Raw genomic sequence first — 115,343 nt, forward strand, 5'->3', positions numbered from 1 at the left:
AGCGGACTTATACGCATCACCCCGCAAACCGTCAACACTCAAAAAAACAAAAAAACAAAAAAACAGGTAAGACGTTGATATAATTAGCTTATTTTGAGCGAACTGCCTGCTGGAGCGTTTGCAGCAGCGCAACAGGCAACTCCAGAGGCATTCAGCCAGTCGCTCGATCCCGTAGAACATGCTTGAGAGGTTTGCCCGCAGCATTGCGCGGTATGGCTTCCAGAAATTCGATGCGAGCGGGCCTTTTGTAGGTCGCAAGGCGGGACTTGCAGTGGTTGATGAGTTCATCAGCGCCAACCTTTGCGGAATTGCGCGCGACGACAAAGGCAACACCGACCTCGCCCCACTTCTCATCCGGCACTCCGATGACAGCAACTTCGGCCACTGCATCATGGCTCAGCAGCACCGCTTCAACTTCGGCTGGATAAACGTTTTCCCCGCCGCTGATATACATATCTTTCAGCCGGTCGGCGATAATGTGGAATCCGTCTTCGTCGCAGCGCACCAGGTCACCCGTGCGGAACCAGCCGTTAACGAAGGAGGCCGCTGTCTGCTCCGGCTTCTTCCAATAGCCACTCGATATGGAGGGGCCTCGTATCCAAAGCTCACCCACCTGTCCCGCTTCGCATGCCTGCCCTTGCGCATCCATGATCTTCACATCAATCAATGGAGCCGGAAAACCAACGCTTCCATGGCGGGTTGAAATTGCCTGATGATCGATAGGCATGTGCAGGACTGTCCCGGCTTCGCTCATGCCATATCCATTGACCAAAGCGACGCCATCAGCGAGGTAGGCTTCAACCAATGGCGGCGGCAGCGGCGCGCCCCCTATAAAGATGGCCTTCAGCCGTTTCATTCTCTCCCCTGAATAGCCAGGCTGATCTCTCAGAATGGTCGCCATCTGCGGGACAGCGAAATAATGCGTCACGGCGAGATCTTCGTCGTTCAGGCAATCAATTGTTCGCTCCGGCAGAAAACGATCCGATACAATGAGGGTGCCGCCCATCATCAAGGTCGTTCTGGCTATCGCCACAAGGCCGATCGTATGAAAAAAGGGCAAGTCACAGAAGGTCACAGCGCCTGGCGCCACCTCCCCGACAACAGAGAAGTTGTAGGCAGCATAAAACAGGTTCGATCTCGTGAGGATCACACCTTTCGGCGTCCCGGTCGTGCCCGATGTATAGAGCAGGATGGCTGGCTCGTTTCCCGTGGCCGGCAATGGCTTCAGCGGATCGGCCTTACGAATGAGGCCATCGAGCGAACTCTCATCTCCCTGGTAGCCAAGAAGCTTGACGCCGGACTTGGCGCCGAGTTCTCGCGCAACGGGCCCGAAATCGTCTTCGAAGACGAGCAGTCGAGCATCGCAGTCGGCAACGATGTCGGTCAACTCGACGGCCCCCAAACGCCAGTTCAACGGAACGAATATACAATTCACGCGCTGGCAGGCGAAGGCGAGCACCAGATGATCGATACTGTTGCGGCCCAGAGCAGCAACAGTAGCGCCCGGAACAGAAGAACCGAGAAGCTCATTTAGAACCGAGGCACAGCGCGCAATGCGCTCATCCATTTCCCGGTAGGTAACCGTTATGCCATCAGCAAGAGAGCGTGCAGCGATGCGATCCGGTGAGATCCGTGCACGGTAGGAAACCGGATCTCTGGCAATCAGCGTTTCGGAGAAATGGTCCCCAGAAACATTCCCAAGCATGATGGACATGAGCAACTCCCGAGCGTTTCGATCGCCTCCACGATCTTTGTATGCAACACTTACAATCGGCTTGACTTGAAAGCAAGTCGTTTGGATGGTGTAAGCTCTTACTGATGTATATGTGATAACAACCATCAGGTCGCAGTTTCTAATTAAATGAAAGATGCAAGCGAGATGACGTTTACTGACCAACCGGATGCTTTAGACAGTAATGACCCGGAAGGACTGGATCCCGGCTGGCTGACCGGATTGGTTGGTTTTCACCTGCGCATGGCACATGTGGCACTCCACCGAGATTTTGCTCTCAGCACAGCACGCTTCGACATCACGCAGAAACAGTTGGCGGCCATGGAGCTGATCGCAAGAAACCCGGGCGCATCGCAGGTCGATATTGCGCAGGTCCTCTCCATGGACCGTGCCACCATGATGGGCGTGATCAAGCGCCTCATGGCCAAGAACCTGGTTGAACGGAAGCCATCGCTCACGGATCGCCGGCGTCACGAAATCCGCCTGACAGATCAAGGACGGAAAGTTCTTGCAGAGGTTCATGAGGTTATCGAAAAACACGAAAAGGAATTCTGTGCCGTATTATCCGAAGACGAATGTGCGTCTTTGATCGACATGCTCACCCGCCTCTACCGACGGGGCCGACAGTCTGCCGCCCCCTAGCGGATATGGTCGCTGACTGGGTCCAGTCAGCTTCAGCGCCTCAGATGGCGCTGGCCATTCTGTCCTTGATATATATTTCCAAAAGCTTTTGTGAAATCGGTCCCGGCCTGCCGTCAGCAATGACGGCGTCATCCACCCTCACGACAGGCATGACAAATGCGCTTGCGGATGTGATGAAAACTTCCGCTGCATCGCAGGCTTCCAAGACAGTGAAGGCGCGTTCCTCAACCTGGAGGGCCACTTCTTTGGCCAAGGATAAGACGGAGGCTCTTGTAATGCCGTGAAGGAGGGCATTGGATAGATGTCTTGTCACAAGGCGCCTGTCCTTCGTCACGATATGGACGTTTGACGAGGTGGCCTCTGTTATATAGCCGTCCTCGACCAGAAATGCGTCATCTGCGCCAGCACGCTCGGCCTCCATCTTCATCATGGAAGAGTAAAGAAGCTGTACGGTCTTGATTTGCCGATTCATCCAGCGGCCTTCTGGCATGGTCTTGACCGTCAGCCCGGTTTTCCATTTGGGGTTTTCCAGAATGTTCTTCTTTTGGGTGAACATCACGATGCTGGGCGCCATATCGGCCGCAAAGAGAAAATCGCGGTCGGCTGCGCCGCGCGAAATCTGAAGGTAGATGAGGCCACTCTCCAGCTCGTTTCGCGCAACGATCTCACGATGTAGCCCGAGCAATTCGTCATCCGTGAACGGTAGCGGAATGGAAAGGGCCTCAAGCGAGCGCTTAAGCCTCGCCAAATGTCCAGCGTAGTCGATCAGCTTTCGGTCGATGACAGCCGTCACCTCATAGATTGCATCTGCAAAAAGAAACCCACGGTCGAACACTGACACCTGAGCCTGTTCTTCAGGAACCCAGCGGCCATTCACATAAACTATCCGTGACATTTCTTCTCCATCACTGCAGGCGGGAGGCGCACCCGAAACATGCTGCCAAAGTCCGGGTGTACCAACTACATGATTCGGGCAAGTGCGAGGCCGCAAAGTGCATTCCGCCATTCAGCTTGACCCGCATCATGGTGGCTGGAACAACAGTAAAAAAACTTGGAGAATCACCTCATGCCAAAGCCGATAGCGTTTGTTTGCCGCCTCGACAGAGAAGAAGAGCAGCAATGGCTGGAGGTGCTGCGGGAAAAACTGCCGCAGGAAACGATCTTGCCCTTCCGGCAGATTTCGCCCGATGAGCGCCGGATGATCGAAGTTGCCATCGTCGCCAATCCCGATCCAACCGAGGTTGCGGCACTGCCGGGACTTGCCTGGATTCACAGTCTGTGGGCCGGTGTTGAACGACTGGTCGCCGAACTCGGCACGTCCTCGCCGCCCATTGTTCGGTTGGTCGATCCCGAACTGGCACGCGTCATGGCGGAGGCGGTTCTCGCCTGGACCTATTATCTTCATCGGGACATGCCCGCCTACCGGCAGCAACAAGCATGTTCCCAATGGAAGCAACGCGCTTATCGACATCCATCCTCGCTGCAAGTGGGCATGCTGGGCCTCGGAGAGCTGGGAAAGGCTTCGGCAACCCGGCTGTCGAGTGCCGGGTTCAGGATCAAGGGCTGGAGCGCCAGCCCGAAACAGCTCGATGGTGTCAGCACGTCCACGGGGGAAGACGGCCTGATGGATCTGCTATCAACCAGTGACATCGTCGTCTGCCTGCTGCCTCTGACGCGCGAAACCCGGTACCTGCTCAATGAGCGGAGGCTATCATCAATGCCGAAGGGTTCCTCACTGATAAACTTCGCGCGCGGAGCCATCGTTGAAAACGAGGCATTGCTTCGCCTTCTTGATGAGCGGCATCTTGACCACGCCGTTCTGGACGTCTTCGAGCAGGAGCCCCTGCCGGACGCTTCTCCTTTGTGGGCGCATCCGCAAATAACGGTTCTGCCCCACATATCGGCACCCACCACGCCAGACACGGCAGCTTCGATTGTCGCGGCCAATATTGCAGAATGGCGAAGCAGCGGCAGGCTGCCCAAAACAGTGGCTCTAACGCGGGGCTATTAAGTCTCCGGACAAAATTCTGATGGAACCAACTTAGCCTCCTTGAGTTGCCGGGGAACGGGCGCAGACAGAAGGTGGAGATGGCGGACACCCTGAGCCGCCACCGTCCATCGTTTCCGCTGCAGCATTTGCCCGCACTCATTTTGAAGGAGGCTCCCCCATGGCTGATCAGGATACCTTGCAATACGATGGTCCCGCAGGTGGTTGGGGATCCCTTCGCGGCATTACCCGGATATTCGGCAAGGAGTGGCCGTCGCCAGGTGTTCTGGAAACACTGGCCCGACAAAATAAACCTGGCGGGTTCATGTGCGTCTCCTGCGCCTGGACCAAGCCTGCGCACCATAGCGCTTTCGAATTCTGCGAGAATGGCGCCAAGGCAACCCTTTGGGAGCAGACCACACGCCGCTGTACCCCGGAGTTTTTCGCTAACCACACCGTGACGGACCTGAAGGACTGGACAGATCATGACCTGGAGCAGACGGGCCGCTTGACGCATCCGATGCGCTTTGATCATGCATCGGATCGTTATGTTCCGTGTTCGTGGGAAGAAGCCTTCGAAGGCATTGGCAGGGAACTGAAAGCACTCGATCCGAAAAGTGCCGTGTTTTATGCCTCCGGTCGCGCCAGCCTGGAAACATCCTATCTTTACGCGCTGTTCGGCCGTCTCTACGGGCATAACAACCTGCCGGACAGTTCCAATATGTGCCACGAAACAACTTCTGTGGCTTTGAAAAAGATCATCGGGGCACCGGTCGGTACATCTGTCTACGAAGATTTCTCCACCTGCGACGCAATCTTTTTCTTCGGCCAGAATACAGGGTCCAACAGCCCCCGCTTCCTTCATCCGCTGCAGGATGCCGTAAAGCGGGGCTGTCGCATCGTCACCTTCAACCCGGTGCGCGAACGCGGGCTTGAGGCCATGATCAATCCGCAAAGCCCGACGGAAATGCTCACCGGGCACGAGACCAGAATCTCGAGCCATTACCTTCAGGTCAAGGCGGGCGGAGACATTGCTGCCTTGCTGGGCCTCTGCAAACATGTGCTGGCGAAGGACGATGAAGCCAAACGCGACGGTCGCAGCGTTCTTGATCGAGACTTTATCAAACAACACACGCATGACTTCGATGCCTTCGAGCAATTGGTGCGCCAAACCTCATGGCAGGAGATCGAGGAACATTCGGGGCTCACGCGGGTTGCACTCGAGGAAGCCGGACAGGTCTACGTCGAGGCTGAGCGGGTGATCGGCATCTATGGAATGGGTCTCACCCAACAGGTGCACGGCTTCGACAACATTGGCATGTTCGTCAATCTGCTCCTCATGAAGGGCAATATCGGCCGCGATGGCACAGGTATCTCACCCGTCAGGGGCCACTCCAATGTGCAAGGTCAAAGAACAGTCGGCATTTCTGAAAAGCCGGAGCTTGTGCCATTGGACCGGCTTGAGGATATGTTCGGCTTCACCGCGCCACGAGATACGGGTTTGACCACGGTAGACGCCTGCCACGGAATCATGAAAGGCGATGTGAAGGCATTCATCGGATTGGGCGGCAATTTCGTGCGCGCCATTCCTGAACAGGAGGCCATGGAGGCCGCTTGGCAGAGGATGCGACTGACCGTTCAAATCGCCACAAAGCTCAATCGAAGCCATTTGATCAATGGTGAAATTGCCTATCTTCTTCCCTGCCTGGGCCGTTCCGAGGAAGATCTTCAGGAGAGCGGTCCCCAGATCGTCACAATCGAAGATACATTCAGCTGCATCCACGGCTCCATCGCGCGCAGAAAGCCTGCCAGCGAGCATCTCAAATCGGAATTGGCAATAGTGGCCGGTCTGGCCAAAGCAACGCTTCCACCAAATCCAAAAGTTCTATGGGACGAATGGGTGAGTGACTACAGCAAGGTCCGGGATCTCATAGAGCAGACTTATCCCGATCAGTTTCACGATTTCAATAAACGGGTCTTCACGCCAGGCGGTTTCTACCGCGGCAACAGCGCACGCGAGCGGATCTGGAAAACCGAGAGCGGTCGAGCGGAATTCACTGTACCACAGCAGCTTTCGGCCCACGGGTTCGCCAATGCACCGGGGCGCTACAGGCTTATCACATTAAGAAGCAACGACCAGTTCAACACGACTGTCTATGGTTACAGCGACCGGTTAAGGGGCATTGAAGGCACCCGCAGTGTGCTGCTCATCAACCCCGAAGATATTGCCGCCGCAGGCCTGAAGGCAGGTCAGGTGGTGGGGTTGGCCTCCGATGCAGAGGATGGCCGGAAACGGTACATTGGCGGACTGACCGTGACGCCCTTCGATCTCCCCAATGGCTGTATCGGTGGCTACTATCCGGAGCTCAACCCTCTCATTCCACTCGATCATCACGACAAAGCCTCGAAGACGCCGGCGGCAAAGGCTGTTCCGGTTCGAATTGTGACGTAGAGCGGAATGTCAGCCCGCTTTAGCGGTTCGGTCGCTCGGCTGACACGTTGACACAGCCTTGTTGCACACGCAGGATGTTCGGCAATCCTCATGCGTGTGCGCAAGGTCGCGCAACATCTTCAAGACTGGCTCGGTTGCTCGAACGCTCTGGCGACGTCATCCTCCTGCACCTCAGTCAACGCCTTGTGGATCGATACTTGAACGTGCCCTTCCTCTTGCATGACAATGATCACCGTTTCCTTTGGCGGACAACCGGGCAGATGACAGGCAAGCTCGTTCACCGATACGACGGCGCTCTCACCGAGGTTCAGCAAGGCCTTCACCCACTGCTTGATCATTCTCGCAGATTGCACCACGCCCGGATTTCGGCGCGCCAGCGGATTGTTGAAGGAACCACTCATAGAGACTGTCCTCGCTTGCGTCTTGCTCTCGGTGCCAGCACTTCGAACAGATCCTGAATCTGGCGTTTCGGCATACTGCTTCCAATGAGAACAACGCGGCTGCGGCAGTCGCTGCCGGGCCATTCCGGCAGGCGTAGCGTAGGGTAAAGGCGATGCTGAACCGCATGGGCGACCATCGGTCTTTGAAGATCATCCGCCAACGCGAAAATACCTTTCAGCCGCAAGAGGCCAGAGCCCACATTGCTCGTCACGATATGCAGGAAGGTCTCCACGGCCGCCGGTTCGAGCGGAACATCATGCGTCAGACAGACCGCTTCGATTTCCGCACCATGCCGGTTGGGATCATGAGTGTGATCGCCATGCTTCGACAGTCTTTCGATGGCCAGCCAGCCTTCGACATCCTCAATCTTTCCCGAAATGGTATAGGCTGCCGAGCCGAACAGCGCTGGCAGATCAAACTCTGCCGAATGGCGATCATGCAGCAGGGCTGAGGGGTTTAACTCACGCAAATCTGCCAGATCCTGATCGCTCTCTGCCAGGTCTGTCTTGGTCAAAACAATGTGGTCTGCAAAAGCCAGCTGCTTCCAGCCCTCCATGAATTTTGCAAGCATGTCTCTGCCGGAAATAACATCGAAAGCAGTGACCACCCCAGCCAGGTAGAACCGTCTGGCAACGACATGATCGCGCAAAGACATCGCAGGTGCGCCGCCGGCAATAAGGCTATTGATGATGGGGGCCGGGTCGGCGAGGCCCGTTGTCTCAATGACAACCCGCTCCACGATCCTCACGCTTCCCTTTGCCTGCGCCTCATGCAAATCGTGAAGCGAGGCGCGGATATCGCCGGTGGCCGTGCAACAGATGCAGCCTGTCGTCGTCTGAAAATAGGTTTCAGAACCAGCCTGAACGAGATCGTGGTCCACCGGGATCGTACCAAACTCATTGATGATGACCGCCGTTCCAGCCATATTCGGGTGCCTGAGAAGCCTATTGATAAGACTGGTTTTACCGGAACCCAGAAATCCTGTGAGGATGGTTACAGGCAGGGGGGCGTGTTGCCCGCGGCCTTCGTCGATAGCCGGCTTTGGTTCGCGCGCCTTGAACATTCCAGCTGTCACCCTCCTCCACAAACACAAAGCCCGCGCCCCTGACGAGGCGCAGGCTGTCATTTCGGTCAGCTGCCGAGGATCGCCGCCTTCATCGTTTTCACATTGTGGTGGAACATATCGATATAGGTCGATGCCGGGCCATCCGCCGCAGACAAGGCGTCGGAATAGAGCGTGCCGCCCACCTTCAAGCCCGTTTCCTTGGCGATTTGCTCAATCAGCCGAGGATTGCTGATGTTCTCCATGAACACAGCAGAAGCCTTGTCGTGCTTGACCTGGTCGACCAGCTTGGCGACATCCGCTGCCGATGCTTCAGCTTCCGTGGAAATGCCCTCCGGCGCGACGAATTTCAGCCCATAGGCCTTCGAGAAATAACCGAACGCGTCATGCGTGGTGATGATCGTACGCTTGGACTGCGGAATCGCGGCAATCTCTGCCTTCACGTCCTTATCCAGTTGCGCCAGTTTCTTCAGATAAGCCTCTGAATTCTGCGTATAGGTCTGGCATCCGGCCTTATCCGCTTCGCAGAAGGCCTTGGTGATGTTCTTGACGTAAATTTCCCCATTGCTGACAGACTGCCATGCATGTGGATCCCAGGCGCCGTGATGGTGTCCTTCGTGGGTCTCCGCCTTTGCTTCCTGACCATGATCATGCCCGTGTTCATGATCTTCCTCTTCACCCTTGATGGGCTTTACGCCTCGACTGGCTTCGACAATCGGCGCCTTGGTGCCGCTTGTTTCGATAAGGCGGGACATGAAGCCTTCCAAGCCCAGACCGTTAACAAGAACAACATCGGCTTTCTGAAGTGCCACAGCATCGACTGGCTTCGGTTCGTAAACATGAGCATCGCCGTCAACCGGCACCAGGGTTTGTATCTCGACACGATCACCCCCGACATTCTTTGCCAGATCGGCGAGGATGGAGAAGCTGGCCACGACCTTGAGGTCCGCTGCGGAAGCTGCCGAGGCGTAGCTGCAAAGCGCGACCGTGCTGACATAGGCCGCGAAACGAAGTGCACGAAACATGAGTTCTCCTTGTTTAACTTCAAGCGGTTTTGTGGCGGCGTCCTGGGAGGATGCTGACGAGAATGCCCCGACGCCCTAAGACGGCGGAGAAGAGATAGGCCGCACCGGCGAGCATGATGATGGCAGGACCGGAGGGCATGGACGCATGATAGGAAAGCAAGAGCCCTCCGACCGACGCACCCAGTGCAATGGCAACAGCAATGGCGCACAGAGAGCGCACATCGTTGGACCAGAAGCGTGAGGCGACTGCCGGCAACATCATGAGACCAACGGAAAGCAATGTACCCAGGGCCTGAAAGCCACTGACGAGATTGAGCACGACTAGCACGAGAAACAGGACGTGAACGACGGAGCCGATGCCGCTCACCGACCGCAGGAAAAGCGGATCGAGACATTCTGCGACAAGAGCCCGCCAGAAGATGAGGAGCGTCGCAAGCGTGACGATTGCCACGGAGACAATCAAGGTCAGCGCGTCATCGTTCAAAGCGAGGACGGAACCGAAGAGAACATGCATGAGATCGACACTCGAACCATGCCAGGACACCAGCAAGACGCCGACAGCCAGGGACATCAAGTAGAAGGCAGCCATCGAAGCGTCCTCCTTTTGCACCGTGAAACGGGAAACGAGGCCCGACCCCAGCGCCACGACGAGGCCGACAATCAAACCACCAATGGTCATCGGCATGATGTCGAGACCAAAGAACAAAAAGCCGAGCGCTGCGCCGGGCAGAATCGCATGGGACATGGCATCGCCAGTGAGACTCATGCGCCGCAGCATGAGAAAAACGCCAACCGGAGCACAGCTCAGGGACAGGATGATCGAGCCAAACAAGGCCCGCTGCATAAAGCCATACTGCAAAAACGGCTCGAACAGATACTCAAACACGGGCAGCAACCTTGCGTATGTCGGCGCCATGATTCGCCAGATCCTCGCCCCGCGCGCCGGCTGCACCGTCGCACCATCGGGCATCCTCATCCCATGCTTCATGAAAGGTCTGCGCTCGGCGAAGATTTTCTGGCGTCACGACCATTTCGGTCGGCCCAAACGCGACCGGACGCCGCGCCAGCAACAGCGTCTGCGGAAAATACTGGCTGACGAGTGCATGATCGTGAAGGACGCAAAGGACCGTCCGCCCTTCCGTCACCCATTGCCGGGTCAAATCCACCAGGTCTCGAATGGTACGCTGATCGACAGCATTGAAGGGCTCATCAAGCAGGATGAGATCCGCATCCTGAAGCATGGTGCGTGCAAAGAGTGCACGCTGCATCTGGCCGCCGGAGAGGCTATCGAGCGCACGGTTTTCAAACCCTAACAGCCCCACGGCCTCAAGACAGCCCTCTAGCCGATCCCGATCTGCCCTGCTTCTGCGGCCAAGCAATCCGGTTTTTTGCCAGAAACCGAGTGAAACGAGATCAACAACGCGCGCCGGAAAAGTACGGTCGATTTCCGATTGTTGCGGCAGATAGGCAAGCCTGCGGGCCTGCATGGTGCAGCTGCCACTCAAGGGGCGCAGTATCCCCGCAATCCCCTTCATAAGCGTGCTTTTGCCGGAACCATTGGCACCGATGACGGCGGTCAGCGAGCCACGCAGGATAGTCGCACTGAGATGATGCACCGCCGCATGACCGCGATAACCCAGCGTCAGGTCAGTGAATGTCAGCGCAGCATCGGTCATGGGATTCTCAAAGATCGTCTCGGGGATTGACACCTTCTCCATATGTAATGTTATTACATACGTCAACGTATGCGTTATGTCATAACATTAAATTTCAGAAAGGTGTGCGCTGTCCTGTCGAGTCTTCTAGTGCGCGTCCAGCACAAAACGCGTCAGCGGTTTTGCGTCCGGACTGCGTAAAAACAAATAGATAGAGAATTTCAGGTGATGCCGTCTTGCCGGAAATCTCTCGTGCGCTTCAGGCCAAGCCAGCGCCTCACTCTTCAGTTCGAAGCAAAGGAAGTAAGATGCAGAAAAAGCTGCCAGTAACGGTGCTGTCCGGTTTCCTGGGGGCGGGAAAGACCACCCTGCTCAACCACATCCTCGCCAATCGCGAGGGCCTGAGGGTCGCGCTCATCGTCAACGACATGAGCGAGGTCAATATCGATGCTGCCCTTGTCAGGGATGGCGGAGCAAACCTCTCACGCACACAGGAACAACTGGTTGAGATGACGAATGGGTGCATCTGTTGCACGTTGCGCGACGATCTCCTGAAAGAGGTTCGTGCATTGGCCGAGCAGGATCGGTTCGATTATCTGCTGATTGAATCCACCGGCATCGCTGAACCGCTTCCGGTGGCCGCGACCTTCGATTTTCGCGATGAGGACGGGCAAAGCCTCTCGGATGTCGCGCAACTCGATACCATGGTGACGGTTGTGGATGCAGCCAATCTGTTGAACGATTACGCATCGGCGGATTTCCTGGCAGATCGCGGCGAAACAGCGGGCGAAGACGATAACCGTACACTGGTGGATCTGCTGGTGGAACAGATTGAATTTGCCGATGTCGTGGTTTTGAACAAGATCAACACGGCGACGCCAGAACAGCGCGATGCTGCGCGCAGGATCATCACGGCCTTGAACCCGGATGCCAGGCTGATCGAAGCCGAATTTGGTCGGGTGCCTCCGAAGGAAATTCTTGGCACAGGTCGGTTCGATTTTGCGAAGGCGGAAACGCATCCACTCTGGTTCAAGGAGCTGTATGGTTTCAAGAATCATACGCCTGAGACCGAAGAATATGGCATACGCTCCTTCGTGTATCGCGCCCGCAGGCCGTTCGATCCGGCTCGGTTCCAGGATTTCATCAATCGCTCCTGGCCGGGCGTCGTCCGCGCGAAAGGCTTCTTCTGGTTGGCCACGCGCCCGCACCACGTGGGTGAGATCAGCCAGGCAGGAGCGCTCGTTCGCACAGGAAAGAAAGGCCTATGGTGGGCCTCGGTACCGAAGGAACAATGGCCCCGTGAGCCGGAATTTCTCGACATGATGGGTCCCTATCTGGACCCGGTATGGGGTGATCGGCGGCAGGAGATCGTCTTTATCGGTGCCGATCCGATGGATGAGGCGGGTCTGCGCAAGGAACTAGACGCGTGCCTGGTGGAAGCCGAAGGCTTCACCCCGGACAAATGGAAAAGCCTGAAAGACCCCTTCACCAGCTGGGCGCCCAAGGCAGCCTGAGATCCAGGCTGAACAAAAAACGTTAGAGGGGCCACTTGGGCCCCTCCTCCTGTGTTCTCATCAGCTATGAATGCTGATGCTGTCGTGCTTGTCATCGAACAGGATCTTCACGGCCGCAGTGTGATCCTGCAGAACGGCAACATCCTTCCAGTTGTCGCCGCCCGCATTGACGCTCAAGGTTGTGTTGGAACCATCTGTTGTTGCCCTTACGGCGGAAGCCGCACTCTCAGTGCTGACTTCTGGGCCGAGGACCTTGTCGAGCAGCACGGAGACATCGACCGCATCGCCCTGCTCGGAGCGATAATCGGTGATGACATCCGCCACATCCATGTCGTGCAGAGCGGAGGCGTCGAACACGAAGGTATCGGCACCTGCACCGCCGGTCATGATCGAATGGCCGGAACCGGCATTCAGGATATCATTGCCTTCGGTACCGAAGATCTCGGTGGAGAATTTGTCCTCACCGAACACGGTGTCGAAGCCCATCTCCACCAGATCGCCATGCGAACCGTCGACGAATGTGAAGCTGCCATGTGCCAGCACGTCCTGCCCATCGATGGCGTCACCGCCCGCCGTGGAAGAAAGCGAAATGCTGGCAACGCCACGGGACGCGAGTGAATAAACTTCGCCCTCGTCATTGATGCCGTTATGGTTGGCGTCTTCCCAGATGGAGAGCTTGGAGAAAGCATCGTCCTTCGCGTCGATTGTGCCGTCGCCGTTGCTGTCAAGCGTGGCGAGGGCTGCCAGACCACCTGCATGGTTGCCGCCTGCAAAGCTCGGCGTGAAGATTTCCGAGCCGTTATCGATCTTGCCGTTACCATTTACATCAAGGGCAAGAATGCCGTTCTTGCTGGTCCAGGCCACCTGATCGGCCTTGCCATCGGCATTGATGTCGAATGACACGCCATCATGTGCACCGGAGAAGTGGAAACCGGTGTGATGAAGATCGAGAACGATTGGATCGGTGCCAATCACGGGGCGGATATTGTAGGATTTTCCGTCCACGGCAATCTTGACGTATTCGGTGATCGGTTTGCCTTCAAAAAATCTGCCGACATCCTTGAGTGTGTAGATCGCGATGAAATTCTTGGCTCCGTTGGGATCTACCTTGACGATCAGATCGTCGCCGTTGTGAACCACCTTCACATAATTGCCGATCGAGTCCTTGTTCGCAGATTTGATCAGGGTGCTAAGGTCAATGGTGTCCCATTTGCGATAATCGTAGATGATGTCCGCATTTGCCGCTGAAGCAGCCTCTGTGCCCCACTGGAAGGTGTTATCGCCTTCGCCCCCGACGAGCTTGTCATTTCCTTCACCCCCAATCAGCAGATCGTCTCCGGAACCACCGTCCAAGTAGTCGTTGCCAGTTCCACCAACAAGGATGTCCCTGCCTCCATTGCCCCAGATGGTATCATCGCCAGCTCCACCGAGCAGAACATCGTTGCCGTCAGTTCTTTCCTCTCTGACAAGGTCCCCAAGAATACTGTCGTTTCCAGCACCGCCTTCAATGAAGTCGTCGCCGCTTGCACCGACGAGATTGTCATCGCCACCCATGCCATAAATGGCATCGTTGCCATCGCGACCATTCAGGGGATTTGCTGCTCCCCAATCACCAATTAAGACGTCGTTCAGAGACTGTCCCCAGGCCTGGGAACTGTTGCCGATGACAACACCGCCATCGACAGCACTGAAGGCCACATATGTGCTGACCGATGCGCCGTTTTCAGTCGCCGTAACCTTGTAAATGTAAAGACCAGCCTCGTTCGGCCACCCTTCGCTTAAGATGCTGTGGGACGGGTTGCCTGTAACCTTGCCGTCCTTACCAAACGTGAGCCAACTAGTTGACCAGTTCCTGGATAGCGCCTCAAACTTGAATTCGGCTTTCGAGGTAAAGCCAGAAAACAGCGAAGCGGCGTCAAAATTCAGCTTTGGGAGCCCTTTGTCGTCGTTTGTATAGACATAGCGGCCAGTCGCTGACGTATTTTCATTGACCTCCGGTCGCACGACATCCGTGGCGCCGTTGATGGTGATCGAAACTTCCTTTTCGGTTCCATCAATCGTCTTGACTTTGAACTTGTCGGTCAGCGTCTGATCCTTGTTCAGCCCGTCAACATCCTTGTTGGTGTTGTCCAGATAATAAGTCCACTGGCCGTTGGCAGACATCGTGAAGGAACCGTACTTGGTCGCCGTTTTGGCGCTGACTGCTTGCCAAGCGCTAGTGTCATCGCGGTCAACTGAGGTGAGCGTTCCCGACACCTGGTCGACGCCAGCATTGTTCTTCGTCGCCTCCGTCACAGAACCGTTTGCGGTACCGGTAATCGTTGCCGGATCATTGGTTGCCGTGAGGTTGATACTCAGCGTCTGCTTGACCGTTGCGTTGAATTGATCGCGAACGGTCAGCTCGAAGCTTTCCGACGTGCCAGCTTTCAGCGCCTGAATAGCAGCGTTATTCGGCTCGTATTTGTAGTCGCCCGTAGTACTATTCAGATAAAGCGTACCGTAAGTGCCGGTCTTCACCAGGTTGAAGCCCTGAACGCCCGTCACAGATTTTCCATCTGTCACGGAATAGGCGAGTACACTTGCCGCATCCCGGTCAGCCCCTGCCAGCTTTCCGCTCTGCGGGAGGAACGTGTCATTCACAGCGGTGTCTTGGATAACAATCGGAGAAATGACTCCAAGACTTGGCGTATCGTTGGCACCATTGACAACAACATTCAATGTTCTGAATGCAGATCCACCATGCTCATCGGTCACAGCGAGGGTGAATAGCTCACTCTTGCTGGACGTCAGCGCCTGAATAGCGGATGCGTTCGGCACATACTCGTATTGTCCGGTGGTGCTGTTGAGGTAAAGTTTCCCGTATAGCCCTTCCTTGACCACATCGAATTTGGATGAATCTGCCGAAGTCTTGCCGCCATCAACGCTGAACTTGAGCTTCGCGCCAGCATCGACATCCTTTGCAACAAGCTGACCAGCCTGCGCCGACAGCCTGTCATCCGCGGCCGTATCCTGGAATGTCAGTGTGTTCACCGGTTCAAGCATCGGGACATCATTGCTGCCGGTAATGTTGATGATCAGACTTGCCGTGGACGTCGTGCCAGCGTGGTCCGTAACGGTGTACGTGAAGACTTCCTTTTCCGCATCGCCCTGGGCCAATCCATCGCTCTTGGCCGCATCCAGCTTGTAGATGTAGAAACCACCCGACATGATGAAGAGTTTGCCATAGGTGCCGACAAGCTCCGTTCCGGTAATGCTTACGGCCGTTGCAGGATTGAACGGATTGGGTGTTCCGGCGACAACACTAGATACAACGAGTGTATCGACAATCTTACCGTTGATGTCGACGTTCCCGTCTGTATCGTTGATGAACACATTGCCCCCGGCCTGCGGGTTACTGTTCATCGAGTTGTCCAGCCCGCCTGCCTCCTTGAGGCTGTGGACGTCGTCGCTAAGGCTCGGCGCTACATTGACGACATTCTCGGCAAGCATTGTGTAGCCGCCGACATTGTCTGTGCCTGTGAACTCGAACTTCTCTACGAGGCTGGTCAGTCCGAGGAGCTTGCCCGCTTTATCGTAGACGACATAAGACCCTTGCAGCGAACCCGCTTCAAATTTGTAGTCGGTCCATAGACCGGATAGACGGATGGTGTCCGATCCACCGTTACCGTAAACGCCGAAGGTCGTGCCACTTGCCATGGAAAGGTCGATAAGGTCGTCACCGGATCCGCCTCCCACACCAACATAAGGACGGGACAATCCAGCCGTGTTCGTAACGGTCAATGTGCTACCGCCATCTCCCAACTGGAATTGGAAGCTCTCAACATCCGTCGTTGTAACCGAGCCGCCCCCGACTGTGGCTTGCGCAGTATTGTTGGAACGCTGATCAGCCGTAGCGCGAATGGTCAATTCCATTGCCTGGGCAAACCCGCCCTCGACAATCACTCGGTCGAATCCATCACCACCGGACACAACATCTCGACCATCTTCGGAAGTATAGACGATTGTATCGTCGCCTACACCAGCTTCGATTGTGTCATTGCCAGCACCGGCCCGAATGACATCATTCCCCGCACCGCCGGAAATGATATCGTTACCGATGCCGCCGTAGATTTCGTCGTTGCCTTCCCCACCCCAGATGCTGTCATTGCCGTCGCCGCCGTAGATGCTGTCGTCACCATCGAGGCCCGAGATCATGTCATCGCCGGAGCCGCCATGCAGCTGATCGGAAGCAAGATTGGAACCCTGGATCACATCATTGCCAGCACCACCTTCAACCACAACGCCCTGAACACTGTAACTGGTGGGGAGCATGATGACATCATTGCCGCCGGTACCAACGAACTTCTCAACTCCATCCAATGTCATGGTAGAGCTGTTGGCACGATCAAAGACAAAGCCGCTTGCGGCCGCATCCTTGATCAGTTGAACGGTATCGAAACCTGTTCCGCCGAGGAGACTATCGCTTTCGCCAGACAAGCCGTTGATGCTGACCAGTTCGCTTGTACCATCTCCGTACTGGAAGAAACGATCACCGGAGCCGGTGACATCGGCAACAACCTGCAGAATATCATCGCCGGAACCGCCATCGAGCGTATCAGCACCGGTGCCGCCATTGAGGATATCACTGCCTTCTCCACCTCTCAGCAGATCATTGCCAGCGCCACCCTCAAGCCTGTCGTTACCGCCCATGCCATTGAGCTCATCGTCACCCGCACCGCCCTTGAGGACGTTGTTTTCCGTGCCGCCGTAGATCACGTCATTACCGGAACCACCAGTCACATTGACGATGCCCTGCGCGCCATCGTGGCCAACCACCTTGTGGCTGCCCGTATTGGACGGACGATCCATGGCTCTGTCCGAGCTCATCAGAACGCTACCTTCCACGCCATTGCCGGAAAGGTTGATCGCGACAGGTGCCGAGAGGGTTTCGTAGCTCAGCGTTCCATCGGAAAGCAGTGTGCCAGCCGCATCGACACGGATGGTGAAGTTCTGGCTTGCAGGATCGCCATCGGCATCCGTGGCAATCGCCTTGAAAGTGAGATCCAGGAAAGGATTGCTGCCCTGCGGCGCAGTATGGTCGAGCGGCTGCAGAAGATGGAAGTCATAGCTCGCAGTGCCCGCATCGGCCTTTAATGTCATCACGACATTGGATGCATCTGCGTTTGCTGGCTTCCCGCCTACATAACCAACCAGCATCCCGCTGATCCAAGCGAAGTTAACCGCCTGAGAGAAGGAGCTCAAGGTCACCGTCTGTCCACGATGATCAATCACGCTGACTGGCTTGTCCGCGAAGGTCAACGTCTTGGACGCACCGTTATCGGCACCCCAGCTCAAGCCACTGAGGCCCTTGGTAATGAAGGTCTGGCCTTCTTCGGAAATTTCAGCACGCGCGTTCGCATTAAAGACCGGCGTATCGTCGTTGATGGTGACCTTGAAGCTGCCGTTCTGAACCTTGTCGTCACGGTTACCAGCCGCATCGCCATCGGCATCGAAGGCAACGAACTTGAAGTTGAGATCAAGATTGTTTTCAATGCTCTGCTGCACGCCTTTCACAAGTGATTCTGAATGGTCGATGCCAGCCAGAAGCTTGAAGCTGTAGGAACCATTCTGGAATGTCGGATCAAGAGTGACCTTGAAGACATCGATATGGCTACCCTGCGTGCTGGCGGTCAGCACGTAGCCGCCGTTCCATGCGCCGTTCTCGCCCTTGAGCAGATCGATCTTGTAGACAAGCGCTTCGTTGCCGGAGGTCAGCTTGCCAAGACCCAGCTGTGCCGCGGTGACATCACCAACAGAAAGCGCCTTACCGGCAGTCGCGCTGCTGCTATCGGCAAACGCAACACTGCGGCCAAAGCTATCGTTTGCCGACGTGCCCTTGACATCGCGGTCCACGCCCCACTCAATTCCGAGCGATTTCCCGCTGACTTCACTTGGAGCATTGACATCATCCTTTGCGGCGTTGTCGTTGCTGCCCGCGATCTTCGGCGCACCATCTTCATCCACCACCGAGGTTTCGCTTGTGCCCAACCGAGGCGCATCGTCATTCACGACAACTTTGAAGGCACCACTGGCAGTATCGCCATCGCTGTCTGTCGCCGTGAACTTGAAGTTCAGGCTGATGTTGTCTTCAACGTTCTTGACCGGGTGATCGAGATTGCCGAGCAGCTTGAAGTCATAGCGGCCATGGTCATCATCACTCAGAGAAACGCTGAAGATCTTGTTCGACGGAGCTGCGGAGCCTGCCGGATCGTTGCCGACATACCCGTAGAGCATCGTGCCATCGACACTGACCCACACCTTCACCGGCTGGCCGTTTGAGCTCAGGCCTTCGGCAAACACTTCACCATTTTTGTAGCCATCGAAGGCGACGGAACGGTTATTCGTGCGACCGGAGTCGTTGTCGTCTGCACCCCAGTTAATGTTCAGGCTGTTATCCGTCTGAACATTGCCCTGGATGTCGCCCTTATAGTGGTGCTCGCGCTCGGTATTGCCAAAGCTGTTGAGGTTCTCCTCATCGACGCTTCTATCCGAGATAAAACCAATCGTCGGCTGATCGTCCATGATGGTAACGCTGAACGAGCTCGTCGCAGTATCGCCGTCGGAGTCTTTGGCGAAAAAGCCAAAGTCCAGCTTCATGGAGTCGCTGTTTGGCGCATGATCGATGTTGCCGTTGAGAGAGAAAGCATAAGCGCCCTTACCGTTATCCGTCAGGGATACCGTGAAGACAACACGCTCGCCAGCTAGGGCAACAAGGGTACTATCGTTATCGAAAACCTTGTAGGTAATCTGTTCGCCATCCGAAGTAAGCCCAGCAGGAGCCTTCAGGCCGGAAAGGAACCCAACGCTACGATCTGCCGATCCCAATCCGTCATGATTGTCGGCACCCCACTTGATATCCAGCGAACCCAGCTTCACAGCGGAATCCGGATGATCGGCGTAGACTACATCACCCAGAGTGAGCGGCAGCGCGCTCTCATTGACGGATTCCGCCTCTGGCGAGCCAATAAACGGTGCATCGTCATTGATTGTAATAGAGACGGAGCCATTGGCCGTGTCGCCATCGCCATCCTTGATCGTGAAGCCAAAATCAATCTTGATATCGTCTTCTGAGTTCTTGACCGGATGATCCAGGGAACGGAGCAGATTGAACTCGAAAGCACCGCTTGCAACATCGGTGACCTTCAGAGTGAAGACCGGTTCTTTGCCTGCCATCGCCGTCAACGTGTTGGTCGAAGCGTTCCAGCTGTAGGAAAGCGAGACGCCGTCAGACTTCAGGGCTGGCAAATTCTTCGTATCGAAGGTGATAGCGCCATTAGCCGCCTGACCGTCTGTGCCAAAATTGTAGTTGAGTTTTCCAGCAGCCTTGGCTGATGTGGCGTCCGCATCACCATCATAAGCTTTGAACGCGCCGTTACCGTCTCTCAGTCCGTCCTCATCGACCGTTACCCCGCCTTGCGCACCGATAATGCTCGGACCATCATCCACGATTTTAATCGCCAGCTGCGTAGAAGTGACTGCATCCTTCATGTCGCCATCGGCATCGACGGTCGTCACCTTCGCATAGACGCCATTGATCAGGCTGATGCTGTTATGATCGTTTACGCCGTCAATATTCACATGCTTCACAGGCTGATACTGAACGATGGAAACAGAGCCGTCGTTACCAATCGTCAGGGCGAAAATCCTGACGTTGCCAACCATGCCCAGCACGGTTTGGCCGTTGATCGAGGTCAGCTTGACGACCTCGCCCGAAAGCGTGCGGATTCCAGAGTCCTCATCACCATTGAAGGCGCTGCCCGCCGAGTTGACGAGCGACAAACTGGTAGAACCATTGCCATCCGCACCATAGCTTGTCACCGCTTTGACCATATCGAGTTGACGCGCCCAGCCAATGGCATCTTTCATCAGGTTTTCAGGGATACGGCTATCAGTGACGCTTTGCAGATCGTCTGAATTTTGATCAACACCTGCGGTCTCATCATGAACGAGTTCAGCACCCGTCGTGATTGAAATTGAGGCTGTTGGCGCATCGTCGTTTACGGATACTGTGAAAGTACCCGCGTTAGTGGCGTCACCGTCCGCATCGATGCCTTTGAAGCTGAATGTCAGATCCCGGTTGTCTTCAGCGTTCTGAACAGAATGATCAAGCACACCTTTCAGATCGAAGGTGTAGGCACCATTTCTCGCGGCTGGATCGAGCGTAACCGTAAAGACGACCGGGCCTTCGCTACCGGCCTTCGCCTCAAGCACATAACCACCATTCCATACGCCGTCTTTGACGGAAAGGCTGATGCTGTAGGCAAGCGGCTCTTCGCCTGTGGTCAGGTCCACAAAACTCTTGCCTAGAGCCTCAGCAGCAATCGGGCCAGGGCCCAAAATCTCGCCGGTCTTCGCATTTACAAAGGCAACTTGACGACCGATGGGGTCGTCGACTTTGCCGATCATCCCATCCGCATCCACTCTTTCGGCCTTCAGATCGGAATCTGCACCCCAGTTGATGCCGAGCGATTTTGGACCTGTCGAAGCTTGACCAGCAGATCCAGTCTCACCCTTGGCATAGCTGTCGCCGACATTGCCGTTAAAACCAGTCAGGCTCTCTTCATCGACAATTCCACCTTCAGCTTTTCCGACCGTCGGCATATCATCTTGAATGCCAACAACGAAGTTTCTGGTTACCGTATCGCCATCGCTGTCCGTTGCTGTGTAGGTGAATTGAAGAAGAATAGAGCCGTTGCCATTGCCTTCATTGTGGTCGAGCGGCTTAAGCAAGTGAATGCTGTAAGAGCCATTGCCGGCATCCGAAAGCGTGGTGAAAAGAACAACATTGCTTGGCTGTGCCTCGGCGTTAGCATCGAAGCTTGCTGGCTTTTCGCCTGTGTAACCGACCATGACGCCATTGATGACAGCGAAGTGAACCTCCGCACCCGCAGAAGTCAGGACAGAGCCACCCTCGCCTTCATGCGCGAACTCAACCTCTACGCCTGAATCTTCAGTGAAAGCAACAGAGCGGCCAATTTTGGCACCGTCCTCGATACGGGCATTATCGGCACCCCAGTCAATATTGAGGGAACCGCCGCCAATAACGATGCCATCCTTGTTCGAAACGAGCTTCTGCTCGTCAATGCTGACATTTTCGCCACCGCCAGAGATTGGGCTGTCGTCGTTAACGGTGACAGTAAAGCTACCGTCCAGCTTGTCGCCGTCGGCATCATTGGCCGTAAATTTGAACTCAAGCTTCCAGTCGTCTTCGGTAGTTTTATCTGGATGATCCAGCGCACCGATGAGTTCAAACTGGTAAGAGCCAGCGCCCCGGTCGCTCAGCGAAATTGTGAAGACCGTTTCGCCTAGTTCAGCATCCTTGCCATCGCTACCGGCAGAAATAAGCTGGCGCGCTTCAAGCTTCGTACCTGTCTCATCCAAAATATAGGTCAGCGAATAACCAGCAGATGTGAGCTTCATTCCCTCAAGCTGAGAAATTGTAGCAGCCGTGAAGGCCACGCCGCGATCACCGGCGAGGCCCGTCAGGCCGCCGTCAACCACCTCAGGAATGCCGTCGCCCTTGTCGGCACCCCAGTTAATGTTGAGGCTGCCGCCAGACTTCCAGAGGTCGGCTTCAATGTCGGGTCTCTCGATAAACTCAGGGAATTCGCCATCACGCCCTGGCAATTCAGAAATAGGACCGTCGAATATAGGACCATCGCCTTCGGAGCCACGGCCACCATTTCCACCAGCAATAAAATCCTCATCAACACGGCTGTCTTCAGGTGCAGCCGTAAACGAAGGCCGGTCATCACCGATATTCACCGTGAAGGTGCTGGAGGCCTTGTCGCCGTCGCTATCGGTGGCAGTATAGCCGAACTGCAACGAAAGGCTTGCATTGCCATTCGTGCCATCGCCAGCGGCGTGATCCAGCGGCTTCACCTGTGTGAACGTGTAGCCACCGCCCTGACTAGCGTCTGACAAAGTGACGAAGAAGACGACGTTCGCACCCTGGATTGACGTAGGCGCAGTCTCGGCGCTGCCGGTATAGCCGACAAGGGTGCCATCCTGGAGAACGATAGTGGAAACGACTTCGCCGTTTGAAGTCAAAACGCTGCCGTTCACACCATCATGGGCTCCGGCCACAACCACAGCCGAATTGGTGAAAGCAACGCTGCGGTCGCCCATAGCAGCGCCAGAATTCGAATTGAAGGAATCCGCACCCCAGGAAATGTTGAGCGTGCCGTTGGCTACGGTTTGCGCGGCGTTTGGCTGAGTGCCGATTGAAAGCGCTTCGTCACGCACGATGCCTTCTGCGCCTGGAACGGCAATCGGTGAATCATCGTTGACGGTTACCGTGAAGCTGCTGTCGAGCTTGTCGCCATCTGCATCGCTGGCCGTGAACTTGAATTCAAGCTTGAGGTCGTCTTCTGTCGCGGTATCGGGATGATCCAGTGCGCCGATAAGATTGAAAACATAGGAACCAGCCCCCTTATCACTGAGCGCTACCGTAAAGACAACATCTCCCAGTCTCGCTTCACTGCCATCGCCCGCAGGAGAAATGACCTGACGTGCTTCCAGCTTTGTACCGGTTTCATCCAGCACGAAGGTAAGTGGAAAGCCGCCTGAGGTGAGCTTCATACCCTCAAGCTGAGTGACGGTAGCAGATGTGAAGGCAACTCCTCGGTCTCCGGCAACACCAGTCAGGCCGCCGTCGGCAACTTCCCGAATGCCATCACCCTTGTCGGCACCCCAATTGATGTGAAGGCTGCCTTGCGAATTGGCTGAAGCGGAAGAAAGTTCTGCGCTTGCTTCGCCACCATTTCCGCCTTTGATGAAATCTTCATCGACACCGGAGTTATCTGGATTGACGCGAAGCGAAGGCCGGTCATCACCGATGTTCACCGTGAAGGTGCTGGACGCCTGATCACCATCGCTATCGGTGGCAGTATAACCGAACTGCAAGGAAAGGCTTGCATTGCCATTCGTGCCATCGCCAGCAGCGTGATCAAGCGGCTTGACCTGCGTGAACGTGTAGTCCCCGCCCTGGCTCGCATCTGACAGAGTGACGAAGAAGACGACGTTTGAGCCCTGGATTGACGTCGGCGCATTCTCGGCGCTGCCGGTATAGCCGACAAGCGTGCCGTCCTGCAGGACGACGGTAGATACAACCTCACCGTTTGAGGTGAGAACGCTGCCGTTCACGCCATCATGAGCTCCGGTCACGACAACAGCCGAATTGGTAAAAGCCACGCTGCGGTCGCCATTAGCCGCGCCAGAATTTGAATTGAAGGAATCTGCACCCCAGGAAATATTGAGCGTGCCATTGGCTACGGTTTGCGCGGCGTTTGGCTGGGTGCCGATTGAAAGCGCCTCGTCACGCACAAGGCCTTCTGCGCCTGGAGCGGCAATCGGCGCATCGTCCGCGATATCGATACCAAAATTACCGGTTACAAAATCGCCGTCCTTATCTGTTACTGTGAAGGTGAAGTTGAGACGCAGAAGATCGTTGAGGCCGGCGCGTAGTACGTCTGGATTATCCAGTGCCTGGAACACCTGGAAAGTGAAAGCACCGGTTTCGACGTTTGTGACTGTCAGGCGGAAAACTTCAACGCCATTGGCAAAACCGGAGATACCAACGCCAGAAGCAAGAGCCTGCGTGGTGATCGGGAAACCGCCCGAAGTCAAGGCAACAGCATTGCCTGCAAGGCCAGCCGGTTCATTCACATCACTCGCACCGGTGAGCCCGATGGCAGTGACCACGCCAAAATCCGCCCCAGGTGTGAAGTTCAACCGGCCCACAATAGTTTCATTGCCAGCCGTTGCGTCTGACAGCGTGGGTTCAACAAACGAAAAGGGCCCGGAACCGATTTGGATGGATGGCGTATCGTCAATCAGCGCGCTGTTGATGCTCGCATCTCCATCGGCTTGGTCTGTACCGGAAAGCAAGGAAGCGAGTTGGAAGTTTTCGGGTCCATTATTCTGCTGGCCGTCATCAAAGTTGTGGCCATTGCTGTTTGAACCGTTGCTTGCGGAATAGGTACCATCCGGACCGGCAGCAACATTGATGCCGTTATCGGTCAAGGCTGCGAACAGAACCTGCTGAGGAAGCTGAACCTGATCGATGACGACCGCCGGGATGTTGACGGCACCGTTAACGATCACGATTTCCGTTCCGTCCGCCTGCACCAGGACAAGATTGTTTCCCTCAACCCGGATATCGTCGATCGATGTACCCGCAGGGAGGATTACACTGTTGTTTTGATCTGGAACAACCTGTTGAATTGCAACCTTTTGTGGAGCTGCAGCCTGTTGAGGCTGCGCATCGCTTTGCGATGTATTGGTTTGGGCTTGCGCCACCTCATAGGAAGTAACGTTTGCAGTATCTTGCCGATTATTCGACACAATATCAGATTCGAATTCGACGTTGGAAGCATCGTTTTCAATGACGGACACGCGCGGCTCTTCAATCGACATGGTTACTCATCCCCTAACAAAGATGAGCGACTTAAAGCACAGTCTGTTCCGTCTGCAACCTTCCATTAACCCTGACGATATAGCCGGTTATGCAACCGGAGGGCAGAATCTGCATTTAGGTTAACAGGGGCAGGCATGGGTCGGATGCCAATCCTGCCCATCAAGACCTCCGGTCGAGAAATTCCATGTTTTCAGAAGGTTAATTATCAACGGGCGTTGAAAAACACTGCCTGTAGCCTGCCATGCTGAAGCGAATCACTCAGAAGCCGTGTCTTAAGAGCACCTCATCTTGCAACCGCTCACAGCAATAGCTTGCCAGAGCACTGGATGAGCGGAAGAGTTTGATGGAAGAGTGCGGTGGCCCTTGCTAAAACGCGGCGGACGGGCGCGCTATTATATTTGAGGAAGCCAAGAACGATGCAGCATATCTCAATGCCCTCGATTTTGCTTGGTTGCTTCGCAGCCAGCCTCTTGCTTGCCTCATGCCAGACGGACGAGGGTCTTGGCAGCCCTGCGCAAACAGACCAAAAGCCGACCCTGGTTCAGCAAGCGAAAACCCGGCCCCAGGATACCGCCACGGCGCCCGCTCAATCCAGCTTCTATTCCATGGCGGCTGGCAACGGCCCCATCTCAGTTGGCTACCTTGGCATTCGCCGCAATGATACGGCCGGACGTCAGGCCGATGCCGATTATCGTAACGGCGCCTTGATGGCGGTCAATCTGCGCGGCAATGGCATTGTCACGCTGAACCTGATGGAAGCCTCCAACGGACTGGAGGATGTCGCCAAGGCTGTTCGTAGCCTGCAACAAAAGAACATTGGCGTTCTCCTCACCAGCGCACGCGGCGCGGAACTGGCGGCCATTCGCTCTGCACTTGCGACTCAACCCATCCCTGTCATTGCCTTTGTCGGCAACCATGAAACGGCTGGACTTGGCGAGGAGTTCTACCCATTCCTCTCGTTGCCGAAGGATAGCCTGCTTGAAGCGACCAGTTACGCTGTTGCAGAAGGCGGAAGACGACCTGTGATCCTGGCAACCTCGGCATCCGACAAGACCGAGGCAGAACGGCTCGCTGCCAAAATCAAGGCAATGGGCATTGCAGCACCTCTGGTAATAGATCTCACCGTTGGGCTTAGAAACCCCAAGGCAGTCAAGACTTGGCGCGAGGCTGATCTCGCGGTCATCATGCCTGAGGTGAGAAACCCGGCCAGCGTCATCAAGGCATTGGATACATCGTCAGGGGCAACCACCCACAGGCGCTACGTGGTCAGCATGGCACAAACTGCGAGCGAGCTTGCAGATCCTGTTCTGTCCGGCAGCAATGTTTGCCGATACGACCATAATATCGGCGAACGAATTGGGCAAAAGCATCTTTCAACCTATGGCATGCCAGCCTCTGAGGCCTCCGCTTACGGATACGACGCCATGTCAACGCTGATCGGCATAGCCGATCGATACGGTGGTGCTGGTTTCGCCAAACCCTATCTCACCCAGGAATCCGGTTTCGTGGGCGCAATGGGTCTTTTCCGCTTTAACGGCGACAATACGGTTCAACGCAATTGCGACATCTTCAAAGTGGCCAATGGACGCTTTGTCTTCATCCAGCGCGCGCCTGCAACCTTCTGAAGCGCGTCCTGTACACGTCTTTCCTACCCTTTCGATCCCAGACCGCTAGTTCTTTTCTTCTTCAGCTCGAGCCCCATCCTTCCGCCGGCGCAAGTTTCTGGCCGTCAACGGGCGTCTTTAAATAATATCGTTCAACAATCTTGACGGAATTGTAAAACGGTATAACGCTATGCCCGCCGAAACAAGACGGCCAAGGTCAACCAATAGGCCGTATGCTCCAGAGAGAGGAACAAAAATGGAACAGCAAGCAACCGCTGAACAAAGCGATGGCGCTTCACGCTCACGTCGCGCCGCGCTGATTGCGGCAATCTTCCTGATGGCGACCTCCGCCATTGGACCTGGCTTCATTACCCAGACAGCCACATTCACTACCAAGCTGGGATCGGCCTTTGCCTTCGCAATCCTAGCCTCGATCCTCATCGACTTTGTTGTTCAGTTGAACATATGGCGTATCGTGACGCTGACGCGCATGCGCGCCTCCGATATTGCCAATGCTGCAATTCCGGGGACAGGCTATCTGCTTGCCATTCTGGTGATTGTTGGCGGGCTTTTCTTTAACATCGGGAATATTGGCGGGGCGGGGCTTGGCCTGAACGCGCTGCTGGGCCTTGATGCCAAATGGGGCGGCGCCCTCAGCGCCCTGATTGCCATTGGCATTTTCAGTTCCAAGCGCGCGGGCATAGCGATTGACCGTGCCATTATCGGCGCCGGGATATTGATGATCGTGCTGACGCTCTATGTGGCGATTGTCTCGAAGCCCCCGGTCGGGGAAGCCATCTTCCAGACCTTCCTTCCCTCCACGATAGATTTTGCCACGATCACCACCATTGTTGGCGGCACAGTGGGCGGTTACATCACCTATTCCGGCGCACACCGCCTGCTCGACAAGGGGCAGACAGGCATTGAAAACCTCGGCGCAGTCAATCGCGCGGCATTGTCCGGCATCGCTGTGACGGGCCTCATGCGCTACGTGCTGTTCCTCGCGATCCTCGGCGTGGTTGCTGCAGGCGTGACGATCGATGTTTCGGGCAAGGGTGCCAATCCCGCCGCGCAGGCATTTCAGGCCGCCGCTGGCGATGTAGGCATGCGCATCTTCGGTGCAGTGCTCTGGTTCGCTGCCATCACATCGGTCATCGGCGCGGCCTATACCTCTGTCTCCTTCATAACCGTCTTCAAGAAGGACATCAGCGATCGTAGTCGCGATATCGCGACCATCATCTTCATCGCGGTTTCCCTCTTCTTCTATGTCATCATCACAACGCCGCCCGCACAGATGCTCGTTTTCGTCGGCGGCTTGAACGGGCTGATCCTTCCCATCGGCCTTTCAATCTTCATCTATGCGGCCTGGGCGCGCTCCGATCTCATGGGTGGTTATCGCTACCCCAGATGGCTGCTTGTGCTGGGTGCGCTAGCTTGCGTGCTGACCTGGTACATGGGCTACAAATCTATCGGCCCAATCTTTGCGCTGCTCGGCTGAGAAGGAAAACTGACATGAGTGCGATCGATCTGAACAGCGATCTTGGCGAAAGTTATGGCGCCTGGAAGATGGGAGACGATGCAGCCATGCTGGCCATCGTTTCCAGCGCCAACATTGCCTGTGGCTTCCACGCGGGAGATCCGCTCGGTATTCGCAAAACGGTGGAAGCTGCAGCCAATTGCGGCGTTGCGATTGGCGCTCATGTCTCCTATCCGGATCGTGTCGGCTTTGGCCGACGCGATATGGATCTGACGCCCGCCGAACTTGCCGCCGACGTGATCTACCAGATCGGTGCGCTGCAAGGTTTGGCAACTGCGGCAGGCACCAGAGTAACTTACGTGAAGCCCCATGGCGCACTCTACAACCGCATTGCAAACGATCCGAAGCAGGGCCAGGCCGTCATCGACGGCATAAAGGCGGTGGATGCAAACCTCATCCTTATGGGTTTGGCGGGAGCGCCCATTCTGGAACAGGCAAGGGCGTCCGGGCTGAATGTGGTTGCGGAGGCCTTTGCGGACCGTGCCTATACGCCTGCAGGCCATCTCGTCTCACGCCGCGAAGCCGGTGCTGTGCTGCACGACACGAACCTCATTGGTCAACGCATGTTGCGCCTTGCAAGAGAGGGCACCTTGGAGGCAATCGATGGCTCCGTCATCCGGATCGATGCGCAATCGATCTGCGTCCATGGCGACAGCCCTGGCGCTGTTGCCATTGCGCAAGCCGTGCGGAAAACGCTGGAAGCCGATGGCATAGACGTTCGTGCTTTCCTTCGTCCGTGAAGGAGCAATCCATGATCTCGCACGAGCAATTCAGCCACGTGGATACAACGCCAGCCAGCCAGGCACGAGAGCGCTACCGGGCAGGGCTCATTGAACCCACGGCAGGCGTGGCGCGCGGTTTCACGCAGGCCAACATGATCGTGTTGCCGCGCGACTGGGCCTTCGATTTCCTGCTCTACGCCCAGCGCAATCCGAAAGCCTGTCCGGTGCTTGATGTTTCGGACGCCGGCTCCCATACCACTGCGCTGGCAAAGGGTGCCGATCTTCGCCGCGACGTGCCGCTCTACCGCATATGGCGCGACGGCAGGCTGGCGGAAGAAACACCGGATGCCTCATCCGCCTGGGCGGAGCATCCGGATCTCGTGAGTTTTCTCATCGGTTGCAGCTTTACGTTCGAAACGCCCATGTCCGAGGCGGGCATCGACATTCGCCACATCACGGATGGCTCGAATGTTCCGATGTACCTGACCAATAAACCATGCCGACCCGCTGGCAGGCTGCATGGCAACATGGTTGTTTCCATGCGCCCCATCCCGGCCGACCGCGTTGCCGATGCGGCGACAATATCGGGCCGCTTTCCGTCCGTGCACGGCTCGCCAGTCCATGTCGGCGCACCGGAAGCAATCGGCATAGCCGACCTTTCCAAACCGGATTTCGGCGATGCGGTGCGCATCGAACCGGGCGAAGTTCCGGTGTTCTGGGCCTGTGGCGTTACTCCGCAGGCGGCGGTCATGGCCTCAGGCGTGCCCTTCGCCATCACGCATGCACCGGGCCACATGTTCATCACCGATATTCCCGATTCCGCCTATCACGTGTGAGGACCCATGCGCTTTTTGCCCGTCAGCCTCACCACGATATTGGTAGAGCTAAACAACCTCGAGGAAACACTGTCCCTCTTCGCCTCTTTGGAGGCCGAGCCCATTGAAGGCATTCAGGATATGGTGCCAGCAGCCCGCACCATCATGATACGCTTCCAGCCTGAGGCGGTCACAGCGCAGGAACTGGTGAACCAGATTGCCCGGCGGGATATCTCACGCCCGACCGAGGTCGATGCGAAACTGGTAGAAATTCCCGTCCGCTACGATGGCGAAGATCTGGCAGATGTCGCCGAGCTGACAGGGCTTGCAATCGACGAAGTCGTCCGGCGTCATACACAAAGCACGTTCACCGTCGCTTTCTGCGGTTTCGCACCGGGCTTTGGCTATCTTGTGGGCGGAGATCCGGCGCTGCATGTCCCCCGCCGCAAAAGCCCCCGAACGCGCATTCCTGCCGGTTCCGTAGCGCTTGCCGGGGAGTTTTCGGGCGTCTACCCGCAAAACAGTCCGGGTGGCTGGCAGATCATCGGCACCACGCCGCTGAAGATGTGGGATATGGCAAGAACACCCCCCGCTCTCTTCCAGCCGGGTTATCGGGTTCGCTTCGTGGATATGGCAACCCAAACCACATCCGCACAAAAAGGCCTTGCGTCCGCTGCCAAAGGGGAACAGCCGCGCCCACCGCGCATAGAGGCGGGTTTCGAGGTTCTCGAAGCGCCCGTGCCGGCCCTGTTCCAGGATCTTGGCCGCTTTGGCCAAACCGGTCAGGGCGTATCTGCATCAGGTGCACTCGATCAGGGTGCCTTCAAGTCGGCAAACCGCATTCTTGGCAATCCGGTCTCATGTCCGGCCCTCGAAATTGCCATGGGTGGCCTCGTCTTGAAAGCGCATTCGAGCGCCATTATCGCTCTGACCGGCGCACCCTGCCCTATAGAAATCGAGACTTCATCCGGCGCCCTCATCAAGGCGGAAACCTATCAGCCGCTTCGGGTAGAATCTGGCGATCTGGTCCGGATTGGTTTCACCGCAAGAGGGGCCCGCAGTTACCTTGCCGTTCGCGGCGGCTTCAAGGTCGAACCTGTGCTCGGGAGTGCGGCCACCGATACCTTGGCAGTCGTTGGACCGGAGCCTTTGGTGGCGGGTGCGTGGCTATCGGTTGGCGCTGCGGAAACCAGGCTGAAACCTGTCTCGTTGAATGAACTCCCGGCCTTCGTCCATCCCGACAGGGAGGAAGAAGTCGTGCTGGACGTGGTGATGGGACCGCGCAGCGATTGGTTCACAGATCGTGGTCTCGCCACTCTGACAAGCCAGAGTTGGACGGTAACGCCGCAATCAAACCGCGTTGGCCTTCGCCTGCACGGCGATGTACCACTGGAGCGCATAGATGCCCGTGAATTGCCAAGCGAAGGGACTGCAACAGGTGCCATTCAGGTGCCACATAGCGGCCAACCCGTTCTCTTTCTGGCTGATCATCCGTTGACCGGCGGCTATCCGGTCATCGCAACCATTGCCGAATATCATCTCGATCTTGCCGGACAGCTTCCGGTCAATGCCAAGATCCGTTTTCGCCCCATAACACAATTTGCGCAGCTTGAACCCGCCGGACGCTGAGGCCGCAGAGCGCATGCCAAAGAGGGAACCCATGAAAAAAGTGCTCATTGCCAATCGTGGCGAAATCGCCGTCCGCATTATCCGCGCCTGCCGCGATTACGGCGTTCAGTCGGTGGCGGTCTATGCAGACCCCGACGCGGATGCACTCTTCGTTTCACTGGCGGATGAAGCCTATTCTCTCAACGGTGCTCGCCCCGCCGAGACCTATCTGCATATTGAAAAGCTGATCGAGGTGGCCAGACGCTCGGGCGCAGATGCGGTTCACCCCGGCTACGGGTTCCTGTCGGAACGCGCCGAATTCGCCAAGGCCGTGCAGGATGCGGGCCTGATCTGGATCGGCCCGGAGCCGAAGGTCATTGAGGCGCTTGGCGATAAGGTCGAGGCACGACGCATCGCCCAATCGGTTGGGGCACCCTTGGTTGCTGGCAGCGACGGCCCCGTGTCCAACGCGAGCGAGGTGCTGGAATTTGCCAAGACGCATGGTTTGCCTGTCGCAATCAAAGCGGCGCATGGCGGCGGCGGCCGCGGCCTGAAGGTCGCCTGGAAGATGGAGGAAGTGGCCGAACTTTATGACTCAGCGGTTCGGGAAGCCGAGGCGGCCTTCGGTCGCGGAGAGTGCTTCCTGGAGCGCTTTCTGGATCGGCCGCGCCATATCGAAGCACAGGTGATCGCCGATCAGCACGGCAATGTTCTGGTGCTGGGCACTCGCGATTGCTCCCTTCAGCGTCGCAATCAGAAACTGGTTGAAGAAGCTCCTGCCCCCTTTCTGACAGAGGAGCAGCGGCAGTCCATACATGAGGCCGCGCGCAAAATATGCGCCGCCGCCGGTTATTCCGGGGCTGGCACGGTCGAATTTCTGCTCGGCATCGATGGCACCATCTCGTTCCTGGAAGTCAACACCAGGCTTCAGGTGGAACACCCGGTCACGGAAGAAACAACGAGCATCGATCTCGTCATCGAACAATTGCGCATTGCAGATGGTGAGAGGTTGACGATGACGGAGACGCCGGAACCTCGTGGCCACTCCATCGAGTTTCGCATTAATGCGGAAGATCCGGCGCTTGGTTTCCTGCCAACCCCTGGCAGAATTACCCGTTTCGATGCGCCCTCCGGCCCCGGTATTCGGCTCGATACTGGTGTCACCACCGGCTCGACGGTTCCGGGAACCTTCGATTCCCTCACCGCGAAACTCATCGTCACCGGCGCCACGCGTGAGCAGGCCATCGCTCGGGCACGTCGTGCCTTGAAGGAGTTCGTGATCGAAGGCGTGGCAACGGTTCTACCTTTCCAGCGTGCCGTTCTGGAAGAGGCAGACTTTCTCGGAACCGAGGGCTTCAAGGTCCACACCCGTTGGATCGAAACGGATTTCGCCGGCACGCTGGAGCAGGCGGGCCGTCCTGCCCCTGTGCAGGATGACGGTCTCATCCGAACCGCTGTCGAAATCGACGGCAAGCGGCATATACTGGGTATCCCGGCACTCTTGCTTAGCGGTTTCCAGAACGGCCTGACAACAGAACCGGCCAATGCATCGGTCAGCAGGACGGATGCCGCAGCCATCACCGCTCCCATTTCCGGGACACTCCAGAGCTTCAAGATCGAAGATGGTGCCGAGGTTCATGAGGGCGATCTGATCGCGGTTATGGAAGCGATGAAAATGGAAACGCAGATACTCGCCAAGCGATCCGGCCGCGTGACACTCAAGGCCGAAGTCGGAGCTTATCTCCAAAGCGGGACGGAAATTGCGCGCTTTGCGGATGAGTCTGCCTGAAACTCGACCGGCGGATTTTACGCCGCCGGTCCGCTTTCTTTTGTGAAACTGAGCCTTTTGTGTACCCCTGTCACCCCATTCGCTCGGAAGCATAGCTTCCGGGGCTTGGCGGGAAGACGATGGTACGGTTGCCGTTGATAAAGGTACGGTGGTGGATATGCGCGTGGATGGCGCGCGCCAGCACCTGCGCTTCCACATCGCGTCCCAACGACACGTAATCATCCGGCGACTGGGCATGCGTGATGCGTACCGTGTCCTGCTCGATAATCGGACCTTCATCCAGGTCTGCGGTCACGTAATGCGCTGTCGCGCCAATCAGCTTCACGCCGCGCTGATAGGCCTGCTTATAGGGGTTCGCTCCCTTGAAGCTCGGCAAGAACGAGTGGTGGATGTTGATGATCTTCCCAGACATTTTCTTGCAAAGGTCGTCGGAGAGAACCTGCATGTAACGCGCGAGCACCACGAGCTCCGTGCCCGTCTGCTCCACCAGATCCAAAAGCTGAGCCTCGGCCTTTGGCTTGTTTTCCTTGGTCACCTTGATGTGATGGAAGGGAATATCATGGTTCACCACCACCTTCTGATAGTCGAAATGGTTGGAAACCACACCGACAATATCGATCGGAAGCGCGCCGATTTTCCACCGATAGAGCAAGTCGTTCAGGCAATGGCCGAAACGGGAAACCATCAGCAGCACCTTCATCCGCTCGGCGGAATCATGGATATCCGCTTGCATGGAAAAGCTTGCCGTAATGGGCTTCAACCCTTCAAGCAGCTCTGCGCGCGTTACGCCCTGCTCCGAGATAAAGGAAACGCGCATGAAGAACCGGCCCGTGTCGAAATCGTCGAACTGCGATGAGTCGACGATATTGCAACCCTGCTCCGCAAGGTAACCCGAAAGTGCGGCAACGATTCCGCGGGCAGTAGGACAGGTTACGGTGAGGACGTAATTCATCTCGCAATTCCTTCAGACGTAAAGTCAGCTGTGAAACACCTTACGGGTGCTCACCCGCCTTTTGGCGCGCATGCATCCGCTTGTCGAGGGCGTGAAAGGAATATGTGGAAGAAACAGTGGAATAGCCCCTGGCTTCCTTCTGCGCTTTCCGTATTGATTGCCCCTGCCCTACGAACCGAATGCTATTCGGCAAACGGTTGAAGCCATATCCAGATATCGGCAAGCCAGAGCGCAATCACGTCAGTTTAGGTCCGACTGCTACAAATACAGAAGGCTGGTCGCAGTGCGGCCAGCCTTCCATTCATTTATTCCGTGCCTGAACGGTTCAGGTGCGAACCTTCGTCGGAACATCGACGCTTGCCTTGATGGCGTTGGAGTACGGGCAAATGCCGTGCGTAATGTCCACCAGCTTCTGCGCTTCTGCTTCATCCATGCCGGGCAGATAAACCTCCAGTTCCGCCGTAATGCCGAAGCCGCCTTCCGAGCGCGGGCCGATGCCAATGGTGGCGTTGACGGTGGAACCGTCCGGAACCTTCGTCTTCAACTGCTGTGCGCCGACGCGAAGAGCACCGAGATAGCAGGCGGAATAACCGAGCGCGAAAAGCTTTTCCGGGTTGGCACCGTCGCCACCCGGACCGCCCAATTCCTTGGGAACGACCAGCTGCAGCTCCAGAGTGCCATCAGCCAGAGAGGTTTTTCCGTCGCGTCCGCCGCCGGACGCCGTTGCACTGGTCTTGTACTTTGCATCGACAGACATAGGTCTTCTCCTCAGGTTAGGCGGAAACTTTTATGTTCCGCAATTTGATTGTGCACAATCTATGCGGCCACAGCCCCGCTGTCAATGTCTTGCAATTGATTTGTGCGCAATATATCTTTGGCACATGACAAACGCCGATGATATTCAACTTCCCGAAGGTCTCGATGAGATGCTGTGTTTTGCCGTTTACAAGGCAGAACAGGCATTCAACCGGGTGTATCGGGTTGCGTTGGAACCCTTGGGCCTGACCTATCCCCAATTCCTCACCATGCGCCTTCTCTGGCGTGAAGGGAGCCTTTCCGTTGGAGAGATTTCAGACAGGCTAGGACTTGATTCCGGCACGATCACGCCGCTCATCAAGCGACTTAATGCGATGGGGCTTGTGAAAAAGACGAGGCGCGCCGACGATGAGCGCCGAGTCGATATATCGCTCACCGAGCAAGGCCGTGCGCTGGAGGCCAAGTCAGCCCCCGCCATGCAATGTGTTGCCAAGGCTCTTGGCATGGATCGCGACGCAGCCCAGCACACACTCTCCACCATCAATCAGCTGACGAGTAATCTCGCATCTTCGACCGTGCTGACACAGTCCAGCAGCGAAGACTGATGAAGGCGAAAATGTGACAATTTTACACTTGTTTTGCCCATAATATATGAACTAGAGACTCCAGTTATCTGCTGAATGAGCCGCAACGGCTCCTGGATTTTCTGGAGGTTCTGATGAAAACGGGCGCGATCACACCGAGACGGACATACAAATCGCACAGGCTTATCCTGCTCGTCGCGTCCACGTTTCTGGTTCAGACGGCAACGGCCACTGAGGCTCAGGAAGCTGAGCGAACCACGGTTCTGCCGCAGGTTCTGGTACAGGGTTCGACCTATCAGACCGACACCACAGACAGCTATACGACCGACCTGATCAGCGTTGGCGACAAGGATACGCGTTCGCCGCGGGAAATACCCCAATCAACCACAGTTCTGACTCGCGAGCGCTTGAAGGACGGGAACTTCACCTCACTCGACACTGCCCTGAAGAAAACACCCGGCGTCGTGGTTCTCACCAATGATGACGGTCGCTCAAGCCTGTATTCGCGTGGCTTCGAATTCGATTCCCTTTATCTCAATGGCCTTCCGACGCCGCTTTCCAGCATTAATGGCACACAGCCTGATATGGCGATTGTCGACCACGTCGAAATTCTCCGTGGCCCTTCCGGCCTGTTTGGCGGTACCGGCGAGCCGGCAGGTGCGATTAACATGCGGTTGAAGCAGGCCTCGGATGAATACCGGGCAAGCGTGGATACGCTGTATGGCTCCTTCGACAACAAGCGGATCGAGGGCGACATAACCGGCCCCTTGACCGAAAGCGGCGAGGTGCGCGGGCGACTGGTGGGTGCGCTCTCCGCAAAAGATGGCTTTGTAGACGGCACCTGGAACAAGGTGGGCCTGTTTTACGGCACGATTCAGGCCGATCTCACGGACAATACAACGGCAACAGTCTCCATCAGCCACACAGCACGCCATATCAAGCCGTTCAACGGGCTTCCAACCCTGGCCAACGGCACACTGCTGAACCTGGACCGATCCACCTTTACTGGCGCGGACTGGAACCGTTTCGACAATACGGTGACAAACTATCTGACGGAAGTTGAGCACCGTTTTGAGGATGGTGGCCATGCCAAGATATCTGCACTTTACTCCAAAGTGGATGTGGATGCGCTTTACGCCTATGCGGCAGGACCGGCCAATGCTGCAGGCATAGTGCCCAACGGCACCGCATGGCTCGGTCGCAACTACACCGAAGATTCCTATGCCATAGATGCACATGTCAGCCGCCCGTTCGAACTGATGGGACTGGAAAACAACATTATCGCGGGCGTGGATCTGCGCGGCAGCGATAGCACGCTTTATTCTCCGCGAGGCACGATCGCAGGCGCTCAGAACCTCAACAACTGGAACACGGCCGTGCGCCGGCCAAATGTGAACTGGGGTCCTGCGACCAAGACCGAAAGTGACCAGTTCGGCCTCTACGGCCAGTGGCGCATCAAGCCCGTTGATCAACTGACCCTCATCGGGGGTGGCCGATTCAGCTGGTACGACGCCAGAAGCGGCAACAGCAAAATCAGCGAGGACGGCGAATTTACGCCCTATGCCGGTATCATCTACGACCTGACTAACTGGCTCTCCGCCTATGGCAGCTATACAGAAATCTTCCAGCCACAGAACGTGACGGATGCGAACGGACAGATTCTCGATCCACGCTCCGGTCGCCAATACGAGGTGGGTCTGAAGGCGGAAGTTTTCGACGATGCCAACGCAACGCTTGCCTACTTCAACCTGCAAGACAAGAACCGCGCCGTTGCCGACCCGAGCAATACCGGCTTCTCTATCGCCAATGGCGAAGCCAATCTGCAGGGCGTAGAGATGGAACTGTCGGGTACGATCCTGGACCGCTGGGAGGCGACCGCCGCCTACACCTACACCGATACATCCTACCGAAACACAAACCGTGCAGCAGGTTCCGAGTTCTATACTCCAGAGCACATGGTGCAGCTCTGGACGAAATACACGTTCGATGACCGCTTCCCCGCCCTCGACGGCTTCTTCATAGGCGGTGGCGTAAAGGTCTTCAGTTCGTTCAAGAATGTGGCACGCACCGCTGCGGGTGGCGCGACAAGCATTGAGGCGCCCGGTTATGCGGTGGTGGACCTGCAGGCTGGCTACCGGTTCAATGAGCACGTCACCGCAAGCCTGACGGTCAACAACGTGCTGGACAAGACCTATTACGAGCGGGTCGGCGGCACATCCGTGTTCAATTTCTATGGGGAGCCCAGAACCGTGATGCTTCGAGTAGGCACAACGTTCTGATTACCTGCAAGAACGGGGCGGGAGGCTGCCAAAGCGGCCTCCTCCTCCAGCCCACCTCGAAGGTCGCGGCGCGCTTTAGCTGCCATAGGCGAACAGATCGCCGGGATTCCAGACGGATAGAACGCCAACGATGCTGAAGATGACGGACAGCGCCACGAGAACGAGGAGAAGCCCGAAAATACCTTTTCTCACCGTCGTTTCCTTGTCGATGACTTTATTGAATAGGCAGAGGGGCTGATGCGCGTTGAACCCGCCCCATCCGGCATGGTGACAATCTAGAGGGTCAGCCAGCCGCATTCAACCCGGCTTATAAAAGGAAAACATCGACAAGCACATATCGAAACCACCGCCCCGCCTGGATGGCGGGACGGGAAACCCTGTTCCGCTGAGAGTCACCTCAGAACGGAGACTCTGGGAAGTAGTAGTTCTTGGCATTGTCCTTGGTGATGAGCGTCGCATCCAGCGTGTAGGTTCCATGAACAGGAACCTGATCGTAGATGGCAGCAGCCGTCAGTTCCATGGCTGTTCCAACCATTGAAGGCGGATAAAGAACATTGACCGGCACCATTTTATCCCCATCCATGACCTTCTTGATCATGTCTTTGGAACCGGCGCCGCCGATGATGTACTTGATATCTGTTCGCTTGGCCTCCGCGATAGCTTCGAGAACGCCCACGGCCATATCGTCATCCTGGCACCAGACCACGTCGATTTTCGGGTACTTCGTCAGATAATCCTGCATGACACGGAAGGCATCGTCACGGTTCCAGTTGCCGAACTGGCGGTCCAGAACCTTGACGTTCGATCCTGCAATACCCTTGTCGAACCCGTCCTGGCGCTGCTGGTCGATCGGGATAGGAAGACCGCGGATGACCACGACCTGCGCATCCGGAGTATTGGCCTTGATATATTGCCCCGCAACTTCACCCAGCGCCGGATTATTGCCCGCCACGTAGAGATCACGAACAGAATTATCATTGCTGGAGGGAGCACGATCCACGATGGAAACGAAGGTGCCCTTCCTCTTCACTTCCTTGATCGCGTTGACCAGTGGATCCGGATCGGTCGGCAGGATCACCAGCGCGTCTATGCCCTGAACTTCAAGATCCTGCAGAGCATTGGCCTGGCTTGCAGGATCAGGTGAGGTCTTCACCACAACCTTCAGCCCGGGATGCTCCTTCATCAACAGATCCGCCACGCGGTTGGCGTGGTAGACGACGCCTGCCGTCCAGCCATGATCGGCCGCCGGAATGGATACGCCGATTGTCTTGGTCTCTTGTGCCAGAGCTTGCACAGCCCCCAGCAGTCCCGCCATGGCTATGGCGAGCCCAATTGCCTTTTTCATGTCATCCTCCCAATGATGCGAAAGGTCTTGATGTCACCTGTGCCGGACGACCCTCAGGCCCGGCAGGTCAGCTTCTGCGCGCCAGTGACCGCTGGACGAGCATTGCAACGATGATGATCGTGCCTTGGATGGCGCCGATCAGATATTCGGAGATGAAGTTGGAAAGCAGCATGATATTGCCGACGAGTTCGAGAATGAAAGCACCGCAGATGGTGCCCCAAACCCTGCCCGCACCGCCCTTCAGTGCTGTTCCACCAACCACGACAGCGGTAATGGCCTGAAGCTCCCACAGAATGCCTGTTGTGGCTGAGGTGGAACCGAGGCGCGGCACATACAGAAGAACGGCGATTGCAACGCAAAGGCCCTGGATAACGAAAGCCATCATGCGCACGCGATCGACGCCAATGCCGGAATATCGGGCAACCTCGCGATTTGAGCCGACAGCCGTTACATGGCGCCCATATCGGGTGCGATAAAGAATGAATGCAGCGACCAATGTCACGGCCAGGATGACCAGGATTGGAACCGGCACCCCCAGAACGGACCCGAAATAAACTGGTCGATAAAGCGCCTGCTGCTCCGCCGACTTCACCGTGATAGCGCCGCCCTGCGATAGCCAGGTTGTCAGTCCACGATAGATCCCCATCGTCCCGAGCGTTGCGATAAACGGCTCAATCCGGCCGATTGTCGTGATCAATCCATTGGCAAGACCGCACAACGAACCGACGATCAGAGTCAATGCCACCGCAGCGGCCAACATCAATGACGGATCGGCAATTGCACCAGAGTTCATGAACAGGATCATCAGGCTGGCAACAAAGGCCACCATGGAGCCAACCGACAGATCAAGGTCTCCCGCCGAGATCACAAATGTTGCGCCCACTGCAATGATTGCAATGAAGGCCGATCGCGTCGCCACATTCGAAAGGTTGGTTATGCTAATGAAGTTCGGATTGACCAACGCACCGATGATGAGCAACAAGGCAAGCGCCGCGAAAGGTGCCACCGCGCGCAGGTCTATTTCTCGCCAGCTCCTCTGCCGTCTCGCCTGTGGACTGAACTCGGTTCCCACCGTCATGATCCCCTCTTCCCTGCTCCCGACTGCTTCTTTTTTGCTCTATGCGCGAGCCGCAAGCGGTTCGTCTGCGGCTTTGCTCAATCCGGCGGCATAACGCATGATGACCTGCTCGTTCACATCCTCGCCTTCCAACATGCCGGCGATCCGCCCCTCGCGCATGACCGCGACACGCGTACACAGGCCGATAATCTCCGTCATCTCGGATGAGACCACGATGATCGAGCGACCTTCACGCGCCAGTGCCGCGATGAAGTGATAAATCTGCTGCTTCGTCCCGACGTCGATGCCGCGCGTCGGCTCATCGATAATGATGATGCCGGGCTCCAGCTCCATGATCTTCGCCAGCAAAAGCTTCTGCTGATTGCCACCCGACATTCGCCCTGCCCGAACATTTTCATCGCGGACGCGGATGTCGAAACGGCGCCTGGCGCGGTCAACCGCCTGGGCCTCGCTGCGTGTATCCAGATAGCCGTTGCGCACATGCCGCTCGATGGATTGCAGGGTGAGGTTCACGGCCATACCCTCGCCAAGCAGAAGACCGCAGCCTTTTCGATCCTTGGTCATGTAGGCCAAGCCTTCCCGGGCTGCCCCGCGGAAGTCAGAGGAGGCGATGGACCGCCCCCGAATCCTGACGTCGCCTGCCAGCCGTGGCCTCAAACCCGCCACCGCCTCCATAAGCTCCGTCCGACCCGAACCGATCAGGCCCGAGAAGCCCAGAACTTCACCCCGTCGCAGGTCGAAGCTTGCGTCCCGCACATAGCCGGTCGTAAGCCGTTCAACGGACAGAACCACCTCTTCATCGACATTCGGTTCATGCTTTGCAGGATAAAGTGTCGAAAGCTCACGCCCCACCATCAACTGCGCAATGGCCTCCCCGTCGAGAACACTGGTCGGCGCGGTCTTAACCCATTGCCCGTCCCGCAACACGGTCACCCGATCCGTCAGCTCCATTACTTCATCCAGCTTATGAGAAACGAATACGAAGCTCGTGCCCTGCGCACGCAACCGCCGAACCTGGCCAAACAGAATGTCGGTTTCCTGCCGGGAAAGAACAGCCGTGGGCTCATCCATGAAAATCACGCGCGCGTCGCGGGATATCGCCTTGGCAATCTCCACCATCTGCTTTTCTGCCACGGTCAAGGAGCTGATCAGCGCATCCTCGTGAATCGACGTTCCAAGCTGATCAAGGATCAACCGGGTCTGCCGCTTCATCGAGCGCTTGTCCAAAACGCCGAAGCGCGTAATCTCGCGGCCCAGAAACAGGCTCTCGCTGACAGTCAAATGATCGGCAAGATTGAATTCCTGATGGATCAGCACGACCCCCAAGGCTTCCGCCGCACCATTGGCTGGCATTGTGACGGGGTCACCGTCGAGCAAAATTCGTCCAGACGTAGGCTGCTCAAACCCTGAGAGGATTTTGACGAGCGTGGACTTTCCCGCTCCGTTCTCACCCATCAGGGCATGCACTTCCCCTCGACGGACGTCAAAGTCCACACTGAAGAGAACCTGAACTTCCCCGAATGACTTGGAAACGCGCTCAGCCGCAAGAACAGGCGCTTTCGCACCTTCCGGAACCCCGCTCATATTACCCTCCCGGCGGCTCCTCAACCGCCTTATATGAGCCATGTGTAAACCTTTACATTCGTTATGTAAAGGTTTACATCGCCTCTATACAGTTTTCCATCATCCTGGTTCCGCCAATCGAAACTTGCGCTATAAGTGCCGGGGTGAGGGTCGAAACGATGGAAAACACCGAGCGATGACAAATCCGGCGACAATCGAAGATGTGGCGCGTCTGGCTGAAGTCTCCATCGCAACCGTGAGTCGCGCAATCCATTATCCCGAAAAGGTTGCGAAATCGACGCGACAGCGGGTGAACCAGGCGATTGCCATCACAGGATATACAACCAACGCCATGGCGCGATCGTTGCGCATGGGCCGGTCAAACATGATCCTCGTGCTTGCACCGGACATTAGCGATCCCAACTTTTCATCGATCTTGATTGGCCTCGAAAATGAGGCACGTGCCAACGGCTACGGCGTCCTCATTGGCCATACGCAAAACGACGCGGAGCGAGCACTAGAATATCTGAAGTTCGTGAGTTCAGGCCAGGCGGCAGGTCTCGTGCTTTTTACAGGTCATCAGCCCTTTGGGCATGAGGCATCAGTCGAGCGGCTCCCTCCCGCCGTCGCGGTATTCGAACCTGTCTTCAACAGCAGCATATCCTTTGTCGGTGTGGATGATCAGGCCGGAGGCCGAAAGGCAGCAGAGCATCTTTTGGCTGCAGGTCATCGCCATATCGCCTTCATCGGAGACAGCAAAACACGCCTCGCCTATCAAAGGCGCCGTCAAGGCTATGAGGCAGCCATGGACGCCGCCCGCATTCCGCCTCAGCAGCGCACCGTCCTTGCGGGCGACGGAAGCATTGAAAGCGGCCGTCTCTGCGTCGAGCAGCTCTTCATGAGGGATACCTTGCCAACTGCATTCATGTGCGTGAACGACGCAACAGCCATTGGCGTGCTGAACGGCTTGACGGCGCGCGGCTATGACATTCCGCGAGAGTTCTCGGTGATCGGTTTCGACGATATCCCCCAAGCAACCTATGTCAAACCCGCATTGACCACGATTCGCCAGCCGCGCAGCACCATCGGCAAAAAGGCTATTTCGCTACTGCTCACCAGCCTTGAAGACAGCCAGACACCGCCGCAAGAGGTGCTTATCCTGCCAGACCTCATCGTTCGCGGATCCGTTTCCTGACCTCAGCGGGAGCCGCGGAAAGAACCCTCGTTCATTTCGGCTGGATCATAATGAACCGGGATCTCCTTTTCGGGCGCCTTCTGGCCGGGCGGGATCTTGTGGGCCGTCCCGTCTTCCGATCCCGTAACAGCCGTTGGCTTTGCGCTTGCTACACCGGAGGCATGTGGATCCGCCTGCGAGGGCGCGAACTGCCCCTTGGCATCGGCTTCAACCTTGTTCTTCGCATCTGACATCGGTTTTCTTTCCTGTTTCCTATCAAACACACGGAAGAGAACAAGGTTCCCAAACCCCTTCGATGTGAGGGGCAACTATTCAACATCTACGAAGTTAGCCGAGCCGTTGCCACATCAAGGAGATTGGAATGTCGCAGACAATCGACGCTCGCCAACTGGTCGTCACGGGGCTCAAAAATGCCCATGCCATGGAAAAGCAGGCTCTTTCAATCATGCGTCCACAACTGTCACGCATCGAAAACTATCCAGCGGTGGCGACGCGGCTGGAACAGCACATACAGGAAACCGAGGGGCAAATAGGTCGGATCGAGGAAATTCTCACCAGCCTCGCTGAAGATCATTCGACCTTGAAGGACATAGGCCTGTCCCTCTCAGGCTCCATGGCAGCCTTGGGACACACCATGGCCGGTGACGAGATCCTGAAAGACAGCTTTGCCAATTTCGCATTCGAGAACTTTGAAATCGCCGCCTACACCTCTCTGATTACACTGGCGGAGCATGGCGGATTTTCCGGCCTGATCTCTCCTCTGAAAGCCAATCTGGATGAAGAACTGGCCATGGCACAGTGGATCGAGGACAACCTCGCCAGCGTTACGCTTGAATACGCATCACGCCGAGAAAGCGGCCAACCGGCCAAGATCTGATCCGCAAATCGTTCCACCCAGAGGGACGGGGTCAGCGCTTGCCGCTGCCCTCGTCTATCCCCTCACGGTACACAATCATCGGGCCATAACCGCCATGGCCGGATATATCCTCTCTTCCCGCATGCAAATCAAACACCCCTGCGCCACGGCCGCCATCGAGGAACAGCGCATTATCGCAGCGGAGTGTGTCACGGAAAACCGTGGCGAAATCGAAGAAATTGACTGCGTCATCACTGACCAGAAAGCTGATCTTGCCATGCTCGCAGATCCCGACCCTACTGCGCCGACGCCTATCTGATGAGCCGGGAATAAACAGGGGATTGACCGCCCCCTTCGTAACGAGCATGGGCCCGGACTGGGTGGCGAATAGCACGTCAGGCTTTTGGGCGGCGAACTGATCCGTGGGAAGAATTCCACCGCCTCCGCTACTCAAATAGAAGACGCCGTTTGGCTGCTTGTAGAAATTGGGAACCGCCCCGCCGCTTCCTTCGATCCGCCGGGTATTCAACGGCTGGAGCAACTTGCCCTTCTCGACATAGAGCCCGACCGGCGTATAGCTGTCATCATACATACCCGCATTCAGCGCGAAGATGAGTTGCTGGCCACGACTGGCCAGATCGTCCCGCAATCGGGCAAAGCTTTTAAAACTATGTCCCTCCCGGTCCTGCCAGGCCATGGTGAGGTTCTCGTCCGCAAGCGAGATCCTGCAATGTGTGAAGCGACTTTCCATAACGACGAGGGGGTGGCACACCCGATGCGCTTGCTCAATGCCCTCGGACGATGAAGCATTCACCCTCAACGGCAGCGCAATTAACAGGCCGAGGAGGCAAGAAAGCCAGAAGTGGTTAGGTCTCACACAATGTCCTCGTTATGATGGTTCTGTTGAGATCGCGGCTTGAGACAAAGCCCGTTTCACCAGTTCCCTATGGTCCGATACTGGCCTGTGACGCCTATAAGCCTGGCACCGAAAACCTCCGACACTTGATCTCGATCACAACAGCAATGGCGGCAAAGTCTACCATTGCCTGAGACGAAATGGATCGGGAAGAGACTATGGCAAGGCTTGCGAGTGGCATAGTGGTCGGCGCGGTTGTTCTGATCGCGGCAGGTGCCGCTTGGTATGGTTGGACAAGTTTTCACAAAGACCCCTTGCCCGCCGGGCTAAGCGCCACCAATGGCCGGCTTGAGGCGACCGAAATTGATATTGCGACGAAATCCGCCGGTCGATTGGCGGAGGTTGTCGTACGTGAGGGAGACCTCGTGCGGCCAGGGCAAGTGCTCGCCCGCATGGATATATCCCAGCTCGAAGCCAACAAGCGCCTTGCGGAAGCGGAGTTGCGACGGGCAGAGATTTCAGTGCAGACGGCGCGTAGCATTGTCTCTCAACGGGAGGCGGAGCGCAAATCGGCCGCTGCTGTCATCGAACAGCGGCGAGTTCAGCTGGATTCGGCGGTCAAAACCAATGCCCGCTCACAGCAGCTTTTGAAAAACAGTACGGTTTCGCAGCAGGTTGCGGATGATACCGAGGCTGCGGAGCAGGCTGCGCGCGCAACACTTGCCTCAGCCGAAGCGTCGCTCGCCGCAGCCGATGCCGGAATCACTGCCGCGCAGGCACAGGTCGTGGACGCCGAGGCGGCCGTCGATGCGGCGCGGGCCAGGGTGCAAAGCGTCGAAACAGAGATCGACGACAGCACATTGGTCGCGCCACGGGAAGGACGCATACAATATCTGGTGGCCGAGCCGGGCGAGGTACTCTCAGCGGGCGGCCGGGTCCTCAACCTGGTGGACCTCAGCAATGTTTACATGACTTTCTTCCTGCCAACCTCAGAAGCTGGCAGAACCCGGATCGGGACGGATGTTCGCATTGTGCTCGACGCGGCACCGCAGCTTACCATTCCCGCCAAGGTTTCCTTCGTTGCGGATGTCGCCCAGTTTACCCCTAAAACGGTCGAGACCGAGGAGGAAAGGCAAAAGCTCACCTTCCGAATCCGGGCTCAGATCCCGCAGGACCTTCTTCGCAAATATGTCGACTACGTCAAAACCGGCGTGCCAGGCATGGCCTATGTCAAGCTGGACCCACAGGCTCAATGGCCTGAAGCTCTGGAACGCAATCTCGTGAAGTGATGCCTCACATGGAAAGCTCCGAAAGGAAATCGACCGAGCAAGCGGATGCGGTGGTGCTGATCAAGGAGGTTTCTCTTCGGTTCGGCAGGACAACCGCTTTGCAGGAGCTGTCCCTCGATATTCCTTCGGGGCGGATGATCGGACTCATTGGCCCCGATGGCGTTGGCAAATCCAGTCTGCTTTCGCTCATTGCAGGCGCAAGATCCCTCCAGAGCGGAGAGGTAAGCGTGTTCGGCGGCCGCATGTCGGACAGGGTGCATCGCGAAACCATCTGCCCAAGAATCGCCTATATGCCGCAGGGGCTGGGCAAGAACCTTTACCCCACACTGTCCGTCTTCGAGAATATCGACTTTTTCGCACGCCTGTTCGGACAGGACCGCCAGGAGCGCGAGCAACGGATTGAAGCTCTCATGCAGGGTACGGGTCTGGCACCCTTTGCAGATCGTCCGGCCAATAAACTGTCCGGCGGCATGAAGCAGAAGCTCGGCCTCTGCTGCGCATTGATCCATGATCCGGATTTGCTGATCCTCGACGAGCCGACCACCGGCGTCGATCCGCTGTCGCGGCGGCAGTTCTGGCAGCTGATCGATACCATTCGCTCAGGCCGCCCCGGCATGAGCGTCCTTGTTGCCACCGCCTATATGGAAGAAGCCGCAAGCTTCGACTGGCTGGTGGCCATGAATGCCGGACGCGTGCTGGCGACCGGCACGCCCGCAGAACTGCTTCAACGCACCGGCACAGCCGATCTCGACGCGGCCTTCATCGCACTCCTGCCGGAAGAGGACCGCAAGGAGCACCACGAGATTGTGATCCCGCCTCGCCAGGGCCGCGATGAAGACCTTGCCATCGAAGCCAGCCATCTCAGCATGCGCTTCGGCGATTTCACGGCCGTGGACAATGTGAGCTTTCGTATTTCACGGGGCGAAATCTTCGGCTTTCTCGGCTCCAACGGCTGCGGAAAATCCACAACGATGAAAATGCTGACCGGGCTTTTGCCCGCAAGCGAGGGCGAGGCGAAGCTATTCGGTCGGAAGGTCGATGCCAACGATATCGAGATCCGGCAGCGAGTGGGCTATATGAGCCAGGCTTTTTCGCTGTATTCGGAACTCACCGTTCGGCAAAACCTGGAGCTGCATGCCCGCCTGTTCAGATTGCCGCCAGATCGCATTCCAGCGCGCTGTGAGGAGATGGCGACGCAATTTGGCCTGACGGATGTGATGGATTACTTACCGGAGGGCCTGCCGCTCGGCATAAGACAAAGGCTGTCTCTTGCAGTGGCAATGATCCATGCGCCGGATGTGTTGATCCTGGACGAGCCGACGTCCGGCGTGGATCCCGTGGCGCGAGATGCCTTCTGGGAAATTCTGATCGGCCTTTCTCGGCATCAGAATGTCACTATTTTTATCTCTACCCATTTCATGAACGAGGCAGAGCGCTGCGACAGGATCTCCCTCATGCATGCCGGGAAAGTGCTGGTAAGCGATACGCCCGCTGGCATCACCAAAAGCCGGAATGCGCAGACCCTGGAGGAGGCATTCATTGCCTATCTGGAAACGGCATCCGGAATAGAGCCGGACAGCACAAAGACCAAACCAGCACCGCTGATCGTGAGCAGTGCTTCCTCACCGGTTCCATCTGACGCACCCAACAGGCGGCGCTTCTTCGATCCGCGCCGGATGTTCAGCTATACGCGCCGAGAAACGCTTGAACTGAAACGGGATCCCGTTCGCGCCACTTTGGCCGTGCTTGGCAGCGTCATTTTGATGTTTGTCATCGGCTATGGCATCAACATGGATGTAGAGGATCTGACCTTTGCCGTTCTGGACCGGGACCAGAGCGCTACAAGCCGCGACTATGTGCTTGATATCGCCGGTTCCCGCTATTTCATCGAGAAAGAGCCGATCCGCGACTATGCCGATCTGGACCGGCGCATGCGCAGCGGCGAACTGAGCCTTGCAATCGAAATACCGCCGGGCTTCGGCCGCGATGTCGCCCGGGGCGATCATGTCGAGATCGGCGCGTGGATTGACGGTGCGATGCCCCAGCGGGCCGAAACGGTGCAAGGTTATGTGCAGGGCATGCACAGCAGCTGGCTGAAACGGAAGGCACGTGAGATCTACGGGGCTGTAGCCGCGCAGGGATCGTTCACCATCGAAACCCGTTTCCGCTACAATCCCGATGTCAAAAGCCTTGTCGCCATGGTGCCCGCCGTCATCCCGCTGCTCCTGATGGTGATCCCAGCCATGCTCGCCGCATTGAGCGTCGTTCGGGAAAAGGAACTGGGTTCCATCGTCAACCTCTATGTCACGCCGGTCACGCGGTCGGAATTCCTGTTCGGCAAGCAGATTCCCTACATTCTCCTAGGGCTGCTGAATTTCATCGGCATGGTCGCCTTCGCCATATTCGTCTTCAAGGTGCCCTTCACCGGAAGCCTTGTGACCTACACCACCGCCGCGTTTCTTTATGTGATCATTGCCACATCTCTCGGCATTTTGATGTCCACCTTCATGTCCAGCCAGATTGCGGCGGTGTTTGGAACCGCACTGCTGACGCTGATCCCGGCAACGCAATATTCCGGTCTGACGGATCCGGTTTCGTCGCTCAGGGGCTTCGGCGCCTTTATCGGCAACATTTACCCAACCACCTACTTCATGGCGATATCGCGCGGCACTTTCTCCAAGGCGCTTGATTTTTCCGGCATCGGATTATCCTTCCTTCCCCTCATTGCCGCGGTGCCGATCCTTGCGGGCCTGGGCGTGGTTCTTCTCAGAAAGCAGGACCGCTGATGATGCGCAACATCTTCAATCTCGGCATCAAGGAGCTACGCGGCCTGTTGCGCGATCCCATGCTGGTGCTCCTGATTGTCTATGCGTTCAGCCTGCAAATCTACACGGGCACGCATGCTCTGCCCGAAACACTGAACAATGCACCGATCGCCATTGTGGACGAAGATCAGTCTCCCCTGTCCCAGCGCATCGATTCCGCCTTCCGGCCACCCTATTTCGTAACACCGAACCTGATCACGATCACTGAAATGGACGAGCGGATGGATGCAGGGCTCGATACCTTCGCGCTCGATATTCCTCCGAATTTTCAGCGAGACCTTCTAGCCAACAAGAATCCGACCATCCAGCTTAACATCGACGCAACGAGGATGAGCCAGGCCTTCAGCGGCAACAGCTATATCCAGTTGATCCTGAACAGTGAGGTCAGCGAATATCTCACGCGCAATCGTGAGGTCAGTCAGCTACCGGTCGATCTTGTTCTAAGGTCACGCTTCAATCCCTCGCTCAACAAATCCTGGTTCGGCTCGATCACCAACATCATTACCTCGGTTACCATGCTCTCCATCATCCTCACCGGCGCGGCGCTCATTCGCGAGCGAGAACATGGCACGGTCGAACATCTTCTCGTCATGCCGGTAACGCCGACGGAGATCATGCTGGCCAAGATCTGGTCGATGGGCCTTGTCGTTCTCGTCGCGGCCAGCTTTGCACTGTTTGTCGTGGTCGAGGGGCTGTTACAGGTTCCAATCCAGGGGTCGACCGTGATTTTTCTAGGTGGAACCGCGCTCTTCCTGTTCGCCACAACCTCCATGGGCATTTTCCTCGCAACGGTGGCGGGCTCAATGCCGCAATTCGGAATTCTGCTGATCCTCGTGCTGCTCCCGCTACAGGTTTTGTCCGGTGCCATGACCCCGCGCGAGAGCATGCCGGATATCATCCAGAACATCATGCTACTGGCGCCGAACACGCATTTCGTCATCCTTGCACAGGCTGTCCTGTTCCGGGGGGCTCCCCTCAGCGCTGTATGGCCCCAGCTTTTAGCCCTTTTTGTTATTGCTATCGTGCTCTTCTATCTTGCGCTTCTACGTTTCAGGCGGTTCCTGCGGTAACCACCTGCCGCGCCGGGGCTGGGCTCTCTATCGTTTGCTCTTCCACCATCTGTTCCAGTCACCCAATTGCGTATAACACGTCATCGCGTTCGCGTGATCCGGCTTTCGGCCTCAATCCACTTGCAGGCAATATGCGTAAGCGCCAAAGATGCCCTCAAGAGGTTGGGAGAGTGAAAATGGAGCAGGCAAAATACTCCGCCCCTTTGCGGGCGCTGCATTGGATTGTTGGCCTACTGGTTCTCCTTGTCTGGCCGCTCGGCTATCTGATCAAGTTCGTCGATCAAAGCGTCAAGCTTGATTTCTACCTTCTGCATGAGTCCTTCGGCTTTATGGTCTTCTGGTTCATGCTGATGAGAGCATTGGTACGCTCCTTTTCAAAGCAACCAGCGCCAGAGACCGGCTTGGAAGGTGCGATTGCTCGAACGGTTCACTTGCTTCTCTATGGCGCTTTGATCCTCATGCCAGTTTCAGGATTTCTGGCAACGAATGCCCACGGCTTTCCCCTGCAACTGTTTGGCTTGGTGCCGATCTGGAGCCCGGTCGGCAAAGATCCGGAGGTTGCTCCCGTCTTTTCGGCAGTCCATGAATGGGTGGCATGGATCCTTTTGGGCCTGTTTGCGTTGCATATGGCTGGCGTATTGTTTCACCACCTGATCAAACGCGACAATATTCTCTATCGAATGCTGTGAGAGGAGAAGGGTCCCTTATGCGCCGTGTCCAAATGAAAGACACAACGTGGTCTCAATTGCTGGGGATGCGCGGTCAGAATTTTGATCCGAGGCGTGCCGCGAGCGATCCCGCCTATGCCCTTTATGGCGCTCTGGCATCGACAGATGGGCCGATGGTGCTGGCGCAAGTTGGTCAATCGCTGGATGGTCGAGTGGCAACCCCCTTTGGCGATGCAAGGGACATATCCGGGCCGGACGGACTTGCGCATCTTCATCGATGCAGGGCTTTGATGGATGCGGTCATTGTCGGCGTTGGCACCGTGAAGGCAGACAATCCACGCCTTTCCGTGCGGGAAGTCGAAGGCCGCAGCCCGGTGCGGGTGGTGATCGACTGCCATGGCGAATTGGCTGGTGACGAAGGGCTTTTCCACGATGGCGGCGCGCCGGTGATCGTGGTCAGATCGGACAAGGCCCCACGAAAACCGCTTCCCGCTGACGTGATACAGTTGCATCGTCACGATCATGGACTGTGCCCGCACGAAATTCTGGAGGCTCTAACCGATAGGGGCCTGCACAAGATCCTGGTCGAGGGTGGAGCGCGTACGATTGCCCGTTTTCTGGATCAGGGTCTTGTCGACCATCTCCATGTCTGTATCGCGCCACTCATTATCGGATCGGGGCCATCGGGCATTTCTCTCCCGCCTATCCGCATGCTGTCCGAGGCGCATCGCCCCCTGACCGAAGTGTTCAGCCTTGGGAGCGATATCCTGTTCGATTGTCGCCTGGGCGAAAAAGAAGCGCCCTCAGGACGGCCAGGCAAGAAGATCAGTGTGTCCGACAACACAGCTCTCGCTACCGCTGAGATGGGCTAGGCGGAAGTCCAGCCACTGCTGCAATTCCGCCGCCTCTATCCGGCCGATCTCTCGCACCGGGTCCACCATGCCCTTCAAAAGGGCGGCCTGAAGCTCCGCCTCACCCGTACCCAGCACCCAGGGACTTTGCGCGGACAGAGTGTCATATCCCAAAGACCTGAACGCCCCCTCGAGATGACCGCTTGCCTGCGGTCCAAGGGCCGGGCCAAACCCCTTGTCCCCACACTGATGGGCGTTGAAGTCCCGGATGACGGCCTCATCCAGCGAATGGGCTGTGGCGAATTCAAAAAGACCGTTGTAGTTGAGAGCGGCGTAAAACACGGCACCATTGCTCGCAACGTCCTGGGCTAGACGCTCGCAGAAACTGGCGGAAGCGAGGTCGAAAAAGGCGGACGCCGTCACAAGAGAGGCATCCTTGAGTGGCAGTGCCGAAAGATCACGCAGATCCAGCGACAGGAATTCAACCTCACTTTGATTAACCAGTTGCCGTGCGGTGGCAAGCAGGTTTTCGTCGTGGTCCACGAGCCTCCATTTCGCCGAACGAGACAGCACCGGCGAGAGGGCGCGGTAGGTGGAGCCGGTTCCACAGCCTATGTCGACGATGACGGGCGGGGAAACGTCCGCATCGAGAAGCTCGGCAACCTGGCGGACAATCTGCCTGTCGCGGGCAGCTGCATCCGCTGGCTCTCTCAGCGCAAGCCAGGACAGGTCAAAGCCACTCATGCAACATCCCTCAATTTCTGTGAAATAATTCGAGCCGTGTCACCCCAGCCTGGAAGTCTTGCGCCAGCCTCCGCGGCTGCATGACCGAACTGCTGACGAAGATCGTGATCTAAGATAAGGCGCCGGAGTGCGTCGGCAAAGGCCTCCACATCATCCACCTCCACCAGTATCCCGGCATCATGCGCCACGACTTCAGGAACCGCTCCCGCCCTGCACGCCACAATGGGCAGCCCATGCGCGAGTGCTTCCGCAAAGACCATGCCGTAACCCTCGTAACGGCTTGCAAGGGCGAAGATGTCGGCGGTGGCCATCAATTCCCGGACATCGGCCAATTCGCCGGTCATAGCCACGCGATCCTGAAGCGCCAGATCCTTCACAAGCGCTCTGATTTGTGTCGCTGTCGCGGGGTCGAGCGTTTCACTCCCGGCAATCGTCGCCCGCCAGGAAAGATCTCTCAACCGATCGAGGGCATGCAGCAGAACATCGTGCCCCTTGCGGCGGATCAGGCTGCCGACAGACACGATATGCGGCACCTCGTCGCGTGAGGGCACGCGGGTCGCAGGTTCCGTGCCAGGTACCGCAACCGTGATCCTTTCGCTCGGCACTTCGTAGCTGCCTTCCAGTGTCCGCGCGGTGGCAGGCGAGGTGACGATCACATGGCGGGCAGCCTTCAGGGCGAGCCTCTCGCTCACTTCAAGGCGCAGCCTGTCCGCCGGTTCAAGGCCCGTTTCAAGGGCCAGCGGATGATGCACGAGCGCAATAATCTTCAGCCTTTTCTCTTCGCGCTCTGCCCATTCGTGCAGAACGCCGAAAGCCAGCCCATCGATCAGGACCAGAGTATCATCCGGCAAAGAGGACAAAAGGCGCTCGGCGTCCAGCTGCGTTGTGGCCGTGGGAAAGGGAAAACCGGCCCCCAACGGCAATGGGCTTACCGACCACCCAAGCTTGCCCATCTCGAAAAGGACGTGCCTGTCATAGGCATAGCCGCCAGAATTGGTGGCTAGATCGCCAGGGAAGGCAAAGATCATAGTGTTTGTCATAGATCCGCCTCGTACCATCCGCGGGCCGCGTGGCTCTCATGAAGGAGAACGCGCAGGCGACAGATGCGCTTCCCGCCTGAACCCAGCTCTCCCTTGGCGACACCCTCTGCAAGCACGTCGAAGATGTGCTTGGCCAGAAACTCCGTCGTCGTCACTTTGCCCTTGAACTGCTCAAGCTCATCCAGGTTCTGGTAGTTCAGCGGCTTCAGCGCCTCCGAAAGCGCTGTTGTCGCGAGGCCGATGTCGATTGCCAGTCCATCCTCATCCAGCTCGCGGGTGAAGAAAGCCGCATCGACCACGAAGGTTGCTCCATGCATGCCTTGGGCAGGGCCGAAAACAGGGCGAGGCAGGCTATGGGCAATCATGATATGATCCCGGACTTCAACAGCAAACATCAAGCTTCTCTTTCTCGTAGCGCACGCGATGACATAGCGTGGAGGTTGTATTCAGAATACGCGCATAATCATTGTCGAGATAGGCGAATAAAGTCTCACCGGAAATGAGTGTCTCCAGTTTGGGATCACATAGGAGCTGCATGGCTTTTTCCAATCGGCGCCGATAGCTCCATCGCGGGCGCTGTTTTCCAGCGACATGGCCGACCTGCGAGCTGACGAGTGATAGACGCCGTGAATGAAAGGCCCCGCCAAGACTTAAGGTTACTTGCCGCTGCCCATACCAGCTTGCCTCAACAATTCTGGCTTCAAACCCCGCCAGATCAATGGCTTGCGAAAGAGCTGCCGACGCGCCTGACGCGTTGATGATGCAATCGAATTCGCCTTTGAGGCCAGTGGGTGAGGCAAATGTGATGCCGAGGCCGGAGGCGAGGCTTGCCCGTTCCAGATCCGGATCAACCAGCAGCGCTTCGACACCTACGATCCGGGACAGGAGATAGGCGACCAGAGTTCCGACAACGCCGGCGCCAAAAATGGCCACGCGTTCGCCCGGCAGGATCGCAGCATCCCACACAATGTTCAGCGCCGTTTCCATGTTCGCAGTCAGGATTGCTCGCTCTGGTGGCAAATCGACAGGCAATGGAATGAGGTCACTGGAGGGGACGATGAAACGATCCTGATGAGGGTGCAGGCAGAAGACCGTTTGGTTCACAAGATCGGCTGGGCCGTGCTCCACCACTCCAACTGCGCAATAGCCATATTTGACCGGAAAGGGAAAATCGCCACCCATGTGTGGACAGCGCATGCGCTGATGCTCGCTCTCTGGCACCAATCCCTGCAACACGGTCGCTTCGGTGCCACGGCTGATCCCGGAAAAGAGCATTCGAACAAGCGCGTCCTGCGGCCCGGGCCCCTTGAGGACCTCATGCCGAAACGTCACGGTATCAGGGGCTTCGCACCACAGACTGCGCGCATGGTCATGAGAGACTGGATCTGCGGGTCGGGAAAGATCATCTGCTTTCAAAGAAATGTCCTTATTGGGTGAGCGCTGACAAATTAGGGCATTTTCAATATTTTAAAGGCCGCACCGTTTCATTTTTTATTGAAGCTCCTTCCGCAAATCCATTGAACAACCCACGTCGTAAGAACGTTTAATGACATTTCGCTGAACCGGACGATCCGGAATTTGACAGGAGACCAGAGCATGTCCATCGACAGTCCCTTTGCACGTCTTGCCGTGAACCCAGCGATTGAAATCGAGCGTGCCGTGTCCGAGCTTCGCTATGGCAGACCTGTGGTGCTGACAGAGGGTGAAAGCGCAATTGCAGTGAGCGCGCTCGATGCTCTTGCTCCGGACACGTTCGACCAGTTCGCCGCTGTAAGCGCGCAACAGCATGTGCTGTACCTGACGCAGGAAAGGGCCGCGCGGTTGGGACTGAAGACCAATGGTCCGGTTTGCGTGCCCCTGACGGGAACGGGCTTCGAACAAGCCTCGCGCCTGGCTTATGCCCTTGATGCGGATCGCCCCTCCCGCTTTGCCAAAGCGAGCCTTTTGATGGAGCGCTCTGCGGAATTGGCCATCACAGCCCTCCTCCTGCCCGCTATGGTGTGTACTCCTATCGATGCAAAAGACGAGCGCTTTTCCGGCTGCATTTCGCTGGATGCCTCCGTCCTGAACGGAGGCGGCACAGCGCGGCAAACGTTTCAGCAGGTGGCGCGAACCCCGGTGCCCCTGAAGGATCACGGGATGGCAGAGTTCGTGGTGTTCCGCGGCGGTCTGGCGCAGAAGGATCAGGTGGCCATCATTGTTGGGCAGCCCGATTTTTCCAAGCCCATGCCGATCCGCATCCATTCCTCCTGTATTACCGGCGATCTATACGGTTCTCTGAAATGCGATTGCGGTGACCAGTTGCGCAATGGTCTGGATCTTCTGGCTCAGGCCGGTGGCGGCATCCTGCTCTATCTGGATCAGGAAGGCCGCGGCACGGGGATCGGGGCGAAGATGCGGGCTTATGGCTTTCAGCACCGCGGTCTCGACACCATTGACGCGGACGCCGAGCTTGGCCTTTCCGCAGATCATCGCCGTTATGAAGCCGCTGTTGCCATGCTGGGTCTGCTGGGCATAAACAATGTGGTCGTCTTTACCAACAATCCGACCAAGATTGCAGCGCTTCGCAAAGGTGGTATCGGTGTCCAGTCGCGAACGCCTGTTCTTGGCCGTGTGACGGTAGAGAACGAGAATTATCTTCGGACAAAGACCATCCGGGCAGGCCACATGCTCGAACTCGATAGCCTTGTGGCGGCGGAATAAGGAATCAGACCATGTCTTTGGCCGAAAGCGATGCGGCACCCCCCTTCCCCTCGAATGGCGACCAGATTCCGGCCGTTCTTCTGCGCAATGCGCTGAAGGTCATGGGGCTGGTCTATGTCCTTTCTATCGGCATCTGGTCGATCGCAGCTGTCAAGCTCCCGCTCGAAAACCACGTTCCCTTTGCCGCGGGCGGTTTGCTTGCCGTGATTTATGGGTTGGTGATCTATGGTCTGCCTCGTCACCATCACGCAAGTTTCGGCTATGCCAACCTCGTGACATCTCTCAGGGCTGGCTTTGTCAGCCTGGTGGGGGCAACGGTCCTTCTTTCGGAAGGGTTTGGCAATGCCCAGTCCGACGGATTGGTCTGGGCCATTTGCGGCGCAGTCCTGTTCGCGCTGGCGCTGGATGGGGTTGACGGATACCTCGCCCGAAAATTCCGCCAGCAATCGGAGCTAGGCGCGCGCTTCGACATGGAAGTGGATGCTCTGCTCATCATGGTGCTGGCCATGGCGGCTCTCGCTTTGGGCAAGGCCGGAATATGGGTTCTGGCAATCGGAGGGATGAGATACCTCTATTTCGTTGCCCAGCACTATGTAGTAGCGCTTCGGCGAGACCTCCCCCCCTCGCACCGACGCAAGCTTGTCTGTGTTATCCAGGTGGTCTCTCTTTGCCTTGTGGTCACCCCGGTCGTTCAGGAGCCCCTTTCCGGCTGGATCTGTCTTCTGGCGCTGGTATCGCTGACCTATTCTTTTGCCGTCGACATACGCTTTCAGCTCAAGGCATGACACATCAGCCGGAGACCTTGCTTCTCTTGCGGTTCATGAACACGAAGATGAGGCCCGGTGCGGCACCTGCGAGTGCGAGAGCGCCATAGACGATGCTTGTAGCTACCCCCTGAGCGCTGGCAAGGCCCGCAAGTGGCCACAGAGCAGCCGCCGTTGCCTCTCTGGTGCCCCATCCGCCAAAGCCGCTCGGTATGACCATGGAAAGCAGGGTCAGCGGCACGATCATCAAGGCCTTGATGAGATTGAGGGGGGCTCCGACAGCTTCCGCGCACACCATGAAGAGAGCCACATAGGACGCCGTAATGGCCAGGCTGAAGCCCATCTGAATGAAGAAACCGCCATGATTCCAGAAAACCGCCATAAGTGGATTTCGCCAGGCCTCCAATCGCTTCAAAAGAACAGGCGAAAGAACAATGAGAACTGTGGCGACGCCCATAACAATGAGAACCGTCAGCAGTGCACGGTCGAAGCCAAGCCACCATTCCGGCCAGAGAACAAAGCCGAGAATGGCAAACATCAGGAGGCTGACCTGACCGGACGCCCGTTCCATGATGACAGCAAGCCCGGAGCGCCGAAAGCCTCCTTCCTTGGCATCACTGACGCGGTAGGCCCGCATGGCATCTCCTGCCACGCCGCCGGGCAACAATTGGTTGAAAGCGGTGGCGACATAATATTCCCGCACGGCCTGCAGCCAGCCCAATGGCAGCCCAAGGCGCGCCGCCGTGAAGCGCCAGCGCAGCGCCGACAGAATGATTTGACACTGCACGATGAGTAGCCCCAACAGGATATCCGCCCATGAGATCCTGGAAAGGGAGTGCCAAAGAGCAGATAGATCCAGATGGCGAACAAGGAAAAACAGCGCGACCAGCGCCACAACGGTTCCTGCGAAGCGTGCTATGCTCAAAACAGACCTTCCCTCGCAACGCGAGCTTTGCCACTGATCTTCCGCAAAGACTACGAAGAAATTTTTAGACCGGACTGCGTCAATGGTAAAATCCTTCGATTACAATCGTTCTTTTCGCCCACAGGCGCGCATCACCCTGTTTGTGATATTGCTCTGGCTTCTCCTTGATCTGCCAGCTCATCCAGACGCTATCACCCCAGAGGCGTTTTTGCGCCTGCCTCTTGAGCTTCCGATCATCGTGCTGTTGCTAACGCTTACCACGGGAGCGATCCGCAGGGGCTTCACCCTGCTCCTGACCGCCAGCGCAGGGCTGATTCTGCTTTTGAAGTTGGCCGATATCGGAACACAAGCGGCTTTTCAGCGCCCTTTCAATCCATATCTCGATGGAAAAATGATCCCGGATGGATGGAATGTGCTGTCTGGCAGCATCGGAACGGTCAGCGCATCACTGCTGATCGCCGGCGTGATGATCATCCTTTGCGCCATCATGTGGCTTTTCTTCTATTCGGCCGGTTTCGCGACAAAAATGCAGCAGCAACTGCGCAACAGGCTTGTCGCTGCGAATGTGGCCACCGCTGTCTGTACCGCGCTGTCCTTGTTTGCCCAGAACCACTTCGGTTGGGAGCACCCCTGGCGTGTCGAAGCAACGGCCATACCCTCTCTTGTGGAGCGCGGCCGCCTGGTCGTCCATTCGATGAAGGATATGCGACGTTTCGAGGCTGAACTCGCATCAGACGATCCGGCAAGCAGCAGGAAAGACCTGTTCAAGGCGATCCAGGGCCAGGATGTTTTCATCATCTTCATCGAATCGCTGGGACGAAGTGCCGTGCAGGACCCGCGATATGCTCCGCTGATACAGCCGCGCTTCAGCCGATTGCAGGAGGAGCTTCAATCCGCCGGTTTTCACGCAGCCAGTACATGGCTTCGTTCGCCAACCGTGGGCGGCCTTAGCTGGCTTGCACATGGCACTCTGCTTTCCGGTCTCTGGGTCGACAGTCAGGCTCGCTACGACCGGCTGATCCGCAGCGACAGAGCAAGTCTCAACCGTCTTTTCCGGGACGCCGGCTGGATGACATTCGCAGCCATGCCCGCCATCACCATGGATTGGCCGGAAAGCCGATATTTCGGCTATGATGCTATTTTCGCCGCAAAGGATCTTGGCTACCAAGGCAAGCCTTTTAACTGGGTGACCATGCCGGACCAGTTCACCCTTTCCGCCATTGAACGGTTGATCCGCGCCCCTGCTCCTCGCCCACCGGCCATGATTGAGACAGCCCTAATCTCCAGCCATGCGCCATGGACGCCCGTAGCCCGCATGGTCGACTGGAGCCAGATCGGCGACGGCACGATCTTTGACGATCAGGCCGCAGCAGGCGAACCGCCTGCCGAGCTGTGGAAAGATCCCGAGAAAGTGCGCGATCACTACATTCGCACCATCGACTACAGCCTTGAGGCGGTCGGCGCTTACATCCAGAAGTACGGCAAAAACAGCCTCTTCATCGTTGTTGGAGACCATCAGCCCGCAGCCATCATTACTGGCCCGAATGCCTCGCGGGATGTACCGCTCTTCATCCTATCTCAGAAGGCCAATGTCATTGCCGGGTTTCAACAATCCGGCTTCGAGCCTGGCCTTGTGTCCAACAGGGAAGGCTCGATTCCGATGGATCGGTTCCGCAACCTTATGGTTGAGATACTGTCTCGTCCGAAGACGGCATCGGAACTCCCATCGCCTCAAACGGATGGATGATTCGCCGGATCCCGCCCTCCCCTCGTTAAACACTTAAGATTGTATTCTTCTCTTTAAGAGAAACGCAGTGAAACTGCTTCTTGCTACAAGATGTGCGACCTGAAATTCGAACACGGATTAGCATTGAATGGAACGCTGCGATTCCTTGCACGAAATCAAATGAAGCAGAGTGTTTATCGGATATTTTCAAACGCGCTCTGGGTTAAACACAGTGCTATCTCTGATTTATACTTTATAATTTTTTCGTTTTACGCAGCTGACACCGAATTCACGCCCTGCGCACTCTAATATTTTGAGCGACGTTTTCAAACATCTGAAATACAGATTTGTACAAAAAAGACATTTAAGCAGTCTCTCAATTGGATATTCATTTCGTCTTAACCAAAATACATCGATTTTTACCGTATTGATGCGCGTCAATCATTTGGAAATATGCGCTTGCGCACTATTACAATCAATTCGTTAGTGTTGCCTACCCTTGATTGCATCCTTGGACGCTTGAATGATTGTTTCGGAACACAAGACCAGCCGCATGGGAAGCCGCCTGACATGGCGGAGATCCATTATGGGAAAAATTACGTTTTTCCTCTTGCTGGCTGTTGCCTTTGCCTATCTCTCCGGCGCGGCAACGGGCTGGTTCATGATCGAGCAAAGCCAGCGTGAAGACTGGAGACGGCAGGCAAGCACAAACGCACAAATCGCCAGCAGCTCAATTCGCGGTATTTACACCTTTGTATCAGTGGATATGACCTCGTCAGGACAGATCGTCCGTATCATCACGGAGCGGATGATTGGCGATGACGAATCCGTCCTCGATACTGGTTTCGTCCCGGTTGATGTTCTTGCCCTCGCTGCCATGCAGACAAAAGAGCGCGTGTGGCTGCTGACGTGGGACGATGCAAACCACCGCCTTGTTTCCATGACCGACAGTGACGGTGGCTCCGCAGATCTGCCTGTTCTGGTGGACGACCTGCAGTTCAAGACGTCTCAGAGCGACTTCAACAATTTCATGACCGGCTTCGCCCTGATCGGCGACCAAAGATACTACATCTCCCTTTTGCCGATCACGACGCCGGACGGGCAGTTGCTCGGAGCCGTGGCATCCAGCGCTGGCGAGGCCGAGCGCCTGCTGAAAATGCAGAGCGCATTTTATCGAAGCTCGATGCTCATGTTTGCGGTCATCATGCTGGCCACCGGCGGCGCTATCGTCTTCCTCATGCGAAGGTTGCTCCATCCGGTTCCGACCCTGATCGAAGCCTTGAAGAGAATTGCGCGCGACGAGACCGGCATACAGACCCCCTACCTGCGCCGGCGGGATGAAATCGGTCAGCTAGCCAATGCGGTGGAGACACTGAGAGAAGCCGTGGTGGAACGGGAACATCTGCGCCAGATGCGCGAAGCAGCCCGCGAGCTTGAGCATCTGGCGCACCATGACGCTCTCACCAGTCTGCCGAATCGTGCCTATCTGCAGAAAACCCTGAGCGAGATGCTCAAACTGCAGCCAACCAGCGGCAAAACCATCAATGTCATGTTGCTGGATCTCGATAAGTTCAAACCCGTCAACGACACCTATGGGCACGCTGTCGGCGATCAGATCCTCATCCACGCATGCAAGCGGGTAACAATGCTGCTGGGGCCGGACGATGTCTTCGCCCGGCTGGGCGGTGATGAATTTGCCCTCATACAGGTCGTGGCGTTCAATGCACGCAAAGAGGCCGAGCGATTGGCCACACGCATCATTGAAGCAATTTCTCGCCCCTTCCAGATCAATGACCTCTCACTTCGCATTGGTGCCAGCATCGGAATAGCCAGCGCGCCGCACCACGGATCGACCTCCAATCAGATCCTGAGCAATGCCGACGTTGCGTTGTACATGTCAAAAGGTGCGGGCCGTGGCTGCTTCCACATCTTCGAGCACGGCATGACGATGGAGGCATCCCACCGTTCGACTATCGAACTGGAGCTGATGCAGGCCATCGCTCAGGACGAGTTCGTCCTGCACTACCAACCCATCATCCGCACTCAGGAGGAGAGGATTTCCGGCTACGAAGCGTTGATACGCTGGAACCATCCCAGACGCGGCCTGTTGTCGCCCGATCAATTCATACCTGCTGCGGAAGAAGCAGGGTTCATCGTTGAGCTTGATCGTTGGGTTCTGAAGCAGGCCTGCGCAGAAATGGCCAACCGGGACGATGAGCTGTCCATCTCGGTCAATATCTCAGCCCTGGGTCTACTGCGGCAGGACCTTCCGGAATTCGTCCGTACCACCCTCGCGGATACGGGACTGACACCGGGCCGCCTCGAGCTCGAAATTACCGAAACCAGCCGCGTTTCAGAAGCAGCCTGCCTCGCCACGCTGTCGCAGATTCGAAACATGGGCGTCGGGATCGCAATTGATGATTTCGGAACAGGCTTTGCCTCGCTTTCATACCTCATAGACTTACCTGTTACCCGGATCAAACTGGACCGGCGCTTCATATCCGGCATAGTGGACAGCCCCCGATGTCTTAACATCGTGTCGTCCGCACTTGCTCTGGCGCGTTGCCTGGACATCGATGTCACCGCAGAGGGCATTGAAAACCTCCAACAGTTCGAACTGCTGAAGGCCGCCGGCTGCAAATCGGTGCAGGGCTATTTCTTTGGCAAGCCACAGCGTCTGGATGCAATGGTTCCCCACCATCAAAGCCACGGCTTCAATCGCGCCATTATGTAGAAAGGCATACATGATGCTCCGCCCGAAATTGCTCTTTCGCAAACGATTGTGCCTGCCGTCGAGCAGGAGTCCCCGAAGCGCGGCCTGTCTGTTCATTGCCGCATTCTTCTTTTCCACGGCCACCTCCTCGGCCTGGAGCCATGACAAGGTCGATACGATTGCCAAGATCCGGGAGAACCGCGTGATCGTGATCGGCTCGCGCCTGGAGGAGCCACCCTTTTCCTACGTCATCGACGGAAAAACCACCGGCTATGCAACCGAGCTTTGCAATCGTGTCGTCAAGGAAATGCAAGTCAGACTGAAACTGCCGGAGCTGGAAATTCGCTATGTCCCTGTGACGACGGCCACGCGCTTTGTCATGGTGCGCACAGGCAAGATAGACATGGAGTGCGCTGCGACGACCAACACTGCCGAGCGCCGAAAACTCGTGGCGTTCAGCTATCCGAACTTTGTCACCGCCACACGTTTCGTCTCCTTAAGGAAAAACCATTTTAAACGAGTAGCGGATCTGGCGGGTCGTACCGTCGCCGCCACAACCGGAACAGTCAACGTTGAGCAGCTTTATACCGTCAACCGCGCACGGGGGCTTAACATCTCGGTCCTGCTAAGCAAGGAAAACTCCGATTCATTCGCCTTGGTGTCATCCGGCAAGGCCTCTGCATTCGTCATGGATGACATACTTTTAGCGGGTCTTGTTGCCGCATCGCCTAATCCGGAAGCCTATGTCATCTCCCCCGAAGCATTCAGTCATCCCGAGCCCTACGGCATACTCCTGCCGCTTGGCGATGAAGCGTTCAAGGAAGCTGTCAACACGAGCCTGCGTCATATCTATCGCAGCGGCGAGATTTACGACTTGTACAGCAAGTGGTTCGAGCGTCCCATCCCACCAAACAACCAAAATATGAGAATGCAGATTTCACCGGAACTTCGCGCCATTTTCGATAATCCCAGGGAATATTTGGACTGATTATTCAATGAAGATCTATGCATTCAAAATTCTCTTTTTGTCGCTAATGGCGATCTGCATATCAAAATCTTTCGCAGAGGCTCAGCACTTCGCCTCCACTCCGACTGTTCCATCAACTGTCGAGCGAATGCGCAGCACAAGCAAGATCATCATCGGCTACGGAACAGCCCCGCCTTTTTCATTTCAGAATGCGAATGGAGAGGTGGTCGGCTATTCAATCGACCTGTGCAAGGCAATGGTCGAGGAAATGAGGAAAGAATTGAGGCTTGCCAAACTGCGGATCGAATATGTATCCCGCACCCCGGCAAACCGGCTGCAATTGCTGAATGACGGCACGATGGATCTCGAATGCTCATCTAGCACGAATACGCCGGAGCGGCGGAAGGTCGCCAATTTTTCTCCGCCGCATTTCATCATGCAAACGCGCTTCGTTTCCCTGGCCCGCAGCAATATTCGCAGCATCGAAGATCTTCGAGGCAAGAGCATCAGCGTGGTTCTGGGCACGATCAATATCGGGCAGATCCTGCAGATATCCCGCGATCGCAAGCTCGGCCTGATTTCCGTTCCGGTCGGTGAGGTACAGGACGCTTTCGATCTTGTAACGGCAGGAAAGGTCTCGGCCTTCGCGATGGACGACGTTCTGCTCTACAATCTTGTCGAGGAAAGTGGGCGACCGCAAGATTACGTCGTAAGCGATGCAAATCTGACCACAGCTGCGCCCTATGGCTTCATGAGCCGCCTCCATGACGCTGAATTTTCCGATCTGGTAAAGCGCACGGCATTGCGTGTTTACAGAAGCCCAGAAATGCAGGTCATCTATGATCGATGGTTCATGAAGCCCATCGGCGAGAAGAGGCACGTACTGAATCTGCCCATGAGCGAGGAGTTGAAAGCGTCGTTCGCAGGCGCAGACTGAGCGCCAAGCGAGCTGAAAAAGGATGTCTGCTCACGCGATCGAGATCGCCGCGGGGATAGTCAAGACCGGCGCTAGAGTATCGTCCGCGAGAGCGGAGCCGCCTGACATGCACTGTCTGCGCTTTTGCGCAGTCCGGACGTGGAACCCAGCCGCTTGGCAGCCACTTCCGAGAGCTTGGGAAAAGCCCGATTAAAAACGGCAAGGGCCAGCGCGAGAACGCGCCAGCCCATGATTAAGAATATAAAGGCTCAAGCCGCCTGCATTTGTGTATCGAGCGGGATTTCGACGTCGATCTCCAAAATGGAGAAGCGATCGTCGCGATCCATCTTCACGTGTACGCGATCGCTATCCAGTTCGACATGCTTGGCAATGACCGCGAGAATCTCTTCGCGAAGCAGCGCTACGAGATCATTGCTCGTTGCCACTCTTTCATGCGCCAGCAGAACCTGCAGCCGTTCCCGCGCCAATGGCGCGGACCGCTGCTTGTTGAAAAGCCGGAAAATGTTCATGCGGCCCTCCGTGCGAAGATTTTGCCAAACAGGCCTCGCTTTTCCTCAGGCATAGTCACCGGAACATCTTCACCAGCCAGGCGACGCGCCGCTTCGAAATAGGCCTGAGCCGGCGCAGACTTCGTATCGGCGATCGTAACCGGAGCACCAATGTTGGATGCCTTCAGCACGTCCATGCTTTCCGGAATAATGCCGAGCAGCGGAATGGACAGGATTTCCAGCACATCCTCAACCTTCAGCATGTCACCGCGCTGCGCACGGTTCTGATCGTAGCGGGTGAGGAGCAGGTGCTTCTCCATGCGCTCGCCACGCTCAGCCTTGATGGTCTTGGAATCGAGCAGACCGATGATGCGATCGGAGTCACGGACGGAGGAGACTTCCGGATTGGTGACCACGACAGCAACATCCGCATGACGCATGGCCAGCGTGGCACCGCGTTCAATACCGGCCGGGCTGTCGCAGATAACCCAGTCGAAATAACGCTTCAACTCGTTGATGACCCACTCGACGCCTTCCGGCGTCAGATTGTCCTTGTCGCGTGTCTGCGAGGCGGGCAGGAGGAAGAGATTCTCCAACCGCTTATCACGGATCAGCGCCTGCGTCAGCTTCGCGTCGCCTTGGATGACGTTGACCAGATCATAGACCACGCGGCGCTCGGCACCCATGACGAGATCGAGATTGCGCAGGCCGACATCGAAATCCACAACGACGACTTTTTCATTGCGCTGGGCCAAGGCTGCGCCCAAGGCTGCCGTAGAGGTCGTCTTGCCGACCCCGCCCTTGCCCGACGTAACAACGATTACCTTCCCCATCATTCTCTCCTGTCTGCGAGCGAGACGCTCAATTAAGTTTCTCGGTCAGAATTGCATCCCCTTCGAGCCAGACCTGCACGGGTTGCCCCAGGAGATCGGTCGGAAGATCTTCCGCCATTTTGTAAATCCCATCGATCGCGATCAGCTCTGCCTCAAGCTTGCGGCAGAAAATCCGCGCCTGCGAATTGCCAACGGAGCCAGCCATGGCCCTGCCCCGAAGTGCGCCGTAGATATGGACCGAGCCGCCTGCGATGACTTCCGCGCCAGAGGCTACCGATCCAACGATTGTCACATCACCCTCTGTAAAGATGATGGATTGCCCGGACCTTACGGGCTCGTTGATCACGAGCGATTGCAGGGTCGGCCGCGGCTGGGTCAGAACAGTCGCCTGCGCCTCCACAACCTCTGCCTTGTCGGTGTTTTCGTCTGTCGCCTGGAAGGCGGGCTGCACCTGTGCAACTTCGACATCACCGGCCGGACGACCACCCTTCAGCAAGGGCGGCATTCCCGGCGCCATCATGGAATGACGTGCGCCCTCAATGCCCATGATACTGACATTGCGCTCCGCCAGCTGGGCGAGTAATTCCGTCAGCTGTGCACGGTCGATCGCCAGATCGGTAACATCCAGAACGACCGGTCGCCCCAGGAAGAAACCCGCCGAACGCTTGGCAAGATCATCCAGCCGCTCCAGCCAGTGATCCAGCGGAAGGTCCGGAGAGAGCACGACAGCCAGAAATGAGCGGCCCTTGATGCGGATCGAGCGAGCGTCTGTTTGCACTTTGTTCATCTACGTTAAGAATTCGTTTATGCTGGTACCCGGAATTTGGTTAACAAATGGTTAACAGCCGCACCTCGGCAGCTAATGCCTGCCGGGCGAACGAAACCAGTGCGAATCCACTATCCGGTTGAAACCTCGCCCCTTTCTGTCGCCCGCAAAGCTTTCGTCAGGCTTGCGGCAAGGGCGGCGCGCGGCAAAATTGGCCGCACGAGGCGATCACTAATTGTTAAGAACTGACGTTACGTGAGGCGGGAAGCCAGAAACATAAAAAAAGCCCGCCGCGGGAGGAGCGGCAGGCTTTTATGGATAGCCGAATGACAGTTTGGGAGGAGGTACTGTCATTCCATCACACAGGTCTGGGAGGAGGAGATGACCTGTCTGAACACGAAGGCTGCGGGAGGAGGAGGAGCAGCGCTTCGATGTGCGTCTATGTAGGCGGATTTTTGCGGGGTTACAGCGCAAATGCCGCAGCGCAGACATGCGCTGCGCGCATATCATCGACCATATGCCCGGCGCGCCACCGCCCGGATTTCTCCGCGGCTGATGCCCAGATCGGCCAGTTCACGGCTCGACATCCGATTCAGCTCATCGACAGTTTGCCGATATTTGCGCCAGTTGTTGAATGTGCGTGTGAGGTTCATTGCCTTGCCCTTTTCTCAAGTGGAATGACCGATCAAAACAAGGGTCGGCCATCTCGTTCAGACAGGAGATGGGTATTGCAGTCCACTGCGATAAGGCACGGCACAACAATGCACCTATGCAGAAAACACAAGGCGACTCGAAGCGCTATTCGCCCCAGGTATTTTCGAGAACCCTGAGCCAATTTTGATAGGCAATCTTTGCGAGAGCGCCCTCATCGAAGCCTCTGGTCTTGAGAAGCTCGATGAGACGCGGCAACCCGGTGGCATCCCGCAATTCGTTGGGAACCGTTGTCCCATCAAAGTCGGAACCGAGGGCGACGTGCTCGACGCCAATGCGTTCGGCGATATATGCAAGGTGGTCTGCGATCAGGGACAAGGGCGTATCCAGATTGCGAACACCATCATCCCTGAGAAAGAGGACGCCATAGTTGATGCCGACCAGGCCACCACTCTCTGCAATCGCGTCCAGTTGGGCATCTGTAAGGTTACGACTATGCGGGCTGAGGGCGTGGGCATTGGAGTGCGTCGCGACCAGCGGTGCATCGGATAGCCGGGCGATATCCCAGAAGCCTTTCTCATTCATGTGGGAGAGATCGATCAGAATCCGAAGCTTGTTGCACGCCCGTATCAGCGCCCTGCCGGCATCCGTCAAACCCGGCCCGATGTCAGGACTATGCGGAAAGCGGAAGGGCACACCATGGGCAAAGATGTTGGGCCTGCTCCAGACGGGACCAAGACTGCGCAAGCCTGCCTGATGCAGCACGTAAAGCGCGTCCAGGTCAGACCCGATTGCCTCTACCCCCTCAATATGCAGAACCGGAGCAAAAACTCCTTTGCCTATGCAGGAAGAGATTTCCGCCGATGTGCGGCAAACCTTGATACTGCCGCCTGAACGGGACTCGAGTTCGAACAAACGTCGCGCCATGGCAAGCGTCTGTTGCAATGCCTCTTCCTGTGACGGAGCGGCGAAATTGCCATCGGCATCAGGCGCATGACTGGGCGATGGAACGAAGATAGCGAAAAATCCCCCTGCCAAACCGCCCGCCCGGGCTCTGGGGAGATCGATATGGCCACGCGCCTCCCCCTCCAGAAATGCTGCGACCGGATCGGCTTGTCCCGGCTGCATCATGCGCAGCAGAACATCATTGTGGCCGTCGAAAATGGGAATGAGAGAATGAGGGGTCATTTGACCTCCAGTAGTTTGAAATGCGACCGGGGAGGAGATGCAGGAAGATGCGCCAGATCCTCGCTTTCACTATCCTATTTGGCGCACTTCCGCAAAACGGTTCGCAGCGTTCCTTACGCTCTCCGTCTTGTAAACCCCGGAACCGCGTCGCCAAACCGGCAGCTTGATCTTCGCAAGCCTTGAACCATGTCTACAACAGGCCCATCTCGAATAGTCCAGTTCGCACCAACCGCAGTTGCGGTTACACCCCCAAGCACTTCCGAAGGGAGTTACAATGCATAAAGTGAAAGCCAATGGCGCCCAGATACCTGCCCTCGGTTTCGGCACCTTCCGCATGTCGGGAGAAGAGGTGATGCGCGTCATACCGAAAGCTATCCAGCTTGGCTTTCGCCATGTGGACACGGCGCAAATCTATGGCAACGAAGCTGAAGTCGGCGCGGCAATCCAGCAATCCGGTGTTGCACGCGGTGATATCTTCCTGACCACCAAGGTTTGGGTGGACAAGTTCGCGCACAAGGATTTTATCGCATCGGTGGACGAGAGCCTGAAAAAGCTCAAGACCGATTATGTCGATCTTCTGCTTTTGCACTGGCCGCAGAGCGATGTGCCGCTGGCAGAGCGCATGAACAGCCTGAACGAAGTCAAGCGCGCGGGCAAAGTGAAGAATATTGGCATTTCCAATTTCAACATTGAAATGATGAACGAGGCGGTCAAGCTGTCGGATGCGCCTGTGGCCACCAATCAGGTGGAGCTTCACCCCTATCTGGATCAGAGCAAGCTTCTTGCGGCCGCCCGGCAGCATGGCGTTTCCCTCACCGCCTACTATCTGATGGCAGATGGCAAGGTGCCGAAAGATGAGGTGCTCAAGGATATCGGCGCACGGCATAAGAAGACCGCTGCACAAGTGGTGTTGCGCTGGGCGGTTCAGCAGCCCGATGTCATTGCGCTCTCGAAGACGGCAAATGTTGATCGCCTGCAGGAAAACTTCGATGTGTTCGACTTTGAGCTGACGGGCGCGGAAATGGCCGAGATTGCAAAATTGGCAAAGCCTGACGGCCGTATCGTCAACCCCGCGCATCTGCGGCCGCCGCATTGGGATTAAGCCTGCCCAGATCAAAAGTCCCTCCGCAGGTCTGCGGAGGGATAGACACTATCAGCGCTTGCGCACGAACTCAGTACGCAAGACCAGCCCCTTGATGGCATCGTGACGGCAATCGATTTCTTCGGGATTGTCGGTCAGACGGATCGACCGGATGACGGTTCCCTGCTTCAGCGTTTGGCCCGCACCCTTGACCTTAAGATCCTTGATCAGAACCACGCTGTCGCCATCGGCAAGCAGGTTTCCGGAAGCGTCCCGCGCCTCTGCCGCCTTGGCAGCCTGCGCCTTCACTTCCGATGCGGGCCGCCATTCTCCCGTTGCTTCGTCATAGATATACTCATCGTCATCGGCGGCCATAGGATTTTCCTTTTTCAAGCAAACTTGCCGCTTACAGGGTCAAACCATGCGGTGTCAAAGCCGGTCACGGCACACCAGCGTGAAAAGCGCCGAGGCTTGCGATTCGTCAATTATTTGAACTATCTCACCAACGAGAGGCGCTCCCGTTTTTCTCCTTGCGACGGTTGCTGCGTCTCGTTCCATCGAAAAAGCCGGGAGGCTTTTTGGCGACCCAGGCGACAAATTTTGCCATTTCGGGATGCCCAAGCAGGGCATCGACCGTGGAATAGGTGGTTTCAAGCTCACCTTCTGAAAACAGGGCATGGATCTGACGATGGCAAATTCGATGAAGCGTCTGCGTCTCGCGCCCGCCGCGGCTCTTTGGAACCAGATGATGCTCATCACGCTGATCTTCCGGAATGTCACGCCCGCAAAGAGGGCAGATGACATCCTGCGGCGGTTGATACCAGGGGGCAATTTTCTCGCGATGCTTCCGAGCCATTTCAAACCTTTCCATCCATCGGAAATATGGTTGCCAGAGCGGCCAGAAGCAATGGGAGCAAGGCTTGACCTCTGCACAAGGAAGGGCTCTACAAGTTGAGCGCCTGCCCTTGTGCAGGATGGAGACATGCATGGATCATCACGGCCCCGCGCAAGGCGATCAACTGGACCACGGCTGGCGCGAACTGCTTCGCGCACCCTATGGTCTCAGACTGATGGCGATCTCGGCAGGGATCGGCCTGCACGCCTTCAATGAGGTGGCCATAGCTCCCGTTCTTCCGATAGCGCTGGATTCGCTGGGCGGCATCGCGCTGTTGCCCTTTGTCTATGCTGCTTTCTTTGCAATGGTTATTGTGGGCGGCCTGTCTGCCTCCCCCCTGCGGAGACGTTTTGGCACGCGACTGGCGCTATCAGCGGCAGGCGTCATCTATCTTTTGGGCATGGCGATACAGTTTAGCGCTGTAAGCGCACCTGCTCTGCTTTTGGGAAGAGTTGCGCAAGGGCTTGCAGATGGCTGGATAGTTGCCCTTTCCTATACATTGATAGCCGACCTTTTTCCGCCTCTGCTGGTAGCGCGAATCTTTGCCGTAGAAGCAATTCTCTGGGCGGCGGCGGCCGTTCTTGGGCCATTCGCGGGTGGGCTGACGGTCCAATATCTCGGCTGGCGCATCGCCTTGGTTGTGAGTGTGCCGGTGGTCATTCTGTTTTTTGCCATCTTGCCCTTCGCACTGCCAAAGCACGACAAACCGCAAATGGCCGGCACCAGGCACCTGCTGATTCCGCCTCGGCTGTTCACACTCAATTCAACGGTTGGCCGCGGCAGCTGGCTGCTGTTTTTGATGATGTGCGCGCAAAGCGTTTCGACCGTCTTTCTGGCCTACACCCTGCACCACCGGCTTGGGCTTGAACCGGTCAAGGTTGGCCTTGTGCTGGTCACATTGGCGCTGAGCTGGAGCCTAGGTGCCATTCCGATCGCAAACATCGATCATCTGCCAACGCGCCAGCGGATCATGCGCATCGGTCCGCTTCTCCAAATCTGCGGCGCGGGATTGGTCTCAACGGGTCTCTACAGCAGTCATCTGTGGCTCGTGCTGCTCGGGCAGGTCCTCAACGGCCTCGGCTTTTCCATGGCATTTGCGAGCGCAAGCCAGGCCATCATTGAAGATGCCGAGCCGGAACATCGGATGACCACCAGCGCCTTGCTGCCATCCCTCGAAACCAGCGGCTTTGTTGTTGGTTCAAGCGTTATCGGCGGCTTGGCGTCCATGCTCGGCGCGCAAAGCCATTTGGCAGGCACATCGCCGACACCCGTGATATTCTATCTATGGGGCACTTCGGCCTTCATCTCGCTGCTGGCATTTCTGGCAGCACGCGGCGTGACTGTCAGGTTGCGCAGTTCCTGAGGTTTTGCCGCGCCTTCCGTGGCGTCTTCGGGCTTGACGCCGTGACTTTACGCCGTAAAACACAAATTAGCTTTACGGCATGCAGCGCAGACTGTGCAGCAGTTTGCGACAACAACATAGGTTGAAACAAAGGCGTAAAGCGTGAGGAGCGGATCTGAGAGACCGCAATAGGCTTTTAGAAGGAGATTGATGCGCAGAGACCCGATCTGACCCGGTTCGAACCGGCCTTGTGCGCAGGGCTGGCTTTCTTTGCACATTCAATTTCTGGAGCTTATTCTCATGAAAAGCACCGATCTGGTAATCCGGCCCTATGATGCGGCCGCAGATCTCACCCGGCTGTCCGCTATCTGGCTTTCGGCATCGCGTATCGCCCACCCCTTCATTGGCGAGCAGCAACTGCAGGAGCAACAGGTTCTCGTTGAAACCCTCTATCTGCCAACGGCAGAAACATGGGTTGCCAGTATGACGGGTGAAGCCGTGGGCTTTATCAGCCTGCTGGATCAGTTTATCGGAGGCCTGTTCATCGAGCCTTGCCGGCAAGGCGAAGGCATTGGCAGGGCTCTGGTTCAGCACGCCCTCGCCCGCAAGGGTGATTTGTCGCTTGATGTGTACACGCAAAATCGGCAGGCTTTCGGCTTCTATCTCAAGCTCGGCTTTCAGGAAGTATCCCGTCGATCGGCAGACGATCAGGGGCTGCCCTTTGAAAATGCAAGGCTTCTCCTGAAAGCTTGAGACGAATGCAACTGGGCAAGCGCATGGGGACGTGGTTCGCTATGCGCTTGCCTTCCCCGGCAGGGGCTAAAATATCCAAGGCGGCCTTGGACTCGCCACGTTTTCCACGCTACCCCGTCTGCGCACATATCGGAGGCTCATCGAAAGGCTTTTCTATGCTTCGAAAACTCTATGCCTGGACCATGGCGCTCGCCGCGAAGAAGGCAGCGGCATGGTGGCTTGCCATCATCGCATTCGTCGAAAGCTCGTTTTTTCTGGTTCCGGCGGATGTTCTGTTCGTTCCAATGGTACTGGCAAGACCGCGACGAGCCTATCTTTACGCTGGAATCGCCACCGCAGCGTCGGTTTTCGGCGGCATTCTCGGCTGGATGATTGGTCACTATGCCTTCGCAGCCATCGCAAAGCCTGTCCTGACCTTCTACGGCAAGCTCGACACGTTCGAGACTTTGGCCGGATCCGTGAACTGGGAGACAATTCTGCTTCTTCTGGTCACGTCAGGTGCTGCTCACCTGCCCCCCATCAAGGTGGTCACCATCCTGTCGGGCGTCGCGAACTTCTCGCTTGGCTGGTTTATCCTGTCCGCCATCGCGGCACGCGGCGCGCGCTTCTTCGCGCTCGCATGGCTGTTGAACCGATACGGTGAAGAGATGCGGCACTTCATAGAGAAGCGCCTCAGTCTCGTCACTGGAATTGCCGCCATAGCGCTGATTGCCGTCTATATCGCCTATCACTTTCTCAGATAGGCGATGAGGCGCGGCCAGAGCACGTGCTACAAAATCGCTGGCGCACTCCCGCCGGGACGTGTTCTAGCGTTTGAGGCTGCCCAGAATACCCCGCACCAGAGCGCGGCCGATCTGATTGGCAACCTGGCTTGCAACAGAACGCGCAGCACTCTTCATGGCCGCTTCGATCACCGTCTCTCTCTGATAGCCGCTACGAGCGCTTCCGGCTTTCTTCCTCGGTGAAGGCTCGTCCTCGAGGTCATCGCCAAAGCCGGGCAATGTCCAGCGGCCAGCAGCACCCGCGTCCTCCCCATCTTCTCTCACCTCAATTTCAGCACGACGGGGTACTTCCTTTTGACCCGCCTTTTCGGCACGCGCCATGAGGATTTCAAAGGCAGATTCGCGATCAATATCCTCGTCATACTGGCCAGCCACGGGGCTTGCATGGATGATCTTGCGGCGCTCATCGTCGGACAGCGGTCCGATCCGCGCGGCTGGCGGACGAATCAGAGTACGCTCCACGATCGAAGGCGCACCCTTGCCTTCAAGGGTGGAAACCAGAGCCTCGCCGGTTCCAAGCTGCGTGATCGCTTCGTCCGTCCTGAAATCCGGATTGGCACGAAATGTCTCCGCCGCCGTCTTCACAGCCTTCTGCTCTCGGGGTGTATAGGCGCGCAATGCGTGCTGAACACGGTTGCCCAACTGCGCCAGAACCGTTTCCGGCACATCCAGCGGATTTTGCGTGATGAAATAGACGCCAACCCCCTTGGAACGGATCAGGCGAACCACCTGTTCCACACGTTCCAACAACACCTTCGGTGCTTCGGAAAACAGGAGATGTGCCTCGTCGAAAAAGAAGACAAGCCGCGGCTTCTCAGGGTCGCCCACTTCCGGAAGTTCTTCGAAAAGCTCAGAAAGCAACCATAGCAGAAAGGTGGCGTAGAGCCTTGGGTTCATCATCAACCGGTCTGCGGCGAGCACGGAAACGACACCGCGACCGTCCGGCGCTGTGCGCATGATATCGCTGATGCGCAGCGCCGGCTCACCGAAGAAATGCTCGGCACCCTGCTGCTCGAGAACCAGAAGCCCGCGCTGCAGCGATCCGACGGAAGCCTTTGAGGCAAAGCCGTAGCGTTGTGAAATCTCGCCTGCATGCTCTCCCATATAGGTGAGGAGCGCCTGCAGATCCTTGAGGTCGAGAAGCGGAAGTCCTCCTTCGTCGGCAATCTTGAAGGCAATGTTAAGCACCCCTTCCTGCGCGTCGCTGGCATCCATCAAGCGAGCCAGAAGAAGAGGCCCCATCTCCGCCACGGTGGAGCGAACGCGATGTCCCTTCTCTCCGTAGAGATCCCAGAAGATTGTCGGGAAGGCAGCATTGTCATACTCGGCGAACTGAATCTGCTCGGCGCGCTTCAGCAGGAAATCCTTCGGTTCGCCCATGGCGGCAATACCGGAAAGATCGCCCTTGATATCCGAACAGAAGACAGGAACGCCCGCAGCGGAGAAGCCTTCGGCCAATACCTGCAGCGTGACGGTCTTTCCCGTCCCGGTCGCGCCTGTCACCAAGCCATGGCGATTGCCGAACTTCAACGTGAGATATTCGGCCTTCTTAAGCGTATCGTCTGAATTGCGGCTGCCGCCCAAGAAGAGTTTTCCTGCTTCATCCATGCAACTGGCTCCCGCCTACAAACGTTCAATCCTGCTAAAGGTATAGGGTGCCGTTTTCGGAACCGCAACGCCCCGAACCGAGGACGACAGGGATGGCAGATGTGATGACGGCGAAGGATAGAGCACACGGGCGAAACGCTCACCAGCCAGGACACATCCCGCTCAAGGGCGTAAAGGACGTCCTCTACCGTGTGTACCTGTCACTGAACGCCGACAGGGTCATGCTCGTTGCGGCGGGGGTTACTTTCTATCTTCTTCTCGCCATTTTCCCTGCCATGGCGGCACTGGTATCCGTCTACGGGTTCGTCGCAGACCCGGCTACGATTGCCTCACGCATCGCCTTTCTCGCACAGGTCATGCCATCCGATGGGCTGAATATCTTCCTGGATCAGTTGAAAGCGCTCGCCACAGAACAGCGTAGCGCCTTGAGCTTTGGCCTTGTCTTTGGTCTACTGGTGGCCGTCTGGAGCGCCAATAATGGCGTGAAAGCCATGTTCGAGGCCATGAACATCGCCTATGGCGAGGATGAAAAGCGAAGCTTCATCCGCCTGAATCTGGTTTCCCTCACATTTACACTCGGGGCACTGGTTGCGGCAGTTATTCTAATTGTCGCGCTGGGCGTCATTCCTGCCATGATTGCCTTCCTGAGCCTCGGCAAAGAGGCCGACACCCTGTTTCGATTCTTGCGTTGGCCTCTCCTGCTGGTCCTGGCTACATTCGGTATCTGCCTGCTCTATCGCTATGGCCCCAGCCGTGAGGCGGCCAAAATGCGCTGGCTCACCTGGGGCGCCGCCCTGGCCGCGCTGACATGGCTTCTGGGCTCGCTGGGCGTCACCTTTTATCTTTCCCATGTTGCCAATTACAATGCGACCTACGGCACGCTGGGTGCTCTTGTCGGCTTTCTCTTCTGGACCTGGATTTCAGCCATCATTGTCATCATGGGCGCGGAACTGAATGCCGAACTGGAACACCAGACCGCCATCGATTCGACAACCGGTGACCCCAAGCCGATGGGTTCACGCGGTGCAGCGGTGGCAGACACCCTGGGTGACACCGTTTCCTGAATACAAAGATGCATTCCCGCTTGTCCTCCCTTGCACCCGTCTACGGTTTTCTTTACTTTGACGTTAACGTCAAACAAAGTGAGGAGAGGTTGATGAACGAGTTGGTGAGCCGCGTTGCGGACAATGTGGGCATTGCGCCGGACGTCGCCGAAAAGGCCGTTGGCATGATGCTCGGTTTCCTGCAGCGCGAAGCCGATGATGCTGCTGTGGCACGCATGATCGAGGCAATCCCCGGCGCGCCGGAACTTGTGGCCAGGTTCAATGGCGAAGGCAAAAGCGGCGGAATGCTGAGCGGCCTGCTTTCCAGCATGGGCGGCGGTGTAATGGCACTGGGTCAGCAGCTCATGGGCCTTGGTCTCGGCATGGGTGAAATCACCTCGCTTGCACGTGAAACCATTGCCGTTGCGCGCGAGCATGCAGGCTCAGATACCGTGGATGAAGTGGTCAATTCCGTTCCAGGCCTCAGCCAGTTCGTCTAAAGCGACATCCCCTTTTTGCATGCTGCGGCCGCCCCAAGGGCGGCCGCTTTCGTTTATGACAAGGCATAAACGAGCAACAACTGACTGTTAACCAGAATTTGAAATTATAAAATTCTATCTAATTTTCCGCCCCACTTAGCCTTTATGTGTGGTGCACATTCTCAAGGGGGCCGGAATGACCGATCGAGTGCAAGGTGTACGTCCATTGCTGATGGCAATGTTGCTGGGCTTTTGCACCTGTATCTTGGCATTCCCCGCCCAGGCCGGCTATGCCCATTTCATCATGGATGCCAATACCGGCAAGGTTCTGGATGCACAGAACGCCGATACCCTCAATCATCCCGCATCCCTGACCAAGATGATGACACTCTACATGGTGTTCGAGGCATTGCATGATGGGCGTTTGCGCTGGGATCAGAAGATCTCCATGTCCGTCAATGGCGCTCGCACGACGCCTACCAAGCTCGGGATTCGGGCAGGACAAACCTACACGGTACGCGAGGCGGTCTATGGCATGATCGTCAAATCCGCCAACGATGTGGCGGAAGGTATCGGTGACCACCTCTATGGGTCGGAAGATCGCTTTGCCGCCGCAATGACCAGAAAAGCCCGTCAGTTGGGGATGAGCCGCACAGTTTTCCGCAACGGCTCCGGATTGCCAGATATGCAGCAGGTGACAACGGCACGCGACATGGCGCGGCTCGGTCTGGCGTTAATGCGCGATTTCCCGCAGGAATACAGGCTCTTCTCAATGCCGTCCTTCAGCTTTCGCGGCAAGACCATTCGCGGCCACAATAATCTCATGTATCGGTATCGAGGCATGGATGGCATCAAGACCGGCTATACCAATGCCTCCGGCTTCAACCTGGTGAGTGCTGTCAACGACAATGGCCGCCGCGTGATCGGCGTGGTTCTTGGTGGGAAATCCGCCCGCAGCCGCGATGCACAAATGGCCGCCTTGCTGGACAAAGCCATGCCACGTGCAGCCCAACGCGGTGGCACAATCGTCGCAGCTGTTTCAGCGGAGATGCCTCAGCGTGAAACCGAGAGCAAGGTGAGCCTGCCGCGCACAGCCGTTCCAGCGCCGATTCCAGTCCAGGCTGCGGCTCCAGAGCCCGTTGTCGAACCCGCCAGTGAAGTGGCGGTTGCCCAGCCAGCACCGCCCGTCGTGGCAGACCGCTACAAGAAAAGCGGCCATTCTCTTGCCCCGGCTGAACCGAGCCCATCAGCGCTCGGCTATGCCGAACCCATGGCAACCGGCAACATTCCCTTCCGCCAGGCAAGTGCTCCTGGTTGGCGCATTCAATTGGCCGCTTCTGGGAATGAGAATGATGCGATTGCACTGCTGGCTCGTGCCATGCCGAAACTCGACGGGAAGTTCCAGAACGTGACGCCCTACACGGAGACGGTTCACAGCGGTTCTTCCGTACTCCATCGTGCGCGCTTCTCCGGCTTCAGCAGCCAGGCTGCGGCTCAATCCGCCTGCAAGGTTCTGGCCTCCGCCAAATTTGCTTGCCAGGTCGTCGCGGCAGGCAGTTGAGAGCACGCATCCTCTCAGTTTTTTCTGCACCTGCATTCGCAGTGAGCGTGACCATTGCTGCGGTTGTCTTTCCCGGTACCCACGCCAGAAAATGGCATTGACCGTTGAATTCATGTGCAGCCGGTTTGCAGCGCGCCTGTACAAACGCTTAAGTATTTGGGAACCGGTGTGGACGCGGTTGTCATGGGCGAACTTTGTCTTGGCCATTTCTGCCATGGATCAGGATGTGGACGGCTCAATTCATGCCCAAAGCGCATTCCGGGCATGCCCATTATATGAGCAAATATCATCAATTAATGACAATTGTAAGTTTAGTTTATGTGCATATGCCTGTTTTATTTGCTTAGCCGCTAAAATCTTAGTTAGATGTAAAGATATCGCGGCCAGAATTTACACCACCGATTTTATGGGGAATGGGGCTGCTACCTTGGAACATCAAGGAGGGGATCGTGCGTAGTGTCTTACGTGCGGACACTAAGCATGTGTTGAATAACCTCGTGGGTCGGCGCCGATCAATTACTAGGGTCTGAGGTACGAATGACTATCCGTTTGAAGCTGCTTACTTGCGTCTCTCTCCTGACAGCATCGATCCTCGCCATCTCGATATTCTCCTTCTTTGCCATGAATGCACAATCGCGGCTGGCGAATTCGATTGTCACCGACCGCGTCATTCCAATGGAACAGTTGAAGATCATTGCAGACCGATATGCGGTCAACATTGTCGATACTGCCCACAAGGTACGGGCCGGAACGGTGACGAAGGAGCAAGGCATAGCAAACATTCAACTCGCTCTGCGTGATGTGGACGAGCAATGGAAAGCCTATCTGGCAACAGAACTGACCGCCGAGGAAAAGCAGATTGCCGAGCATGTCCGGTCGCTGAAGGACGTGGCCAATGCCAGCGTTGCAGACCTGCTGCGCATCCTCCATGCCAAGGATGCCGCCGCCCTTGACGATTTCACGAAGACCAAACTCTATCCAGCCATCGATCCGATCGGGGCAGATATCGGACAGCTGATCGATCTACAGATCCGCGTTGCAAAGGAAAACCTGGCGACGGGCAATGCAATCAAGGACAGCATCATACTCGTCATGATCGCACTGTCCGCAGCAGCAGCCATTGTCGCCGGCTTCTCCATCTGGACGGTCACAGCTGGCGTCATTCGTCCGGTCAACTCAGTCACAGCAGCGATGAATGCTCTCGCAAAGGGCAATGTGGATGTCGCTATTTACGGCGAAGGAAGACGTGATGAAATTGGCGCTATGGCGTCAACGGTCGCCATTTTCCGGGATAACGCCCGCGAACGTCTGAGGCTTGAGGCAGAAGTTGAAGCCAATCGCAGTCTTTCAGAGCGCGAACGACTAGAACGGGAGCAGAAACAGGCACAGGAGGCATCCGAGGTACGTTTTGCGGTCGAGAGCCTTGGAGAGGCATTGGTACATCTTTCGAACGGGAAGCTTAACTACAGAATTTCGCAGGCCTTTGCGGAACGGCTGGACCCGGTCCGCCTCGATTACAATGACGCGGTGGCCAAGCTCGAAGAGGCCATCATCAGGGTAGGACAGAATGCTCAGGGTATAGCTGCCGGCTCCAGACAAATCCTGGTTGCCGCCAACAGTCTCTCAAAGCGCACGGAACAGCAGGCGGCATCCGTCGAGGAAACCGCCGCCGCGCTCGAACAGATCACGACGACCGTGATCGATTCCAGCCGCCGCGCCGATGAGGCTGGTCGCCTTGTGGCAGAGACCCGTGCATCTGCGGAGCATTCCGGAACAATCGTCAGCCGCGCCGTCGAGGCCATGCAGGCCATCGAATCCAGTTCCTCCGAAATCTCCAGCATCATTGGCGTGATTGATGAAATTGCCTTCCAGACCAATTTGCTGGCACTCAACGCCGGTGTCGAGGCGGCGCGCGCCGGAGAGGCCGGCAAGGGCTTTGCCGTGGTTGCCCAGGAAGTGCGCGAACTCGCCCAGCGTTCGGCAGGCGCTGCAAAAGAGATCAAGTCGCTTATTGGCAAGTCCGGCGACCACGTGAAGCAGGGCGTCCACCTTGTTATGGAAACCGGAAATGCCCTTCAGCATATCGTCTCGCAGGTTCAGGCCGTCAGCACCAATGTTAGCGCTATCGTGGAGGGCGCCCGTGAGCAGTCGACCGGACTGAAGGAGATCAACAGCGCAGTCAACACCATGGATCAGGGCACCCAGCAAAATGCAGCCATGGTTGAAGAATCGACCGCGGCAAGCCACTCCCTCGCAAAGGAGGCGGAAGCCCTATTCCAGCTCATCCAGCGCTTCGAGATCGGCTCAGAACGTTCCACGACACCACGCCAAACCACGGACCTTGGCAGCCAAGACAGACGCCACCATGCCCCACTTCGGGCAAATGCCGCCTGAAGACCTCTCCTTTCAAGCCGTTGCGCGAACTCTACCGGAACCGGAAGCCGTGGCTTCTGTTCGGTAGAGGAAGGAGACATACATGGCAAACGGCAGCGATCCTTACGGTTCCACGGAAGAAACGACTGAATACAAGGGAACGAGAAGAGGCAGCGGACGCGGAAAGCCGAGCGGCTCTCTTGCCGCCGTGGTTATGGCCGCTGCATTTCTGGTGCTGGCGGTCGGCGCATTCCTGTTCTGGCCGCAGTCGCCCGGAGGCGACGGCTCTCCCGGCGAAGCTGTCATTCTACAAAAGCCCGGCACCGGGCCAAGCACGCAAGACCGATAGAAGCCGGGAGGAAGCAGAGCGGGGCACCAAGGCGCCCCATGCAGGCTTCCCTGCCTTCCGCTATTGCCAGACGATAATGCGCGCCTTGGTGGGAACGCGCTCGTATAGATCGATGATGTCCTGGTTCAGCAGCCGGACGCAGCCGGACGATACGGCCTTACCTATGGAATTCCATTCCGGATTTCCGTGCAGGCGATAGAGCGTATCCTTGCCGTTCTGGAAGATGTAAAGCGCACGTGCGCCGAGTGGGTTCGTCGTGCCAGGCTCCATACCGCCAGTGCCCGGCGCATACTTCGCCAGTTCCGGTTGACGGGCAACCATCTCCATGGGCGGCGTCCAGCGGGGCCACTTCTGACGCCACTGGATCACGCCCTCGCCTGACCAGGCGAAGCCCTCGCGACCGATACCGACGCCATAGCGCATTGCCGTCTCACCGCCTGGCTCGACCAGATAAAGGAAGCGCGACTGAGTATCAACAATCACCGTGCCAGCAGGTTCTCCCGTGGTGTTTGGTACACGCTGGCGATAGAACCGCGGCGGAATTTTCCAGTAGGGAACAGCGGGTATGACGAAGCCGCCATCGACCATCTGGCCATAGGTGGCATCGAGCTCTGGCGTGCGACCCGGTGGAAGCGAAGGGGCAAATGCCGGGGATGTGGCGGCAATCGGGGTGAAACGCTGAGGGCCTGAAGAGGCGCAACTTGCGAGCGTGGAGACACTGCCGACAGCCAGAAGGCTGAGGATACGGCGGCGGCTGAGAAGATCAGATGTCATGAGGCCGATTATACTTCTTCACTTGAACGGCGGGAGGGCACCGGACGGTACCCCTTGGAAAACGCCAACCAACGGACGAAGACGAGATTGGTTCCCCGAATGTGGCAGGAAGAAGTATAGAGCGCCTTCATTAAGAGGATAAGGTCTCACTGCACATCTCTTTGTGACATCAATGTGATCGAGAGACCACAGAATGCGGTCAAAGCACCACGATAGGGCTGGAGGCGGGAACGCGATCATAGAGATCGATCACGTCCTGATTGAGCATCCTCACGCAGCCCGATGAAGTGCCCTTGCCGATCGACTGCCAATCCGGCGTTCCGTGGACCCGATAGAGTGTATCCTTGCCGTCCTTGAAGATATAGAGTGCGCGGGCGCCAAGCGGGTTGTTGAGCCCCGGCGTCACGCCGCCCTCAGCGGCGGCAAACTGACGCAATTCCGGTTGGCGCTGCACCATTTCTGCTGGCGGTGTCCAACGTGGCCACTTCGTCTTCCATTGAATGACACCGCGGCCAGACCAGCCGTAGCCTTCCTTGCCGATACCGACTCCATAACGGATGGCCTTGCCATTGGGCTGAACGAGATAAAGGAAACGCTGCCTGGTATCGACCACCAGGGTACCCGGTGCCTCTGTAGTCTGATAGTCCACTTCCTGCCGAAGATAGCGCGCATCGATGCGCGAATAGGGAATAGCCGGAAGCGTATGCCCTTCGTCGCGAATGGAAGCATAGTAAGTGCGGTTAACAGGGTTGGATACAGGCAAGCCATAGGTCTGCTGGAACTGTGTTTGATAGAGCTGACGCTTCTGCGGAATCGGCTGCGCCTTCTGTGTCGGCTGCGGCTGTGCCTCCGGCGGAGACGAGGGATTGTAAAACACCGGTGCCGTCTGCTGCACAAACACATCCGGGTTCATCAGGCTGGTGTCCTGCACAAGAAGGCACCCCGACAAGCTGCTCGACGTCATCAGAACGACAGCAAGTCTGGCAACAGGCAGCGAGCGGATAGAATGAAACAGCATGAGATGGCTTCCGGCAGAATGACGTCGAATACGATCCTGTCAGGTGCAACTGGCGCGAAGCTGGACTCCTGCTCGTTCAAGCGCCGTATTGCTTGAAAAACCGGATACTTTCAGCAATCGCTCCCGGAACGACCCCATTATGCGTGCCCGGAAGCAAACGGTGGTTGATCGTCACACCCGCGGCGCGGGCGCGCTCCACGGTCAGTTCATGAGCGCGGTCAAAAGGTCGCTCCTCAGTGCCGCGTAAAAGCAGTGTCGGACATTTGATGCTTGCGGCGAAACAAACCGACGAGCGCATGATGAACTCTTCCTGATTTCGAGGATCGAACCGGATCTCCTTCTGGTAATGCCCAAAATACCTCCAGGCATCGACACCAGCGGAAATAGGAACTGCCGCCTTGAAGCTTCTCACAGACATGGAGGCCAGAATCGAGAGCGTTCCGCCATTGCTATGTCCGGCCAGAAACAGCCGATTCCTATCCACCCCTGGAAGGGTTTCCAGATAGCGGGCCGCGGCCAGCGCATCCGAGGTCTCGTTATAAAAACCGGAATAAAATCCGGCCTGCCCGTTCTCCCCGCGGAAGGAAGGCAGCATCACCACGAAACCGGCATCCACATAGGGCTTCATCAGCTGCCAATGCCCATCACCCGTGGCATTGCCCCCGTGAAGGAAGAGAACCGCAGGCTTGAGATCCGTCGAAGACGTGTTGTCGCTCACCCAAGCCACAAGGGGTATCGTGCCATCAGGACCGCCGGGATAGGTCACACGCTGAGCACCGGCGGGCCTGCCCAAAGGAGGCGCAATTTCAGGCGCCGGTCCTTCGATCATCAGCCTCGTCATGAAACGGGCACGCGCTTGCGCATAATCCATTGCCTGGGCGGGTGGCACATCGGGCACGGAAAAAGGGAGCGTCTTATCTGGGGACGGAGAGACTGCCGGCATTGTGGCCCTTGCACCGATCTTCTCCTCGGCCAGCAGCTTGAACGGCGTAACCAAGACTGCCCCAGAAGCACAAAGAAGGAGACGGCGATTCATCTGCATGGACTAAGCCCTCTGATCATTTGTACATTGAACTAGCAGGTATATCACGGACGGAAAACCTGAACTTCCTCTGACCATAGCAACACTCCGTTACTATGCTGGTTGCAGGCTGGCGCTGCCGCCGTTCTAAACAACGGCTCGCTGGAACTTCCGCTAGCGTCCAGCTCCGGACATAGCACCGTCACACCAGATGGGAGCGGAACCGGCCATGGATTTTCAGTGAAGAGAAGAACGTGAGGCTCAATCCTTTCCTCCGATCATGGCAGTCAGCGTGGAGAGACGGTCCGCGTCACGAGGAAGCTTGTCCATTCGCAGGCGCGAAATTCGCGGGAAGCGCATCGCGACACCGGATTTGTGGCGGCTCGAGCGGTTGATCCCTTCAAAAGCCACTTCCAGCACGAAACCGAAGCCGGGTTCCGCTCGGACAGCGCGGACAGGACCGAAGCGCTCCACCGTGTTTTCGCGCACGAACTTATCCAGCACCTCCAGCTCCGCATCGGTAAAGCCGAAATAGGCCTTGCCCACTGGCACCAGCTCCTCTCCCTCCTCGCCTTGCGTCCAGACGCCGAAGGTGAAGTCGGAATAGTAGCTTGAGCGTTTGCCGTGACCGCGCTGCGCATACATCATCACGGCGTCTATGTTGAATGGATCCCGCTTCCACTTGAACCATGGCCCCTTCAAGCGGCCTGCCTGATAGACGCTATCCTTTCTCTTGATCATCACCCCTTCAATTACCGGTTCGGGAGGATCGAGCCGCAGATGATCCAGCTGCAGCCAGCTGTCGAAAGCTACAAGGGGGGACAGATCGAAACGCTCATGGGAAGAGCTTTCAATCAAGTGTGCCAGACGCTCGCGGCGATTGAGATAGGTCTCGCCGCGCACATCGACATCGCCGACAAACAGGAGATCATAGGCCCGAACGAAGGCCGGATAGTCGCTGATCATGCGGCTGTTGACGCTCTTGCGATTCAAGCGCTGCTGGAGATCGGAGAAAGTGCGCGTTGCGCTGTTGGAGCGGGACGTGCCGCCCACCAGAAGCTCACCGTCCACGACCCCCTCAAAATTGATCGCATCGATGACATCGGGAAAGGCGCCGGAAATATCGTCGCCAGAACGGGAGTAGAGCTTTCGTGTGCCTCCAAAGCTCGACATCTGCACGCGGATGCCGTCCCATTTCCATTCGGCGGCATAATCGGCCGGATCGAGCTTATCGAGATCGCCCTCCTCCACCGGATTGGCCAGCATGACCGAATGAAAGATGGCGGGTGTTGCCAAAACCGGTTTTTCGCTGCGACCCTCAAGCCAGGCGAAAAGATCTTCATAGGGCGGCTGCAATCCGTGCCAGAGGGTCTCTATTTCCGTTACGTCCCTGCCGCTCATCTCCGCAAGGGCCTGCTTGGCCAAACGGGCAGAGACACCGATGCGCAGCGAGCCGGTGGCGAGTTTCAGGAATGCAAACCGGCTGGAATGGTCCAGATGATCAAGAAGATCGCGCACGGCACCGAGCGTCTGTGTACGTCCCAGACTGTTCATCGCATGGATGACCGCTCCAAGCCGCGGCTGATCCGTATCTGCCACACGCTCTTTGCGTCCGCCATCCCAGATCAGCGAAATGGTCTCCGCGAGATCGCCGACATAATCATAAGAATACTGAAAGAGCACCGGATCGAGCTTTTCCAGCGCCAGTTCCTTGAGAAGAGCTGGCTTGATACCTCTCAGGTCAAGCGTGCCCGCGAGAGCCGCCAGCCCATAGCCTCGGTCCGGATCCGGCGTATCGCGAAAATAATCGCTTAGCAAAGTGAGCTTGCCATTGCGAGATGGTGTGAGAAGGAGCCTGTCCAGCAAAGTTGCGAAGGGTTTCATGCAATCAGTCCCCCTCGTCTTCGTAACCAACCAGATGCAGCGGCCGCGCCGGAATGCCCTGCAGTTCGCACCACCGCACCAAAGCCTCTTCCCGCCCATGTGTGACCCACACTTCCTGCGGTTTTATCTCCTGGATCGTATCGAGCAGTTCGGGCCAGTCGCAATGGTCGGATATCACCAGCGGCAGTTCCACGCCTCCCTGCTTGGCGCGCTGCCGCACCATCATCCACCCGGACGCGAAAGAGATCAGCGGCTCGTTGAAGCGGCGTGCCCAGCGTTCCTGAAAGGCCGATGGAGGCCCAACGACAATAGCGCCGTGAAAGGCGGAAGGATCCTTTTTTTCCAGGGTGGCCGGGCGCAGGTCTCCCAGTTCCACCCCCTGCGATACATAGTAATCACACAGCTTTGCCAGCGCGCCGTGAATGAAGATGGGCTTGTCATAACCGCAATCGCGAATGAGCCTGATTACCCGCTGCGCCTTTCCAAGCGAATAGGCCCCGACAAGATGCGTTCGCTCGGGAAACTGCTTTAGGGAGGCCAGCAGCTTGCGGGTTTCCGCCTTGGGATCGGGATGGTGGAAAACCGGCAGGCCAAACGTCGCCTCCGTAATGAAGACATCACAGGGAATTGGCTCAAAAGGCGCGCAGGTGGGATCAATGCCGCGTTTATAATCGCCAGATACGACAATGCGCAGGCCATTTTTCTCGATGGCGATCTGGGCGGAGCCAAGCACATGACCGGCGGGATGAAAGTGAACCGTCACGCCATTCACATCGATCCGTTCCCCGAATGAGGCGGTCTGCTCCTGAAGCGTGTAATCGTCTCCATACCGCAGGGCCATGATGTCCAGCGTCTGTCGGGTTGCCAGCACACTGCCATGACCGGCGCGCGCATGATCCGAATGACCGTGCGTGATAAGCGCCCGCTCAACAGGGCGCACAGGATCGACATGGAAACGACCGATCGGGCAATATAGACCGGCAGGAGTGGGATGCAGCAGCGCCTCTGGTTTCATACAGAGATAGATAGGCTGTGAACTTTCCATTGAAAGAGGCTTGGCAGGCGCTTAGACAGCTCGCATGACAGCGGTTTTCTGGCACCCTCCCCGCAACCCTCAGCTATGGGTGCCGGAGCCCTTGAAAGGAAACTGTGTGCCCGAGACTTCCAGCATGTCTCGTCCGGCACTTTTCGCACCATACATGGCCGCATCAGCCTTCGCGATCAACTCCTCAGGCGTTGTCCCGTCTTTGGGAAAAAAGGCGACACCCATGCTGCATGTCGGCGTGAACCGCTGACCGTCGAACTCGATGGGCGAGGATATCAGCTCACGGATTTCGCCCAGGCGGCGCAGAACGCCAGCCTCTTCCTGAACAGCATTGCTGAATACAATAGCAAACTCATCGCCGCCCAAGCGAACGACAAGATCGCTGGCCCGAATGGATTGAGCGATACGCTGCGCAACAGTCTTTAGAACTTCGTCGCCACTCGCATGGCCATAGCCGTCATTGATCTGCTTGAAATTGTCGAGATCGAGATAGGCAACGGTAATCGTTCGGCCTTCACGCCGCGCCTCATGCAGGGCACGACTGAACTGAGGCCAGAACAGAGCCCGGTTCGGCAAGCCGGTCAGCGGATCGTGATGCGCAAGATGGCGCATTTTGCGTTCGGTATGTGCACGTTCGACCGCGATGCCCGCGAGATCCGCCGCCATATTGGTAAACAGGGTTTCCCGCTTCGTCGGTTCACGCACAGTCTCCGAATAGAGCGCGAAAGTGCCAAGCACCACCCCATCCGATGCAAGAAGCGGAGTGGACCAACAGGAACGCAATCCGAATTTGCCAGCAAACTCCCGGAAATCCTCCCAAAGCGGGTCTGTCTGGATATCCTTGACGATAACCCCTGCACGTCGCCAGGCCGCTGTTCCACAGGAACCGACGCGGGGGCCGATCCGAATACCGTCAACCAGCCGATTATAGGCAGCGGGAAGATTAGGAGCGGCGCCTTGACGCAGCGTCTCACCGTCTTCATCCACCAGCAGGATGGAAGCATAAATGCCATCCAGACCATGCTGCACCACCTGGCAGATATTTTCGAGAGTATCCGTCAAGGGACGACCTCGGGCAATCATGTCGAGAGTGTGCGCGTGGGCGGTCTGAAGTTCTTCATTTTGCTTGCGCTCGGTCACGTCACGCGACATGACCATCAGGCCAACCACGAGGCCATCATCGTTGCGAAGCGGGGTGCGGGATGTCGCGTACCAACGGGTCCTGCCTTCCACGTCGATAAACCGTTCCTCCCGTTCATCCGATTGGCCAAGGCTGATCAGCTGACGCTCCAACTCCAGCCGCGCCAGGGTTTCGTCATCCAGCCCCGGGTTTATGCCCAAAGCGTCAGGACAGTTCCCGCGAAGGCGTTGCATGGCGGCAGAATTTGCAAAAACGAGACGACCGGCCCGATCCGTCATATAGACTTCTTCGATGAACTGATCGAGCAGGCTGCGCGCATCCAGGGTCTGCATCACGAGTGCGCCGCCGTCTGCCTCCGAAAAGGGTGTGGAGATACGGATCAAGCGCTGGTGCAATTCGGTGGGCAAACTATCTGACCGCAAAGCGGTCGTCATACCAGCAATGCCATTCGTCATGCGTACCCTCTCCTTGCGCCCATTTTGTCGCTTATGGGTGTCCTACCTTCATGATAGGGCGGCCAAGCAACTAGACTATGCACGCATCCTGACCAATTGGGGAATTATGGGAGGGAAACACTTCCTGTTGCTTAATCGGCAGGCTAGAAAATTCATAGCGAACCGGAAAACGGCCATTTCTGAAAGAAAGTGGTTTCATTACGAGACAAATCGGGCGGGGCTACCTATAGTCGAAATAAATGATAAACACACGTAACACGCTGAAGCGGCGTCATTTTCTGCAAATCGCGGCTGGCGCAGTCGCGCTGGCGAAAGCCGGTACCGCCTATGGTGCAGGCGGCAGTGGCAAGGCGGGCGCAACGCCCCTGCGCGGGACAGCAGGACCGGATGGCTTCGGTGTCACTGTCGACACCGGCTTGAGCGATCGTGGTCAGTTCATGGAACTGATGAGAAAGGCCGTGTCGGAAGGTCAGCCGCTTTTTCTACCACCGGGGCAATATTCGCTCTCGCGGCTGGACCTGCCGGATGGCCTGCACATTACCGGAGTTCCCGGTATGAGCCGCATCGTCTTCTCCGGCGAGACCTACCTCATGCGCGGGGCCAATCTCAAGCGGCTATGGATATCCAACCTCGTTCTGGACGGTCAAAACAGATCCCTCGGGCCTGATGCAAAAGGCCTGTTCGAAGCGCAAAACATTGCCGATCTGAAGGTCGAAAACTGCCTGATCGTTGGCTCATCGAAAACGGGCCTTCATCTGGAGCAATGCCAGGCGAAGATCCGGCAAAACCGGATCGGGCTTGCTGCCGATTATGCTGTCTATGCCGTTGAAGGCTCGGCATCCACAATATCCGATAACGACGTGGCCGATTGCGGCAATGGCGGTATTCTGGTCCACCGCTGGCAAAAAGGCGAAGACGGGACCGCGGTACGCGACAACCGCATTTCGCGCATCCGGGCAGATAATGGCGGCACCGGGCCCTTCGGCAATGCCATCAATGTCTATCAGGCCGATAATGTGTCGGTAAGCAACAACCACATATCGGATAGCGCCTTCACTGCCGTGCGGGCCAACGCGGCCTCGAATGTCCAGATCGTTGACAATCATTGCGTCAATAGCGGCGAAACAGCCATCTATTCGGAATTTGGCTTTGAGGGCACGTTGATTGCCAACAACCTCATCGACGGTGCTGCCAATGGCATATCTGCCGTCAATTTCAATGAGGGCGGCCGATTGGCGTTAATTAACGGCAACCTGGTGCGAAACATTCGCGATCAGGGGCCTTATGTGCACGATAATGTCGGCTTCGGCTTCGGCATCGTCGCGGAAGCCGATGCCGTTATCGCCTCCAATGTCATCGAAAATGTCGCAAGGTTTGGAATGCTCGCGGGCTGGGGGCCTTATCTGCGCAATGTGCTGGTCAATGCCAACGTGGTCAGGCGCGCGCAGACAGGACTTGCAGTCTCCGTGGTGGAGGAAGCCGGAAAGGCCATCATTACCAACAACCTGTTCGAGGCCGTGCCGAAGGGAGCAATTATAGGCTACCGCTGGCATGATGCGGCAACCACAGATCTGGTCGATGGCACAAATTCCCCCACCAATGTGAGCATTAGCGGTAACCGCAAAGTCTGACGCCTCTTGCTTTTCGACGGGCTTCGATATCGTATCGCAGCAAAACAATGTCAGGATGATCGCAATGGTAAAACTGTACGGTGCCTATCGCTCCCGCGCGACCCGCCCTTTGTGGCTGCTAGAAGAGATTGGCATGAGTTTCGAGTACGTACCCGTGCTTCAGGCCAAGCGGCTGGATAATCCGCTTGACGGCGATGCACCGATCAATACCAAGTCCCCAGCTTTCCTGTCCATCAACCCCATGGGCACCATTCCTTCCCTCGAAGATGATGGTCTCGTCATCCACGAGTCTCTCGCGATCACCTTGTATCTGGCGAAAAAGTACGGCGGCGACCTGGGGCCGAAAGATCTCGCCGAAGATGCACAGATGCTGCAATGGACCCTGTTCGCCGCAACAGAAATCGAGGCGACTGCGCTGAAGATCTCAATGGCTTTGCTTGGTGAGCAAACCGAAGACGTCAAGGCGACTGTCGAGGCGGCAGCACTTGCCCTGGCACGCCCCTTCGACATGCTGGAACAGCATTTTGCCGGCCGGGAGTGGACCGTCGGCAACCGGTTTACCACGGCCGATATCAATCTTGCTGAAATCGTTCGTTACGCCCAACCGCATGCTCCTCTTTTCGTGACCCGGCCCGGCTTGAAGTCCTGGCTGGAGCGCGCCCAGGCACGCCCCGCATTCAGGAAGATGTGGGAGACACGTTTGGCGGAGCCCGCGTCCGGCCCCGTTTGATTCAGTGGTTTCTCGAAACCACGCACGGCAAAACAGAGGCCTGGGCACAAAGCAAAGCTGAGGGATCGCGTCAGCCCGAAGGTTGCGAAAGACTGCACGTCTCCTGACAAAAATCAGGAGACGCCACGTGCTTCTCCTTCCAGCGCGGCGATCACTGCCGGGCGCGCACGAAGCCTTTGGAAATGCGCCTCCACTTTGGGAAACTCGGCAATGTCAACGCCATCGGCCTCCAGCCAGCTGGACATGACGTAAAGATAGGGATCGGCGATCGTGTAGCGTTCACCCATCACGAAGGGCCCATCCAGATCGGCCTCAATAAGGGAAAAATGTGCGCGCATCGTTTCCGGCACCTTGCGACGCATGTCTTCCAGGGAGGTCGGCTCACTGGCCCAGCGCGATCCACGCGGCCCATGAGCATGTGCGACATGGACTGAAGAGGCGATAAAACTGTTGAAGGCCTGTAACCGTGCCAGTTCGAAGGGATCATCCAGGGGTGCGAGGTGCCGTTCCGGTGCCATCTGCGCAATAAACAACAAAATTGCTGGCGTCTCGGTCAAGATTCCGTGCGGCGTGACAAGTGCTGGCACACGGCCTTTCGGATTGATCTTGAGATAGGCATCCGAACGCTGTTGCCCATCTCCGAACTTCAGGCGCATCAATTCAAACGGGAGCCCTGCTTCGATCAAAGCGATATGGCTGGCAAGCGAACATGCCCCTGGCGAAAAGAACAACTGGTACATTCGCAAATCCCTCCACGTAGAAAACGCAACCAGATTTCCCAAAGCGTGTCGCGAGCTTTCAGGCTCTCACGCTTCAAGTCTCTGGTTTGGCTTAGCACGATCTCACTTCAATGGTGATCCGATCCCGCCTGTTTCACGTCAATAAACCGGAAACACAAGGGACCCGACGTGACCATGACCACAGGCAAACCCAAACTGACCCTTAAACTGATCGCAGCGTTACTGGTTTCATCGGCTGCGGGTTTGGCCCCTTCCGCCCAGGCAGCGGAGGAGGCCTACAGCGCTTCCGAGATCCAGAAGATGATTATCGGCAAACGCGTCTATCTCGCCACTCCCCTAGGCGGAGAATTTCCCCTCAACTACCGGAAATCGGGCGTTGTGGATGGATCTGGCGAAGCCATCGGACTGGGGCGTTTTGCCAAGCCCAACGATAGCGGCAAATGGTGGATCAACGGCGATCGCCTCTGCCAACAGTTCAAGACATGGTACAAGGGTGCGCCCATGTGCTTCGAACTGTACAAGACGGGCTCCAACACGCTTCGCTGGATCCGGGACAACGGCCAGAAGGGCACCGCCCGGATTGGCGAAAACATTTAGTTTAGAGGCGCGCCCGCCCCGCGCACAAACGCTTCCGTCGCACGGGTAACACCCACCGGCACACCGTTCCAGTTTTTCATGGTGCGGTTCGCCAAGGCGCTCAGTCTGGCGCTTGCCTCACTTTCCGGCTCGAAGAAACGGGCCAACAGCGAAAAGATCATGCATTCCGCAGCACGGGTTGCGCCATCCTCGCACTTTACCGCCATCGCCAGCCCCTGCTCTGGCAAAGCCGCGACAAACACACCTTCTGCGCCGGTCTTTGCAAATATCTTGCCGGGGGCAATTTGCATTGCCTTGGTGCAGGCTCGATCCGTGCCGGCAACGAAAAATGGCTCGGCCATGCAGGCTTCCATCAGGCGTTTTGAGGCTTTGGCACGGGTCGTCGAAAGGCTCATGCCTGTCGCCATTTTTGCAAATCCATGCGCCAATGCCTGGAGGGGCAGAGCATATGTGGGAATGGAGCAACCATCTGTCCCGCAGAGATCGGGACCAAGTTTGGCTTCCGTCAGTCCCTCCATCACGGCACGGATTTCTGCCTGCAAGGGATGGTCATAATGAACATAGCCTGCATGATTCTTACCGGCATGAACGCAGGTACAAATGAAACCGCAGTGCTTGCCCGAGCAATTATTGTGCAGGGCGGTCGGGGCATCCAGCGTGCGCGCCTGTCGTATCAAGATTTTCTCGTGACCCGACCAATGCGCGCCGCACTCCAGCGCCCCCAAATCGCGTCCCGCTTTGGCGAGCATTCCCGCCGCAGTCGCCACATGGTCCTCTTCGCCAGAATGGGAAGAGCAGGCGAGTGCCAGCTCCCGCTGTGTCAAACCGAAAGCATCGGCAGCACCGGATTCAACAAGCGGCAAGGCCTGCATCGCCTTGCAGGCCGAGCGAGGAAAGACAGGTGCCGCCACGTCTCCCACGGAAAAGACCGTTTTGCCCGCACCATCGACAACAACGGCCATGCCGCGATGCCTGCTTTCAACATAATCGCCCCTGGTCACTTCGACTGTCACAGGATTTTGCATTCAGATGCCCCAGTTTCGCTGCCATTTGTAACTTGATAGCCTGATCAAGCGCTTGCAACCAGTTTCATTTCAGCCCGATGATGGTTTCATGATCTCACTTCTCTTCCTCAAGCGGCTGGCATTGGCCATCTTTGCCATCTATCTGTTGCCGACCCTTGCCTCTGCCGGCTACTGGGCACTTCAGAAAAGGCCAGAGCGGTGGAGCGAGGCGAATTGGGGCTCGTCAGGACTTCTTCCTGCGGCAGGCAAAAGCCCAGAAGCCGCAATCTACGTCTTTTCAGCAACGACAGGGGGGATGAAGGGCGCTGTTGCCAGCCATGCCTGGATCGTGACCAAGGCAGAAGGTGCACAAGCCTATAACCGCTATGACAAAGTGGGTTGGGGCCGCCCCATTCGCCGCAACGGCTGGGCGCCAGATGGATTCTGGTATTCAAACCAGCCTCAGGTGGTCGCTGAGATCCGGGGCACCGAGGCAGAACGCCTTATCCCGAAGATCGAGGCAAGTATTGCAGCCTATCCCTATGCCGAAGCCGGTACCTATCGCATTTGGCCTGGACCCAATTCCAACAGCTTCGTTGCCCATGTGTTGAGAAGCGTGCCTGAGCTGGGCGCGGTATTGCCACCATGCGGTTGGGCGTGATTATCTGCCGGACGGTGATTTCCTGCATATTGACGAAGACTGGCGTGACATTCACCTGACCTTCCACGGTCTGATTGGCGTGTCTGCGGGGGTGAGAAGTGGATTGGAAGTTCATTTCCTCGGCCTCGTGGCGGGCCTCGATCTTGCCCGTCCCGCAGTCAAGATCCCGGCAGTTGGCAGAGTCGGGATTTGAGCGCTCCCAAAACAGGAAAAGGGCCGCTTGCGCGACCCTTCCATGAGCTTTGGTTCTGTGACGAACCGGGATTGCGGCATAGCCAACAAATCCCTCGGAGGTAGTGTCAGGTCGGGGACTGCCCCGTCAAAACCGCAACCTTTCCCATGTCCGTCCTGCAAACCGCATTCTCACTAGACATCGGATCACCTCCTTTCGTTTCGTTGAACATGCTCACAAGGTAGGTTTGGCCATGGCGCTTTGCAAGGCACGATTTGCAACAAGCACAGGGGCATTGTGAGCACGCAGGATCTTAAAGCCGTGCTGTAAGCGCGCGGTCAAGTTCGCTTGAAGATGAACTCAAAACAATTGAGGGGCTGAAAGCATTTGCATCCAAGACACCGGGCTGACGGCAGGGTTAAGCCATATCTCGCAAAAGTGCGCAGCGGTTTTGCCGAAAAGACCCGTGTGAGAGCAAAGATTCAGACCGTGAAAACGAAGCTGAAAACTTGTGACACACTTTAGATGAAAGCCATTGCCGTTCTGGAGACTATTTATGAGACATTGGTTATTAGCAATCTCAGTTGCAGCCATTTCGATGGCTTCGCCGCTCAGCGCCGCTCATGCCGCCAACGGGGTCGAAACGCATAATGTCGCCTTCTGCCTTAAGACGGATAGCAAGATCGACCTTACGCCACTGGGCAAAAACGAAGTCGGCGTCGTCATTACAAAGGTTGGCGCCTCTGCAACGAATGTGAAAGGCAATGTCGTCGTCAGCGCCAATAATCGGCATGGAAAAGGCGATCTCGGCGCTTTCTGGAAATCCGGCATGACTGAGAAACTCCCGCTGGCCGGTGGCAGTTGCTACAATCTTTCGATCATGACAAGGGCAGCAGGCGCCAAGGAATGGAGCTGCGTTGCTATCGATCCAAATATCAACGGCTCAGCGATGACATTCAGCGGGGGCGTTATCTCTGGCTTCATCGTGGGTGTCAGCGATGTCAACACCGCCGCTCCCGTTTTGCATTGCCCGCCGAAGGAAGCCTGATTTCCGCAAGATTTGCCGGCAAAAAGAGTTGCCGACAAATCTGCCGTGACCCCGCTGGATCAACGCATGCCAGTGGGGTTCACGGCCACTAATCAGGGCTGCACGGGCTGTGTGCTCCGAATTGTTCAGCCCGCCGTGCCGCTACTTCACCTTCAGCACAATCTTACCGATGTGGCTGCTGGTTTCCATCAGTCTGTGGGCATCGACAACCTGATCGAAGGGCAGAACCGAATGGATGACGGGGCTGACCGTACCATCTGCTAGCAGGGGCCAGACATGCGACATGAGCTCGTCGCGAATGGCCCGTTTTTCATCTGCCGTGCGTGGGCGCATGGTTGATCCGGTGACTGTCAGCCTTTTGACCATGATTGGCCGAAGGTCGACTTTCTCCGCAATGTTACCGCCCAGAAAAGCGATGATCGAAAGACAACCATCCTTTGCCAGCGCCGAGAGGTTTTTCTCGAAGTAAGCCGCGCCGATCATATCGAGAACCACGTCGACACCCTTGCCGCCGGTCAGCTCCTTGATGACGGCAGCGAAGTCTTCCGTCTTGTAATTGATGGCGCGCGTCGCACCCAAGCTCTCGCAGGCGGCGCATTTTTCCGCCGAGCCTGCAGTGGCATAGACGGTGGCGCCAAATGCCTTTGCCAACTGGATGGCCGTCGTTCCGATACCGGACGTGCCGCCATGAATCAGCACACTCTCCCCTTCGGTCAGCACTGCCATTTGAAACAGATTTGCCCACACCGTGAAGAAGGTTTCCGGAACCGCGGCCGCCTTGACGGCATCGTATCCCTTCGGGAAACTCAGAGCCTGACCGGCTGGCAAAATGCAGTATTGCGCATAACCGCCGCCATTGGCGAGACCACACACCTCGTCGCCAATTGCAAAGTCTGTCACGCCCTCACCCACGGCGACGACCCGGCCTGCAACTTCAAGACCCAGTATGGGACTGGCATCCTTGGGTGCCGGATAATTCCCCTGACGCTGCGCGACATCGGGCCTGTTGACCCCCGCCGCTTCCACTTCAACCAGTATTTCACCCTGCTTGGGCAAAGGCACGGGTCCTGTTGCGAACGTCATGACCTCTGGTTCACCGAAGGTCGGCAAATCGACGTGGCGCATGGTGGATGGCAAAGACATGAAGCAAATTCTCCCTTTCGAGCAGGAGCCGAACATAGGGTGTCGAAGGGCAGGATGGAAGGTGGCGCATCGCCACGGCCTGCGGCGGCGGCAAAACGCCAACCTCATGCACAGGCAGAACGCGATCTTCAGATCCGCGTTTCACACTTCAAATCATGTTTGGGGCATATCGAAAAACCGCTAACGCGTTTTTGCGCGCCGTCCCTTAGATCGCAGCGACGTGCAGACCGCTTTCGCTGCCCTTGGCGCTTTTCTTGATATTGGCGATTTCGGCGGACAGCCTTCCCACATCATCCAGAAGCAGGCCCTTTGGCAGTTCCAGCACACCGATGGAGCAACGCAGCAGCGGAAAGTCCCGCTCGGTGCCGCTTCTGTCGTGACCACGGATGCGCCCCGCTGCCCGATCCTCCACCGAATAAAGCTGGACCACATCGTCGTGGAAGTCGGAAAGCAGGCGGCTGAGGATTTCCTGCGTTTCCTCCAGTGTCCAATCCCGAAGCCCGATGAAGAAATCATCGCCGCCCACGTGGCCGAGGAAGGCACCATCCGAGAAGAAATAGCGTTTCATCAGAGCGGCGAACAGGGTGATCGCATGGTCACCCATGTGGAAACCATAGTGATCGTTGAAGGGTTTGAAGTGATCGAAATCGCAGTAGCAGAAGAAACGTGTCTGGTCATCGTCACGACCTGCTTCGAGCATGAAATCGTGGATGGCACGGTTGCCGGGCAGGCCGGTCAGCGGATTTTGGTCCTGTGCAATCTTCAACTGCTTTTCATTGATCACCCGGATCAGCGAAGCCGCTGAAACGACGCCCGCATAGCGCATGTTTTCCGTCAGGATCACACAATCGCTGCCGTCCATATTGGCGAAAATGTTCATCAGCCTTTCCGCATTGGCATCGAGGCCGACGATGGGTGCACCTTCCACGAAATGGGCGATGGAGCGCTCGTAGATCTTGTTCTTCAGTAGATCCCGGCCGAACGGCCGGTAGATATACTCTTTGAGATGATGCTCGCTGATGATGCCACGCGGCTCGCCATTGGCATTCAGGACCGGGAAAAACGCCTGCCTGGGATTGGCACGAAAGAGTTCGAACACGCTGTCTATACTCTCGTGCTCATACACGGTCGGCAGCATTTCGATCTGCTTGCGGATGAGGATCTCATCCAGCGACTGACTACTACGGCGAGCGCGGCCCAGATCCGCCAGATGCGGAAAGGCAGGCTGCAACTCGCTGATAAAAGTGGTGGGCCGGGCAATGAACCAGCCCTGCACCATGTCGACCCCGAACTCGCGGCAAGCAAGGCACTCAGCCTCGGTTTCAACCCCCTCCGCAATGACGCGGATACCCAGCACATGGGCGATGTTCACCAGGTTGCGGACGAGATGGCGCTTGCGCGGGCTTTCATCGATCCCCGAAATAAAGTGCCGGTCGATCTTGAGATAGTCGACCGGAAAATCGCAGAGCAATTTGATCTCCGCATGGCCGACGCCAAAGTCGTCAATGGCAAGCTTGAAGCCCGCCTTGCGCATGGTTTGCATCAGCGCTGCAAATTCCGGGGCGCTGGTATTGTCGAACCGCTCTGTCAGTTCGAAACAGACAGAGGATGGCGGAATGTCTGCCTGACGCAATTGCTGCAGAAGTCGCTCAACAATCTGCTCCCCATCCTGGATGAGGCGGCCATCGAGATTGATAAAGAGGGTCGAATGGGAGAAATCCGGCACGGTAGCGAATTTCGCCAGCGCTCGTCCCGCAAGCATTTGCTCCAGCGCCAGAAGTTGGCCACTCTCGACAGCCGTGTCCAAGAGATCGAGAGGGCTTTCAAAGCCCAGTCGGTCATACCCTCGCATCAGCGTTTCGTAGCCGAAGACCTTGCCAGTGGAGAGCTCCACGATAGGCTGGAATGCATTTTCAATGACAAGTTTGGCCAGGTTGAGCAACTGCCCGTCGGCAAACCGCCGAAAGGCCGTCGTCTCCAACGGTGCAAGCCCGGACATGGCGTCATTCTCCCTGACTTCTTGTTTATTGTTGCGGAAGATCACATCGAAAGTCTGAAAAGAGTCTTTCTCCAGCATGAATTTTTTGTGACGCCGCAGCCTCGCCTGCCGGCACGGCGCTCGTGAGTTTTTTATTGATTGATCAGTCAATCAAAAATATAATGTCAGCCATTCAGGAGATCGAGATGCCCAAGCTTGGAATGGAACCCTTGCGCCGCAAGGCCTTGGTTGAGGCCGCGCTGAAGACGATTGGCAGCCAGGGTTCGCTGGATGTCACAATGTCGGATATTGCCCGCGAAGCTGGTGTCTCTCCCGCACTTGCCCATCATTATTTTGGCAGCAAGCAGCAACTGCTTATCGAGACCATTCGCAGCCTGCTGCGGGCTTTGCGCACCGATGCCGCAACTGCCTTGAAACAGACAACGACCGCGCGTGAACGTGTTTCCGCGATTATTCGCGTTTCCTTCCATGCCGATCAATTTGCGCCGGAAACCGTGGCGGCGTGGCTTGCATTCTATGTCGAGGCTCAACGGTCGGAGGAAACAAGGCGTCTTCTGGTCATCTACGCCAGACGCCTGCATTCCAATCTGCTGCACGCATTGAAGCAGATCGCTCCAGCCGCAAGCGCGGCCGGAATTGCCGAAGGCACCGCCGCCCTGATCGACGGACTATACATTCGCCAGTCGCTGCGCGCGGCTCCCCTTTCGATCGAAGCCTCCATCGCTCTGGTGGAGGATTTCGTGAACGCTCACCTTCTCGCCACCCACGCCCCCGGAGACGAACCATGAAAGCACAGCCCCCTGCATCTCATTTCATCGACGGGGAATATGTGGAAGATGCCGCCGGCTCGGTGATCGAGAGCATCTATCCTGCAACTGGAGAGGTGATTGCCCGTCTTCATGCAGCAACACCTGCCATTGTTGAAAAGGCAGTCGCAGCGGCCAAGCGCGCCCAGAAAGAATGGGCAGCGTTCAGTCCGATGGCGCGCGGACGCATCCTGCGCCGCGCAGCGGACATCATGCGAGAGCGCAATCGTGAACTGTCTGAGTTGGAAACGCTGGATACAGGCAAGCCGATCCAGGAAACAATTGTCGCTGACCCAACTTCGGGGGCAGACAGCCTGGAGTTTTTCGGCGGCATCGCAGCCACTGCCCTTAACGGTTCACAGATCCCGCTCGGCGGAGATTTTGCCTATACCAAGCGTGTTCCTCTGGGCGTGGTTGTCGGTATCGGTGCGTGGAATTATCCGCAGCAGATCGCCTGCTGGAAAGCGGCTCCCGCTCTTGCTGCAGGCAATGCCATGGTGTTCAAGCCATCAGAGGTCACACCGCTCGGCGCGCTGAAGATTGCTGAGATCCTGATTGAGGCCGGGCTTCCGAAGGGGGTTTTCAACGTCATCCAAGGCGATCGGGACACGGGGCCGATGCTGGTTTCCCACCCGGATGTTGCGAAAGTATCTTTGACCGGATCTGTGCCGACAGGCCGCAAGGTGGCGGCGGCTGCCGCAGGGCAGTTGAAGCATGTAACCATGGAACTGGGCGGCAAGTCACCCATCATCGTTTTTGAGGATGCTGATCTCGAAAGTGCGATTTCCGGCGCCATGCTCGGCAACTTTTATTCCAGCGGCCAAGTCTGCTCCAATGGTACGCGTGTATTCGTGCACGCCTCGATCAAGGAACGTTTTCTTGAGAGGCTAAAGGAGCGTACGGAGCGCATCATCATCGGCGACCCACAGGACGAGGCCACGCAGATGGGGCCTCTCGTCTCCAAGGCACAACGGGAAAAGGTTCTCTCCTATATCGATAAGGGCAGAGCGGAGGGCGCGCGGCTGATTACTGGCGGCGGCATCCCAAACGCTGTTGCCGCGGAAGGCTATTTCGTACAGCCAACTGTTTTTGCCGATGTGAAAGACGACATGACCATTGCGCGCGAGGAAATCTTCGGGCCAGTGATGTGCGTGCTGGATTTCAAGGACGAGAATGAGGTGGTGGCGCGCGCCAATGGAACGGAATTCGGTCTAGCTGCAGGCGTCTTCACTGCGGATCTGACACGAGCACACCGGGTGGTGGATCAGTTGGAAGCCGGGACGCTCTGGATCAACACCTACAATCTATGCCCCGTGGAAATACCTTTTGGGGGCTCGAAGCAATCGGGTTTCGGACGCGAAAATTCAGCCGCCGCCATTGAGCATTACACAGAGTTGAAGACGGTTTATGTCGGCATGGGCAAGTGCGAAGCGCCGTATTGAGGTGTAGGAAGGGCGATTTCCATGAACCAGGCAGATTTCGTTATCATCGGTTCCGGCTCGGCAGGCTCTGCCATGGCATATCGCCTGTCGGAAGATGGCAGGCACTCGGTCATCGTGCTGGAATTCGGCGGATCGGACATCGGGCCGTTCGTGCAAATGCCGGCGGCGCTGGCCTATCCCATGAACATGGACCGCTATAACTGGGGCTATCTGTCGGAACCCGAGCCGCATCTCAACAACCGGCGCATGATCGCGCCGCGCGGCAAAGTCATCGGCGGCTCATCCTCCATCAATGGCATGGTGTACGTGCGCGGTCACGCCGAGGATTTCAACCGCTGGGCCGACATGGGCGCAACCGGCTGGTCCTATGCGGATGTTCTGCCCTACTTCAAGCGGATGGAACATGCGCATGGCGGCGAGGAGGGTTGGCGCGGCACGAACGGACCTTTGCATGTGCGGCGCGGGGAAGTGCGCAACCCGCTTTATCGCGCCTTCATTGAGGCGGGCAGGCAGGCAGGTTTCCCCGTCACAGAGGATTACAACGGCTCAAAACAGGAAGGCTTCGGCCTTATGGAGCAGACCACCTGGGAGGGAAGGCGATGGTCTGCCGCCAATGCCTATCTGAAGCCTGCATTAAAGCGGCCAAACTGCCGGCTCATTCGGTGCTATGCCCGCCGCATTGTCTTTGAAGGCATGCGGGCCGTCGGCGTTGAAATCGAGCTCAACGGTCGGGTCGAGATTGTGCGGGCCAATCGCGAAGTCATTCTCGCTGCGTCGGCATTCAACTCGCCCAAGATCCTCCTTCTGTCCGGTATCGGCCCCGCAGGCCATCTCAAAGAGATGGGTATTGACGTGGTGGCCGATCGACCGGGCGTGGGGCAAAACCTTCAGGACCACCTGGAATATTACCATCAGTTCCGGTCCAGGCTACCAGTCACGCTGCACTCTCGCAACAACTGGTTCTGGAAGGGTGTTGTGGGAGCACAGTGGCTGTTCCTCAAGAAAGGTCTCGGCACATCCAACCAGTTTGAAGCGGCGGCCTTCATTCGCTCCGCCGCTGGCGTCAAATGGCCGGATATTCAATATCACTTCCTACCGATCGCCGTATCCTACGATGGAAAATCGGCAGCGGAAGGCCATGGTTTTCAGGCTCATGTCGGCTACAATATGTCGAAAGCGCGCGGTTCCGTCACATTGCGGTCGCCGGATGCGAAAGATGCCCCTGTGCTGCGCTTCAACTATATGAGTGATCCGGAAGATTGGGTGAAGTTCCGCCATGCCGTGCGCGTGACGCGAGAGATTTTCGCCCAGCCAGCCTTCGCACCTTATGTCGCGGATGAGATTCAGCCCGGCGCCGCCGTACAAAGCGACGAAGAAATCGATGCTTTCCTGCGCGAGCATCTTGAGGGGGCCTACCATCCGTGCGGCACCTGCAAGATGGGCCGGGAGAGCGACCCGATGGCGGTTGTCGATCCAACCACAAAGGTAATTGGAGTAGAGGGGCTGCGAGTTGCTGATTCCTCCATCTTTCCGCACGTCACCTATGGCAATCTGAACAGTCCTTCCATCATGACGGGCGAAAAGGCATCCGATCACATTCTGGGCCGCGATCCTCTGCCGCGCAGCAATCAGGAACCCTGGATCAATCCCAACTGGCAGGTGAGTGACCGCTGAGAAAAAAAGGGGAATAGCCGCGACGGAACTGCTCGCAGGATCCGTTAGAGAGGTGTTGGAAGGCTCATGCTTTCGACACACGAAAACGGGACAGGTCGATCTGTTGAAGTCAGGCCCCTTTCACTCCATCATCGTCGCGGCTGTCGCGGCGAGAACAAATGAGCAGTGATCCGGACGCAGAACTGGTGCAGCGCGTGGCGCGGGGCGACCCACAGGCCATGCGCCTTATGGTGTCTGCGAAATTGCCTCGGCTCCTGGCGCTTGCCCAACGCATGCTCGGAGACCGCTCCGAAGCCGAAGATGTGGCACAGGACGTTTTCCTGCGGATCTGGAAGCACGCTGGCACATGGAAACAGGGTAGCGCCAAGTTCGACACCTGGGCGCACCGCGTTGCGTTGAACCTCTGTTATGATCGATTGCGCAAGCGTCGAGACATACCGACGGATGACGTGCCGGAACAGATCGACCCTGGTCCATTGCCGGACGCCGGATTACTAAGTGACGATCAGCAGGGGCCACGGGTGGAGCGCGCGCTTCAGGAACTGCCTCCCCGGCAGCGGGAAGCAATCATCCTGGTCTATTATCAAGATATGTCGAACCGCGAGGCGGCGGAAGTCATGAACATCAGCGTGGATGCTCTGGAAAGCCTGCTTTCCCGGGGAAGGCGCGCCCTCCGAAAGATTCTGTTAGGAGAACGAGACGATGCCTGAAACACACGATACCGACAGAACGTTCGAACGGCTTCTGACGTCCTACAGAGTGGCGGAACCGGATGCCGTACTCATGGGCAGGATCCTTAATCTCGGCGCGCAGCAGGCAGCCAGGCGCACTCGTAGACGCCACTGGATGATCGGTGCAGGACTGGTCAGCCTCGGCCTTGCGGGTGGTCTGAGCGGGGCGGTAACCGTCGCCATCATCACACCTATTGAGCCTTATGTGCGCGCAGATCAGGAAACAGCCTTCGGTCTGGTACAGGGCGAAAGCGAAGCCAGCCGGCTGCAGGAGGAACAATGAACGACACAGGTTTTCGCAGGCTCGTCATCGGGCTTCTGGCGCTGAACACCTTCCTGCTGGCGGCGGTGCTCGGAGGCGCCGGTTTCTATCTTTATGGAGGCAGAAATCAGGTGCCATCGCGGCTGCCGCTGGCGGGAGAGCAATTACCGGCACAGGAACGCAAAGCGTTTCAGACAGCACTGGCCGATGCTCGGCGCGAGGTGCGGCCTGTACAGCTAGAAGCGCGGCAGGCGCGCGTCGAGGCGGCAGCACTTCTTGGAAAGCCGGAGCTTGATGCAGCAGCCCTCTCCGATGCCCTGAGGCGTGCGCGCGAGGCGGAACTTGCTGTGCGGGCGGCCGCGGAAGAAAGCGCTGCCCGTTTTGCAAGCGGCCTTTCCGTGGAACAACGGCGGCGACTTGCCGATGCGCTGATCGGGCGGGAGGCTCCGAAAACACCTGCCACGAAATGACCTTGATTGGGAAGCGACGGATTATTGCTGTTGCTCCCGTTCAAAGACCGATAACGAAAAGGAGTTCGGATCGGTCATGGCAAACCCAAAGGATCTGGATGCGGCTTTGGCGCTTTGGCGCTTTGGCCTGGGTGCCAAGGAAGGCAGCATCGCCCTCATCAAGGAGGATCCTCGCGACCTTCTTTTGCAGGAAGTGACGGAAAAAGCGGTCCCGACACCCCAAGGCGGCACGCTGCGTTCCACGCAGGATCTACTTGTTTCTCTCTATCAGTTTCAGGCGGAAGAAAAAGCCAGGCGCGAACGCCCTTTGCCGACAGCACCTGCCATGGATCCCGCAACTGCGCAGGCCAAGCCTGAGAAGCGGCCTTATCTTCCACAGCAGATTTTTCTGGATGAAGTGGATGCCCGCTTCAACGGCACAATCCACGAGCCGATGATCGGCTTTGGCGAAAGATTGGCAATGTTCTGGGCCAATCACTTTGCCGTTGCAACGAGCAAGGGCGGAGAGGTGCATATTGCTGCCGGAGCCTTTGAACGCGAAGCAATCCGGCCAAATCTGTTCGGCTCCTTCGAAGATTTGCTCCTGGCCGTCGAAACGCACCCTGCAATGCTGGTATTTCTCGATAATCGCCAGTCCATCGGCCCCAATTCGCCAGCCAACAGACAGGGCAAGCGCGGCCTGAACGAGAATTTGGCGCGCGAGATCATGGAGCTTCACACGCTGGGAGTCGATGGCGGTTACACCCAGGCGGATGTGACGTCTCTGGCCCGGATCATCACCGGCTGGACCGTGTACCGCAACGACAACAAGCCCGGCCCGCAAGGTGCCTTCAGTTTCAACGCCAATGCCCATGAACCGGGCGATCACACCGTTATGGGCATAACCTATGGCCAGGGCGGTGTTGAGCAGGGCAGGAAGGTCCTGCGCGATCTGGCACACCACCCCGCCACGGCACACCATCTGGCCTTCAAGCTGGCGCGGCATTTCGTGGCAGATGAGCCACCAGCTTCGCTTGTTTTGCTGATGGCCGCGGCCTATACCAAATCAAGCGGCAATCTTTCTGCCGTCTACAAGGCGATGCTGTCCTCTGATCTGGCGTGGCAGCCGCGCCTGCAGAAAATGCGGCAGCCAGTGCAATATCTTGTAGCGCTCCTGCGCAGCACCGGACTGAAGCCGAAGCCGCAACAAATCGTGTCGACGCTCCGCGCTCTTGGCCAGCCGCTCTGGAACCCATCCGGCCCCAACGGATTTGCCGATGTGACGGACGCTTGGGCCTCATCAGAGGGGCTGGCGACCCGCATCGATGCGGCCAATCTCTTTGCTCACCAATTGCCAGGGTCGCACGATCCCCGCAGCTTTGCCGCAGATCGACTGGGCCCGCTGCTGAGCGACGATACGCTGCAAGCCATTTCCCGGGCAGAGACGCGGCCACAAGGACTGTCGCTCGCCTTTCTTTCCCCCGAATTCCAGAGGTGCTGACGATGCTGTGCGAAAACCTCAACCCCACACGACGCGCGTTCCTCGGCGCCTCCGGTGCAATGTTCACCTGGGCATTCATGCCAAAGTTCGCGCATGCGGCACAGGGACGCGATCCCCGTTTCATCACCATCATCCTGCGCGGAGCGCTCGATGGGCTCACCGCCGTGCCGCCGATCGGAGATCCGGATTATGAAAGTCTGCGCCAGACGGATGGCATCCCCTTTGGAGGTGAGAACTCCGTCCTTGCTCTGGACGGTTTCTTCGCTCTTCACCCATCCATGCCGAATTTTCAGCGTATGTTCCAGGCGAGGCAGGCCGCTGTAGTCCATGCCTGCGCCACTCCCTATCGGGAGCGCTCGCATTTCGATGGACAGGATGTTCTGGAAAGCGGCTACACAGTGCCCGGCCATGTGGAGAGCGGCTGGCTGAACCGCCTGCTGGAGGGGCTACCTGCCGGTGAGCGTATTGCACCCGGCCCTTCCGAACCGGTGCGTGGACTGTCGGTTGGCTCGACGGCACCGCTTGTCATTCGAGGAAAGGCGCCAGTTCTTGGCTGGGCACCTTCAATCCTGAGACAGGCAGATGGCGACCTGGCACCTCGTCTGGCAGACCTCTACGGCAAGACCGATCCGCTGCTCTTACAGTTGCTGAAGGAAGGTGTCGAAACAGGCAGGATCGCAGCCGGTCTCGACATGAAGGCCAAGGGTGGAGCGGGAGACCCGGACGGCATGGAGCAGATGGCACGCGGTGCCGCGCGCCTTCTTGCACAGACGGATGGGCCGCGCGTCGCCGCACTGGCTTTCGAGGGCTGGGATACCCACGCACAGGAGACCCAGCGTCTTGCCAAGCAATTGACCGGACTGGACGATGCCTTGCTAGCCTTCCAGCAGGAACTTGGTCCTGCCTGGGCAGACACTGCCATCGTTGTCGCCACGGAGTTTGGCCGCACGGCCCGGATTAACGGTACAGAAGGCACAGATCACGGTACCGCAACAACTGCCTTTCTGGCAGGCGGGGCTATTCGCGGTGGACGCGTGATCACCGACTGGCCGGGCCTGAAGGATAAGCAGCTCTTCGAGGGTCGCGATCTCGCCGCGACCACGGATTTACGGGCCGTCATCAAAGGTGTTGCGGTCGACCTGCTGGGCGCAGATGCCGTTCATCTTGCAGAAGCCGTATTTCCCGGATCGCAAGGCGTTACACCCATGAAGGGACTGATAACCTGACCCAGCGGCGGTTTGCAGTCCTCCTCTAGCCTTTCGATGATCTTTTTGACGCGATTGGGGGTCGGGGCCTCCGAAGCGGTCGTACTCAAAATCGTCAACACGATGTTGATGGGCTATTTCTGTGTTGATGAACGCCACTTCTGGCACATGGTGCAGGGATAGGTCGGCCCGCTTTTCGTCTCGGCAATCATGGCGTCGTCAGCCTATCTCACCGCGTTGCAATGGAACGGCACATTCTTGATCTATACCGTTTCCTTCCTTCTCTTCGCCGCCATGTATGTTTGAATGTACGAGCGGGGATCTGATAAGGTGCAGTTTCCGGCACAGATGCAGGCTAGCCATGCCGGAACAGGAGGCAGATGGATGTTTCTGGATCTTAAAAACTACAATCCAAAACCGGAACCGCCCCGGCAAGAACCAGCCAGACCGAACCTGACCGTCAGGCAGCAGAAACTCCTCGCCTGGATCATCTGCTTCAATGTGCTCCTTCTGCTCGTCGCCCCCATTGGCGGTGCGACCGCGATACAGGGCATTTTGTCTTTGATAATGGATTGGGGACAAAACTGAAATCAGGCTTGGGCGCAGGCAATTCCATTTGTCGGATGCGAGTTTCCTGGCCAACAGGAGAAAATCCGCGCGTGGATGATCGTGGAGGGTAGTGAGACGCCAAATCCATCGGCGCCTCCCCTGCAGCATATCACCTCAATGTTTTGAGCTTTCCGGTTCGGACAATTTGCGGTGTTGTTTGGCAAGCGTTCCGGCAGGCGTAACATTCGCCGCTGCTGTCATCATCTTGTTCTTCCAGCCCGCGACGACATCGCCTTCTCCGTCCATCATGGCCTCATAACCCACCTTTGCAACAAAGGCCGGATCGTCTTTCTTTGCCTGCCCTACGGGCGTATCCTCCATCTGGGCGCGATTGAAGAATTCCGTATCCGTCGCGCCTGGCATCAGGCAGGTGACCGACACGCCAGTGCCTTTCAGCTCCTCGCGCAGCGCAAAGGAGAAGGAGTTGATAAAGGCCTTGGTGCCATTATAGACGGCCTGAAAAGCGCCCGGCATGAAGCCAGCGATAGAGCCGGTGAACAGAATGCGGCCCTGCCCCCGAGCGCGCATCTGGTTGCCGACCGCGTGAACAAGGTGGAGGGTTCCGGTGATGTTGGTTTCCACCACATAGCGGATTTCCTGAAGATCCTGATCCAGAAAACCATCGCCCAGCCCACGGCCAGCATTGGCCAGGAGAAGATCCACAGGCCTGCCAAGTGCCTCGATGCCTGCTTTCAATTTGTTGACGCCATCAACCGTGGCAAGATCCACCTGAATGGCTTCCACTTTCGTGCCAAACTCCTTCAGCCGGGAAGCCGCCTGCATGATCTGCGCCTCATTGGCCGCAATGACGAGATCATAGCCATCCTGCGCTGCGCACTTCGCCAGTTCGTAACCGATTCCGCTCGAAGCGCCGGTCACAACGGCCAGTCCCTTTGCTGTTTCTACCGGGTTCATGATGGGCTCCTCATGGTTTCAGGACGACTTTGACGCAGCCGTCCTTCTTATCGCGAAACTTCTTGTAAAGCTCTGGTCCGTCTTCCAGAGTTCCACGATGGGTGATGATGAATGAAGGGTCGATCTGGCCTGTCTGAATACGCTCCATCAAGTTGGGCAGATATCGCTGCACCGGGGTTTGAGCCATCTTGAAGGTCAGGCCGCGATTGATTGCAGATCCCATCGGGATCTTGTCGAGAAGCCCACCGTAAACCCCGACAATCGACACGGTGCCAAAATTGCGGCAGCAATGGATGGCCTGGCGAAGAACATGGGGACGGTCTGTTCCCATGAAGGTGGCCACCTTGATGCGATCCAGGCGAGAATCCCAGCTGGCAGAGGCATCCGCTTCTGTTCCGACCGCATCGATACAGGCATCCGCACCACGGCCGCCTGTAAGGTCCATGATCTTGTCATAGATATCCTCATCCCTGAAATCGAGCGTCAAAGCGCCGGATTGATTGGCCATTGCCAGCCGCTCCGGCACGGTATCGACAGCTATGACCCGTTCAGCTCCCAGCATGAATGCAGATTTGATCGCCATCAGGCCGACGGGACCGCAACCCCATATCGCTATGGTGTCACCCGGTTGAATGTTACAGAATTCCGCAGCCATATAGCCGGTCGGGAAGATGTCGGAGAGAAACAGAACCTGCTCGTCGGTCAGCCCTTCCGGCACCTTGATCGGCCCGACATCCGCATAAGGAACACGCAGATGTTCCGCCTGCCCGCCGCTATAACCTCCCAGAAGATGGCTATAGCCAAACAGGCCAGCCGGGCTGTTGCCCCACAGCTTGGTGACTTTGGAACGGGATGGTTCGGGGTTGGAGCGTTCGCAGCCTGAGAAGAAGCCCCGCTGGCAAAAGAAGCACTCTCCGCACGAAATGGTGAATGGAACGACGACACGATCGCCGACCTTCAGCGTCTTGGTATCCTTGCCAACCTCCACCACCTCTCCCATGGTCTCGTGACCCATCACATCGCCGCTATGCATATCGGGCATGACCCCATCGAAGAGATGGAGGTCGGAACCGCAGATCGCGCAGGCTGTCACTTTAATAATGACATCGCGCCCATCTTCAATCTCTGGATCGGGAACGCTCTCGCAGCGAATGTCATGCTTGCCGTGCCAGGTCAGTGCTTTCATGCGGGGATCCTCGTGTTGAGCAGCGATGGCCATTGCTGCCGAATGAACTCGAGGGGCCGAACAGAGCTTGGCATGGATGGTTCCCGGAAAGCGCAAGCCTTCTGAAGCGCACACGCCTTAGCCTTGCGGCATGATGGAACCTCTGCACAGGCTTGAAGTTGGGTGACCTACAGAACCACAAAAGGAGAATCTAATGGTTACCATGGTCGGCAACGAATCCAGCATCGAGAAACTGGTCACCAACCTCATCTATCTCGAGCGGGACGCCATTGCGGCTTACGAATCCTGTATCGAGCGGTTGCGAGATCCTCAGCTGAGTAGCCAGATCGCTGCCTTCCGCCAGGATCATCTGCAGCATCTGGATGTGCTGAATGAGATGGCCCGCGAGCTGGGTGCAGAAGCCCCGACCGAAGGCGACATGAAACAGATGCTGACCACAGGCAAAATTGCACTTGCGGACATGATGGGCGATTCCGCCATCCTGAAGGCCATGAAGACCAACGAAGACGATACGGTGACGGCCTATGAGCGTGCCTCACGCCATGAAGCCGCCATTCCAAAATCACGCGCCTTCTTCGAAAAGGCCTTGCGTGATGAAGAGCGCCATCGCGCCTGGATGGATAGCGCCGCCAAGCAGATGTAAGCTGGATCCAGGAGAGCCGCACAGACAGTGGCTCTCCCACCCCCGGCACAAGGGTGAGCACCAGGGACATGCCAACGAGGCTGGATTCCGGTTCCGAGCGTTCGATTTCAGGCGGGACAAAGCCTTTGGGCATTCATAAAACGCCCGGAACTCTGTGGAATTCGGCATAGGCGCCGATAATTTTATTCCGCAGGGCGCCAATTCTGTGAAATAATTTCCCGACACCTGCAATAGTTTGTTGTCATTGATGAGCCTGAGTGGCACTTGGTCAGCATGCGCCAACGCTTCGACGTTTTCAGGAAGAGCCCATCATGAACTTCACGCTCAATCGACGCCAAGCCCTCATCGGTCTCGGTATGGCCAGTGCAGCAGCTTCTCTCGGCATGCCTGCCCGTGCGGCTTCCAAGCGAAATCTGGCAGTGCTGACACTTGCGAGCCATGCTCCCGGTTTCATCGCCTTTGAGCGCGGCTACTTCAAGGATGCGGGTCTCGATATCGAGCTGAAATTCTTCGAGGCGGCGCAGCCGATGGCCGTCGCGATTGCTTCCGGCGACGCCGAATTCGGTGTCACTGCCATGAGCGGTGGCTTGATAAGCCTTGCCCAGAAGAATGCAGTGAAGGTGGTTGGCGGAGCACTGACCGAGCAGAAGGGCATTGTGGGCGCTGTCATTCTGGCATCCAACAAGGCCTACGAGGCAGGGTTGACGAGTCCTGACAAGCTTGCGGGCAAGAGCTTCGGCATCACAACAGCGGGCTCTTCATTCCATTTTATGGCACATAAGATCGCGCAAGCGAACAACATCAAGCTGTCAGATATCCAGCTTCGCCCCCTCCAGAAGCTCGGCGCGATTGTGGGTGCCTTATCGACCGGACAGATCGATGCCTGGGCCATCCAGGCCAATGTGGCAAACAAGATGATCCGCGAGGGCGCTGCAAAGCAGATCGGTCTTGTTGCTGATTATGCGCCCAATTACCAGGTAACGACCGCCTTCACCTCGACAAAGAACGCCAGCGAAAACCGCGAACTGACAACAAGCTTCATCAGCGCCTATGCCAAGGCAGTGGATGATTACAATGCTGCCTTTGTCGACAAGACAGCGAGCGCCGACGAGCAGGATGCTCTGGCAAAGCTCGTTCATAAATATGTCGAGAAGGACAGCCCCTTCGAGGTCGCGAAACAAAACCTTATCGAAGGCGCCATGCGCATCAACCAGGGACTGGCCCTTTCGCTCGGCAGCTGCATCGAGCAGCTGGACTGGTTCAAAAGCGAAGGCATGGTGAAGGACGACGTTTCCAAGGAGCAGCTCTTCGATACGTCCTACGTCAAGACGATCTAAGCGTCGATGACGGCTCGTATGCGATTTGCGGTGCTCTTTCGATGGACCTGAAGCTTCAGAACATAAGTCACCGCTACGGCAAGATGGAGATATTGCGGGATATCTCACTGGATATCCCGCAAGGCCAGATCGTGTGCCTCATTGGGCCTTCCGGCTGCGGAAAATCGACGCTGCTTCGCTTCCTTGGAGGACTGGAACGGCCGGACTCCGGTGAAGTGCTGCAGGTGGGCCGACCGCCTGCAGATTGCCTCAACCCCCTGACCTATGTGTTTCAGCATTTCGCACTGCTTCCATGGCGGACGGTCGAAGGCAATATTCGCCTTGTCCTGGAGGATCACGGCCTTAGACGAAGTGAGATGGATGCCATCGTCAGCGATGTGCTGGAGCGCACACGCCTTACCGACTTCCGCACGGCACTGCCGAAACAGCTGTCTGGTGGCATGCGTCAGCGCGTCGCCATCAGTCGTGCCCTCGCGGTTCGCCCCGCCGTCATGCTCATGGACGAACCGCTATCGGCCCTGGACAGCCAGACACGTGAATTGCTGATGGACGATCTGATCTCGTTGTGGACCCGGCAGCCATTCACATCCGTCTATGTCACGCACAATCTCAACGAGGCCGTGAGACTGGGACACCGGGTTGTCGTGCTGTCGCGCCGTCCGGGACGTATTCGCGAGGTCGTCGACATCGACATCCCGCTCGCGGAACGGCATCTCGGCGATGCCCTTCTCGAAGAAAAACAAAAGCAGCTTTGGGAACTCATGCGCGAGGAAGCCATGGCTGCGGACAAGGAATTGACCGATGTCTGAGGCAAGCATGGTTTCAGAGCCTGCCGAAGCCCTGCCCGCAAAAGAAAAGCCGGCCGTGCAGCGCGTTGCCTTTCGCGGCGGCGGATTTTCACCCGTTCCCGTTCGCGGCGTTGCAATCGTGCTGTTCATCGCACTCCTGCTCCTCGCTGAGGCTGGCACGCGGCTGGGTATTATCTCCAGCCTCACACTTCCTCGCCCTTCGGCCGTGCTGGAAACGCTTGTCGATCTATGGACTTCGGGGGGCCTCTGGCGTCACCTCCTGCCCTCCCTTCAACGATTGATCGTAGGCGCAAGCCTCGGCATCGTCGCGGGCATCTCGCTTGGCGTTCTCATCGGCCTATTCAGCTATGTTCGTGCAGGACTCGTTCCCCTCGTCGCAGCCCTGTTTCCCATTCCGAAGATCGCGCTTTTGCCCCTGTTCGTCATCTGGTTCGGCATCGATGAGATGTCGAAATATGCGTTGATCGCGTTCGGCACGTTCACCCCGACAGTCGTTGCCACCTATGGAGCGGTCGACAACGTTGACCGATCCCTGATCCGAATGGGGCAGAGCTTTGGACTGAACTGGTGGTCGATCGTGCGCAAGATCGTTCTTCCAGGCGCGTTTCCGGCCATTCTGTCCGGCCTGCGTGTCTCGATCTCCATCGCAATCATCCTTCTTGTGGCTGCCGAGATGCTCGGCGCACAATATGGTATTGGCGCTTACATTCTCGAAGCCGGCTCGCTCTACGATCTGGAAAAGCTTTTTGCCGGTGTCACGATCCTCTCCACGCTGGGTCTCATCGTCAGCTTTCTTATTGGACAGGTGGAACGGACCTTCCTCAGCTGGCGGTAAGGTGGATCGGGGGACAAATCGGGCGAAATGCCGATGTTCGGGATGACATTCGGCCTTTCCGCCCCATCTCCCGGGTTCACAGCAATACCCGGAAATGTGGCATTTCATGAATAGCAAGACCGTCGGCTACCTCTATGTTCTCTCGGCAGTCGTCATCTTTGCGGGTCAGGACGCCTTCTCCAAATATCTCGGAGCCAAGTATCCGCCGATCATGGTGACCATGATCCGCTTCTGGGCCTTTGCCGCCTTCGTTTTGCTGCTCGCAACATCATCGGGCGGCATTCGCAAAGCTCTGGTCACGAAGCGGCCGCTTCTCCAGGTGGCGCGCGGTATCTTGCTCGTCACTGAAATTGTCGTGGTCATCTTCGCGTTCACGAAAGCGGGGCTCGCGGTCAGTCAGGCGATCCTGCAATCGACGCCGCTGATCGTCACCATTCTTTCAGTGCCCCTGCTCGGCGAAAAAGTCGGCATGAGACGAGGCGCCGCGATTGTGGTCGGGCTGATCGGCGTGATGATCATCTTGCGGCCAACGGACGTGAGAATCGAGATAACGCTGCTGATACCGCTGATTGCCGCCCTGATGTACGCGTTTTATGGGATCGCGACACGTGCCGTGAGCAGGCATGATTCAGCTATCACAAGCGTTGTCTATGCGGGCTTGATTGGCGCAGGCTTCATAAGCCTGATCGGTCCGTTTTACTGGACCCCCATCCGTATGGAGGATTGGCCGGCGATGGTTGCCCTGTGTATCTTCGGCAGCGTGAGCCATTACCTTCTGATCAAGGCCTACAGGCTGCTGACCGCCATAGAGGTTCAGCCGATCACCTATCTGCAGCTGATCCTGAGCATCATCATTGCCACCACCTATTTCGGCGAAACGGTCACCACAAACATGATCGTCGGCTCCATCATCGTTGTCGGGGCGGGCCTTTTCACCGTCTGGCGAGAGCACCACCTGTCGAAGCGGATCGCCGGACCGGATATCTGATTATTCTTCCGTGGGTGCGAGCCCATCGAACACTTCAAGCAGGGCATCAACGATCGCCTGCCCCAGCGCATTGCCGGTCAGTCCGAGGCGCCCTTCGTCCATATCACGTGCCGCGATGGCAAGATCGCCTCCCTGCTCTGCGACGATGGCCTGTGCTCTTTCGATTGCCCATTGGGCAAAGTCAGCGCGGCTTTCGATGATGACGGTGGTTTCCATGGCAGTTCTCCTCGTCGTTCAAGAGTTGCCACGTACCTTGACGTTATGACATCTCGTGGTTTGCAGCAGAACGTAAAGCGAGCCTGTTATGCCCGCAGACGCTCGTTGAAATTTCGCTTGCCGCCCTCGCACGATCCCTCGATGTGACGATCGAGCAGATCAAGCAGGGTTTGCGAACGGTACGGCTTTTCAACGAAATGACAACCTTCCGCAAGCTCGGACGCACTTGGCCTGTGCGCGCCCGATGTAACGATCACGAGGCTTTGTGAATAGCAGGAAGCAACCAGACGCATCAGGTCGAAACCATTTAGCGCGCCGGGCATATCCACATCGGTAATCACGGCATCAATGGCTTCGGCCTGACCGAGGATTGCCACAGCCTCCAGAACATTCGATGCCTCATAGACCTGAAAACCTTCATCTTCGAGAAGATCAACCAGAGCCAGACGAATGAGGATTTCGTCTTCCACGACCAGTACGGACTGCCGATCCTTCATCATGTGAGCCACTCCTAAGCTATCGTCCCACAACGCGTGTCAGCGGGTTTCAGTCCGGCCCCATCCACAAGTCTTTGCAAACATGTTTAATAAAACACAAAGATTCTCCGTATTTCTCCAATCTCGCTAGGCGCTCCAGCGTGTTTCGGCCAGATCGACCTCACGCACCAGCCGCCGTGCCAGATCATCAGGTAAACGTCCCTGGCGGCTGAGGCGAAAAAGCGCGTCGCGCTCCGCCCGCACAGCTGCAAGGCGCAATTGACGATCGATTGCCTGGATAGCCTTCAGCTGATCCGCCTCCTGGCCGCTTTTTGATCGTCCCTCGATCCGCTGCCGGTAGATGTCCATCAGCCTCGCCCCAGCCTGCGCGTAAAGATCAACATCCGGCCGCCCCTCGGCCAGTTCGTGCTGAACATTTTCAATGGCACGGATCGCAGCCTGCGCCGCGGCGATGCGTGCTTCGTCTTCCTGCTGCTGGTGGCCCGGTTCTGGCGGCAGTTCGAGGTTCCTGAGCAAGGGCGGCAGGCCGATGCTGGCCGCGATCAATGACACGATAATCACGCCCACCGCCAGGAAGATTGCCAGATCGCGTGCCGGAAACGGTGTTCCGTCATCCAGCGCGAGCGGCAATGTGAGAATGCCAGCAAGCGTGATCGCTCCGCGCACACCGGCAAGCGAAATCGCGATGATCAGCTTCCAGTGCGGCCTTCTGAAATTCTTTCCGGCAATAGAGACGCGAAACATGGTGAAGCGCAGCGATACCCAGACCCATGTCAGACGCAGCACAGCAAGCCCCAGCGAGATGGCACCGACATAGGCAATCAGCCAGACGGTTTCATCATGTCCCGTTTCCCGAACCACTTGTGCCGCCCCCGAAACAATGCGCGGGAGTTGTTCTCCGAGCAGAACAAAGATGACGCCATTCAACGTGAACTGGAGCATGTCCCAGACGGCAGTCCGACGTACCCTTGTGAGGGGTGTCGCCCGGCCTCGCTGTTCCGCATAGCTCATGGTGACACCGGCGGCGACCGCAGCAAGAATTCCTGAACAGCCCAGATGCTCGGCAACCAGATAGGCGCCAAAGGGGATCAACAGGCTGATCAGGATTTGCGATCCACTCTCCTCGCCCAGTTTGTGTGACACGTAGTCCTTGGCTTGCGTGACCGTCCAGGTGAGTACGACACCCACGACAATGCCGCCAAGAGCAAGCCACAGGAAGGCGCCGAAAGCGGAGGAAAGCGAAAAGCTTCCGCTCAGCGTGGCTGCGACGGCAAAACGCATGCAAACCAGACCGGACGCATCGTTCAGCAGCGACTCACCTTCCAGAATATGCATCAAACGACTGGGAACCGGCACTTTCGCGGCAATGGCAGAGACGGCGATGGGATCCGTGGGGGAGATGATTGCGGCCAGCGCAAAGGCAACCGTGAGCGGCATTGCTGGGATCAGCCAGTGGATGAACAAGCCCATGCCCAGAACGGTGACGATGACCAGGCCCAAAGCGAGTTCGAGAATGGTCGTCCTATCCTTGAAAAGCCGCTCCTTCGGAATGCGCCAGCCATCGAGGAAAAGCAAAGGCGGTAGAAACAGGAGGAAAAAGATATCCGGCTCCAGCATCACGCCGGAGCCAGTCAGCCCGGCAAGCGCTGCACCAAGAGCGATTTGCACGAGAGGGATGGGTAAAGCGACTGGGGAAAGGCGCACCACGATGGAGCTTGCCACCACTGCGACAAGCAGGATGAGCGCGATGCTGATGCTTTCCATGCCATTGACCCTCGTTGCAATCCGCTCTGCGGATGTGCGGCCCATGGCACCCAAGTCAACCCTGCCATCGGTGCCATGAGGCAAATGGCAGATAAAGAAAAGGCCCGCCAAGGCGAGCCCTTCCCATTATCGATGCGCAAGATGGTCTGCTTTCAACGCGTTTCGCAATATTGACATTCGCTCTTCACGCTTTGAGCCTCTCTTCTGGCGCATGACGTTTCGCAAGACTGCTGCCCAACCTTGCGCAACCTGTTTTAGAACTCATCCCATTTTTCGGCAGTGTTACCCAGCCCTACCGCGCTTGCCACCTTGGCCAGCATTTTGCGCGCGGGGGAAACCGCTGGTGCATGACCGGGCCTTGCCGCTTCAATTCGGGCAGGCTGAGAGCGAGTGTCGGAATTGCCAACGTCAAACTGTGAGATGATGTCCCGCAGACGGCGGACCTCAGAAGCAAGTGTGGCACTTGCTGCATTGGATTCCTCCACCATGG

General features: G+C 57.1%; 96 protein-coding genes and 1 pseudogene (1 of these 97 running past the window's edge). 53 read left to right on the top strand and 44 right to left on the bottom strand.

Features of this window, described 5'->3' with window-relative positions; genetic code table 11:
• Nucleotides 1-151: 151 nt before the first annotated feature.
• Entirely contained in the window at nt 152-1,705 is a 1,554-nt protein-coding gene (locus ACFSE1_RS07725) for an AMP-binding protein (RefSeq protein WP_377399757.1), read from the bottom strand.
• A gap of 174 nt (nt 1,706-1,879) precedes the next feature.
• Between ACFSE1_RS07725 and ACFSE1_RS07730 the strand changes: the two genes are divergently transcribed.
• Nucleotides 1,880-2,374: a MarR family winged helix-turn-helix transcriptional regulator gene (locus ACFSE1_RS07730; protein ID WP_377398842.1), complete on the top strand. Its 495-nt coding sequence runs from the start codon at nt 1,880-1,882 to the stop codon at nt 2,372-2,374.
• A 40-nt stretch (nt 2,375-2,414) separates the two neighbouring features.
• On the opposite strand, the gene ACFSE1_RS07735 is transcribed toward ACFSE1_RS07730, so the two are convergent.
• Nucleotides 2,415-3,269: a D-amino-acid transaminase gene (locus ACFSE1_RS07735; protein WP_377398845.1), complete on the bottom strand. Its 855-nt coding sequence runs from the start codon at nt 3,267-3,269 to the stop codon at nt 2,415-2,417.
• 171 nt (nt 3,270-3,440) lie between these two features.
• On the opposite strand from ACFSE1_RS07735, the gene ACFSE1_RS07740 reads away from it, so the two are divergent.
• Both ACFSE1_RS07740 and ACFSE1_RS07745 read left to right on the top strand, forming a co-directional pair.
• Nucleotides 3,441-4,385, top strand: a complete 945-nt coding sequence (locus ACFSE1_RS07740) for a 2-hydroxyacid dehydrogenase (protein ID WP_377398848.1) — start codon at nt 3,441-3,443, stop codon at nt 4,383-4,385.
• Between the two features lie 157 nt (nt 4,386-4,542).
• Nucleotides 4,543-6,813: an FdhF/YdeP family oxidoreductase gene (locus ACFSE1_RS07745; protein ID WP_377398851.1), complete on the top strand. Its 2,271-nt coding sequence runs from the start codon at nt 4,543-4,545 to the stop codon at nt 6,811-6,813.
• A 119-nt stretch (nt 6,814-6,932) separates the two neighbouring features.
• Here the strand turns inward: ACFSE1_RS07745 and ACFSE1_RS07750 are convergent, their stop codons facing one another.
• From ACFSE1_RS07750 to aztA, 5 genes are all read right to left on the bottom strand, one after another.
• Nucleotides 6,933-7,214, bottom strand: coding sequence for a hypothetical protein (locus ACFSE1_RS07750; RefSeq protein WP_377398854.1), 282 nt, complete (start codon nt 7,212-7,214; stop codon nt 6,933-6,935).
• A complete protein-coding gene (locus ACFSE1_RS07755; protein WP_377398857.1) occupies nt 7,211-8,317 on the bottom strand; it encodes a CobW family GTP-binding protein in 1,107 nt (368 codons plus the stop codon). The genes ACFSE1_RS07750 and ACFSE1_RS07755 overlap by 4 nt, the downstream gene beginning before the upstream one ends.
• Before the next feature lie 68 nt (nt 8,318-8,385).
• A complete protein-coding gene (gene aztC, locus ACFSE1_RS07760) occupies nt 8,386-9,342 on the bottom strand; it encodes a zinc ABC transporter substrate-binding protein AztC (protein ID WP_377398860.1) in 957 nt (318 codons plus the stop codon).
• Between the two features lie 19 nt (nt 9,343-9,361).
• The gene (aztB, locus tag ACFSE1_RS07765) at nt 9,362-10,258 is read right to left on the bottom strand and encodes a zinc ABC transporter permease AztB (protein WP_377398863.1); all 897 of its coding nucleotides are present in this window, start codon (nt 10,256-10,258) and stop codon (nt 9,362-9,364) included.
• Nucleotides 10,221-11,018: a zinc ABC transporter ATP-binding protein AztA gene (gene aztA, locus ACFSE1_RS07770; RefSeq protein ID WP_377398866.1), complete on the bottom strand. Its 798-nt coding sequence runs from the start codon at nt 11,016-11,018 to the stop codon at nt 10,221-10,223. The genes aztB and aztA overlap by 38 nt, the downstream gene beginning before the upstream one ends.
• Nucleotides 11,019-11,305: 287 nt before the next feature.
• Here aztA and zigA point away from each other — a divergent pair, with 287 nt between their 5' ends.
• Nucleotides 11,306-12,511 (top strand): zinc metallochaperone GTPase ZigA, encoded by a 1,206-nt coding sequence (gene zigA / locus ACFSE1_RS07775; RefSeq protein ID WP_377398869.1) that lies wholly within the window; start codon nt 11,306-11,308, stop codon nt 12,509-12,511.
• Between the two features lie 60 nt (nt 12,512-12,571).
• Here the strand turns inward: zigA and ACFSE1_RS07780 are convergent, their stop codons facing one another.
• Complete coding sequence (locus tag ACFSE1_RS07780) at nt 12,572-24,967, bottom strand: T1SS-143 repeat domain-containing protein (RefSeq protein WP_377398872.1); 12,396 nt, start codon at nt 24,965-24,967, stop codon at nt 12,572-12,574.
• A 432-nt stretch (nt 24,968-25,399) separates the two neighbouring features.
• Between ACFSE1_RS07780 and ACFSE1_RS07785 the strand changes: the two genes are divergently transcribed.
• The 6 genes from ACFSE1_RS07785 to ACFSE1_RS07810 all read left to right on the top strand — a co-directional run bounded on the left by ACFSE1_RS07785 (nt 25,400) and on the right by ACFSE1_RS07810 (nt 33,043).
• Nucleotides 25,400-26,593 (top strand): type 1 periplasmic-binding domain-containing protein, encoded by a 1,194-nt coding sequence (locus ACFSE1_RS07785; protein WP_377398875.1) that lies wholly within the window; start codon nt 25,400-25,402, stop codon nt 26,591-26,593.
• A 235-nt stretch (nt 26,594-26,828) separates the two neighbouring features.
• A complete protein-coding gene (locus ACFSE1_RS07790) occupies nt 26,829-28,070 on the top strand; it encodes an NRAMP family divalent metal transporter (protein ID WP_377398877.1) in 1,242 nt (413 codons plus the stop codon).
• Nucleotides 28,071-28,084: 14 nt separating this feature from the next.
• Nucleotides 28,085-28,849 carry a LamB/YcsF family protein gene (locus ACFSE1_RS07795; protein WP_377398880.1) on the top strand — a complete coding sequence of 255 codons (765 nt, stop codon included), beginning with the start codon at nt 28,085-28,087 and terminating at the stop codon, nt 28,847-28,849.
• Between the two features lie 11 nt (nt 28,850-28,860).
• Nucleotides 28,861-29,667, top strand: coding sequence for a putative hydro-lyase (locus tag ACFSE1_RS07800; RefSeq protein ID WP_377398883.1), 807 nt, complete (start codon nt 28,861-28,863; stop codon nt 29,665-29,667).
• A 6-nt stretch (nt 29,668-29,673) separates the two neighbouring features.
• Nucleotides 29,674-31,275, top strand: a complete 1,602-nt coding sequence (locus ACFSE1_RS07805) for a 5-oxoprolinase subunit B/C family protein (RefSeq protein WP_377398886.1) — start codon at nt 29,674-29,676, stop codon at nt 31,273-31,275.
• Between the two features lie 31 nt (nt 31,276-31,306).
• Nucleotides 31,307-33,043: an acetyl/propionyl/methylcrotonyl-CoA carboxylase subunit alpha gene (locus tag ACFSE1_RS07810; protein ID WP_377398889.1), complete on the top strand. Its 1,737-nt coding sequence runs from the start codon at nt 31,307-31,309 to the stop codon at nt 33,041-33,043.
• Nucleotides 33,044-33,113: 70 nt separating this feature from the next.
• On the opposite strand, the gene purU is transcribed toward ACFSE1_RS07810, so the two are convergent.
• Together purU and ACFSE1_RS07820 are read right to left on the bottom strand one after the other, a co-directional pair.
• Nucleotides 33,114-33,995: a formyltetrahydrofolate deformylase gene (gene purU / locus ACFSE1_RS07815; RefSeq protein ID WP_377398892.1), complete on the bottom strand. Its 882-nt coding sequence runs from the start codon at nt 33,993-33,995 to the stop codon at nt 33,114-33,116.
• A gap of 325 nt (nt 33,996-34,320) precedes the next feature.
• Nucleotides 34,321-34,752 carry an organic hydroperoxide resistance protein gene (locus tag ACFSE1_RS07820; protein WP_377398895.1) on the bottom strand — a complete coding sequence of 144 codons (432 nt, stop codon included), beginning with the start codon at nt 34,750-34,752 and terminating at the stop codon, nt 34,321-34,323.
• 124 nt (nt 34,753-34,876) lie between these two features.
• On the opposite strand from ACFSE1_RS07820, the gene ACFSE1_RS07825 reads away from it, so the two are divergent.
• Complete coding sequence (locus ACFSE1_RS07825) at nt 34,877-35,356, top strand: MarR family winged helix-turn-helix transcriptional regulator (RefSeq protein WP_377398899.1); 480 nt, start codon at nt 34,877-34,879, stop codon at nt 35,354-35,356.
• A gap of 113 nt (nt 35,357-35,469) precedes the next feature.
• Nucleotides 35,470-37,614, top strand: coding sequence for a TonB-dependent siderophore receptor (locus ACFSE1_RS07830; RefSeq protein WP_377398902.1), 2,145 nt, complete (start codon nt 35,470-35,472; stop codon nt 37,612-37,614).
• Between the two features lie 397 nt (nt 37,615-38,011).
• Here ACFSE1_RS07830 and ACFSE1_RS07835 read toward each other — a convergent pair whose 3' ends face one another.
• From ACFSE1_RS07835 to ACFSE1_RS07845, 3 genes are all read right to left on the bottom strand, one after another.
• Nucleotides 38,012-38,959, bottom strand: coding sequence for a substrate-binding domain-containing protein (locus tag ACFSE1_RS07835; protein WP_377398905.1), 948 nt, complete (start codon nt 38,957-38,959; stop codon nt 38,012-38,014).
• Between the two features lie 67 nt (nt 38,960-39,026).
• Nucleotides 39,027-40,037: an ABC transporter permease gene (locus ACFSE1_RS07840; protein WP_377398908.1), complete on the bottom strand. Its 1,011-nt coding sequence runs from the start codon at nt 40,035-40,037 to the stop codon at nt 39,027-39,029.
• 39 nt (nt 40,038-40,076) lie between these two features.
• Nucleotides 40,077-41,621: a sugar ABC transporter ATP-binding protein gene (locus ACFSE1_RS07845; protein ID WP_377398911.1), complete on the bottom strand. Its 1,545-nt coding sequence runs from the start codon at nt 41,619-41,621 to the stop codon at nt 40,077-40,079.
• A 175-nt stretch (nt 41,622-41,796) separates the two neighbouring features.
• Between ACFSE1_RS07845 and ACFSE1_RS07850 the strand changes: the two genes are divergently transcribed.
• Nucleotides 41,797-42,795: a LacI family DNA-binding transcriptional regulator gene (locus ACFSE1_RS07850; protein ID WP_377398914.1), complete on the top strand. Its 999-nt coding sequence runs from the start codon at nt 41,797-41,799 to the stop codon at nt 42,793-42,795.
• Nucleotides 42,796-42,797: 2 nt separating this feature from the next.
• Here the strand turns inward: ACFSE1_RS07850 and ACFSE1_RS07855 are convergent, their stop codons facing one another.
• Nucleotides 42,798-43,028 carry a hypothetical protein gene (locus tag ACFSE1_RS07855; RefSeq protein ID WP_377398917.1) on the bottom strand — a complete coding sequence of 77 codons (231 nt, stop codon included), beginning with the start codon at nt 43,026-43,028 and terminating at the stop codon, nt 42,798-42,800.
• Between the two features lie 128 nt (nt 43,029-43,156).
• On the opposite strand from ACFSE1_RS07855, the gene ACFSE1_RS07860 reads away from it, so the two are divergent.
• Nucleotides 43,157-43,672: a ferritin-like domain-containing protein gene (locus tag ACFSE1_RS07860; RefSeq protein ID WP_377398920.1), complete on the top strand. Its 516-nt coding sequence runs from the start codon at nt 43,157-43,159 to the stop codon at nt 43,670-43,672.
• Between the two features lie 31 nt (nt 43,673-43,703).
• Here the strand turns inward: ACFSE1_RS07860 and ACFSE1_RS07865 are convergent, their stop codons facing one another.
• Nucleotides 43,704-44,348 carry a phosphodiester glycosidase family protein gene (locus tag ACFSE1_RS07865; protein ID WP_377398923.1) on the bottom strand — a complete coding sequence of 215 codons (645 nt, stop codon included), beginning with the start codon at nt 44,346-44,348 and terminating at the stop codon, nt 43,704-43,706.
• Nucleotides 44,349-44,725: 377 nt separating this feature from the next.
• Here ACFSE1_RS07865 and ACFSE1_RS07870 point away from each other — a divergent pair, with 377 nt between their 5' ends.
• The 5 genes from ACFSE1_RS07870 (at nt 44,726) to ACFSE1_RS07890 (ending at nt 51,231) form a co-directional block, all read left to right on the top strand.
• Nucleotides 44,726-45,796 (top strand): HlyD family secretion protein, encoded by a 1,071-nt coding sequence (locus ACFSE1_RS07870; RefSeq protein WP_377398926.1) that lies wholly within the window; start codon nt 44,726-44,728, stop codon nt 45,794-45,796.
• Nucleotides 45,797-45,804: 8 nt separating this feature from the next.
• Complete coding sequence (gene rbbA / locus ACFSE1_RS07875) at nt 45,805-48,582, top strand: ribosome-associated ATPase/putative transporter RbbA (protein ID WP_377398929.1); 2,778 nt, start codon at nt 45,805-45,807, stop codon at nt 48,580-48,582.
• On the top strand, nt 48,579-49,691 hold the full coding sequence (locus ACFSE1_RS07880; RefSeq protein ID WP_377399760.1) for an ABC transporter permease: 1,113 nt from the start codon (nt 48,579-48,581) through the stop codon (nt 49,689-49,691). The genes rbbA and ACFSE1_RS07880 overlap by 4 nt, the downstream gene beginning before the upstream one ends.
• A 176-nt stretch (nt 49,692-49,867) precedes the next feature.
• Complete coding sequence (locus ACFSE1_RS07885) at nt 49,868-50,380, top strand: cytochrome b (protein WP_377398932.1); 513 nt, start codon at nt 49,868-49,870, stop codon at nt 50,378-50,380.
• A gap of 17 nt (nt 50,381-50,397) precedes the next feature.
• Nucleotides 50,398-51,231, top strand: coding sequence for a RibD family protein (locus ACFSE1_RS07890; protein WP_377398936.1), 834 nt, complete (start codon nt 50,398-50,400; stop codon nt 51,229-51,231).
• Here ACFSE1_RS07890 and ACFSE1_RS07895 read toward each other — a convergent pair.
• Genes ACFSE1_RS07895 through ACFSE1_RS07910 form a run of 4 tightly spaced genes read right to left on the bottom strand, consistent with a single transcriptional unit; the run spans nt 51,163 to nt 54,269 of the window.
• Nucleotides 51,163-51,954, bottom strand: a complete 792-nt coding sequence (locus ACFSE1_RS07895; protein WP_377398939.1) for a methyltransferase domain-containing protein — start codon at nt 51,952-51,954, stop codon at nt 51,163-51,165. The two genes, ACFSE1_RS07890 and ACFSE1_RS07895, sit on opposite strands and share 69 nt — an antisense overlap.
• Nucleotides 51,951-52,994, bottom strand: a complete 1,044-nt coding sequence (locus tag ACFSE1_RS07900) for a glycosyltransferase family 4 protein (RefSeq protein ID WP_377398942.1) — start codon at nt 52,992-52,994, stop codon at nt 51,951-51,953. The genes ACFSE1_RS07895 and ACFSE1_RS07900 overlap by 4 nt, the downstream gene beginning before the upstream one ends.
• Nucleotides 52,991-53,389 carry a 6-pyruvoyl trahydropterin synthase family protein gene (locus ACFSE1_RS07905; protein ID WP_377398945.1) on the bottom strand — a complete coding sequence of 133 codons (399 nt, stop codon included), beginning with the start codon at nt 53,387-53,389 and terminating at the stop codon, nt 52,991-52,993. Before ACFSE1_RS07905 ends, ACFSE1_RS07900 begins: the two co-directional genes overlap by 4 nt.
• Entirely contained in the window at nt 53,376-54,269 is an 894-nt protein-coding gene (locus ACFSE1_RS07910; protein ID WP_377398948.1) for a zinc-dependent alcohol dehydrogenase, read from the bottom strand. Before ACFSE1_RS07910 ends, ACFSE1_RS07905 begins: the two co-directional genes overlap by 14 nt.
• Before the next feature lie 321 nt (nt 54,270-54,590).
• Here ACFSE1_RS07910 and ribA point away from each other — a divergent pair, with 321 nt between their 5' ends.
• Nucleotides 54,591-55,697: a GTP cyclohydrolase II RibA gene (ribA, locus tag ACFSE1_RS07915; protein WP_377398951.1), complete on the top strand. Its 1,107-nt coding sequence runs from the start codon at nt 54,591-54,593 to the stop codon at nt 55,695-55,697.
• Nucleotides 55,698-55,708: 11 nt separating this feature from the next.
• Nucleotides 55,709-56,482, top strand: coding sequence for a CDP-alcohol phosphatidyltransferase family protein (locus ACFSE1_RS07920; protein ID WP_377398954.1), 774 nt, complete (start codon nt 55,709-55,711; stop codon nt 56,480-56,482).
• Between the two features lie 4 nt (nt 56,483-56,486).
• Here ACFSE1_RS07920 and ACFSE1_RS07925 read toward each other — a convergent pair whose 3' ends face one another.
• On the bottom strand, nt 56,487-57,386 hold the full coding sequence (locus ACFSE1_RS07925) for a lysylphosphatidylglycerol synthase transmembrane domain-containing protein (protein ID WP_377398957.1): 900 nt from the start codon (nt 57,384-57,386) through the stop codon (nt 56,487-56,489).
• Between the two features lie 82 nt (nt 57,387-57,468).
• On the opposite strand from ACFSE1_RS07925, the gene ACFSE1_RS07930 reads away from it, so the two are divergent.
• The 4 genes from ACFSE1_RS07930 (at nt 57,469) to ACFSE1_RS07945 (ending at nt 63,729) form a co-directional block, all read left to right on the top strand.
• Nucleotides 57,469-59,133 (top strand): sulfatase-like hydrolase/transferase, encoded by a 1,665-nt coding sequence (locus tag ACFSE1_RS07930; protein ID WP_377398960.1) that lies wholly within the window; start codon nt 57,469-57,471, stop codon nt 59,131-59,133.
• Between the two features lie 565 nt (nt 59,134-59,698).
• Nucleotides 59,699-61,846 carry a putative bifunctional diguanylate cyclase/phosphodiesterase gene (locus ACFSE1_RS07935; protein ID WP_377398963.1) on the top strand — a complete coding sequence of 716 codons (2,148 nt, stop codon included), beginning with the start codon at nt 59,699-59,701 and terminating at the stop codon, nt 61,844-61,846.
• A gap of 10 nt (nt 61,847-61,856) precedes the next feature.
• Nucleotides 61,857-62,813, top strand: coding sequence for an amino acid ABC transporter substrate-binding protein (locus ACFSE1_RS07940; RefSeq protein ID WP_377398966.1), 957 nt, complete (start codon nt 61,857-61,859; stop codon nt 62,811-62,813).
• A 127-nt stretch (nt 62,814-62,940) separates the two neighbouring features.
• Nucleotides 62,941-63,729 (top strand): amino acid ABC transporter substrate-binding protein, encoded by a 789-nt coding sequence (locus ACFSE1_RS07945; protein ID WP_377398969.1) that lies wholly within the window; start codon nt 62,941-62,943, stop codon nt 63,727-63,729.
• A 248-nt stretch (nt 63,730-63,977) separates the two neighbouring features.
• Here the strand turns inward: ACFSE1_RS07945 and minE are convergent, their stop codons facing one another.
• The 5 genes from minE to ACFSE1_RS07970 form a co-directional block, all read right to left on the bottom strand.
• Nucleotides 63,978-64,238, bottom strand: coding sequence for a cell division topological specificity factor MinE (gene minE / locus ACFSE1_RS07950; protein ID WP_377398972.1), 261 nt, complete (start codon nt 64,236-64,238; stop codon nt 63,978-63,980).
• A complete protein-coding gene (minD, locus tag ACFSE1_RS07955) occupies nt 64,235-65,050 on the bottom strand; it encodes a septum site-determining protein MinD (RefSeq protein ID WP_377398975.1) in 816 nt (271 codons plus the stop codon). The genes minE and minD overlap by 4 nt, the downstream gene beginning before the upstream one ends.
• Nucleotides 65,051-65,078: 28 nt before the next feature.
• The gene (minC, locus tag ACFSE1_RS07960) at nt 65,079-65,837 is read right to left on the bottom strand and encodes a septum site-determining protein MinC (RefSeq protein WP_377398978.1); all 759 of its coding nucleotides are present in this window, start codon (nt 65,835-65,837) and stop codon (nt 65,079-65,081) included.
• Nucleotides 65,838-66,322: 485 nt separating this feature from the next.
• On the bottom strand, nt 66,323-66,469 hold the full coding sequence (locus ACFSE1_RS07965) for a DUF1127 domain-containing protein (RefSeq protein ID WP_377398981.1): 147 nt from the start codon (nt 66,467-66,469) through the stop codon (nt 66,323-66,325).
• A 145-nt stretch (nt 66,470-66,614) separates the two neighbouring features.
• On the bottom strand, nt 66,615-67,655 hold the full coding sequence (locus ACFSE1_RS07970; protein ID WP_377398984.1) for a dipeptidase: 1,041 nt from the start codon (nt 67,653-67,655) through the stop codon (nt 66,615-66,617).
• A 274-nt stretch (nt 67,656-67,929) separates the two neighbouring features.
• On the opposite strand from ACFSE1_RS07970, the gene ACFSE1_RS07975 reads away from it, so the two are divergent.
• A complete protein-coding gene (locus tag ACFSE1_RS07975) occupies nt 67,930-68,757 on the top strand; it encodes an aldo/keto reductase (protein ID WP_377398988.1) in 828 nt (275 codons plus the stop codon).
• Between the two features lie 51 nt (nt 68,758-68,808).
• On the opposite strand, the gene ACFSE1_RS07980 is transcribed toward ACFSE1_RS07975, so the two are convergent.
• Together ACFSE1_RS07980 and ACFSE1_RS07985 are read right to left on the bottom strand one after the other, a co-directional pair.
• On the bottom strand, nt 68,809-69,111 hold the full coding sequence (locus ACFSE1_RS07980; protein ID WP_377398991.1) for an alkylphosphonate utilization protein: 303 nt from the start codon (nt 69,109-69,111) through the stop codon (nt 68,809-68,811).
• A 124-nt stretch (nt 69,112-69,235) separates the two neighbouring features.
• The gene (locus tag ACFSE1_RS07985; RefSeq protein ID WP_377398994.1) at nt 69,236-69,592 is read right to left on the bottom strand and encodes an HNH endonuclease; all 357 of its coding nucleotides are present in this window, start codon (nt 69,590-69,592) and stop codon (nt 69,236-69,238) included.
• Nucleotides 69,593-69,722: 130 nt separating this feature from the next.
• On the opposite strand from ACFSE1_RS07985, the gene ACFSE1_RS07990 reads away from it, so the two are divergent.
• The 3 genes from ACFSE1_RS07990 to ACFSE1_RS08000 all read left to right on the top strand — a co-directional run bounded on the left by ACFSE1_RS07990 (nt 69,723) and on the right by ACFSE1_RS08000 (nt 72,469).
• On the top strand, nt 69,723-70,994 hold the full coding sequence (locus ACFSE1_RS07990; protein ID WP_377398997.1) for an MFS transporter: 1,272 nt from the start codon (nt 69,723-69,725) through the stop codon (nt 70,992-70,994).
• 279 nt (nt 70,995-71,273) lie between these two features.
• Entirely contained in the window at nt 71,274-71,726 is a 453-nt protein-coding gene (locus tag ACFSE1_RS07995) for a GNAT family N-acetyltransferase (protein ID WP_377399000.1), read from the top strand.
• A gap of 155 nt (nt 71,727-71,881) precedes the next feature.
• On the top strand, nt 71,882-72,469 hold the full coding sequence (locus ACFSE1_RS08000) for a YqaA family protein (RefSeq protein WP_377399003.1): 588 nt from the start codon (nt 71,882-71,884) through the stop codon (nt 72,467-72,469).
• Between the two features lie 63 nt (nt 72,470-72,532).
• On the opposite strand, the gene ACFSE1_RS08005 is transcribed toward ACFSE1_RS08000, so the two are convergent.
• Nucleotides 72,533-74,116 (bottom strand): helicase HerA-like C-terminal domain-containing protein, encoded by a 1,584-nt coding sequence (locus ACFSE1_RS08005; RefSeq protein WP_377399006.1) that lies wholly within the window; start codon nt 74,114-74,116, stop codon nt 72,533-72,535.
• Between the two features lie 92 nt (nt 74,117-74,208).
• Between ACFSE1_RS08005 and ACFSE1_RS08010 the strand changes: the two genes are divergently transcribed.
• The 5 genes from ACFSE1_RS08010 (at nt 74,209) to ACFSE1_RS08030 (ending at nt 79,921) form a co-directional block, all read left to right on the top strand.
• Nucleotides 74,209-75,180, top strand: coding sequence for a YihY/virulence factor BrkB family protein (locus ACFSE1_RS08010; RefSeq protein WP_377399009.1), 972 nt, complete (start codon nt 74,209-74,211; stop codon nt 75,178-75,180).
• Between the two features lie 92 nt (nt 75,181-75,272).
• A complete protein-coding gene (locus ACFSE1_RS08015) occupies nt 75,273-75,659 on the top strand; it encodes a hypothetical protein (protein WP_377399012.1) in 387 nt (128 codons plus the stop codon).
• A gap of 211 nt (nt 75,660-75,870) precedes the next feature.
• The gene (locus tag ACFSE1_RS08020) at nt 75,871-77,199 is read left to right on the top strand and encodes a serine hydrolase (RefSeq protein WP_377399763.1); all 1,329 of its coding nucleotides are present in this window, start codon (nt 75,871-75,873) and stop codon (nt 77,197-77,199) included.
• Nucleotides 77,200-77,736: 537 nt separating this feature from the next.
• A complete protein-coding gene (locus tag ACFSE1_RS08025; protein WP_377399015.1) occupies nt 77,737-79,593 on the top strand; it encodes a methyl-accepting chemotaxis protein in 1,857 nt (618 codons plus the stop codon).
• Between the two features lie 82 nt (nt 79,594-79,675).
• Nucleotides 79,676-79,921, top strand: coding sequence for a hypothetical protein (locus tag ACFSE1_RS08030; RefSeq protein WP_377399018.1), 246 nt, complete (start codon nt 79,676-79,678; stop codon nt 79,919-79,921).
• Nucleotides 79,922-79,981: 60 nt separating this feature from the next.
• Here ACFSE1_RS08030 and ACFSE1_RS08035 read toward each other — a convergent pair whose 3' ends face one another.
• The 6 genes from ACFSE1_RS08035 to ACFSE1_RS08060 all read right to left on the bottom strand — a co-directional run bounded on the left by ACFSE1_RS08035 (nt 79,982) and on the right by ACFSE1_RS08060 (nt 87,259).
• On the bottom strand, nt 79,982-80,695 hold the full coding sequence (locus ACFSE1_RS08035) for a L,D-transpeptidase (protein WP_377399021.1): 714 nt from the start codon (nt 80,693-80,695) through the stop codon (nt 79,982-79,984).
• Between the two features lie 199 nt (nt 80,696-80,894).
• Nucleotides 80,895-81,659 carry a L,D-transpeptidase gene (locus ACFSE1_RS08040; protein WP_377399766.1) on the bottom strand — a complete coding sequence of 255 codons (765 nt, stop codon included), beginning with the start codon at nt 81,657-81,659 and terminating at the stop codon, nt 80,895-80,897.
• A 130-nt stretch (nt 81,660-81,789) separates the two neighbouring features.
• Complete coding sequence (locus ACFSE1_RS08045; RefSeq protein WP_377399769.1) at nt 81,790-82,656, bottom strand: alpha/beta hydrolase family protein; 867 nt, start codon at nt 82,654-82,656, stop codon at nt 81,790-81,792.
• Nucleotides 82,657-82,995: 339 nt separating this feature from the next.
• Nucleotides 82,996-84,618 carry a cisplatin damage response ATP-dependent DNA ligase gene (locus tag ACFSE1_RS08050; protein ID WP_377399024.1) on the bottom strand — a complete coding sequence of 541 codons (1,623 nt, stop codon included), beginning with the start codon at nt 84,616-84,618 and terminating at the stop codon, nt 82,996-82,998.
• A gap of 4 nt (nt 84,619-84,622) precedes the next feature.
• On the bottom strand, nt 84,623-85,633 hold the full coding sequence (locus ACFSE1_RS08055) for a ligase-associated DNA damage response exonuclease (protein WP_377399772.1): 1,011 nt from the start codon (nt 85,631-85,633) through the stop codon (nt 84,623-84,625).
• Nucleotides 85,634-85,732: 99 nt separating this feature from the next.
• Nucleotides 85,733-87,259 carry a diguanylate cyclase domain-containing protein gene (locus ACFSE1_RS08060; protein ID WP_377399027.1) on the bottom strand — a complete coding sequence of 509 codons (1,527 nt, stop codon included), beginning with the start codon at nt 87,257-87,259 and terminating at the stop codon, nt 85,733-85,735.
• Nucleotides 87,260-87,498: 239 nt separating this feature from the next.
• Here ACFSE1_RS08060 and ACFSE1_RS08065 point away from each other — a divergent pair, with 239 nt between their 5' ends.
• A complete protein-coding gene (locus ACFSE1_RS08065) occupies nt 87,499-88,890 on the top strand; it encodes a TIGR03808 family TAT-translocated repetitive protein (RefSeq protein ID WP_377399030.1) in 1,392 nt (463 codons plus the stop codon).
• A gap of 64 nt (nt 88,891-88,954) precedes the next feature.
• On the top strand, nt 88,955-89,620 hold the full coding sequence (locus ACFSE1_RS08070; protein WP_377399033.1) for a glutathione S-transferase family protein: 666 nt from the start codon (nt 88,955-88,957) through the stop codon (nt 89,618-89,620).
• 113 nt (nt 89,621-89,733) lie between these two features.
• Here ACFSE1_RS08070 and ACFSE1_RS08075 read toward each other — a convergent pair whose 3' ends face one another.
• Nucleotides 89,734-90,360, bottom strand: a complete 627-nt coding sequence (locus tag ACFSE1_RS08075) for a glutathione S-transferase family protein (protein ID WP_377399035.1) — start codon at nt 90,358-90,360, stop codon at nt 89,734-89,736.
• A 174-nt stretch (nt 90,361-90,534) separates the two neighbouring features.
• On the opposite strand from ACFSE1_RS08075, the gene ACFSE1_RS08080 reads away from it, so the two are divergent.
• A complete protein-coding gene (locus tag ACFSE1_RS08080) occupies nt 90,535-90,957 on the top strand; it encodes a hypothetical protein (protein ID WP_377399775.1) in 423 nt (140 codons plus the stop codon).
• Here the strand turns inward: ACFSE1_RS08080 and ACFSE1_RS08085 are convergent.
• A complete protein-coding gene (locus tag ACFSE1_RS08085) occupies nt 90,954-91,982 on the bottom strand; it encodes an asparaginase (protein WP_377399038.1) in 1,029 nt (342 codons plus the stop codon). The genes ACFSE1_RS08080 and ACFSE1_RS08085 overlap by 4 nt on opposite strands.
• 88 nt (nt 91,983-92,070) lie before the next feature.
• Here ACFSE1_RS08085 and ACFSE1_RS08090 point away from each other — a divergent pair.
• Nucleotides 92,071-92,815, top strand: a pseudogene (locus ACFSE1_RS08090) (DUF3750 domain-containing protein).
• Nucleotides 92,816-93,392: 577 nt separating this feature from the next.
• A complete protein-coding gene (locus ACFSE1_RS08095) occupies nt 93,393-93,842 on the top strand; it encodes a hypothetical protein (RefSeq protein ID WP_377399041.1) in 450 nt (149 codons plus the stop codon).
• A 141-nt stretch (nt 93,843-93,983) separates the two neighbouring features.
• Here the strand turns inward: ACFSE1_RS08095 and ACFSE1_RS08100 are convergent, their stop codons facing one another.
• A complete protein-coding gene (locus ACFSE1_RS08100) occupies nt 93,984-94,985 on the bottom strand; it encodes an NAD(P)H-quinone oxidoreductase (RefSeq protein WP_377399044.1) in 1,002 nt (333 codons plus the stop codon).
• 205 nt (nt 94,986-95,190) lie between these two features.
• A complete protein-coding gene (locus ACFSE1_RS08105) occupies nt 95,191-96,984 on the bottom strand; it encodes a bifunctional diguanylate cyclase/phosphodiesterase (protein ID WP_377399047.1) in 1,794 nt (597 codons plus the stop codon).
• A gap of 185 nt (nt 96,985-97,169) precedes the next feature.
• Here ACFSE1_RS08105 and betI point away from each other — a divergent pair, with 185 nt between their 5' ends.
• The 9 genes from betI (at nt 97,170) to ACFSE1_RS08150 (ending at nt 105,642) form a co-directional block, all read left to right on the top strand.
• Complete coding sequence (betI, locus tag ACFSE1_RS08110) at nt 97,170-97,772, top strand: transcriptional regulator BetI (RefSeq protein ID WP_377399050.1); 603 nt, start codon at nt 97,170-97,172, stop codon at nt 97,770-97,772.
• Complete coding sequence (betB, locus tag ACFSE1_RS08115) at nt 97,769-99,232, top strand: betaine-aldehyde dehydrogenase (RefSeq protein ID WP_377399053.1); 1,464 nt, start codon at nt 97,769-97,771, stop codon at nt 99,230-99,232. The genes betI and betB overlap by 4 nt, the downstream gene beginning before the upstream one ends.
• Nucleotides 99,233-99,253: 21 nt before the next feature.
• The gene (gene betA / locus ACFSE1_RS08120) at nt 99,254-100,906 is read left to right on the top strand and encodes a choline dehydrogenase (RefSeq protein WP_377399056.1); all 1,653 of its coding nucleotides are present in this window, start codon (nt 99,254-99,256) and stop codon (nt 100,904-100,906) included.
• 140 nt (nt 100,907-101,046) lie between these two features.
• On the top strand, nt 101,047-101,616 hold the full coding sequence (locus ACFSE1_RS08125; RefSeq protein ID WP_377399778.1) for an RNA polymerase sigma factor: 570 nt from the start codon (nt 101,047-101,049) through the stop codon (nt 101,614-101,616).
• Nucleotides 101,609-101,920 carry a hypothetical protein gene (locus tag ACFSE1_RS08130; protein WP_377399059.1) on the top strand — a complete coding sequence of 104 codons (312 nt, stop codon included), beginning with the start codon at nt 101,609-101,611 and terminating at the stop codon, nt 101,918-101,920. The genes ACFSE1_RS08125 and ACFSE1_RS08130 overlap by 8 nt, the downstream gene beginning before the upstream one ends.
• Nucleotides 101,917-102,369, top strand: a complete 453-nt coding sequence (locus ACFSE1_RS08135; RefSeq protein WP_377399062.1) for a periplasmic heavy metal sensor — start codon at nt 101,917-101,919, stop codon at nt 102,367-102,369. The genes ACFSE1_RS08130 and ACFSE1_RS08135 overlap by 4 nt, the downstream gene beginning before the upstream one ends.
• Nucleotides 102,370-102,445: 76 nt before the next feature.
• Nucleotides 102,446-103,849, top strand: a complete 1,404-nt coding sequence (locus ACFSE1_RS08140; protein ID WP_377399065.1) for a DUF1800 domain-containing protein — start codon at nt 102,446-102,448, stop codon at nt 103,847-103,849.
• Between the two features lie 2 nt (nt 103,850-103,851).
• Nucleotides 103,852-105,075, top strand: coding sequence for a DUF1501 domain-containing protein (locus ACFSE1_RS08145; RefSeq protein ID WP_377399068.1), 1,224 nt, complete (start codon nt 103,852-103,854; stop codon nt 105,073-105,075).
• A gap of 363 nt (nt 105,076-105,438) precedes the next feature.
• Nucleotides 105,439-105,642, top strand: a complete 204-nt coding sequence (locus ACFSE1_RS08150) for a hypothetical protein (protein ID WP_377399071.1) — start codon at nt 105,439-105,441, stop codon at nt 105,640-105,642.
• Nucleotides 105,643-105,777: 135 nt separating this feature from the next.
• On the opposite strand, the gene ACFSE1_RS08155 is transcribed toward ACFSE1_RS08150, so the two are convergent.
• Both ACFSE1_RS08155 and ACFSE1_RS08160 read right to left on the bottom strand, forming a co-directional pair.
• Nucleotides 105,778-106,578 (bottom strand): SDR family NAD(P)-dependent oxidoreductase, encoded by an 801-nt coding sequence (locus ACFSE1_RS08155; RefSeq protein ID WP_377399074.1) that lies wholly within the window; start codon nt 106,576-106,578, stop codon nt 105,778-105,780.
• A 10-nt stretch (nt 106,579-106,588) separates the two neighbouring features.
• Nucleotides 106,589-107,764 carry a zinc-dependent alcohol dehydrogenase gene (locus tag ACFSE1_RS08160; protein WP_377399077.1) on the bottom strand — a complete coding sequence of 392 codons (1,176 nt, stop codon included), beginning with the start codon at nt 107,762-107,764 and terminating at the stop codon, nt 106,589-106,591.
• Between the two features lie 193 nt (nt 107,765-107,957).
• On the opposite strand from ACFSE1_RS08160, the gene ACFSE1_RS08165 reads away from it, so the two are divergent.
• From ACFSE1_RS08165 to ACFSE1_RS08185, 5 genes are all read left to right on the top strand, one after another.
• Entirely contained in the window at nt 107,958-108,407 is a 450-nt protein-coding gene (locus tag ACFSE1_RS08165) for a DUF892 family protein (protein WP_377399080.1), read from the top strand.
• Nucleotides 108,408-108,718: 311 nt separating this feature from the next.
• Complete coding sequence (locus ACFSE1_RS08170; RefSeq protein ID WP_377399083.1) at nt 108,719-109,744, top strand: ABC transporter substrate-binding protein; 1,026 nt, start codon at nt 108,719-108,721, stop codon at nt 109,742-109,744.
• A gap of 41 nt (nt 109,745-109,785) precedes the next feature.
• Complete coding sequence (locus tag ACFSE1_RS08175; RefSeq protein ID WP_377399086.1) at nt 109,786-110,553, top strand: ABC transporter ATP-binding protein; 768 nt, start codon at nt 109,786-109,788, stop codon at nt 110,551-110,553.
• 7 nt (nt 110,554-110,560) lie between these two features.
• The gene (locus ACFSE1_RS08180) at nt 110,561-111,388 is read left to right on the top strand and encodes an ABC transporter permease (protein WP_377399781.1); all 828 of its coding nucleotides are present in this window, start codon (nt 110,561-110,563) and stop codon (nt 111,386-111,388) included.
• A gap of 106 nt (nt 111,389-111,494) precedes the next feature.
• Nucleotides 111,495-112,376 (top strand): DMT family transporter, encoded by an 882-nt coding sequence (locus ACFSE1_RS08185; RefSeq protein WP_377399089.1) that lies wholly within the window; start codon nt 111,495-111,497, stop codon nt 112,374-112,376.
• Here the strand turns inward: ACFSE1_RS08185 and ACFSE1_RS08190 are convergent, their stop codons facing one another.
• The 4 genes from ACFSE1_RS08190 to ACFSE1_RS08205 all read right to left on the bottom strand — a co-directional run.
• Entirely contained in the window at nt 112,377-112,592 is a 216-nt protein-coding gene (locus ACFSE1_RS08190; RefSeq protein WP_377399092.1) for a hypothetical protein, read from the bottom strand.
• A gap of 86 nt (nt 112,593-112,678) precedes the next feature.
• Nucleotides 112,679-113,092 carry a response regulator gene (locus ACFSE1_RS08195; protein ID WP_377399095.1) on the bottom strand — a complete coding sequence of 138 codons (414 nt, stop codon included), beginning with the start codon at nt 113,090-113,092 and terminating at the stop codon, nt 112,679-112,681.
• 123 nt (nt 113,093-113,215) lie between these two features.
• Nucleotides 113,216-114,853, bottom strand: a complete 1,638-nt coding sequence (locus tag ACFSE1_RS08200; RefSeq protein ID WP_377399784.1) for a Na+/H+ antiporter — start codon at nt 114,851-114,853, stop codon at nt 113,216-113,218.
• A gap of 254 nt (nt 114,854-115,107) precedes the next feature.
• On the bottom strand, nt 115,108-115,343 hold the end of the coding sequence (locus tag ACFSE1_RS08205; protein ID WP_377399098.1) for a methyl-accepting chemotaxis protein. It continues 1,666 nt past the right edge of the window; 236 of the gene's 1,902 nt are visible here — the last part of the coding sequence; its start codon lies beyond the right edge, outside the window — the gene reads right to left on this strand; it ends in the stop codon at nt 115,108-115,110.

Origin of the sequence: Affinirhizobium helianthi (genome assembly GCF_042680945.1) — a bacterium.
GTDB classification, from domain to species: Bacteria; Pseudomonadota; Alphaproteobacteria; order Rhizobiales; family Rhizobiaceae; genus Neorhizobium; species Neorhizobium helianthi.

What these genes read in the sequence shown, in the direction of transcription:
- ACFSE1_RS07725 (WP_377399757.1), bottom strand. Translation starts at nt 1,705, where the DNA reads ATGCTTGGGAATGTTTCTGGGGACCATTTCTCCGAAACGCTGATTGCC.
- ACFSE1_RS07730 (WP_377398842.1), top strand. Translation starts at nt 1,880, where the DNA reads ATGACGTTTACTGACCAACCGGATGCTTTAGACAGTAATGACCCGGAA.
- ACFSE1_RS07735 (WP_377398845.1), bottom strand. Translation starts at nt 3,269, where the DNA reads ATGTCACGGATAGTTTATGTGAATGGCCGCTGGGTTCCTGAAGAACAG.
- ACFSE1_RS07740 (WP_377398848.1), top strand. Translation starts at nt 3,441, where the DNA reads ATGCCAAAGCCGATAGCGTTTGTTTGCCGCCTCGACAGAGAAGAAGAG.
- ACFSE1_RS07745 (WP_377398851.1), top strand. Translation starts at nt 4,543, where the DNA reads ATGGCTGATCAGGATACCTTGCAATACGATGGTCCCGCAGGTGGTTGG.
- ACFSE1_RS07750 (WP_377398854.1), bottom strand. Translation starts at nt 7,214, where the DNA reads ATGAGTGGTTCCTTCAACAATCCGCTGGCGCGCCGAAATCCGGGCGTG.
- ACFSE1_RS07755 (WP_377398857.1), bottom strand. Translation starts at nt 8,317, where the DNA reads ATGTTCAAGGCGCGCGAACCAAAGCCGGCTATCGACGAAGGCCGCGGG.
- aztC (WP_377398860.1), bottom strand. Translation starts at nt 9,342, where the DNA reads ATGTTTCGTGCACTTCGTTTCGCGGCCTATGTCAGCACGGTCGCGCTT.
- aztB (WP_377398863.1), bottom strand. Translation starts at nt 10,258, where the DNA reads ATGGCGCCGACATACGCAAGGTTGCTGCCCGTGTTTGAGTATCTGTTC.
- aztA (WP_377398866.1), bottom strand. Translation starts at nt 11,018, where the DNA reads ATGACCGATGCTGCGCTGACATTCACTGACCTGACGCTGGGTTATCGC.
- zigA (WP_377398869.1), top strand. Translation starts at nt 11,306, where the DNA reads ATGCAGAAAAAGCTGCCAGTAACGGTGCTGTCCGGTTTCCTGGGGGCG.
- ACFSE1_RS07780 (WP_377398872.1), bottom strand. Translation starts at nt 24,967, where the DNA reads ATGTCGATTGAAGAGCCGCGCGTGTCCGTCATTGAAAACGATGCTTCC.
- ACFSE1_RS07785 (WP_377398875.1), top strand. Translation starts at nt 25,400, where the DNA reads ATGCCCTCGATTTTGCTTGGTTGCTTCGCAGCCAGCCTCTTGCTTGCC.
- ACFSE1_RS07790 (WP_377398877.1), top strand. Translation starts at nt 26,829, where the DNA reads ATGGAACAGCAAGCAACCGCTGAACAAAGCGATGGCGCTTCACGCTCA.
- ACFSE1_RS07795 (WP_377398880.1), top strand. Translation starts at nt 28,085, where the DNA reads ATGAGTGCGATCGATCTGAACAGCGATCTTGGCGAAAGTTATGGCGCC.
- ACFSE1_RS07800 (WP_377398883.1), top strand. Translation starts at nt 28,861, where the DNA reads ATGATCTCGCACGAGCAATTCAGCCACGTGGATACAACGCCAGCCAGC.
- ACFSE1_RS07805 (WP_377398886.1), top strand. Translation starts at nt 29,674, where the DNA reads ATGCGCTTTTTGCCCGTCAGCCTCACCACGATATTGGTAGAGCTAAAC.
- ACFSE1_RS07810 (WP_377398889.1), top strand. Translation starts at nt 31,307, where the DNA reads ATGAAAAAAGTGCTCATTGCCAATCGTGGCGAAATCGCCGTCCGCATT.
- purU (WP_377398892.1), bottom strand. Translation starts at nt 33,995, where the DNA reads ATGAATTACGTCCTCACCGTAACCTGTCCTACTGCCCGCGGAATCGTT.
- ACFSE1_RS07820 (WP_377398895.1), bottom strand. Translation starts at nt 34,752, where the DNA reads ATGTCTGTCGATGCAAAGTACAAGACCAGTGCAACGGCGTCCGGCGGC.
- ACFSE1_RS07825 (WP_377398899.1), top strand. Translation starts at nt 34,877, where the DNA reads ATGACAAACGCCGATGATATTCAACTTCCCGAAGGTCTCGATGAGATG.
- ACFSE1_RS07830 (WP_377398902.1), top strand. Translation starts at nt 35,470, where the DNA reads ATGAAAACGGGCGCGATCACACCGAGACGGACATACAAATCGCACAGG.
- ACFSE1_RS07835 (WP_377398905.1), bottom strand. Translation starts at nt 38,959, where the DNA reads ATGAAAAAGGCAATTGGGCTCGCCATAGCCATGGCGGGACTGCTGGGG.
- ACFSE1_RS07840 (WP_377398908.1), bottom strand. Translation starts at nt 40,037, where the DNA reads ATGACGGTGGGAACCGAGTTCAGTCCACAGGCGAGACGGCAGAGGAGC.
- ACFSE1_RS07845 (WP_377398911.1), bottom strand. Translation starts at nt 41,621, where the DNA reads ATGAGCGGGGTTCCGGAAGGTGCGAAAGCGCCTGTTCTTGCGGCTGAG.
- ACFSE1_RS07850 (WP_377398914.1), top strand. Translation starts at nt 41,797, where the DNA reads ATGACAAATCCGGCGACAATCGAAGATGTGGCGCGTCTGGCTGAAGTC.
- ACFSE1_RS07855 (WP_377398917.1), bottom strand. Translation starts at nt 43,028, where the DNA reads ATGTCAGATGCGAAGAACAAGGTTGAAGCCGATGCCAAGGGGCAGTTC.
- ACFSE1_RS07860 (WP_377398920.1), top strand. Translation starts at nt 43,157, where the DNA reads ATGTCGCAGACAATCGACGCTCGCCAACTGGTCGTCACGGGGCTCAAA.
- ACFSE1_RS07865 (WP_377398923.1), bottom strand. Translation starts at nt 44,348, where the DNA reads ATGGCCTGGCAGGACCGGGAGGGACATAGTTTTAAAAGCTTTGCCCGA.
- ACFSE1_RS07870 (WP_377398926.1), top strand. Translation starts at nt 44,726, where the DNA reads ATGGCAAGGCTTGCGAGTGGCATAGTGGTCGGCGCGGTTGTTCTGATC.
- rbbA (WP_377398929.1), top strand. Translation starts at nt 45,805, where the DNA reads ATGGAAAGCTCCGAAAGGAAATCGACCGAGCAAGCGGATGCGGTGGTG.
- ACFSE1_RS07885 (WP_377398932.1), top strand. Translation starts at nt 49,868, where the DNA reads ATGGAGCAGGCAAAATACTCCGCCCCTTTGCGGGCGCTGCATTGGATT.
- ACFSE1_RS07890 (WP_377398936.1), top strand. Translation starts at nt 50,398, where the DNA reads ATGCGCCGTGTCCAAATGAAAGACACAACGTGGTCTCAATTGCTGGGG.
- ACFSE1_RS07895 (WP_377398939.1), bottom strand. Translation starts at nt 51,954, where the DNA reads ATGAGTGGCTTTGACCTGTCCTGGCTTGCGCTGAGAGAGCCAGCGGAT.
- ACFSE1_RS07900 (WP_377398942.1), bottom strand. Translation starts at nt 52,994, where the DNA reads ATGACAAACACTATGATCTTTGCCTTCCCTGGCGATCTAGCCACCAAT.
- ACFSE1_RS07905 (WP_377398945.1), bottom strand. Translation starts at nt 53,389, where the DNA reads ATGTTTGCTGTTGAAGTCCGGGATCATATCATGATTGCCCATAGCCTG.
- ACFSE1_RS07910 (WP_377398948.1), bottom strand. Translation starts at nt 54,269, where the DNA reads ATGCTCTTTTCCGGGATCAGCCGTGGCACCGAAGCGACCGTGTTGCAG.
- ribA (WP_377398951.1), top strand. Translation starts at nt 54,591, where the DNA reads ATGTCCATCGACAGTCCCTTTGCACGTCTTGCCGTGAACCCAGCGATT.
- ACFSE1_RS07920 (WP_377398954.1), top strand. Translation starts at nt 55,709, where the DNA reads ATGTCTTTGGCCGAAAGCGATGCGGCACCCCCCTTCCCCTCGAATGGC.
- ACFSE1_RS07930 (WP_377398960.1), top strand. Translation starts at nt 57,469, where the DNA reads ATGGTAAAATCCTTCGATTACAATCGTTCTTTTCGCCCACAGGCGCGC.
- ACFSE1_RS07935 (WP_377398963.1), top strand. Translation starts at nt 59,699, where the DNA reads ATGGGAAAAATTACGTTTTTCCTCTTGCTGGCTGTTGCCTTTGCCTAT.
- ACFSE1_RS07940 (WP_377398966.1), top strand. Translation starts at nt 61,857, where the DNA reads ATGATGCTCCGCCCGAAATTGCTCTTTCGCAAACGATTGTGCCTGCCG.
- ACFSE1_RS07945 (WP_377398969.1), top strand. Translation starts at nt 62,941, where the DNA reads ATGCGCAGCACAAGCAAGATCATCATCGGCTACGGAACAGCCCCGCCT.
- minE (WP_377398972.1), bottom strand. Translation starts at nt 64,238, where the DNA reads ATGAACATTTTCCGGCTTTTCAACAAGCAGCGGTCCGCGCCATTGGCG.
- minD (WP_377398975.1), bottom strand. Translation starts at nt 65,050, where the DNA reads ATGGGGAAGGTAATCGTTGTTACGTCGGGCAAGGGCGGGGTCGGCAAG.
- minC (WP_377398978.1), bottom strand. Translation starts at nt 65,837, where the DNA reads ATGAACAAAGTGCAAACAGACGCTCGCTCGATCCGCATCAAGGGCCGC.
- ACFSE1_RS07965 (WP_377398981.1), bottom strand. Translation starts at nt 66,469, where the DNA reads ATGAACCTCACACGCACATTCAACAACTGGCGCAAATATCGGCAAACT.
- ACFSE1_RS07970 (WP_377398984.1), bottom strand. Translation starts at nt 67,655, where the DNA reads ATGACCCCTCATTCTCTCATTCCCATTTTCGACGGCCACAATGATGTT.
- ACFSE1_RS07975 (WP_377398988.1), top strand. Translation starts at nt 67,930, where the DNA reads ATGCATAAAGTGAAAGCCAATGGCGCCCAGATACCTGCCCTCGGTTTC.
- ACFSE1_RS07980 (WP_377398991.1), bottom strand. Translation starts at nt 69,111, where the DNA reads ATGGCCGCCGATGACGATGAGTATATCTATGACGAAGCAACGGGAGAA.
- ACFSE1_RS07985 (WP_377398994.1), bottom strand. Translation starts at nt 69,592, where the DNA reads ATGGCTCGGAAGCATCGCGAGAAAATTGCCCCCTGGTATCAACCGCCG.
- ACFSE1_RS07990 (WP_377398997.1), top strand. Translation starts at nt 69,723, where the DNA reads ATGGATCATCACGGCCCCGCGCAAGGCGATCAACTGGACCACGGCTGG.
- ACFSE1_RS07995 (WP_377399000.1), top strand. Translation starts at nt 71,274, where the DNA reads ATGAAAAGCACCGATCTGGTAATCCGGCCCTATGATGCGGCCGCAGAT.
- ACFSE1_RS08000 (WP_377399003.1), top strand. Translation starts at nt 71,882, where the DNA reads ATGCTTCGAAAACTCTATGCCTGGACCATGGCGCTCGCCGCGAAGAAG.
- ACFSE1_RS08005 (WP_377399006.1), bottom strand. Translation starts at nt 74,116, where the DNA reads ATGGATGAAGCAGGAAAACTCTTCTTGGGCGGCAGCCGCAATTCAGAC.
- ACFSE1_RS08010 (WP_377399009.1), top strand. Translation starts at nt 74,209, where the DNA reads ATGGCAGATGTGATGACGGCGAAGGATAGAGCACACGGGCGAAACGCT.
- ACFSE1_RS08015 (WP_377399012.1), top strand. Translation starts at nt 75,273, where the DNA reads ATGAACGAGTTGGTGAGCCGCGTTGCGGACAATGTGGGCATTGCGCCG.
- ACFSE1_RS08020 (WP_377399763.1), top strand. Translation starts at nt 75,871, where the DNA reads ATGGCAATGTTGCTGGGCTTTTGCACCTGTATCTTGGCATTCCCCGCC.
- ACFSE1_RS08025 (WP_377399015.1), top strand. Translation starts at nt 77,737, where the DNA reads ATGACTATCCGTTTGAAGCTGCTTACTTGCGTCTCTCTCCTGACAGCA.
- ACFSE1_RS08030 (WP_377399018.1), top strand. Translation starts at nt 79,676, where the DNA reads ATGGCAAACGGCAGCGATCCTTACGGTTCCACGGAAGAAACGACTGAA.
- ACFSE1_RS08035 (WP_377399021.1), bottom strand. Translation starts at nt 80,695, where the DNA reads ATGACATCTGATCTTCTCAGCCGCCGCCGTATCCTCAGCCTTCTGGCT.
- ACFSE1_RS08040 (WP_377399766.1), bottom strand. Translation starts at nt 81,659, where the DNA reads ATGACGTCGAGCAGCTTGTCGGGGTGCCTTCTTGTGCAGGACACCAGC.
- ACFSE1_RS08045 (WP_377399769.1), bottom strand. Translation starts at nt 82,656, where the DNA reads ATGCCGGCAGTCTCTCCGTCCCCAGATAAGACGCTCCCTTTTTCCGTG.
- ACFSE1_RS08050 (WP_377399024.1), bottom strand. Translation starts at nt 84,618, where the DNA reads ATGAAACCCTTCGCAACTTTGCTGGACAGGCTCCTTCTCACACCATCT.
- ACFSE1_RS08055 (WP_377399772.1), bottom strand. Translation starts at nt 85,633, where the DNA reads ATGAAACCAGAGGCGCTGCTGCATCCCACTCCTGCCGGTCTATATTGC.
- ACFSE1_RS08060 (WP_377399027.1), bottom strand. Translation starts at nt 87,259, where the DNA reads ATGACGAATGGCATTGCTGGTATGACGACCGCTTTGCGGTCAGATAGT.
- ACFSE1_RS08065 (WP_377399030.1), top strand. Translation starts at nt 87,499, where the DNA reads ATGATAAACACACGTAACACGCTGAAGCGGCGTCATTTTCTGCAAATC.
- ACFSE1_RS08070 (WP_377399033.1), top strand. Translation starts at nt 88,955, where the DNA reads ATGGTAAAACTGTACGGTGCCTATCGCTCCCGCGCGACCCGCCCTTTG.
- ACFSE1_RS08075 (WP_377399035.1), bottom strand. Translation starts at nt 90,360, where the DNA reads ATGTACCAGTTGTTCTTTTCGCCAGGGGCATGTTCGCTTGCCAGCCAT.
- ACFSE1_RS08080 (WP_377399775.1), top strand. Translation starts at nt 90,535, where the DNA reads ATGACCACAGGCAAACCCAAACTGACCCTTAAACTGATCGCAGCGTTA.
- ACFSE1_RS08085 (WP_377399038.1), bottom strand. Translation starts at nt 91,982, where the DNA reads ATGCAAAATCCTGTGACAGTCGAAGTGACCAGGGGCGATTATGTTGAA.
- ACFSE1_RS08095 (WP_377399041.1), top strand. Translation starts at nt 93,393, where the DNA reads ATGGCTTCGCCGCTCAGCGCCGCTCATGCCGCCAACGGGGTCGAAACG.
- ACFSE1_RS08100 (WP_377399044.1), bottom strand. Translation starts at nt 94,985, where the DNA reads ATGTCTTTGCCATCCACCATGCGCCACGTCGATTTGCCGACCTTCGGT.
- ACFSE1_RS08105 (WP_377399047.1), bottom strand. Translation starts at nt 96,984, where the DNA reads ATGTCCGGGCTTGCACCGTTGGAGACGACGGCCTTTCGGCGGTTTGCC.
- betI (WP_377399050.1), top strand. Translation starts at nt 97,170, where the DNA reads ATGCCCAAGCTTGGAATGGAACCCTTGCGCCGCAAGGCCTTGGTTGAG.
- betB (WP_377399053.1), top strand. Translation starts at nt 97,769, where the DNA reads ATGAAAGCACAGCCCCCTGCATCTCATTTCATCGACGGGGAATATGTG.
- betA (WP_377399056.1), top strand. Translation starts at nt 99,254, where the DNA reads ATGAACCAGGCAGATTTCGTTATCATCGGTTCCGGCTCGGCAGGCTCT.
- ACFSE1_RS08130 (WP_377399059.1), top strand. Translation starts at nt 101,609, where the DNA reads ATGCCTGAAACACACGATACCGACAGAACGTTCGAACGGCTTCTGACG.
- ACFSE1_RS08135 (WP_377399062.1), top strand. Translation starts at nt 101,917, where the DNA reads ATGAACGACACAGGTTTTCGCAGGCTCGTCATCGGGCTTCTGGCGCTG.
- ACFSE1_RS08140 (WP_377399065.1), top strand. Translation starts at nt 102,446, where the DNA reads ATGGCAAACCCAAAGGATCTGGATGCGGCTTTGGCGCTTTGGCGCTTT.
- ACFSE1_RS08145 (WP_377399068.1), top strand. Translation starts at nt 103,852, where the DNA reads ATGCTGTGCGAAAACCTCAACCCCACACGACGCGCGTTCCTCGGCGCC.
- ACFSE1_RS08150 (WP_377399071.1), top strand. Translation starts at nt 105,439, where the DNA reads ATGTTTCTGGATCTTAAAAACTACAATCCAAAACCGGAACCGCCCCGG.
- ACFSE1_RS08155 (WP_377399074.1), bottom strand. Translation starts at nt 106,578, where the DNA reads ATGAACCCGGTAGAAACAGCAAAGGGACTGGCCGTTGTGACCGGCGCT.
- ACFSE1_RS08160 (WP_377399077.1), bottom strand. Translation starts at nt 107,764, where the DNA reads ATGAAAGCACTGACCTGGCACGGCAAGCATGACATTCGCTGCGAGAGC.
- ACFSE1_RS08165 (WP_377399080.1), top strand. Translation starts at nt 107,958, where the DNA reads ATGGTTACCATGGTCGGCAACGAATCCAGCATCGAGAAACTGGTCACC.
- ACFSE1_RS08170 (WP_377399083.1), top strand. Translation starts at nt 108,719, where the DNA reads ATGAACTTCACGCTCAATCGACGCCAAGCCCTCATCGGTCTCGGTATG.
- ACFSE1_RS08175 (WP_377399086.1), top strand. Translation starts at nt 109,786, where the DNA reads ATGGACCTGAAGCTTCAGAACATAAGTCACCGCTACGGCAAGATGGAG.
- ACFSE1_RS08180 (WP_377399781.1), top strand. Translation starts at nt 110,561, where the DNA reads ATGGTTTCAGAGCCTGCCGAAGCCCTGCCCGCAAAAGAAAAGCCGGCC.
- ACFSE1_RS08185 (WP_377399089.1), top strand. Translation starts at nt 111,495, where the DNA reads ATGAATAGCAAGACCGTCGGCTACCTCTATGTTCTCTCGGCAGTCGTC.
- ACFSE1_RS08190 (WP_377399092.1), bottom strand. Translation starts at nt 112,592, where the DNA reads ATGGAAACCACCGTCATCATCGAAAGCCGCGCTGACTTTGCCCAATGG.
- ACFSE1_RS08195 (WP_377399095.1), bottom strand. Translation starts at nt 113,092, where the DNA reads ATGATGAAGGATCGGCAGTCCGTACTGGTCGTGGAAGACGAAATCCTC.
- ACFSE1_RS08200 (WP_377399784.1), bottom strand. Translation starts at nt 114,853, where the DNA reads ATGGAAAGCATCAGCATCGCGCTCATCCTGCTTGTCGCAGTGGTGGCA.